This is a genomic window from Streptomyces sp. NPDC110618 (genome assembly GCF_055657065.1).
Map to the genome: position 1 here is coordinate 1 of NZ_JBVKBN010000027.1, position 93821 is coordinate 93821.

At 71.2% G+C, this 93821-nt stretch carries 84 protein-coding genes and 1 pseudogene; 57 read left to right on the forward strand and 28 right to left on the reverse strand.

Going from position 1 to position 93821, the window contains the following annotated elements:
• Positions 1-272 precede the first annotated feature (272 nt).
• Entirely contained in the window at positions 273-1319 is a 1047-nt protein-coding gene (locus ACZ7L7_RS32840) for a helix-turn-helix transcriptional regulator (RefSeq protein WP_471431015.1), read from the forward strand.
• On the opposite strand, the gene ACZ7L7_RS32845 is transcribed toward ACZ7L7_RS32840, so the two are convergent.
• The 3 genes from ACZ7L7_RS32845 to ACZ7L7_RS32855 are packed head-to-tail and all read right to left on the reverse strand — an operon-like array spanning position 1279 to position 4264.
• Positions 1279-2268, reverse strand: a complete 990-nt coding sequence (locus ACZ7L7_RS32845) for a helix-turn-helix transcriptional regulator (protein ID WP_471431016.1) — start codon at positions 2266-2268, stop codon at positions 1279-1281. The genes ACZ7L7_RS32840 and ACZ7L7_RS32845 overlap by 41 nt on opposite strands.
• On the reverse strand, positions 2265-3257 hold the full coding sequence (locus tag ACZ7L7_RS32850; protein WP_471431018.1) for a helix-turn-helix transcriptional regulator: 993 nt from the start codon (positions 3255-3257) through the stop codon (positions 2265-2267). Before ACZ7L7_RS32850 ends, ACZ7L7_RS32845 begins: the two co-directional genes overlap by 4 nt.
• On the reverse strand, positions 3254-4264 hold the full coding sequence (locus tag ACZ7L7_RS32855; protein WP_093722002.1) for a helix-turn-helix domain-containing protein: 1011 nt from the start codon (positions 4262-4264) through the stop codon (positions 3254-3256). Before ACZ7L7_RS32855 ends, ACZ7L7_RS32850 begins: the two co-directional genes overlap by 4 nt.
• A 130-nt stretch (positions 4265-4394) precedes the next feature.
• Between ACZ7L7_RS32855 and ACZ7L7_RS32860 the strand changes: the two genes are divergently transcribed.
• The gene (locus ACZ7L7_RS32860) at positions 4395-4658 is read left to right on the forward strand and encodes a hypothetical protein (RefSeq protein WP_471431020.1); all 264 of its coding nucleotides are present in this window, start codon (positions 4395-4397) and stop codon (positions 4656-4658) included.
• Positions 4655-4993, forward strand: a complete 339-nt coding sequence (locus ACZ7L7_RS32865) for a Rieske (2Fe-2S) protein (RefSeq protein ID WP_093722003.1) — start codon at positions 4655-4657, stop codon at positions 4991-4993. The genes ACZ7L7_RS32860 and ACZ7L7_RS32865 overlap by 4 nt, the downstream gene beginning before the upstream one ends.
• A gap of 150 nt (positions 4994-5143) precedes the next feature.
• On the opposite strand, the gene ACZ7L7_RS32870 is transcribed toward ACZ7L7_RS32865, so the two are convergent.
• Positions 5144-5554 carry a pyridoxamine 5'-phosphate oxidase family protein gene (locus ACZ7L7_RS32870; RefSeq protein ID WP_471592701.1) on the reverse strand — a complete coding sequence of 137 codons (411 nt, stop codon included), beginning with the start codon at positions 5552-5554 and terminating at the stop codon, positions 5144-5146.
• Between the two features lie 120 nt (positions 5555-5674).
• Between ACZ7L7_RS32870 and clpB the strand changes: the two genes are divergently transcribed.
• Complete coding sequence (clpB, locus tag ACZ7L7_RS32875; protein ID WP_472077807.1) at positions 5675-8272, forward strand: ATP-dependent chaperone ClpB; 2598 nt, start codon at positions 5675-5677, stop codon at positions 8270-8272.
• Between the two features lie 15 nt (positions 8273-8287).
• On the opposite strand, the gene ACZ7L7_RS32880 is transcribed toward clpB, so the two are convergent.
• On the reverse strand, positions 8288-8722 hold the full coding sequence (locus ACZ7L7_RS32880; RefSeq protein ID WP_472077808.1) for a hypothetical protein: 435 nt from the start codon (positions 8720-8722) through the stop codon (positions 8288-8290).
• Positions 8723-8892: 170 nt separating this feature from the next.
• Here ACZ7L7_RS32880 and ACZ7L7_RS32885 point away from each other — a divergent pair, with 170 nt between their 5' ends.
• A complete protein-coding gene (locus ACZ7L7_RS32885; protein WP_472077809.1) occupies positions 8893-9423 on the forward strand; it encodes a YbjN domain-containing protein in 531 nt (176 codons plus the stop codon).
• Positions 9424-9471: 48 nt separating this feature from the next.
• Here ACZ7L7_RS32885 and ACZ7L7_RS32890 read toward each other — a convergent pair whose 3' ends face one another.
• From ACZ7L7_RS32890 to ACZ7L7_RS32905, 4 genes are read right to left on the reverse strand one after another with little or no spacing between them, the layout of a single operon-like run.
• A complete protein-coding gene (locus ACZ7L7_RS32890) occupies positions 9472-10761 on the reverse strand; it encodes a cation:proton antiporter (protein ID WP_472077810.1) in 1290 nt (429 codons plus the stop codon).
• A gap of 26 nt (positions 10762-10787) precedes the next feature.
• Positions 10788-10973, reverse strand: coding sequence for a hypothetical protein (locus tag ACZ7L7_RS32895; protein WP_250747840.1), 186 nt, complete (start codon positions 10971-10973; stop codon positions 10788-10790).
• Positions 10974-11022: 49 nt separating this feature from the next.
• Complete coding sequence (locus ACZ7L7_RS32900) at positions 11023-11850, reverse strand: class I SAM-dependent methyltransferase (RefSeq protein ID WP_261719004.1); 828 nt, start codon at positions 11848-11850, stop codon at positions 11023-11025.
• Positions 11847-13181 (reverse strand): cytochrome P450, encoded by a 1335-nt coding sequence (locus ACZ7L7_RS32905; RefSeq protein ID WP_285514320.1) that lies wholly within the window; start codon positions 13179-13181, stop codon positions 11847-11849. The genes ACZ7L7_RS32900 and ACZ7L7_RS32905 overlap by 4 nt, the downstream gene beginning before the upstream one ends.
• A 430-nt stretch (positions 13182-13611) precedes the next feature.
• Here ACZ7L7_RS32905 and ACZ7L7_RS32910 point away from each other — a divergent pair, with 430 nt between their 5' ends.
• The 10 genes from ACZ7L7_RS32910 to ACZ7L7_RS32955 all read left to right on the forward strand — a co-directional run bounded on the left by ACZ7L7_RS32910 (position 13612) and on the right by ACZ7L7_RS32955 (position 23474).
• Positions 13612-13980, forward strand: a complete 369-nt coding sequence (locus ACZ7L7_RS32910) for a hypothetical protein (protein ID WP_250747834.1) — start codon at positions 13612-13614, stop codon at positions 13978-13980.
• 42 nt (positions 13981-14022) lie between these two features.
• A complete protein-coding gene (locus ACZ7L7_RS32915) occupies positions 14023-14970 on the forward strand; it encodes an ABC transporter ATP-binding protein (RefSeq protein ID WP_472077811.1) in 948 nt (315 codons plus the stop codon).
• Positions 14961-15851 (forward strand): ABC transporter permease, encoded by an 891-nt coding sequence (locus ACZ7L7_RS32920; protein WP_285514318.1) that lies wholly within the window; start codon positions 14961-14963, stop codon positions 15849-15851. The genes ACZ7L7_RS32915 and ACZ7L7_RS32920 overlap by 10 nt, the downstream gene beginning before the upstream one ends.
• A gap of 22 nt (positions 15852-15873) precedes the next feature.
• Complete coding sequence (locus tag ACZ7L7_RS32925; RefSeq protein WP_285514317.1) at positions 15874-17097, forward strand: cytochrome P450; 1224 nt, start codon at positions 15874-15876, stop codon at positions 17095-17097.
• Positions 17094-18323: a flavin monoamine oxidase family protein gene (locus ACZ7L7_RS32930; protein WP_472077812.1), complete on the forward strand. Its 1230-nt coding sequence runs from the start codon at positions 17094-17096 to the stop codon at positions 18321-18323. Before ACZ7L7_RS32925 ends, ACZ7L7_RS32930 begins: the two co-directional genes overlap by 4 nt.
• Positions 18320-19246: a Rieske 2Fe-2S domain-containing protein gene (locus ACZ7L7_RS32935; protein WP_453600417.1), complete on the forward strand. Its 927-nt coding sequence runs from the start codon at positions 18320-18322 to the stop codon at positions 19244-19246. Before ACZ7L7_RS32930 ends, ACZ7L7_RS32935 begins: the two co-directional genes overlap by 4 nt.
• A complete protein-coding gene (locus tag ACZ7L7_RS32940) occupies positions 19243-20205 on the forward strand; it encodes an alpha/beta fold hydrolase (protein WP_471431034.1) in 963 nt (320 codons plus the stop codon). Before ACZ7L7_RS32935 ends, ACZ7L7_RS32940 begins: the two co-directional genes overlap by 4 nt.
• Positions 20206-20289: 84 nt before the next feature.
• Positions 20290-21303 (forward strand): hypothetical protein, encoded by a 1014-nt coding sequence (locus tag ACZ7L7_RS32945; RefSeq protein ID WP_472077813.1) that lies wholly within the window; start codon positions 20290-20292, stop codon positions 21301-21303.
• Entirely contained in the window at positions 21213-21848 is a 636-nt protein-coding gene (locus tag ACZ7L7_RS32950) for a VOC family protein (protein WP_472077814.1), read from the forward strand. The genes ACZ7L7_RS32945 and ACZ7L7_RS32950 overlap by 91 nt, the downstream gene beginning before the upstream one ends.
• A 228-nt stretch (positions 21849-22076) precedes the next feature.
• Positions 22077-23474 carry an NAD(P)/FAD-dependent oxidoreductase gene (locus ACZ7L7_RS32955; protein ID WP_472077815.1) on the forward strand — a complete coding sequence of 466 codons (1398 nt, stop codon included), beginning with the start codon at positions 22077-22079 and terminating at the stop codon, positions 23472-23474.
• Positions 23475-23618: 144 nt separating this feature from the next.
• On the opposite strand, the gene ACZ7L7_RS32960 is transcribed toward ACZ7L7_RS32955, so the two are convergent.
• Positions 23619-26153: an ATP-binding protein gene (locus tag ACZ7L7_RS32960; protein WP_472077816.1), complete on the reverse strand. Its 2535-nt coding sequence runs from the start codon at positions 26151-26153 to the stop codon at positions 23619-23621.
• A gap of 257 nt (positions 26154-26410) precedes the next feature.
• Here ACZ7L7_RS32960 and ACZ7L7_RS32965 point away from each other — a divergent pair, with 257 nt between their 5' ends.
• From ACZ7L7_RS32965 to ACZ7L7_RS32990, 6 genes are all read left to right on the forward strand, one after another.
• Complete coding sequence (locus tag ACZ7L7_RS32965) at positions 26411-28663, forward strand: TOMM precursor leader peptide-binding protein (protein ID WP_472077817.1); 2253 nt, start codon at positions 26411-26413, stop codon at positions 28661-28663.
• A gap of 93 nt (positions 28664-28756) precedes the next feature.
• Positions 28757-30208: a SagB family peptide dehydrogenase gene (locus tag ACZ7L7_RS32970; protein WP_472077818.1), complete on the forward strand. Its 1452-nt coding sequence runs from the start codon at positions 28757-28759 to the stop codon at positions 30206-30208.
• Positions 30209-30212: 4 nt separating this feature from the next.
• Complete coding sequence (locus ACZ7L7_RS32975; protein ID WP_472077819.1) at positions 30213-31025, forward strand: hypothetical protein; 813 nt, start codon at positions 30213-30215, stop codon at positions 31023-31025.
• 13 nt (positions 31026-31038) lie between these two features.
• A complete protein-coding gene (locus tag ACZ7L7_RS32980; RefSeq protein ID WP_285514306.1) occupies positions 31039-33384 on the forward strand; it encodes an NHLP family bacteriocin export ABC transporter peptidase/permease/ATPase subunit in 2346 nt (781 codons plus the stop codon).
• Positions 33381-36398, forward strand: coding sequence for an NHLP bacteriocin export ABC transporter permease/ATPase subunit (locus ACZ7L7_RS32985; RefSeq protein ID WP_472077820.1), 3018 nt, complete (start codon positions 33381-33383; stop codon positions 36396-36398). The genes ACZ7L7_RS32980 and ACZ7L7_RS32985 overlap by 4 nt, the downstream gene beginning before the upstream one ends.
• Before the next feature lie 80 nt (positions 36399-36478).
• On the forward strand, positions 36479-36661 hold the full coding sequence (locus ACZ7L7_RS32990) for a hypothetical protein (protein WP_453600386.1): 183 nt from the start codon (positions 36479-36481) through the stop codon (positions 36659-36661).
• Positions 36662-36668: 7 nt separating this feature from the next.
• Here the strand turns inward: ACZ7L7_RS32990 and ACZ7L7_RS32995 are convergent, their stop codons facing one another.
• On the reverse strand, positions 36669-37850 hold the full coding sequence (locus ACZ7L7_RS32995) for a pyridoxal phosphate-dependent aminotransferase (RefSeq protein WP_453600383.1): 1182 nt from the start codon (positions 37848-37850) through the stop codon (positions 36669-36671).
• Positions 37851-37995: 145 nt separating this feature from the next.
• On the opposite strand from ACZ7L7_RS32995, the gene ACZ7L7_RS33000 reads away from it, so the two are divergent.
• The 16 genes from ACZ7L7_RS33000 (at position 37996) to ACZ7L7_RS33075 (ending at position 53378) form a co-directional block, all read left to right on the forward strand.
• Complete coding sequence (locus tag ACZ7L7_RS33000; RefSeq protein ID WP_285514303.1) at positions 37996-38274, forward strand: hypothetical protein; 279 nt, start codon at positions 37996-37998, stop codon at positions 38272-38274.
• Between the two features lie 361 nt (positions 38275-38635).
• Complete coding sequence (locus ACZ7L7_RS33005) at positions 38636-39157, forward strand: DUF2617 family protein (RefSeq protein ID WP_285514302.1); 522 nt, start codon at positions 38636-38638, stop codon at positions 39155-39157.
• A 79-nt stretch (positions 39158-39236) separates the two neighbouring features.
• A complete protein-coding gene (locus tag ACZ7L7_RS33010) occupies positions 39237-40880 on the forward strand; it encodes a polyamine aminopropyltransferase (RefSeq protein WP_285514301.1) in 1644 nt (547 codons plus the stop codon).
• Positions 40881-40957: 77 nt separating this feature from the next.
• Positions 40958-41866: an SRPBCC domain-containing protein gene (locus tag ACZ7L7_RS33015; protein WP_471592689.1), complete on the forward strand. Its 909-nt coding sequence runs from the start codon at positions 40958-40960 to the stop codon at positions 41864-41866.
• Positions 41867-41897: 31 nt separating this feature from the next.
• Positions 41898-42686, forward strand: a complete 789-nt coding sequence (locus ACZ7L7_RS33020) for an aldose epimerase family protein (RefSeq protein WP_285514299.1) — start codon at positions 41898-41900, stop codon at positions 42684-42686.
• Positions 42687-42696: 10 nt separating this feature from the next.
• Positions 42697-43245: an orotate phosphoribosyltransferase gene (gene pyrE / locus ACZ7L7_RS33025; protein ID WP_285514298.1), complete on the forward strand. Its 549-nt coding sequence runs from the start codon at positions 42697-42699 to the stop codon at positions 43243-43245.
• 169 nt (positions 43246-43414) lie between these two features.
• Positions 43415-44437, forward strand: coding sequence for a class II fructose-bisphosphate aldolase (gene fbaA, locus ACZ7L7_RS33030; protein WP_453600373.1), 1023 nt, complete (start codon positions 43415-43417; stop codon positions 44435-44437).
• A 67-nt stretch (positions 44438-44504) separates the two neighbouring features.
• On the forward strand, positions 44505-45953 hold the full coding sequence (locus ACZ7L7_RS33035; RefSeq protein WP_472077821.1) for an MFS transporter: 1449 nt from the start codon (positions 44505-44507) through the stop codon (positions 45951-45953).
• A gap of 21 nt (positions 45954-45974) precedes the next feature.
• Positions 45975-46388, forward strand: coding sequence for a DUF3151 domain-containing protein (locus ACZ7L7_RS33040; RefSeq protein ID WP_472077822.1), 414 nt, complete (start codon positions 45975-45977; stop codon positions 46386-46388).
• A 155-nt stretch (positions 46389-46543) separates the two neighbouring features.
• Positions 46544-47383 (forward strand): tryptophan 2,3-dioxygenase family protein, encoded by an 840-nt coding sequence (locus ACZ7L7_RS33045; protein WP_471431058.1) that lies wholly within the window; start codon positions 46544-46546, stop codon positions 47381-47383.
• On the forward strand, positions 47376-48560 hold the full coding sequence (gene kynU, locus ACZ7L7_RS33050; protein ID WP_472077823.1) for a kynureninase: 1185 nt from the start codon (positions 47376-47378) through the stop codon (positions 48558-48560). The genes ACZ7L7_RS33045 and kynU overlap by 8 nt, the downstream gene beginning before the upstream one ends.
• A 151-nt stretch (positions 48561-48711) precedes the next feature.
• Positions 48712-49572 (forward strand): alpha/beta hydrolase, encoded by an 861-nt coding sequence (locus ACZ7L7_RS33055; protein WP_285514293.1) that lies wholly within the window; start codon positions 48712-48714, stop codon positions 49570-49572.
• Between the two features lie 84 nt (positions 49573-49656).
• Positions 49657-50979 (forward strand): sensor histidine kinase, encoded by a 1323-nt coding sequence (locus tag ACZ7L7_RS33060; protein WP_285514292.1) that lies wholly within the window; start codon positions 49657-49659, stop codon positions 50977-50979.
• Positions 50976-51641 (forward strand): response regulator, encoded by a 666-nt coding sequence (locus tag ACZ7L7_RS33065; protein WP_093723122.1) that lies wholly within the window; start codon positions 50976-50978, stop codon positions 51639-51641. Before ACZ7L7_RS33060 ends, ACZ7L7_RS33065 begins: the two co-directional genes overlap by 4 nt.
• A 22-nt stretch (positions 51642-51663) precedes the next feature.
• Positions 51664-52101, forward strand: a complete 438-nt coding sequence (locus tag ACZ7L7_RS33070; RefSeq protein ID WP_285514291.1) for a VOC family protein — start codon at positions 51664-51666, stop codon at positions 52099-52101.
• Positions 52102-52175: 74 nt separating this feature from the next.
• Positions 52176-53378, forward strand: coding sequence for a cytochrome P450 (locus tag ACZ7L7_RS33075; RefSeq protein ID WP_285514290.1), 1203 nt, complete (start codon positions 52176-52178; stop codon positions 53376-53378).
• Positions 53379-53424: 46 nt separating this feature from the next.
• Here the strand turns inward: ACZ7L7_RS33075 and ACZ7L7_RS33080 are convergent, their stop codons facing one another.
• A complete protein-coding gene (locus ACZ7L7_RS33080) occupies positions 53425-54258 on the reverse strand; it encodes a diacylglycerol kinase family protein (protein WP_472077824.1) in 834 nt (277 codons plus the stop codon).
• Positions 54259-54444: 186 nt separating this feature from the next.
• Between ACZ7L7_RS33080 and ACZ7L7_RS33085 the strand changes: the two genes are divergently transcribed.
• The 4 genes from ACZ7L7_RS33085 to ACZ7L7_RS33100 all read left to right on the forward strand — a co-directional run bounded on the left by ACZ7L7_RS33085 (position 54445) and on the right by ACZ7L7_RS33100 (position 60097).
• Positions 54445-55728 (forward strand): adenylosuccinate synthase, encoded by a 1284-nt coding sequence (locus ACZ7L7_RS33085; protein ID WP_285514288.1) that lies wholly within the window; start codon positions 54445-54447, stop codon positions 55726-55728.
• A 129-nt stretch (positions 55729-55857) separates the two neighbouring features.
• A complete protein-coding gene (locus tag ACZ7L7_RS33090) occupies positions 55858-56247 on the forward strand; it encodes a hypothetical protein (RefSeq protein ID WP_285514287.1) in 390 nt (129 codons plus the stop codon).
• 13 nt (positions 56248-56260) lie between these two features.
• On the forward strand, positions 56261-59689 hold the full coding sequence (locus tag ACZ7L7_RS33095) for an NACHT domain-containing protein (protein ID WP_472077825.1): 3429 nt from the start codon (positions 56261-56263) through the stop codon (positions 59687-59689).
• Positions 59690-59800: 111 nt separating this feature from the next.
• Entirely contained in the window at positions 59801-60097 is a 297-nt protein-coding gene (locus ACZ7L7_RS33100; protein WP_285514364.1) for a DUF3303 family protein, read from the forward strand.
• 7 nt (positions 60098-60104) lie between these two features.
• Here the strand turns inward: ACZ7L7_RS33100 and ACZ7L7_RS33105 are convergent, their stop codons facing one another.
• From ACZ7L7_RS33105 to ACZ7L7_RS33115, 3 genes are all read right to left on the reverse strand, one after another.
• Positions 60105-60755, reverse strand: coding sequence for a hypothetical protein (locus tag ACZ7L7_RS33105; protein ID WP_472077826.1), 651 nt, complete (start codon positions 60753-60755; stop codon positions 60105-60107).
• A 124-nt stretch (positions 60756-60879) separates the two neighbouring features.
• On the reverse strand, positions 60880-61578 hold the full coding sequence (locus ACZ7L7_RS33110; protein WP_285514284.1) for a GntR family transcriptional regulator: 699 nt from the start codon (positions 61576-61578) through the stop codon (positions 60880-60882).
• 133 nt (positions 61579-61711) lie between these two features.
• Complete coding sequence (locus ACZ7L7_RS33115) at positions 61712-63067, reverse strand: aspartate aminotransferase family protein (RefSeq protein WP_285514283.1); 1356 nt, start codon at positions 63065-63067, stop codon at positions 61712-61714.
• Between the two features lie 213 nt (positions 63068-63280).
• On the opposite strand from ACZ7L7_RS33115, the gene ACZ7L7_RS33120 reads away from it, so the two are divergent.
• Positions 63281-65818 (forward strand): serine/threonine-protein kinase, encoded by a 2538-nt coding sequence (locus ACZ7L7_RS33120; protein ID WP_472077827.1) that lies wholly within the window; start codon positions 63281-63283, stop codon positions 65816-65818.
• A gap of 8 nt (positions 65819-65826) precedes the next feature.
• On the opposite strand, the gene ACZ7L7_RS33125 is transcribed toward ACZ7L7_RS33120, so the two are convergent.
• The gene (locus ACZ7L7_RS33125) at positions 65827-66537 is read right to left on the reverse strand and encodes an SLATT domain-containing protein (protein ID WP_285514281.1); all 711 of its coding nucleotides are present in this window, start codon (positions 66535-66537) and stop codon (positions 65827-65829) included.
• A 253-nt stretch (positions 66538-66790) separates the two neighbouring features.
• Between ACZ7L7_RS33125 and ACZ7L7_RS33130 the strand changes: the two genes are divergently transcribed.
• The 11 genes and pseudogenes from ACZ7L7_RS33130 to ACZ7L7_RS33180 all read left to right on the forward strand — a co-directional run bounded on the left by ACZ7L7_RS33130 (position 66791) and on the right by ACZ7L7_RS33180 (position 76450).
• Positions 66791-67132, forward strand: coding sequence for a YbaB/EbfC family nucleoid-associated protein (locus ACZ7L7_RS33130; protein WP_285514280.1), 342 nt, complete (start codon positions 66791-66793; stop codon positions 67130-67132).
• A gap of 69 nt (positions 67133-67201) precedes the next feature.
• Complete coding sequence (recR, locus tag ACZ7L7_RS33135; protein WP_261719021.1) at positions 67202-67801, forward strand: recombination mediator RecR; 600 nt, start codon at positions 67202-67204, stop codon at positions 67799-67801.
• Positions 67794-68456, forward strand: a complete 663-nt coding sequence (locus ACZ7L7_RS33140; protein ID WP_285514279.1) for a DUF5063 domain-containing protein — start codon at positions 67794-67796, stop codon at positions 68454-68456. The genes recR and ACZ7L7_RS33140 overlap by 8 nt, the downstream gene beginning before the upstream one ends.
• A gap of 90 nt (positions 68457-68546) precedes the next feature.
• Positions 68547-69377 carry a helix-turn-helix domain-containing protein gene (locus ACZ7L7_RS33145; protein WP_261719023.1) on the forward strand — a complete coding sequence of 277 codons (831 nt, stop codon included), beginning with the start codon at positions 68547-68549 and terminating at the stop codon, positions 69375-69377.
• Complete coding sequence (locus ACZ7L7_RS33150; protein ID WP_285430231.1) at positions 69370-69621, forward strand: DUF397 domain-containing protein; 252 nt, start codon at positions 69370-69372, stop codon at positions 69619-69621. Before ACZ7L7_RS33145 ends, ACZ7L7_RS33150 begins: the two co-directional genes overlap by 8 nt.
• Before the next feature lie 285 nt (positions 69622-69906).
• Positions 69907-70899 (forward strand): hypothetical protein, encoded by a 993-nt coding sequence (locus ACZ7L7_RS33155; protein WP_471431077.1) that lies wholly within the window; start codon positions 69907-69909, stop codon positions 70897-70899.
• A 50-nt stretch (positions 70900-70949) separates the two neighbouring features.
• Positions 70950-71528: pseudogene (locus ACZ7L7_RS33160) on the forward strand (Uma2 family endonuclease).
• A gap of 158 nt (positions 71529-71686) precedes the next feature.
• Positions 71687-72964 carry an aspartate kinase gene (locus ACZ7L7_RS33165; RefSeq protein WP_093721916.1) on the forward strand — a complete coding sequence of 426 codons (1278 nt, stop codon included), beginning with the start codon at positions 71687-71689 and terminating at the stop codon, positions 72962-72964.
• On the forward strand, positions 72964-74022 hold the full coding sequence (locus tag ACZ7L7_RS33170; protein WP_472077828.1) for an aspartate-semialdehyde dehydrogenase: 1059 nt from the start codon (positions 72964-72966) through the stop codon (positions 74020-74022). The genes ACZ7L7_RS33165 and ACZ7L7_RS33170 overlap by 1 nt, the downstream gene beginning before the upstream one ends.
• Positions 74023-74576: 554 nt before the next feature.
• Complete coding sequence (locus ACZ7L7_RS33175; protein WP_453600506.1) at positions 74577-75188, forward strand: SigE family RNA polymerase sigma factor; 612 nt, start codon at positions 74577-74579, stop codon at positions 75186-75188.
• Positions 75185-76450 (forward strand): hypothetical protein, encoded by a 1266-nt coding sequence (locus tag ACZ7L7_RS33180; RefSeq protein ID WP_472077829.1) that lies wholly within the window; start codon positions 75185-75187, stop codon positions 76448-76450. The genes ACZ7L7_RS33175 and ACZ7L7_RS33180 overlap by 4 nt, the downstream gene beginning before the upstream one ends.
• Positions 76451-76793: 343 nt before the next feature.
• Here the strand turns inward: ACZ7L7_RS33180 and ACZ7L7_RS33185 are convergent, their stop codons facing one another.
• A complete protein-coding gene (locus ACZ7L7_RS33185; RefSeq protein WP_285514274.1) occupies positions 76794-77579 on the reverse strand; it encodes an SURF1 family protein in 786 nt (261 codons plus the stop codon).
• A gap of 46 nt (positions 77580-77625) precedes the next feature.
• Positions 77626-78000 carry a nuclear transport factor 2 family protein gene (locus ACZ7L7_RS33190; protein WP_285514273.1) on the reverse strand — a complete coding sequence of 125 codons (375 nt, stop codon included), beginning with the start codon at positions 77998-78000 and terminating at the stop codon, positions 77626-77628.
• A 117-nt stretch (positions 78001-78117) separates the two neighbouring features.
• Between ACZ7L7_RS33190 and ACZ7L7_RS33195 the strand changes: the two genes are divergently transcribed.
• The 3 genes from ACZ7L7_RS33195 (at position 78118) to ACZ7L7_RS33205 (ending at position 81782) form a co-directional block, all read left to right on the forward strand.
• Entirely contained in the window at positions 78118-79944 is a 1827-nt protein-coding gene (locus ACZ7L7_RS33195; protein ID WP_285514272.1) for a S9 family peptidase, read from the forward strand.
• Between the two features lie 135 nt (positions 79945-80079).
• On the forward strand, positions 80080-81090 hold the full coding sequence (locus ACZ7L7_RS33200; protein ID WP_472077830.1) for a permease: 1011 nt from the start codon (positions 80080-80082) through the stop codon (positions 81088-81090).
• A complete protein-coding gene (locus ACZ7L7_RS33205; protein WP_472077831.1) occupies positions 81087-81782 on the forward strand; it encodes a TIGR03943 family putative permease subunit in 696 nt (231 codons plus the stop codon). The genes ACZ7L7_RS33200 and ACZ7L7_RS33205 overlap by 4 nt, the downstream gene beginning before the upstream one ends.
• Here the strand turns inward: ACZ7L7_RS33205 and ACZ7L7_RS33210 are convergent.
• From ACZ7L7_RS33210 to ACZ7L7_RS33235, 6 genes are all read right to left on the reverse strand, one after another.
• Positions 81761-81967, reverse strand: a complete 207-nt coding sequence (locus ACZ7L7_RS33210; protein ID WP_285514269.1) for a DUF4287 domain-containing protein — start codon at positions 81965-81967, stop codon at positions 81761-81763. The two genes, ACZ7L7_RS33205 and ACZ7L7_RS33210, sit on opposite strands and share 22 nt — an antisense overlap.
• 90 nt (positions 81968-82057) lie before the next feature.
• Positions 82058-82783 carry a PaeR7I family type II restriction endonuclease gene (locus ACZ7L7_RS33215; protein ID WP_453600315.1) on the reverse strand — a complete coding sequence of 242 codons (726 nt, stop codon included), beginning with the start codon at positions 82781-82783 and terminating at the stop codon, positions 82058-82060.
• A gap of 12 nt (positions 82784-82795) precedes the next feature.
• Positions 82796-84472, reverse strand: a complete 1677-nt coding sequence (locus tag ACZ7L7_RS33220) for an Eco57I restriction-modification methylase domain-containing protein (protein ID WP_472077832.1) — start codon at positions 84470-84472, stop codon at positions 82796-82798.
• Positions 84473-84901: 429 nt separating this feature from the next.
• The gene (locus ACZ7L7_RS33225) at positions 84902-85321 is read right to left on the reverse strand and encodes a hypothetical protein (protein WP_453600310.1); all 420 of its coding nucleotides are present in this window, start codon (positions 85319-85321) and stop codon (positions 84902-84904) included.
• Positions 85322-86175: 854 nt separating this feature from the next.
• Positions 86176-86601, reverse strand: a complete 426-nt coding sequence (locus ACZ7L7_RS33230; protein WP_453600307.1) for a hypothetical protein — start codon at positions 86599-86601, stop codon at positions 86176-86178.
• Between the two features lie 424 nt (positions 86602-87025).
• Complete coding sequence (locus ACZ7L7_RS33235) at positions 87026-88252, reverse strand: hypothetical protein (RefSeq protein WP_453600304.1); 1227 nt, start codon at positions 88250-88252, stop codon at positions 87026-87028.
• A gap of 715 nt (positions 88253-88967) precedes the next feature.
• Here ACZ7L7_RS33235 and ACZ7L7_RS33240 point away from each other — a divergent pair.
• Complete coding sequence (locus ACZ7L7_RS33240; RefSeq protein ID WP_365805306.1) at positions 88968-89099, forward strand: hypothetical protein; 132 nt, start codon at positions 88968-88970, stop codon at positions 89097-89099.
• Positions 89100-89307: 208 nt separating this feature from the next.
• Here the strand turns inward: ACZ7L7_RS33240 and ACZ7L7_RS33245 are convergent, their stop codons facing one another.
• The 4 genes from ACZ7L7_RS33245 to ACZ7L7_RS33260 all read right to left on the reverse strand — a co-directional run bounded on the left by ACZ7L7_RS33245 (position 89308) and on the right by ACZ7L7_RS33260 (position 93444).
• The gene (locus tag ACZ7L7_RS33245) at positions 89308-90036 is read right to left on the reverse strand and encodes a GIY-YIG nuclease family protein (protein ID WP_472077833.1); all 729 of its coding nucleotides are present in this window, start codon (positions 90034-90036) and stop codon (positions 89308-89310) included.
• Entirely contained in the window at positions 89931-90872 is a 942-nt protein-coding gene (locus tag ACZ7L7_RS33250; protein WP_453600298.1) for a hypothetical protein, read from the reverse strand. Before ACZ7L7_RS33250 ends, ACZ7L7_RS33245 begins: the two co-directional genes overlap by 106 nt.
• 90 nt (positions 90873-90962) lie before the next feature.
• On the reverse strand, positions 90963-91220 hold the full coding sequence (locus ACZ7L7_RS33255; protein ID WP_453600295.1) for a hypothetical protein: 258 nt from the start codon (positions 91218-91220) through the stop codon (positions 90963-90965).
• A 247-nt stretch (positions 91221-91467) separates the two neighbouring features.
• Positions 91468-93444 (reverse strand): ATP-binding protein, encoded by a 1977-nt coding sequence (locus ACZ7L7_RS33260; RefSeq protein WP_453600292.1) that lies wholly within the window; start codon positions 93442-93444, stop codon positions 91468-91470.
• Positions 93445-93821: the final 377 nt, after the last annotated feature.

Consider the following 93821-nt stretch of genomic DNA (forward strand, 5'->3'; position numbering starts at 1 on the left):
TCCGCATCCACCCCATACGACAACGACGGCCTTCAAGACCACAACCGGGTCTTGAAGGCCGACGTCACGCAGGGCCCGAATAAACCAACAGCGTCCCGTTTCGGACCGGGCCCCTTCGGCATGTCCGGAATGCATGATCACGTGTCCGGAGCCAAAGGCTGACATAACGGCCGAAGTTGGGGCGCCGACGTCCCTGAGGCGTGTTGCGGAGCACGCTTCGTCCGCGCATAGTTGCGCTGCGGAACACGCGGAAACCGGGGGTGGGATGGGCGATGGCCGGGCACGGGATGGACGAGCACCCACACGGTGCTGACCGACTGTGCGAGGTCGGGGACCGGGTGTACTCCCGCGCCGTGCGGCGCGGCCGGGTGCCCCGCGCGGACGCGGAAGAGGTGCCCTGTCTGGTGGAGCTGGCCCTGCTCCACCCGGACCCGGACGACATGGCCTGGCTGCTGCCGACCTCCCCGCAGGAGGTGATGACCCGGCTGCTGCGCGGGGTGTACGACGAGGTCAGCGCCAGCCAGCGGCGGATGGGCTCGGCGGTGGCCGCCTTCGAGTGGTACGCCGGACTCGGCCCGCTGCCGCAGAAGCCCGCCGGCGAGGGCAGCGCCATCCGGGTCCTGGACGGGCTCTCCCGGATCCAGGCCGCGATGGACGCGGCCACCGAGGCCTGCACCACCGAGGTGCTCACCGTGCAGCCGGGCGGCATCCGCCCCGAGCACGAGCTGACCGAGGGCCTGCACCGGGCGATGGCGCTGCGCGCCCGCGGGGTGCGGATGCGGGACCTGTACACCCATGTCGCCCGGCACGGGCAGGGGCTGCTCACCTACCTGGAGCTGATGGGCGACGCGGTGGAGGCCCGCACCCTGGAGGAGGTCATCGACCGGCTCATCCTCTTCGACCGCACGGTCGCCTTCATCCCCGCCAACGCCGACCGCACCCTCGCCCTGGAACTGCGCCACCCGGCGCTCGTGCAGTACCTGGTGACGGTCTTCGAGCGGCTGTGGCGGCTGGCGATCCCGCTCACCGCTCCGCTGCCGGACACCGGCATCGAGGGCATCTCCTACCGCGAGCGCTCCATCGCCGCGCTGCTCGCCGAGGGCCACCAGGACGCGGTCATCGCCGAGCGCCTGGGCATCAGCGTGCGCACCTGCCGGGCCCATATCGCCCGGCTCTCCGAGACGCTCGGCGCGGCCAGCCGCACCCAGCTGGGCGTGCGGATCGCCCAGGTGGGCCTGGTCGGGCCCGCGCAGGCCGCGGACGGGGTGCCCGCGCCCGCTATGAGCCTGCCCGACCGAGGATCCCGGACCGGGCGATGAGATAGCCGAGCTGGGCCCGGCTGTCGCTGCCCAGCGTCGCCGCCAGCTTGGCGATGTGCACACGGGCGGTGCGCACGTTCATGCCGAGCCGGTTCGCGATGACCTCGTCCGTGTGGCCCTCCACGAGCAGCGCCGCGATGGCCCGCTGGCGGGGCGTGATGCCGTCGAGGACGGGCTGCTGGACGGCCTCCGGGTACATGGGCGTGGCCAGCCGCCACAGGCGGTCGAAGACGGTCGCGAGGAAGGCGACGATCGCGGGGTGGCGGATCTCCAGGGCGAGGGTGCGGTTTGCGTTCGCCGGGACGAAGGCGACCGTGCGGTCCAGGACGATGAGACGTTCCGTCACCTCGTCCAGGGTGCGCGCCTGCACGTCCCCGCGCAGCCGCTCGTAGCGGGCGGTGACGGTGGGCGCGTGGCGCAGGGTGTGCTGGTAGAGGGTGCGGATCCGGCCGCCGCGGTCCAGCAGGGCCTGGTCGCGGGCCATGGCCTCGGCGTGCGCGCTGGGCGGCGACTGGGTGTGCGTGACGTGCGGCTGTACGGCGAGCAGCTCCAGGGCTCCGGCCGCCATCGCCGCGTCGATGGTCCCGGCGATCCGGTCCAGGCCGCTCAGGACGGTCACCGAGGGCAGGTCGGAGGCACGCCCCGGCGGGCCGTCGATGCGCATCAGCGGCTCGAACAGCGCGGTCAGCCGCTCCTCCCGGCGGCGCTCCTCCGCGACCCGCTCCTCGGCCGTACGCAGCATCTGGTGCAGGGCCACCGCCGGGGACAGCGGCTCCAGGCGGCCGGGGGCCGTCATGCCCGGGTAGAGCAGTTCCAGTTCGGTCAGGCAGGGGACGCCCGCCGCGTCGTCGGCCCCGATGTGGCCCTCGCGCAGGGCCCGTTCGTACAGCTCGGCCGCCGCGTCGCACAGGTCCTCCACACCGTGCTCGGGGTGCGGCGCCGCGGTCATGGGGCCCCTCCTTGCTGGTCGAGGATGCCCGACGTCGCGATGAGGTAGCCGAGCTGGGCCCGGCTGTCGCTGCCGAGGGCGGAGGCGAGCTTGGCGATGTGGACGCGGGCGGTACGGACGTTCATGCCGAGGCGGTCGGCGACGACGGTGTCGGTGTGCCCCTCGACGAGGAGGCGGGCGATGGCCCGCTGCCGGGGCGTGATGCCGTCCGGGGGACGCTGCGCGGCCCTCTCGGGGTACAGCGGGGTGGCCAGCCGCCACAGGCGGTCGAAGGCGGTGGCGAGGAACTCCACGAGGGCCGGCTGGCGGATCTCCAGGGCGAGCGAGCGGTGGGCGTTCGCGGGGATGAAGGCCACCGCACGGTCCATGATCAGCAGACGGTCGGTGACCTCGTCGAGGGTGCGGGCCTCCGCGTCGCCCTTGAGCTGCTCGTAGCGGGCCCGGACGGAGGGCGAGTGGCGCAGCGTGTGCTGGTAGATGGTGCGGATGCGGCCGCCGCGGTCGAGGAACTCCTGGTCGCGGGTGAGGGCGTCGGCCCGGGAGTCGGGCGCGGCCTGGGTGTGGCTGATGTGCGGCTGGATGGCGAGCAGTTCGCCGGAGCTGTCGGCCATTATCGCGGTGATGGTCTGCCGGATGCGGTCGAGCCCGCTGTGCACGCTGATGGTGGGGGTGCCCTGCGCTCCGGTGCGTCTGCTGTCGATGCGGATCAGCGGCGCGAAGACCTCCACCAGCCGGGCCTCGGCCCGCCGTTGCCGGGCGACGTCCTCGGCGATGGTGTGCAGCAGGCGGGGCAGGGCCAGCACGGGCGCGACCGGGCATAACCAGCGGGTGTCGTCGAGGTCGGGGTGGAGCAGCCCGGCCCGCAGGAGGCAGGGCAGGTCCGCCGCCTCGCCCGCCGGGACCCGGCCCTCGCGCAGCGCACGGCTGTACAGGGCCACCCCCGCGGCGCAGATGTCCTCGTCCGTGGCGTGCCGGTGCTGCACGGTCACAGGTGGCTGTCCTGTCCAGGCACGGTGCGGTCCTGGTCGAGGATGCCCGACTGGGCTATGAGATAGCCGAGCTGGGCGCGGCTGCCGCTGCCGAGGGCGGTGGCGAGCTTGGCTATGTGGGCGCGGCAGGTGCGTACGTTCATCCCCAGGCGGCGGGCGATGGCCTCGTCGACGTGGCCCTCGACGAGCAGCTTGGCGATGGAGTGCTGGATCTCGGTGATGCCGTCGGTGTCGGTCTCGTACGGGGCGCCGGTGCTCAGCGGGACGGCGCGGCCCCACATGAACTCGAAGACCTTGATGAGGTAGCGGACGAGTCCGGGGTGGCGCAGTTCGAGGGCGACCTCGCCGTCGGAGCGGGTGGGGATGAAGGCGACGGTCTCGTCGCAGATGATCAGCCGCTCGACGAGTTCGTCGATGGTGCGGTACTCCACCTTGCCGTCGGTGAACTGGGAGACGTACGCGAGGGTCTCGGGGCTGTAGCGGGCGGGGTGCTGGTAGAGGGTGCGGATGCGGCAGCCGCGCTCGATCAGCGGGCGGTCGCGCTCCAGGGCCTGGTTCAGGGTGTGCTCGGGGCGGCGGCGCATCGGCTGGACCGTGAGCATCTCGGTGGTGCACTGGGCGGTGGCCAAGTCGAGGGCGGCGTTGATCCGCTCGATGCCCTCCAGCACGGTGATGGAGTGGGTGGTGGCCGGTGCCTGTGCGCTGAGCGTCATAAACGGCTCGAATGCTTCGGCGAGTTCGATGGACAGCCGGCGCTGTGCGCTGATCTCGCGCTCGATCGGGTTCATCCGCTGCGCCAGCGCGACCGACGGGGGGACCGGTCGCAGCCAGTTCGCGTCATCGGGGTCGGGATGAAGGAGGGCGAACTCCATCAGACAGGGCGCGGGTTCGACGTCCGCGCGGGTGATCCGTCCCGTCCGGAGTGCGTTGCCGTAGAGACGACGGCCTTCGTCGCAAAGCTCCGTCAGCGCGTGAGGATGTGTCCCCTTAGTCTCATTCGTGGCCAATTCTCCACCCCCCAGGGTCCTGAACGTGCAGGAACATGATGCACCGATCGTGTGGCCATGACGTGCCGGAATGGGCCATCGTCTTAATCGACGGGGGAGAGGTGACCTTCAGATGAGGACGAAGCCGACTATGCATAAGAAGATGCTTCGCTCGGCGCTTGCCGCCGCCTTCTCCGCCGTTGTGGCTGTTGGAGTGCTGGGTGGCCTGGCCGGGGCGAAGGGCGATGCCCGGGCGGACAGCAGCTGGCGTACCGCGACAGTGACCGTCGCCGGGGACAGTAGCTGGGTCGTCGCGGCCTCCGAGGCGCCGGGTGACAGCTCGTGGAGCTCCTCCAAGGTGCCCGGCGACAGCTCCTGGAGCACGGACGACAGCAGCTGGAGTGCTCCGGCATGACCACCCCACCCGACGACCGAACCTTCCGTCGCGAAATGGCCACCGCCTACCGCTCCGGATGGCACTTCATCGATCTTGTCACCGCGATCCCCCACCCCGGTGACTCGTTGATGGTGACCGTCTTCGGAGAACCGGTCGTCGTCACCCGGGACGAGGACGAGGACGTGCGGGCCTACCGGTGCCTGCGCCGGCCCCGGGGCGCGCCGCAGCCCGTGCGATGCGCCATCCGCTACGGAATGATCTTTGTGAACCTGGACCAGCGGGACCACCAGCAAGTGGTGGACCCGGGGGTCCCGGCACCCCGGACCATCTCAGCCACCCCCCGCAGTGCCTGACGCGATTCCCCCGTCGTAAAAGATCGCTCAGGTGCTTCCCCCCGCAGCGGCGTCACCGTGACCTGAACACGGTGACGCCGCTGTGTTTTGCGGGACATTTCCGGTTATCAACCAACATCCGCGGTGGCCGGAAGTCGACGGGCGGGCGGCTCAGCCGCGTCCCATGGCCCGCTCCAGCTCGATCTCGATCACCACGCGGTCCGGATTGGGGGCGGGCATGCGCTCGTAGCGCTCGGCGTAGCGCTGTACGGCGTCCGCGACCCGTTCCGGCTCGGTGCGCACCCGCGCCCGCCCCTCCAGCGTCGCCCACCGCCCGCCGTCCACCTGGCACACCGCGACCCGTGCCCCGTCCGGCCCGGCGGCCAGGACATGGGCCACCTTCCTGCTGTTCTTGTTCGTGATCACCCGGGCCAGCCGTGCCCCGGGGTCGTAGGTCACACCCACCGGCACCACATGGGGGCTGCCGTCCGGTCGCAGCGTCGTCAGCGTGCACAGGTGCCGTTCCCGCCAGAAGCTGAGGAACGGGGTGTCGGGCGCGCCCGGGTCCACGGAGTGAGTCATGGTGCCGGAACTTAGTCCGCGGAAGCCTCCCGGGACATACTTGAGTGGAATAGACTCAACTTTGTGTACGTTGGATGAGTCAGCGTGGACAGGGCTGTCGAACAGGAGGAGAGCGCACACGTGGACGCAGAGCTGACCAACAGGAGCCGGGAAGCGATCAACGCGGCCGGTAACCGGGCGCTGACCGAGGGGCACCCGGACCTCACGCCGGCCCATCTGCTGCTGGCTCTGCTCCAGGGCCAGGACAACGAGAACATCACCGACCTGCTCGCCGCCGTCGAGGCCGACCAGGCCGCCGTGCGTTCCGGCGCCGAGAAGGTGCTCGCCGGGCTGCCCAGCGTGACCGGGTCCACCGTCGCCCCGCCGCAGCCCAACCGGGAACTGCTCGCCGTGATCGCCGACGCGCAGGCCAGGGCCAAGGACCTCGGTGACGAGTACCTGTCCACCGAGCACCTGCTCATCGGTATCGCCGCCAAGGGCGGCCAGGCCGGGGACGTACTCTCCCGGCAGGGGGCCACCGCGGAGAAGCTGCTGGAGGCGTTCAGGAAGGCAAGGGGAGGACGCCGGGTGACCACCGCCGATCCGGAGGGCCAGTACAAGGCCCTGGAGAAGTTCGGTACCGATCTGACGGCCGCCGCGCGCGAGGGCCGGCTCGACCCGGTCATCGGCCGGGACCAGGAGATCCGCCGGGTCGTGCAGGTGCTGTCGCGCCGTACGAAGAACAACCCCGTGCTCATCGGCGAGCCCGGCGTCGGCAAGACGGCCGTCGTGGAGGGGCTCGCCCAGCGGATCGTGAAGGGGGACGTGCCCGAGTCGCTGAAGGACAAGCGGCTGGTCGCGCTGGACCTCGGCGCGATGGTCGCGGGCGCCAAGTACCGCGGTGAGTTCGAGGAGCGGCTGAAGACCGTGCTCGCGGAGATCAAGGACTCCGACGGGCAGATCATCACCTTCATCGACGAGCTGCACACCGTCGTCGGCGCCGGTGCGGGCGGCGACTCCGCCATGGACGCCGGGAACATGCTCAAGCCCATGCTCGCCCGCGGTGAGCTGCGCATGGTCGGCGCCACCACGCTCGACGAGTACCGCGAGCGGATCGAGAAGGACCCGGCGCTGGAGCGGCGCTTCCAGCAGGTGCTGGTCGCCGAGCCGACCGTCGAGGACACCATCGCGATCCTGCGCGGGCTCAAGGGCCGCTACGAGGCCCACCACAAGGTGCAGATCGCCGACAGCGCGCTGGTCGCCGCGGCCACCCTCTCCGACCGGTACATCACCTCCCGCTTCCTGCCCGACAAGGCCATCGACCTGGTCGACGAGGCTGCCTCCCGGCTCCGTATGGAGATCGACTCCTCGCCCGTGGAGATCGACGAACTCCAGCGCGCCGTCGACCGGTTGCGCATGGAGGAGCTGGCGCTGAGCAAGGAGACCGACCCGGCCTCCCAGGAGCGCCTGGAGCGGCTGCGCCGCGACCTCGCCGACAAGGAGGAGGAGCTGCGGGGGCTCACCGCACGCTGGGAGAAGGAGAAGCAGTCCCTCAACCGGGTCGGTGAACTCAAGGAGAAGCTCGACGAGTTGCGCGGCCAGGCCGAACGGGCCCAGCGCGACGGCGACTTCGACACCGCCTCCAAGCTGCTGTACGGCGAGATCCCCTCCCTGGAGCGGGACCTGGCCGCCGCCTCGCAGGCCGAGGAGGAGGCCGCCAAGGACACCATGGTCAAGGAGGAGGTCGGCGCCGACGACATCGCCGACACCGTGGCCGCCTGGACCGGCATCCCCGCCGGGCGCCTGATGGAGGGCGAGACGCAGAAGCTGCTGCGCATGGAGGAGGAACTGGGCAAGCGCCTGATCGGCCAGTCGGAGGCCGTGCAGGCCGTCTCCGACGCGGTACGGCGCACCCGCGCCGGCATCGCCGACCCGGACCGGCCCACCGGTTCCTTCCTCTTCCTCGGCCCGACCGGCGTCGGCAAGACCGAACTGGCCAAGGCGCTCGCCGACTTCCTCTTCGACGACGAGCGGGCCATGGTCCGCATCGACATGTCCGAGTACGGCGAGAAGCACAGCGTGGCCCGCCTGGTCGGCGCCCCGCCCGGCTACATCGGCTACGAGGAGGGCGGCCAGCTGACCGAGGCGGTACGCCGTCGCCCGTACTCCGTCGTCCTGCTGGACGAGGTGGAGAAGGCGCACCCGGAGGTCTTCGACATCCTGCTCCAGGTGCTGGACGACGGACGGCTCACCGACGGACAGGGTCGCACGGTCGACTTCCGCAACACCATCCTGGTGCTCACCTCCAACCTGGGCAGCCAGTTCCTGGTGGACCCGATCAGCAGCGAGGAGGAGAAGAAGGAGCAGGTGCTGGAGGTCGTCCGCGCGTCCTTCAAGCCGGAGTTCCTCAACCGCCTGGACGACCTGGTGGTCTTCTCCGCGCTCACCAAGGACGAGCTGTCCCGGATCGCCCGCCTGCAGATCGACCGCCTGGCCAAGCGGCTCGCCGAGCGCCGCCTCACCCTGGAGGTCACCGACGCGGCCCTGGCCTGGCTCGCCGACGAGGGCAACGATCCGGCCTACGGCGCCCGCCCGCTGCGCCGCCTGGTCCAGACGGCCATCGGCGACCGGCTCGCCAAGGAGATCCTGGCGGGCGAGATCAAGGACGGGGACACGGTCCGGGTCGACACCTTCGGCGACGGGCTGCTCGTGGGGCCGACGACCGGGAAGACGCTGTAACGCGGCCGGGCGCCGTCAGTCGGTGGAGGCGAGGAAGCTGACCTGCGCGGTCTCGGAGTCCTTGTACTTCACCTCCACGGTGACGGTGCCCGCGCCGGCGTCGGGGTGGCCGTCGGGGTGTTCCGCGGTTAGGCACAGGTCCGCGTCCAGGGACCCGCAGGGCCCCGGCTCGGGGACGGAGGCGTAGGACGAGAGCAGCCAGTCGGTCACCTCGGCGCGGGGCATGCGGAAGCGGGCGACGTAGCGCAGCTCCTGGAACCCCTGCTCCGTGCAGGGGCCGACCTCCTCGGCGCCCTCGGGCAGCTCGGCGCCGCCGAAGTGCAGCACGTCGGCGCAGGGGACGTTCTGCCCCGCGTATCCGTCGTGGTCGGCCTGGAACAGTACGTAGAACACGATCAGCGCGATGAGCCCGCCGATGGCCAGGACCGGCAGTGCCAGGATCCCGGCCACGATCCCCCATCTGGTCCGTCCGGGCGCCGTTTTTGCTGTCCTGTACATGTCCCCCGCTCTCCGTACCGGCCAGATCTTGTCAGCCGAAGGCTGACAGGCCCCGTCCGGGCTTGCCACCCCCCTCCCCGCATGGGGGAGGATGGCGGAATCCGTACGAAGGGAAAAACACGGTGAGCATCGACCCGTCCTCGATTCCGAACTTCGGGGGCCAGCCCGAGCCGCAGCCCCAAGGACCGGCGGGCCCCGTCGTCCCGGATCAGGACCTCGTGAAGCAGCTCCTCGACCAGATGGAGCTCAAGTACGTCATCGACGACGAGGGTGACCTCGCGGCGCCGTGGGAGCAGTTCCGCACCTACTTCATGTTCCGTGGAGAGGGAGAGCAGCAGGTCTTCTCGGTGCGGACCTTCTACGACCGCCCGCACAAGATCGACGAGAAGCCGCAGCTGCTGGAGTCCATCGACGACTGGAACCGGCGCACCCTGTGGCCCAAGCTCTACACCCACACCCACGACGACGGCACCGTCCGCCTGATCGGCGAGGCGCAGATGCTGATCGGCACCGGCGTCAGCCTGGAGCACTTCGTGTCCTCCACGGTCAGCTGGGTGCGCGCCGCCATCGAGTTCGACAAGTGGCTGGTCGAGCAGCTGGGCCTGGAGCAGGAGATCAACGACGCCGACAAGCCCGAGGGCGACGAGGAGTAACCGGCACGCCCCGCGCAAGCCCACGAGAGCCCGTCCGGGCACCGGCCGTCAGCGCCGGGTGCCGGGGCGGGCTCTCGCCGTGCCGCGGGCCCCGCGGGGCGCGGGGGCGGGGTCCGGACGCGTGCCCGTCCGGGCCAGCAGCGGTGCCGTCATCGCGGTGGTGAGCAGCGCCACCGCCGTGAGCAGGGCCAGCAGGGTGGAGTCGATCAGCCCGGCCTCGTGGCCGATCTCAAGGACGACCAGCTCGGTCAGGCCCCGCGTGTTCAGCAGGATGCCGACGGCCCAGGACTCCCGGCGCGGCAGACCGGTCAGCCGTGCCGCCAGAGCGGGACCGCCGGTCTTCGTCAGCACCGCCGCGGCCAGCAGCAGGCCCAGGACCGCGCAGGTGCCCCCGGTCGGCCGCAGCGCGCCCAGGTCGACGCCCAGCCCGAAGCCCAGGAAGAAGAAGGGCAGCAGGACGGTTCTGGCTGTGGAGGTCAGGGCCGTGGCGGCGTGGGCGCCGGGGCCCCGGCCGGGCGGCCAGACCAGGCCGACCAGGAAGGCACCGATGAGCTGGTGCATGCCGACGGCCGCGGTCAGCGCCGCCGAGCAGCCGATCGCCACCACCAGGGCGGTGCCGGCCGCGCCCGGCTCGGCCCGCTCCGTCCAGCGGGCGAGCGGGCCCGCGGCGAGACGGCGTACCGGCCCCAGGAACACGGCGACGACGGTGACCGCCGCCAGCGTGCGCACCAGGGCCTGGCCGAGGCCGGAGCCCTGTGAGAAGGCCAGGATCGCCGCGAGCGCCAGCCAGCTGCCCGCGTCACCCACCGCCGCCGCGTACAGGCTCAGCCGCCCGGGGCGGGTACGGGTCAGACCCAGGTCCTCCAGCATGCGGGCCAGCACCGGGAACGCGGTGATGCTGAGCGCGCAGCCGACGAACAGCGCGAAGGCGGCCCGGGACACCCCGTCGGGCGCGTACGTGCCGTGCAGCGGCAGCGCCACCAGGACGCCCGCCGCGAACGGCACCAGGAGTGACGCCTGGCTGATCGCCAGGGCCTGCCGGCCGCTGCCCCGCAGCCGCGCGGTGGACAGCTCCTGACCGGCCGCGAACATGAACAAGGCCAGACCCAGTTGCGCCAGGCCAAAGAGCATGGGCAGCGCCTCCGGCGGGAACAGCAGGGCCGCGGACCGCGGGCTCACCGCGCCCAGGAGCGAGGGTCCCAGGGCGATGCCGGCCACCACCTCGCCCATGACCCGCGGCTGGCCCGCCCGTGCCATGAGGGCTCCCGCGCCCCGTGACACGGCGAGGACGACGGCGGCGGCGAGGAAGAAGTGGCCCACCGCGTCCAAGGAGAACATCACGCCGTCCCGTCCGGGGGTCGCAGTCAGTGCCGGGGGCGGCGGCTCAGGGCCATACCGGCGAACAGGAACACGACGCCGATGACGCCGGAGACGACGGCGGTGGTGGTCTCGGCGGGCTTCTGGCTGGCGTTGAGCACCGCGGTGACCACGCCCATCACGGCGCTGATGTAGCAGAAGATCGTCAGGAAGATGCGCAGGTTGGGGTTCATGGCGGGCTTGGTCCAATCCGTGGAGTTGCGTGAGCGGTCGTGCCGGGGGTCAGGTCGTGGGTGCGATGCCGGTGGCCGTCAGGCCGAGCAGCATCACGTAGGCGTCGGGGTCCTTGCGGAAGCGGTTCCAGCGGTCCGCGGCCAGCGCGAACTCGGCGAGGGTCAGCGCCCCGGAGGCCACCAGCGGCTGCAGACGGCCGGGGCCCAGGTGCGGGGCGAAGTCCTCGGTGGGCCGGTCGTCGTTGGTGGTCGCGAACGGACGCAGCGCCACCTCGGCGTACCCGGCCGAGCGCAGCAGCCGGGTCAGCCGCCGCCCGATCGTGCGGTCGCCGCCCGCCGACGCCTGGGCCTGCGTCAGCTTGGCGTGCACGGAGGCGAGTTCGGGGAAGACCGGGTCGGCCAGCCCCCAGCAGGAGGCGTCCACCTCCGTGACCACGATGCGGCCGCCGGGACGCAGTACGCGCAGCGCCTCCCTGAGCATCGGGAGCGGGTCGGCGAGGTGCTGCAGTACGTACCGCAGCAGCACACAGCCCGCGAAGCCGTCGGGGAGCGGCAGATCGGCGCCGTCCGCGACGACCAGGTCGGCGCCGCACCCCTCGGCGTGCGCGAGGAGGTCGCCGTCGACGTCGACGGCGGTCACCGGCAGGCCGGGCAGCGCCGCGCGCAGCCGCCGGGTGACCGCCCCGGACCCGGCGCCGATCTCGACCAGGGGGCCGCAGGACTCGTCGACGCCCGACTCGCGCAGGACCCGCAGCTCCTCGTCGAAGGAGAGCGCGGCCTGCGCCTCCAGCCGGGCCAGTTCACCGGCCAGGCCGCCGGAGGTGGTGGCCGCGGGATCGTAGGAACCGGCGGCGGGACGGGCGGGAGTGGTGGTCATCGGGGCCTCGCAGTCATTCGCATGCCGTACTTGGGTCGCAGGGTCACCAGGGCCTCCGGCTCCACCCGGAAGCCCGGCTCCACTTCCAGCCGGGCCGAGCGCATCAGGACGGCCAGCACCAACGTGGCCTCGACCAGGGCGAGATGGCGTCCGATGCAGGTGCGCTCCCCGCCGCCGAAGGGCAGGTACAGATGGCTCGGCAGGGCGGAGGTGTCGGCGAACCGGTCGGGTACGTACGCATCGGGCCGCTCCCAGTGGTCCGGGTGGCGGTGCAGCACCCACTGGCTGACGCAGACGAGGGCGCCGGCCGGGATGCCGTACCCCTCGACGGTGTCCGGGCCGACCGCGCGGCGGGAGATCAGCCAGACCGGCGGGTACAGCCGCATCGCCTCCTCCACGGCCCGCCGGCAGTGCTCCAGGGCGGGCAGGTCGGCGGCGGTGGGGGTGCGGTCGCCGAGCACCCGGTCGACCTCGGCGCGGACCCGGTCGGCCTCCTCGGGGTGCCGGTCCAGCAGGTACAGCGTCCAGGTCAGCGCCTTGGCGGTGGTCTCGTGGCCCGCCATCACCAGCGTCAGCACCTGGTCGCGCAGGGCGTCGTCGTCGAGCTGCCCGATCATCGCGTCCAGCAGCGAGGGGTCGGACGCCCCGGCTCCGGCCGCGCGGCGCGAGGCGATCACCGTACGGGCGATCAACTGCAGGAAGGCGCGGGCCTGTACGTATCCGCGGCGGCGCAGCGCCGTGTCCTCGGGGTCCGGGTCGGGGTCGGGTACGTAGTGGCCCATGAAGCGGTTGGCCGCGTCCACGGCGCGGCCGAAGCCCTCGCCCGCCGTGCCCAGGTCCACGCCGAGCACGGCCCGGGTGAGGATCGCCAGGGTCAGCGAGGTGAGGTGGTGCTCGACGGGCAGGACGGCGCCGTCGCGCATGGCGGGCCGCCAGCGCCGGACGAGGGCCTCGGTCTCCTCGGTGATGATCCCGTCGAAGGTGGTGACGGCGGTGCGGCGGAAGGCGGGTGCGCACAGCTTGCGCTGGCGGGCCCACTCCTCGCCGTTGCTGGTGAGCAGACCGTTGCCGAGCAGCGGGCGCAGCATCGCGTCGTCGGGGGTGTTGGCCTTGGTGTAGTTGGCGACGTTGTCCTTCAGTACGTGCCGTACGAGATCGGGGCGGTGGAGCATGAACACCCGCTCGCCGTCGCCGAGATGGCTGGTGATGTCGCCGTACTCGCGGTGCATGCGGGTCACGAACTCCAGCGGGTCGGCCCGCATGCGCGTCATGTCCACGGGTTTCTCGGGCCCCGGCGGGACAGTGCCCGCGGTGGCGGTGCTGGGTTTCACGTGAACCTCCGTGGATGGTGGGCCCGGGATACGTAGGCCCCCTTACGTATTGCGGTTCCGCAGTACGTATCGGCGTGAGTAATTCCGTAATCGCCGGGCGAATTCCCGCTGTCCCGCTCCGCCCGCCTTCCGGACGGGGCGCGGCATGAGAGTATGCGTTTCACCTGGTGGCGCCGACCGCTTCGGTGACACGGCCGGTCGGGGCCACAGTAACTCCCGTACCGGACAGGCTCAATGCTTACCCGGAACGGCGCGATACTCACGTTTCGGCGGCCGAAGTACTCACATTTCCAGGAGGGTTGGATTACGTCTCTTTGCGTCTTGGCGGGGTGATTCGGAGCGTGTGAATCTTTTCTCGTCGCCGGCACAACGACCGAATCGCAAAGCGCGCCGACCAAGCGCGGAAAAACGTAAGGAAGGGAGAGTTCACATGGCCCTCGATCCGCAGCAGCGGGCAGAGTTCGTGAACGCCTACACCCGCGTCCTCATCAGCTCCTGGTCCGACGAGTCGTTCGCCGCCCGGCTGCAGTCCGAGCCGCGCACGGCGCTCGCCGAGGCCGGCCTGGAACTCCCGGCCGACGCCGAGATCGTCATCGTCACCCAGGCCCCCGAGGGCCACGAGGAGGGCAACCTGGACGTCCAGGTCGGCCTCTGGGAGCAGGGTCTTGAGACCGGCCGCTACGAGTTCCACGTCCCGGCCACCCCGGCCGTGGACGCCGCCGAACTGAGCGAGGGCGACCTCTCCGACGTCGCCGCCGGCTGCAACTACTGCTGCTGCCCCTGCTGCTGCTGCACCTGACCGGCAGCCCCCGCACTCATTCCCACTTCGCTGGAGGGTTCCATGCCCACTGCGCCGACGGGACATCCCGTCTCCGTCCGCGGTCTTTCCAAGGACTACGGTGACGTCCACGCGGTGCGGGACATCAGCCTCGACATCCATCGGGGCGAGGTGTTCGCACTGCTCGGGCCGAACGGCGCGGGAAAGACCACGACCGTCGACATCCTGACGGGCGTGCGGCAGCGCACCAGCGGAGATGTGCGGGTCCTCGGCCACGACCCGGCCGAGGACCCGCGGGAATGGCGGGCACGGATCGGCGTGGTGCCCCAGACGGCGGGCGCCTACGCGGATCTGACCGTGCGGGAGGTCGTCAGCCACTTCGCCGCCATGTACCCGGCACCCCTGCGCACCGAGCAGGTGCTCGACATGGTCGGTCTTGGCCGGCACCACCGCACCCAGGCCCTGGCGCTCTCCGGCGGCCAGCAGCGCCGCCTCGACGTCGCCGTGGGCGTCGTCGGGGACCCCGAACTGATCTTCCTGGACGAGCCCACCACCGGGCTCGACCCGGTCGCCCGCCGGGAGGCGTGGGAACTGGTCCGCTGGTTCGCCGACCGCGGCTGCACCACCGTGCTGACCACGCACTACCTCGACGAGGCGGAGGAACTGGCCCAGCGGGCCGGAGTCGTCGTCGGCGGACGGCTGGCGGCCTGCGCCCCGCTGTCCGAACTGGGCGGCCGGGACAACACCCGCACCCACGTCTCGTTCCGCCGTACGGCCGCGCTGCGCGAGTGCGCGCTGCCCGCGCTGCCGCCCGGCACCGAGGCGGCCCACGACGACACGTCGGACACCCTCACCCTGCGCACCTCGGAGCCCTCCGGGGTGCTCTCCGTGCTGCTGCCCTGGGCGCGCGAGGCGGGCTGCCCGGAACTGCCCGAACTGCGGGTGCACCGGCCCACCCTCGAAGAGATCTACCTGAACCTCATCGACAGGGAGACCGTCGCATGCCCCTGACCGAGGCCGTCGACACCGCTCAGCCCGCCGCGCCGGCGCCGTCCGCCGACGGGCCGCCCGGGGGAGGTGCCGTGACCTTCGGGGTGCGGGCCCTGGTCAGAGCGAGCGCGGCCCGGTCGAGTGTGGAGCTGAAGGCGTTCTTCCGCAACAAGCAGTCGCTGGTGTTCACCCTGTTCTTCCCGGTGATCCTGCTCGTCGTCTTCGCGTCGATCTTCTCCGGCAAGGTGGAGGGCACCGACACCGACTTCCGGCAGGTCTTCATGTCCGGGGTGATCGCGGCGGGCGTGATGAGCACCGCGTTCTCCGGGCTCGCCATCAGCATCGCCGTCGAGCGCGACACCGGACTGGTCCGGCGGCTCGCGCTCACGCCCATGCCGAAGACCGCCTACTTCATCGGCAAGATCGTGCGGGTCGTGGTGACCACGGCCCTGGAGACGGTCCTGCTCATCGGCATCGCCGCCACCGCCTTCGACCTCGAACTGCCACACACCGCCGAGCGCTGGGCCACCCTCGGCTGGTGCCTGGCGCTCGGCACGGCGGCCTGCGCGCTCGCCGGGACCGCCTACAGCGCGGTCATCCCCAACAGCCGCTCCGCGTCCGCCGTCGTCACACCGGTGTTCATGGTGCTGCAGTTCATCTCCGGCGTGTTCTACCCCTTCGACAAGCTGCCGCTGTGGATGCAGAACACCGCCGCGCTGTTCCCCGTGAAGTGGATGGCGCAGGGCTTCCGTTCGGTGTTCCTGCCCGACTCCTTCACCGTCGTGGAACCGGCCGGTTCCTGGGAACTGGGCCGCGTGGCACTCGTGCTGGCCCTGTGGGCGGTCGGCGGTCTGGTGGCGACCACCCTGACCTTCGGCTGGCGCGGCCCGCGGGTGCGCTGAGTCCGGGAAGGAGCAATCGACGATGACGACGACACCCGGGCTGCCCGCGGGGATCGCCCACCCCTTCTCCCCGGCCGGGCGGGTCGACCCGTATCCGGCGTACGACTGGCTGCGCGCCCACGCGCCGGTGCACCGCGACCCGATGACCGGGATGTGGCTGGTCACCTCGCACGCCGACTGTGTCGCGCTGCTGAAGGACCCCGCCTTCTCGGCCGCCGCGGGCCAGCGGGAGCGGGCCCGTGACGACGACCTGCCGGTCTCCATGCTCACCACCGACGGCGCCGACCACGCCCGGCTGCGCGCCCCGGGCGCGCTGCTGCTCGGACCGGCCGCGCTGGCCTCGGTCGAGGACGCCGTCGCCGCCGACGCCGACGCGGTGCTCGACCGGGCGGCCCGCGCGGGCACCCTGGACGACGCGGTGGAGCAGCTCGGCGTACCGCTGGCCACGGCCGTCCTGGGGCGGCTGTTCGGGCTCGGCGAGGACGACCGGGGGACGCTGGCCCAGCTGGCCCGGGCCGTCTCCGTCAACCTCGACCCGCTCGCCCCGCCGCCCGTCGCCCGGCTGGGGCGGGCCGCGATGGGGGAGCTGACCAGGTTCCTCGACGCGCACGCCGAGCAGGCCCCGCCGTCCCCGCTCGCCCGGCTCGCCGCCGACCCCCGGCTCACCCGGCGCGAGATGCTCGGGGTGCTCGGTCTCGCCGTGGTCGGCGGCTGGCAGCCGCTGGCCGAGTCCATCGGCAACGCTCTGTACTGGCTGCTGCCCCGCCCCGACGCCCTGGCCGCGCTGCGCGCTGCCGACGCGGAGGGCGCGCTGACGGCCATGGACGAACTGCTGCGCCTGGAGGCGCCGATCCCCTTCACCGCACGTGTCACCCTGCGCGAGGCGACCCTGCCGGGCGGCACGATTCCCGCCGGGCAGCGGGTGCTGGCGGTGCTCGCGGCGGCCAACCGCGACCCGGCGGTCTTCACCGACCCCGCCGAGCCGGTCCTCGACCGCACCCCCAACCCTCACCTCGCCTTCGGCGGCGGGCCCCACTTCTGCCTCGCCGCCCGCCTGGTACGCCAGGCAGGCGCCCTCCTCCTCACCCGCCTCGTCCACCGCTTCCCCGACGCGAACCCAGGCCCGTCGACGCCGACTTGGGCGCCGACGCTGATTCCGCGGCGGGTCACGGGGCTGGGCGTGGAGCTGGGGGCCGACGCGGGTGCCGGGCGATGTCCCGTGACGGGGGCGGGGGTTGGCGCATGACCGAGGTCGTGGTGATCGGGGCCGGGGTCGCCGGGCTCGCCTGTGCCGGGCGGCTGGCCGAGGCGGGGCTCGACGCGCTGGTGCTGGAGGCGCGGTCCCGGGTCGGGGGGCGGGTGCGGAGCTTCCGGCCCGCCGACGGGGGGCCCGCACTGGAGTTGGGGGCGCAGATCGTGCACGGGGACCGCAACCCCGCGCACACCGTGCTCGGGCCGCTGCCCGCGGCGCCCCGGCCGACGGCGGCGTACGTCGTCAGCGGGCGCACCGCGCGGCCGATGGCGCTGCTCGCCCGCGGGGGCTGCCCGCCCTGGCTCGCGGAGGCCAGGCTCGCCGGGTACCGGGAGGGCTCCGTCAGTGTCGACTCCTGGCTGACGACGCTCGGGGCGACCCCGGCGGAGGTGGCGGTGGCCCGGGAGTGGTTCCGGCAGACCTGGGCGGCCGACCCGGGGCGGATCGACGCCGCCGCGGCCGGGCTGGCGATGCGTCAGGATGCGGGCGGGTGCGGGGAGTTCACCGTCCACGGTGGGCTCGATCTGCTGACCGCGCGGCTGGCCGAGCGCGTCCGGGTGCGCACCGGCGTCCCGGTGCGCCGGATCGCGGTGGAGCCGGACGGCTCGGGCGTACGGCTGGCCACCGACGACGGCGAGGCGGCCGCCGCGCAGGTGGTCGTCACCGTGCCGCCCGCCGTCGTGGACCGCGGACTGCTCACCATCGACGGGCTGGACGAGGACCGGCGGGCCGCCGCCCGCACCCTCGCCCCCGGCGACGCGTACTGCGCCGTCGTCACCCTGAGCGGCCCCGCGCCCCAGGACATCTCGGTGTTCGACGCCGACGGCGCGGTCGGGTTCCTGTCCTGCCGGCGCGGCCGCCCCGAGGTGACCGTCGTCGCCAAGGACACCGCGGCGGCCTGCGTACGCGCGGCGGCCGGCGCCGCCGGACAGCTGGCGGCCCTGCTGGCGGTGGCGCTGCCGTGGACCGCCGCCCTGGACATCGTGGCCGTGGAGACCGCGGACTGGTCCGCCGAGCCGTTCAGCGGCGGCGGGTTCTGCGCGCCCGGACCGGACTCCACGGCGGCGGCCGAACGCTGGGCGCGTCCGCTGGGCGGGCGGCTGTTCTTCGCGGGGGAGGCCGCCGTGACGGGCCGCGCGCTGCCGTGGCTGCAGGGGGCGTACGCCGACGGACGGCGCGCCGCCGAAGAGGTACTCAAGGCAAGGAAGCAGGGACAGTGAACGTCCACTCGGGCTGGTACTTGGCCGCCTTCACCTCCGAACTGGAGGGCGACGTCGCTCCGTTGGACATCGGCACCCGACGCCTGGTCGCTGTGCGGAGCGACGGCGGGCTGCGCGTCTACGACGCCGACTGCCCGCACCGCGGCGCCCACCTCGGGCACGGCGGCCGGGTCGAGGGCGGCTGTCTGGTCTGTCCGTTCCACGGCCGCCGTATCGGCCTGGGCCGCCCGGAGCGGGAGGGGCCGCGGCCGTGGGTGCGGGAGCACGAGGTGATCGTGTGCGGCGAGGCCGTCTTCGTCCGGCTCACCGACGGGCCCGACGACGACCGCGGGATGCGTGCCACGCTCAAGGAGCTGGCCGGCACCCATCCGCTGGTCCGGGCCGTCGCCCGCCCCGTCGCGGCCGCCGCCGACCTGATCGTCGAGAACGCCTTCGACACCGAGCACTTCACCGCCCTGCACAAGGTGTACCGGGTGCGCGGCATGCGCCACCGCGACGGCGCGCACGGCGAGTTGGTGATGGACGGCGAGTTCCCGATGCCCGCCTCGCCGTGGCGCGGCAGGGCCGGGGCGCCCGCCGCCGAGCCGTACGTCCCGCGCTTCCACGCGCGTGCCTTCAGCCCCGCCGTGGTGGTGACCGAGTTCGGGCCCCCCGACGAGGTGCACGTCATCGTCACCGGCGCGGTCCCGGACGCCTCGGGCGGCTGTGTCGCCCGCGTCGCCATCGGGGTGCGCGAGGGCCAGGAGGCCGCGCTGCCCGCCCTGATCGCGGGCAGCGAGCGCGCACTCGCCGAGGACATCGACGTATGGGAGCACCTCAACCCCGCCGTGGTGCCCCGGTACGACGAGGCGGACGCGGCCGTGGTCGCGTACCGGGCCTTCTGCGAGGGCTTCACCGACCTCGGCACCCCGGAGGCGTCATGACGGAGCAGCTCTGCGCCGCCGAACCCGACTGCGCCGCCTGTGCCGCGCAGGCCGGGCCGCTGCCGGGGGAGACCGAGGGGACCCGCGACGGGCTGCGCGTGCGCACCTGGGGCGGGGACGGCCCCACCGTGCTGTGGGTGCACGGCTACACCATGGATGCCACGCTCTGGCGCCCCCTGTGGCGCCTGCTGCCGGGGCTGCGGCACATCGGCGTCGACCTGCCCGGCCACGGCGGCTCCGCGCCCCTCGACCCCGGCACCGCGCTGCCCGCGCTGGCCGCGCGGGTGCTGGAGCTGGCCCGCGCCGAAGGGGCGCGGCGCTGGGTGGGCCTGTCCTTCGGATCGACCGTGACCCTGCAGATGGCCCTGGACGCGCCCGGCGAGGTGGACCGGCTCGCGCTCGGCGCGCCCACTCCGGCCGGCGGGCCGCCGGACCCGGCCGCCCGCAAGCGGTACATCGAACTGCTGATGCTGCGCCGGATGCGCGGCCCGGCCGCCGCCGACCAGCTGGCCGACCTGTGGATGGCCTCGCCCCCCGACATCTTCCGGGGCACCGAGGCACACCCCGCACTGCGGTCCCGCATCCGGGCCGTGGTGGCCCGCCACTCCTGGGCCGAACTCGACAACGGCGCCATGGCCGCGCTCAGCGCCCACACCCATCCGCCGCGGCACCTGTCCCGGATCACCGCCGACACCCTCGCGCTCACCGGAGCCGAGGACATGCCGGTCTTCCACGCCAACGCGGCGCTCCTGGCGGCCGAGTTGCCCCGCTGCCGTACGGAAGTGGTTCCGGACGCGGGTCATCTGCCGTTTCTGGAACGACCGTTGGCGGTTGCACCGGTTCTGGCCGCGCACCTTGCGGGCGGGCCGGTGAGCACAGAGCATGTACGGGACCTGCGCGCGACGACCACAAGCGCACCGAGAATCAAGGAATTTATGGGCGAGGAGCCGCCTGTATAGAGTGATCGAAGACCAAACGGGGGCTAGGGGGACATGCCGGAATTCGTGCTTGAGTTCTTCGGGACACTGCTTCATGTAACGGGGATGGAAGGCCCCGAACTGTCGTACTTCTTCGGGCCGCATCTGCTCGGACTGCGCAGGACACCGGAGAAGGAGAAGGCGTCACTGACCGTCCACCTCGGACAGCGGTCCGGGTCCGGCGGTCGCGGGGTGCGGGTGTTCGGCCCGGACGGAAGGCTGCTGCGCCGCTGGTCCTTCCACGGCATGGGGGGCATTCCGCCGCTGCTGCCGCCGTTCGCGGCGATGAACGGGCAGTACGCGGTGGTCCAGGCGGCCGTGCTCGCCGAGGGCGACCGGGTGGTCGCGCTGATCGGCGGCGTCGGCTCGCCGCGCAACTCCGTCGCCCTCGCCCTGGGCGGGCGGGGCTGGCGGATGGTGTCGAGCCAGTACCTGGTCGTCGACCGCGCCACCGGGCACACCCTGCCGTACCAACTGCCCATGGAACTGCGTGGCGTCGACCTGGACGCGGTCCGCGCCGCCGGTCTCGCCGACGGCCCGGACGCCCTCGACGGGGCGCCGGACGGCTCCCCGGGACTGGCCGGTCTCGCCGCCGAGAACGGGGCCGGGTACGCCTGGAGCGGGGACCTGCGCCGGGTGCAGTCGCCGCTGACCGGCCCGTACCTCCAGGTGCGCCCCGAGCGGCTGCTGGCCACCGTGGACCGGGGCGCCCGCCTGGGCCCGGCCCACCTGGTGCGGCTGTGCTGCACCGGCACCGACCGCTGCGAGCTGGAGGAATGGGACGTCACCCCGTCCGTCTGGCCGCCGGAGGCCGCCGACGACCTGCCCGCGGCCTCGCGCTCCCGGCTGCTGCTGCCCGGGACGCGCAGCGCCGACGAGGCCGCCGACCTCCTCCACGACCGACTCATGCCGGTAGCCGCCGGGAAGGGAACCGCCCTGTGCCCCGCCGAACCTCCTACGCCGAGGGAACGCCCTGCTGGATCGACCACGTGGGGGTCGACCCGACCGGCGCCAAGGAGTTCTACGCAGCCCTCTTCGGTTGGGAGTTCCGACGCGAGGGCGGCCGTGGCTACCACCTGATCCTGCTCGGCGGCGAGATCGTCGGCGGGCTCGGGCCGAGCCCGATGGGCCCCCGCTTCGGGTCCTCCTGGAACGTCTACCTGGCCGCCAAGGACCTCGGCGCGGCCGGGGAACGGGCCGAGCGGCACGGGGCGCGGCTGCTGGCGCGGGGCGTCCCGGCCGGCGGGGACGGCAGGCTGAGCCTGGCCGTCGACCCGCAGGGGGCCCCGTTCGGCCTGTGGCAGGGCCTGCGCGAGGAGGGCGTCGTCCTCGTCGACGAGCCCGGCGCCCTCGCCGGCGCGGTACTGCACTCGCCCGAGCCGGAGGACTCGGCCGCCTTCTACGGGGCCGTGTGCGGCACGGACGCCGGGATCGGCACGGACGCCGGGATCGAGAAGGGCTCCCCGGCACGGTGGATGCCGCTGCTCGGGGTCGACGACCCGCTCGCCTTCGAGGCGCGGGCGCGTACGGCGGGGGCGACGGTGCTCGCGCCCGGGGTGCTCTGCGACCCGTGGGGGGCGGTGTTCGGGGTGGTGGAGGCGGCGGTGCCGCGGCAGCGGTCGTAGTCGCTCGTAGCGGTCGGGCGTGGCGCGCGTACGTATCGGGCGCGATACGTAATATCCGCGCTGCGCACCGATCTCCGTTCTCCGAGGCGTGCTCCCCGTGCCAGGGTTCTGGGCGGGGAGCGAAATTCCGCGCGCCGCGGGATTCCGGTTCGCTGTTCCCCGTGGAATTCCCGTACGGAATTCCGGCGCGGCGCGCGGCTGTCATGCCAGCGGGGGAAGGGGAAACGAATGGCACCCGAAATCGTGGTGATCGGCGGTGGACCGGCCGGTTCCATTTCGGCGGCTCTGCTCGCCCGGAGCGGCGCGCGGGTCCGGCTGCTGGAACGCGCGCATTTCCCGCGCTATCACATCGGGGAGTCGGTGGCGACGTCCTGCCGCGCCATCATCGAACTCGCGGGCGCCCTGGGGAAGGTGGAGGAGCGCGGCTACCAGGTCAAGGAAGGACTGCTGCTGCGCTGGGGCGCCGAGCGGGACTGGGTGGTCGACTGGCCGGAGATCTTCGGCACCGGCGCGCAGACCTCGTGGCAGGTGGACCGCGCCGACTTCGACCACGTCCTGCTGCGGCACGCCGCCTCCCAGGGCGCCGAGGTGACCGAGGGCGCCCAGGTCAAGCGGGTGCTGTTCGAGGACGGCCGGGCGGTCGGCGTGGAGTGGACCCACGAGGGCGTCACCAGCACCGCGCGCGCCGACCACGTCATCGACGCCTCCGGACGGGCCGGAGTGCTCTCCGCGCGCCACTTCCGCGACCGCCGCCGGCACGACGTGTTCCGCAACGTCGCCGTCTGGGCCTACTACAAGGGCGGCAGCCTGCTCCCGCGCACCCCGCGCGGCGGCATCGACGTCATCTCCTCGCCGGAGGGCTGGTACTGGGTCATCCCGCTGGCGGACGGGATGTTCAGCGTGGGCTTCGTGACCCACCAGGACAACTTCCTGCGCCGCAAGCAGGAGTGCCCGGACGTGGAGCGGCTGTTCCTCGACGCCGTCCAGGAGTCCGACACCGTACGGGAGTTGATGGCCGACGGTGAGTTCCAGCACGACGTGCGCGTCGAGCAGGACTTCTCCTACGCCGCCGACAGCTTCTGCGGCCCCGGCTACTTCCTCGCCGGGGACTCCGCCTGCTTCCTCGACCCGCTGCTGTCGACCGGCGTCCACCTCGCCATGTACAGCGGCATGCTCTCCGCGGCGTCGATCCTCGCGCTGCACGACGGGGACGTGGCGGAGCCGGAGGCGCTGTCCTTCTACGAGACGCTGTACCGCAACGCCTACGCGCGGATGTTCTCCATGGTCGCCGGCTTCTACGAGCAGTACCGGGGCAAGGCCACCTACTTCTGGCTCGCGCAGCGCCTCGCCCGCGGCCGCTACCCGGAACTGGTACGCCGCCCCGAGCCCGTGCCGATGCGCTCGGCGCCCGACAGCGAGGCCTTCGCGGCGCTCACCGCCGGCGCCCTCGACCTCGACGACGCGCGCCGGGCGGGCGGCGCGGATCCGCTGGCCGCGGAGGTACTGGCGGCCCAGGTCGCCCCGCACGCCACCGCCCGCGACCGCTTCGACGCCACCACCGGCCTGTACCTGCGCACCGCTCCCCGCCTCGGCATCGGCCGGGTCCCCGAGACCGCGCGCACCTGATCCCCCGCGGGCGCGCGCAACGGGCGGGGGCGCCCCAAGACTTGGGCGCCCCCGCCCTTTCCTGTGCCTGCGGCACGTTGTCCGGGTCCGGTTCACCGGGCGGGCGGGGCGCGCCTGTTGTGTCCGTCCGCCGGCACCCGTCCGCTACGGCACGCTCAGTGCCGCCGCCAGTTCGTGGCGGCTGTGGATGCCGAGTTTGCGGTAGACGCGGCCCAGGTGGGTGTCGACCGTGCGTTTGCTGAGGAACAGGCGCTCGGAGACCTCCAGGCTGGAGTGGCCGCGCAGGACCAGTTCCACCACGCGTTGTTCGGCGGGGGTCAGTGTGGGGCGCTCGGGGTCGTGGGGCGCGGACGTCGGATGCGGGGCGACGGCCGGGGTGCGCGGGCCGCCGTGGAGGATCGTCACCGCGGCCGCCTCCTCGCCGAGCGCCCGGTACGCCTGCGCGGCCTGCGTCCGCCAGGGCAGACAGGCCGGGTTGGTGATGCCGCGCAGGGCGAGCCGGTGGCCGCAGTCGAGGAACAGGCCGAGGGCCGTCGTATGGTCCCCGCGCGCGGCGGCGACCTCGCCCCGCGCCTGCAGGGAGAGCGCCCGTACGAAGGGGTGCAGGTCCCCGGCCGACCGGTCCTCGCGCAGCACCTCGGCGGCGTCGTCCGCCCGGTCCAGGCCCACCAGCGCACGGGCCGCGCAGGACAGGGCGGCGCTGGTCAGCGCGGCGGCGTTGAGCCGGCGGGCCAGGGTGAGTCCCGCCTCGGCGTCGGCGTACGCGGCGGAGTACCTGCCCTCCCGGTGGTGGGCCTCGGCGCGCACCAGGCGGGCCAGGAGCACGGTGGCCCCGTCGTCGGCGGCGCGCGCGGTGGTGAGCACACGGGTGGCCAGGTCGCGGGCGGCGGCGGGGGTCCCGGTCCAGATCAGGGCCAGTGCCGCGCCGACCGGACCGGCCGGCCAGCCCGCCGTCACGACCTCCTGCGCGGCGCCCTGGGCGACCTCCACGCGGGCGGCCAGCCGCCGCGCGGTGCCGGAGCGGCCGGTGGCGGCGGCGGCCGCGGCGAGCGCCCCGCTGACCGAGCGTGCCGCCGGGTCCAGGGGCCCCTTGGCCGCGAGCCGGGCGGCGGCCCGTACCCCCGTGCGGTGCCCGGTGAGCAGTGCCTGCGCGGTGAGGCGGAGCAGGGGCTCGCGGGGCGGGGCGGGGAGCGCGGCCAGCTCCCCGCAGGCCCGTACGAAGGGCTGGGCGCCCTCAAGGGAGGCGACCAGGGCGGGGGAGGCCAGCCGGGCCAGTACCTCGGCGCGCCCGACCGGGCCGGGCGCGCTGTCGGCGGCGGCCACGGTCTGCCGGGCGCAGGCGTCCAGGTCGCGGTGGAGCTCCACGGCGGCCAGCCGGACGGTCAGTTCGTGGAAGGTCTCGGCGTGCGGGTGCTCGCCGGGGCGCTCCGGCGCCGTCGCGTCCCCCGGGGGCGGGCCGTCCAGCAGGGCGAGGGCGCGGCGCAGATAGCGCGCGGCGGAGGCGTGGTCACCGGCCGCGGCGGCCTGCGCGCCCGCGTCGCGCAGTACGTCCAGGCCCCACTCGCACCCGGCCTTGACCAGGTGCTCGGCGGTCTGCCGGGCCGGGGCGCCGAGGCGGGCCAGCACCGTGGCGGCGCGCCCGTGCAGCTGCAGCCGGTCCTCGGCCGGTACCCGGGCCAGGACGGCGGGCCGCACCGCGGCGTGCGGGAAGCGGGCGGGCGGCCCGGCCTCCAGCAGCCCGGCCCGTACCAGCGCCTCCCTGGCCTGCAGCACCTGCACCTCGCCGTGCTGGGAGAGCGCCCCCCACATGGCGGGGTCGGTGTCCGGGCCCAGCACGGCGAGCTGGGTGAGCAGTTCACCGGCGGCCGGGTCGTCCTCGTCCAGCCAGGCCAGCACGGTCTCGGAGAGCGCCTGGGCGCCGATCGGCAGCACCTGCTGGGGATCGGGCGCGCCGGGCGGGACGTGCTCGCGGCGCAGCCGGTTCACCAGGTCGTGCAGCACCATCGGGTTGCCGTGCGCGAGGGCGTCGCACAGGGCGGCCAGCCCCTGGTCGACGGGGCTGTCGAAGGCGCGGTCGACGAGTTCCGTCGTACAGGTCGAACAGAGCGGTTCCGGCCACAGCCGGTACAGGTACGGCAGCGGGCCCAGTTCGTCGGTCAGCCGCGCGGCGGCGGAGTCGGGCAGCGTCGCCACCAGCAGGACCGGCAGGTCGTCCAGTCGCCGGGCGAGGTAGGAGAACCAGCGCAGTGAGGGTTCGTCGGCGTACTGCAGATCGTCCACGAGGACGGCGACGGGCCGGTCGGCGGCGAGCGAGCGGGTCGTGCTCAGCAGGTGCAGCAGGGCCTCGTGGGTGGGTCCGGCGGCCTCGCCGGAGGAGCCGTGGCCCTCGGCGGGAATGAACGTTTCCGCCCGTCCGGCGGCCCCGAGCACGGGGTCGAAGAGCTGGCGCACCATGCTGTAGGGGAACCCGCTCTCGCTGGGATGGCAGCGGGCCCGCAGTACCAGGGCGCCCTCCGGCAGGAGCCGCGGAACCGCGTTCAGCAGGGCCGACTTCCCCATCCCGCGCGGCCCGTGGACGGTGACCACGGCAGGGTGGCCCAGAGCGAGCCCGACGATGACCTCCTGTAGGAGGGATATCTCGCGTTCTCGGTGATACAGATCCCCGTTGACTGCATGCATTGCGCCAATCTTGCATTCCATCCGGCCAGGAGCAAGCGTCCTTGAGCGGCGGGGGACTTGGCCCGGCGATACGTACGCGACGCCCCGGAAGAAGTACGTACGGGCCGCCCGGTTGCGTAGTGAATGAAGCATTTACCCGCCGTGCGCTCCGTGTTTGGGTGAACCGTGCCGGAAAGCGCCGGACGTCGCACGACGGGCGGGTCGAAGCGCGCCGCGCCAACTCGCCGCACATGCATCGGAAGAACACAGGGGGACCGATGGAAAAGCCGCGCCTGAAAGCGCATTTCCACGTCGAGGTGGTGGAGGGCGAGCGCGTCTTCCTCTATGCCGAGGGCCAGGACTACCTGGTGCCGGGCAAGGCGGCGGCGGCCGTCGTGCCGTACCTCGACGGCCGCAGGACCGTGATGGAGATCGTGCAGGCGCTGTCCGGCACCGTGGCCATCCCGGCCGTGCTCGGCGCCCTCACCCGCTTCGAGGCGGCCGGACATCTCGCCGAGGGACGGCCCGAGTTGGACGAGTCCGTCCTCGCCTACTGGGACGCCCTCGGCATCGACCCCGCCACCACCCTCGGCACGGCCCCCGTCACCGTCTCCGCCGCGCCCGGCGTCGACCCCGAGCCGGTGGTCACCGCCCTGCGCGGCCTCGGCCTGACCGTGGCCACCGCGCCGCTGGACTCGGTGCCCGAGGCCGGGCTGTCCGTCGTCCTCGTCGACGACTACCTCGACCCGGCGCTCGCCGCCCGCAACGACCGCCAACTGGCCGCCGGGATGCCCTGGTTGCTGGCCCGCCCCGCGGGCGTCGCGCCCTGGATCGGCCCCTTCCTCAAGCCCGAGCACACCGCCTGCTGGCGCTGCCTGTCCCAACGGCTCACCGGGAACCGCCAGTTGGAGCGCTACCTGGCCGGCCGGCGCGGCGAGTCGGTGCCCCGCCACCCGGCGCGCGCGGGCATCGCCGCCGGACCGCTGGCCGCGGCCGGGCTGCTGGCCGCCGAGGCCGCGCGGATCGCCGCCACCGGCGAACCGGGTGCCCTGTGCGGGCAGATGATCACCCTCGACCTGGCCACCCTGCGCACCGAGACCCACCCCCTGGTGCGCCAGCCCCAGTGCCCCTCCTGCGGTGACCCGGCCCTGGTCACGGGCCGCAGCCCCAAGATCGTGCTCAGCTCCCAGGAGGCCCGGCACACCAGCGACGGCGGCTACCGCGTCAACCGGCCCGAGGACACCCTCGCCCGGCTGGAACGGCACATCAGCCCCTACTTCGGCGCCATCACCAAGCTGGTCTCGCACACCCCCGAGTCCAACACGCTGACCTACAGCTACTCGGCGGGCCACAACTTCGCGATGGTCAACGACAGCCTGGACCTGCTGCGCCGCAATCTGCGCGGCCAGAGCGGCGGCAAGGGCCGCTCCGAGATCCAGGCCAAGGTCAGCGCCGTGTGCGAGGCGATCGAACGGTACGTGGGCGTGTGGCGCGGCGACGAGCCCGTGGTGCGCGCCGCCTACCGCGACCTCGACCCGGGCACCGCCGTGCACCCCGGCAGCCTGCTGCACTTCTCCGAGCGCCAGCTCGCCGGGCGCACGGAGTGGAACAAGGACCCGGCCAACCGGCTGCACAAGGTCCCCGACCCGTTCCCCGAGGACACCGCGATCGACTGGGCGCGCGGCTGGTCCCTCACCCACGACACCGAGCGCCTGGTCCCGGCGGCCTACTCCTGGTACGGCCACCCCGACCTCGACGAGCACTTCTTCTGCATCGCCGACTCCAACGGCAGCGCGGCCGGCAACACCCTGGAGGAGGCGGTCCTGCAGGGCCTGTGCGAGCTGACCGAGCGTGACGCCGTCGCCCTGTGGTGGTACAACCGGCTGCGCCGCCCCGCCTTCGACATGGACTCGCTGGACGACCCGTACGTGACGCAACTGCGCGCCCACTACGAGGCCATGGACCGCGACCTGTGGATGCTCGACATCTCCTTCGACCTGGGGATGCCGGTGTACGTGGCGGCCTCCCGGCGGCGGCACAGCGTCGAGGACATCATGGTCGGCTTCGGCGCCCACCCCGACCCGCGCGTCGCCGCGTTCCGGGCGCTGACCGAGCTCAACCAGTTCCTGCCGATGATCGAGCAGCGCGACGAGCAGGGCAACACCTCCTACCTGGTCGACGACCTGGAGACGCTGACCTGGCTGAAGGAGGCCACCGTCGAGCGGGAGCCCTGGCTGCTGCCCGACCCCGAGCTGCCCGCCGTCCACGTCGGCCCGCAGGCCGGGTTCGACCTCTCCGAGCGCATCCGCGAGCAGGTCGAGCGGATCCGTGAGGCCGGCTCCGAGGTCATCGTCCTCGACCAGACCCGCCCGGACCTGGAACTCCATGTGGTCAAGGTGATCGCGCCGGGGCTGCGCCACTTCTGGCGCCGGCTCGGCCCCGGCCGCCTGTACGACGTACCCGTCCGCCTGGGGCTGCTGGAGCGGCCCACGGCGGAGGCGGACCTGAACCACTGGAACGTCTTCTTCTGACCGGACCGGCGTGCACGGCCCCGTACCCGCGGTGCCGTGCACGCGGCATGCCGCCGCACCGTTGCGGCCCGCGCTTCCACCAGGGAGGAAGCCATGACGATCACCACCAGCCCACTGACGACGGCGCGGGACGGCGCCGACAGCACGCCCGCGCCCTGCACCGAGGCGATCCGCCTCGCCCGCGGCGCCACCTTCGACGGGGAGCACATCACCGCCCCCTTCGGGACCCTGCGGCTCAAGGAACTGCCCCCCGGCGCACGGGCCGCGCTCACCGCGCTCGCCGAGGAGGACCTGGACGAGGGGCGGATCACCGCGCTCGTCGTCGCCGGGGACGGCGAGGCGGGGCTGCTGCGCTGGCACATGCTGCGCACCCGGCTGGACAACACCGGCCTGCTCGAACACTCCGTGACCGGCCCGGACGGCACCACCCTGGCCCGGCTGGTGGCCGTCGGGCGGGGCCGCACCACCCTGCGTCCGGTACCCCGCGACGCCGTCCGCCTCTCCCGGCACGCCCTGCTGCTGCCCGCCGACGGCACCCTGTCCCTGCGCGCCCCCGGCAGCCCGCTGGCCGTCGAACTCGGGCCCGCCGCGGCCCCGTTCCTGGCGCTGCTCACCGACTGGACCGACGCCGCCCGGACCCCGGCACCCCTGCTCCGGCTGATCGCCACGGCCGGCGCCCTCAACCCGGGCACCCCCGAGGACGACCCGGAGCGCGAGCAGCGCGGCGGCGTCCAGTGGCACCCGCTGGACCTGGCCTTCCACACCCGCACCCGGGTCCCCGCCTCGGTCGCCGGCTACGGCGGCACGTACCCGTTCGCCGACCGTTTCCCGCCCGAACCGGTCGCCGCGCCCGCGGGCGAGGGGCCGCGCGTGCCGCTGCCCGTGCCCGACCTGGACGAGATCGCCGCCCGGGACCCCTCGCTCACCGAGGTCATCGAGCGCCGCTCCTCCACCCGCGCCCACGACTCCGGCTCGCCCCTGACGGTCGATCAGCTCGCCGAGCTGCTCTACCGGACCGTGCGCATCCGCGCCACGTTCACCGGCGGCGACGGCCAGGAGCTCGCCGACCGTCCGCTGCCCAGCGGCGGCAGCGTGCACGAGCTGGAGGTCTACCCGCTGGTCACGCACTGCGCGGGACTGGCGCCGGGGCTGTACCGCTACGCCCCCGACCGGCACGAACTGGAACTGGTCCGCGAGCCCGGCCCGGCCACCGAACCGCTGGTCAGGGAGGCCCGCGCGGCCACGATGATGGACGACGACCCGCAGGTCGTCCTCCTCGTCGCGGCCCGTTTCGGACGGGTGATGTGGAAGTACGAGACGGTCGCCTACCCGCTGATCCTCAAGCACGTCGGCGTCCTCTACCAGACCGTCTATCTGGTGGCCACGGCCATGGGGCTCGGCGTGTGCGGGCTCGGCGGCGGCGACACCTCGGCGTTCGCCGCGGCGACCGGCCGCGATCCGCTGCTGGAGGGCACCGTCGGTGAACTCGTCCTCGGCACACCGAGGCCGACGGCACCCGGCGGCCCGGGCGACCGGGAGGAGTGAGCCCGTGCAGTTCCGCTACCAGGCCCTGCAGCGCAAGCGGGAGCCGGACGAGCTGGACGCGCCCGTGCTGCTCGCGGCGCCCCGCGGCTGGATCGCCGTCTTCGTCGTCCTGATCGTCATGGTCGGCGCCTGCGTCTGGGCGGTGTTCGCCCGGCTCGAAGTGACCGTCGACGCCCCCGGCATCCTCACCCACCCCGGCGGCACCAGCCAGGTCCAGAGCCCGTACACCGGGCTGGCCCGCGACCTGCTGGTGCGCCCCGACGACGAGGTGAAGGCGGGGGACCCGCTCGCCCGGCTCACCGACGACGCGGGCCGGGTCCGTACCGTCACCAGCCCGTTCGCGGGCAAGGTGATCAGCGCCGCGCTGACCAGCGGACAGTTCGTCCGGGCGGGCAGCACCGTCGCCACCGTCGAACGCACCGACCTGCCGGACGACCGGCTCGTCGCCCTCGTCTTCGTCCCCGCCGACCAGGCCGCCGCCCTCAGACCCGGCCGCCCCGTCGACCTGTCGGTGTCGACCGCGCCGCCGTCGGCGTACGGGCTGCTGCGCGGCAAGGTCACCTCGGTCTCCCCCTACCCGCTCACCCGCGAGGCGCTGGCCGCCGTCGCGGGCGGCGACCTGGCGGCCGAGACCTTCCACCAGGGCCAGGCTCCGCGCCTGGTCACCGTGGACCTCATCCCCGAGCCGGGCTCCCCGTCCGGCTACCAATGGAGCACCGCCAAGGCCCCGCCGGTCCGGCTCGGCTCGCAGACCTCGGTCAGCGCGTCGATCGGACTGCGCAGCCAGTCGCCGTTCGCCCTGCTGCTGGGACGCTGAGGAGGCCGGACCGATGAGCGACACCAGGTCGACCACCACCCGTACGACGACCGGGCCGGCCGGTGCGCCGGGCCCCGGCCGGGAGGCGCCCGTATCGCGCCGCCGCGCCCGCCGGGCCGAACGCCGCGGCCGGCGCGGCGCCGCACGCGAACGCCGCTGGGCCCGCCGCCGCGCCCACCGGGTGCCCACCGTCCTGCAGATGGAGTCGGTCGAGTGCGGCGCCGCCAGCCTGGCGATGATCCTCGCCCACCACGGACGGCACGTCCCGCTGGAGGAACTGCGCTCCCTGTGCGGGGTCTCCCGGGACGGCGCCAAGGCCAGCTCCGTCCTGGCCGCCGCCCGCTCCTTCGGCATGGTCGCCCGCGGCTTCCAGGCCGAGCCCGACCTGCTGCGCGAGAAGCTGCGCACCGGACCGGTGATCATCTTCTGGGCGTTCCAGCACTTCATGGTCGTCGAGGGGATCAGCACCCGGTTCGGCCGCACCCTCGTCGCCGTCAACGACCCGAGCACGGGCCCCCGGCTGATGGAATGGTCGGAGTTCGACTCGGGCTTCACCGGGATCGTGCTCACCTTCGAACCCGGCCCCGACTTCCGGCCCGGCGGACGCCGCACCAGCACCGCCGCCGCCCTGCTCGACCGGCGGCTGCCGTCCGGGCGGGCGCTGCCGCTGGTGCTGCTGGCCAGCCTGCTGCTGGTGGTGCCCGGCATCGTCGGCGCCGCCTACTCCCGGGTCTTCGTCGACCAGGTCATCGGCGCCGACTCGCCCACCGCCGTGCTCCCGCTGGCCGTGGCGATGGCCGCGACCGCGCTGATGGTCTTCGTCCTGACCTCCGTCCAGCAGCACTACCTGCTGCGCATGGAGATCCGCACCGGCCTGGTCAGCTCCGCCCGCTTCTTCCGGCATCTGCTGCGGCTGCCCATCGAGTTCTTCCTCCAGCGCCGCCCCGCCGAGGTCGCCAAACGGGTCGCCAGCAACGACACCGTCGCGATGATCCTCTCCCGCGACGTCGCCGCGACCACCATCAACCTGACCCTGGTGGTCTTCTACGGCGCCCTGATGGTCCGCTACGACGTACTGCTCGGCGCCATCGGGCTGGCCACCGCGGGCCTGAACGTCCTGATGCTCCAGCTCGTCGCGCGCTCCCGCAAGGACGCGGTGGCCGCGCTGCGCGCCGACCGGGGCAACCTGATCGGCACCACCTTCGCGACCCTGTCCACCATCGAGTCGGTCAAGGCGTCGGGGTCCGAGCCGGAGGCGTTCACCCGCTGGGCCGGCTTCCTCGCCAAGGTCACCAGCGCCCAGCAGCGGCTCGGGCAGACCACCGCCGTGCTGACCGTGCTGCCGCCGCTGCTCGCCGTCGTCAACATCGGTGTCCTGCTGCTCGTCGGCGGGCTGCGGGTGGCCGACGGCACGCTCAGCGTCGGCATCCTCGTCACCTTCCAGACCCTGCTCGCCGCGCTCAGCCGCCCGGTCACCCAGCTGACCAACCTGGGCAGCCGGCTGCAGGACATGAACGCCGATCTCAAGCGGATCCACGACGTGGAGAAGTACCCGCGGGCGACCTGCTTCGAGCCAGGCCGCGACGAACTCGACCCCGAGGCCCCCGAGGGCCGCCTCAACGGCGAACTCGTGCTGCGCGACATCACCTTCGGCTACGGACCGCTCGCCGCCCCCGTCATCTCCGGCCTCGGCCTCACCATCGCCCCCGGCTCGCGCACCGCCATCGTCGGCGGCTCCGGCAGCGGCAAGTCCACCGTCGGACGCCTCGTCACCGGCCTGTACGAACCGCGCTCCGGCCAGGTGCTGCTCGGCGGACGCCCCCGCGAGGAGATCCCGCGCACCGTGCTCGCCGCCTCGATGGCCTACGTCGACCAGGACGTGGCCCTGTTCTCCGGGACCGTCCGCGAGAACCTCACCCTCTGGGACGACACCGTGCCCGACGAGGTGGTACTTGCCGCGCTCCAGGACGCGGCCGTCTTCGACGAGGTGCTCTCCCGCCCCGGCGGCCTCAACGCCCAGGTCTGGGAGCACGGCGCCAACTTCAGCGGTGGCCAGCGCCAGCGCCTGGAACTGGCCCGAGCCCTGGCCGCCCGGCCCACGCTGCTGGTCCTCGACGAGGCGACCAGCGCCCTGGACCCCGCGACCGAGCGCACCGTCATGGACAACCTGCGGCGGCGCGGCTGCGCCTGCCTGATCATCGCCCACCGGCTGTCCACCGTGCGCGACGCCGACGAGATCATCGTCCTGGACAAGGGCACCGTCGCCGAACGCGGCACGCACGACGAACTGCTCGCCGCGCGGGGCCTGTACGCGGCCCTGTTCGAGTCCAGCAGGGCCGAGGAGAGTGACACCCTGTGACCACCCCCGACACCACGAGCGCGCCCGCCCGCACCGTCTGCCTGGACGACCCCGGCACCCTGCTCTACGTGGCGGAGGGCGCCGCCGACCTGTTCGCGGTGGAGCGCGCGGCCACGGACGACCGGGCCGGGACAGCGGACGCCGACGAGGGCGGCGGGGCCGCCGGACGGCGCCACTTCCTGTGCCGGGCGGACGCCGGGATGCTCCTGGTGTGCGGCACCGACCGCGACACCCGGCACACCGTCATCGCCCGTCCCGTGCTCGACGCCCAGCTGCACCGGCTGCCGCTGGAGGTCCTGGACGACGTACGCGCCGGGCGCACCGCGCTGCCCCGGGCCGACGGCGAACGCCCCGCCGAACTCGACCACGCCCGCGTCCTGGACGGCCTCACCGCCGGACTCACCGCGCTCGCCGAGGCCCTGGCCGGCACCCTGCCGCCGCGCAAGTTCACCTCGCTGAGCACCAGCGGCGGCACGGAACTCGAAGCGCGGGACGTCACCCGCTCCGTCGACGGCATCCGCTTCGTCCGCGTGGAGTCCGGCCTCCTCGACCAGGGCGACCGCGCGGGCACCGAGGGACGGGCCCCGGACCTGCCCGAGCCGCCCGAGCCGGTCGGCCCCGGCGACGAAGTGGTGCTCACCGAACGGGACTGGCTGAGGGCCCGCGAACCGGCGAGGCTGGCCTCCTCTTCGCTCCTCGACGTCTACCGCCAGGGCCGCCTCACCGCCGCGCTCGCCCGGTACGCCGTACGCCTGCGCGCCGCCGTCGACCACCGGGTCGCCGTCGTACGCGCCGAGGAGCGGGCCGAGCTCGCCGCCCGCCGCGCCCAGGACGCCACCGTGCCGGCCGCCGCGGTGCGCCGCTTCGACGCGGTGCTGCACGACACCGACACCCGGGTCAAACTCGCCGACGTCGCCGCCGACCCGCCGCTGCTGGCCGCCGCCCGCCTGGTCGCCTCCCGGCAGGGCTTCACCGTACGGCCGCCGGTGCGCGGCAGCGGCGGCGGCCGGGCCCGGGACGACCTGCGGGCCATCGCCCTGGCCTCCGGGGTGCGCACCCGCACCGTACGGCTCGAAGGGCCCTGGTGGACCAAGGACCTCGGCCCGATGGTCGGCTACCACGTCACCGGCCGCCCGGTCGCGCTGCTGCCGCTCGGGCGGGGCTATGTCGTGGTCGACGACGGCCGGGTCACCCCGCTCACCGCCGACGGGGCCGCCCGGCTGCGCAACGAGGGCGTGGTGCTGTACCGGCCGCTGCCCGAACGCGTACGGGACGTGCGCGGGCTGCTGCGGTTCGGTTTCTCACCCTCGCACGGGCACGGCCGGGACCTGGTCCGGTTCGTCGTCGCGGGCGGTCTGGTGGCGCTGCTCGGCCTGATCATCCCGGTCATGACCGGCGAGGTGCTGGGCAGCTACGTGGAGGCCGCCGACCGGGATCTGATCGTGCAGGGCGCCCTGGCGGTGATCGCCTCCGGACTGGTGACGGCGGCCCTGTCCGTCGTGCAGAACATCGCCGTCCTGCGCATGGAGAGCCGCTCCGGCGCGGCCATGCAGGCGGGCCTGTGGAACCGCCTGCTGTCGCTGCCCGCCGCCTTCTTCACCCGCTACTCCACCGGCGAGCTGGGCACCACCGTCCTCGGCGTCACGGCCGCCCAGGAACTGCTCTCCGGCATGCTCACCACCGCCACCCTGGCCCTGCTCACCGGACTCGCCAATCTGGGCCTGGTCTTCTGGTACGACGTCACCCTCGCGCTCGCCGCCGCCGGTCTGACCGCGGTGGGCGTGGGCTTCGCCGCGGTCGCCGGACGCGTCCAACTGCGCTGGGCGCGCAGGGAGTACGTGCATGACCAGGCCATGTCCTCGATGGTCTTCCAGATGCTCACCGCGATGCCCAAGCTGCGGGTGGCCGCGGCCGAGGAACGGGCGTTCGCCGAGTGGACCCGCCTCGCGGCGGAGGGCCACGCCCTGTCCGCCCGCGTGCGGCGCGTGCAGAACGCCGTCACCACCTTCAACGCGGGTTTCCCGCTGGTGTGTTCGGCGGTGGTCTTCGCCCTGACGGCGGGCCCGCTGCACGGCGAGATCCCGCTCTCGGTCTTCCTGCCGTTCTACACCGCCTTCAACCTGCTGCTCGCCGCCGGACTGCAGTTCACCGCGGCGGCGGTCACCGCCGTGGGCACCGTGCCCATGCTGGAGCGGCTCCAGCCGATCCTGGAGGCCGAACCGGAGAACGACGGCACCAAGGCCGACCCGGGTGACCTCTCGGGCCGGATCGCCGTCTCCCACCTGTCCTTCCGCTACGGCCAGGACGGGCCGCTGGTCCTGGACGACATCAGCCTTGCCGTGCAGCCCGGGGAGTTCGTCGCCGTCGTGGGAGCCTCGGGCAGCGGCAAGTCCACCCTGCTGCGGCTGCTGCTGGGCTTCGAGACCCCGCTGTCCGGCAGCGTCCTCTACGACGGCCAGGACCTCGCCGAACTCGACATCTCGGCGGTACGCCGGCAGTGCGGCGTGGTGCTCCAGAACGGCGCCCTGCAGGCCGGTGACATCCTGGCCAACATCGTCGGCACCACCGGCTTCACCCTCGACGAGGCGTGGGCGGCGGCGGAGATGGCGGGGCTCGCCGACGACATCCGGGCCATGCCGATGGGCATGCACACCATGCTCTCGGAGGGCACCAACACCCTCTCCGGCGGCCAGCGCCAGCGCCTGATGATCGCCCGCGCCCTGGTGGCCCGCCCGCGCCTGGTCTTCTTCGACGAGGCGACCAGCGCCCTGGACAACCCGACACAGAGCCTGGTGGCCGAGAGCACCCGGCGCCTGAACGCCACCCGGCTGGTCATCGCGCACCGCCTGTCCACGGTGGTCGACGCCGACCGGATCGTCGTCATGGAGCGCGGCCGGATCGTCCAGCAGGGCACCTACGACGAGCTGATGGCGGACGCCGACGGGCTCTTCGCCCGCCTCGCCGGGCCCCAACTCTCCACATCCGCCCGGTTTTCGCGGGCCGGAGTCGAGTGACATGATCGGACCGGCGCGTGACCCCGCGCCGGTCCGCGGCCCGCTCCCGCACGACCACGACCTCGACCCCAGGGGGAACCATGGAGACCAACCCGACGACCCGCGGCCGGATCAACTGGCTGCTGCCCGCGGTGTACGCGCTGGCCATCGTGGTCGCCGGGGCAGTGATCTCCGGCGCCGCCGCGGGTGTCACCGCGGCGGTCGGCGGCGTCCTGCTCGGCCTGTACTACGGCTTCGGCAACCGCCTCGGCCTGCGCCGCTGACGCCGGTTCAGGGGGCCAGCCGCCGCAGCCGGGCGGCGGCCTCCTTCAGCACGTCCTCCTGCTTGCAGAACGCGAACCGCACGTAGGGCGCCCCGGTCTCCTTGTGGTCGTAGAAGACGGCGTTGGGAATGGCCACCACCCCCACCCGCTCGGGCAGCGCCCGGCAGAAGGCGAACCCGTCGCTCTCGCCGAGGGGCCGGATGTCGGTGGTGATGAAGTAGGTGCCGGCCGAGGTGAACACCTCGAACCCCGCCTCCTCCAGCCCCGCCGCCAGCAGATCCCGCTTGGCCTGCATGTCCGCGCGGAAGGCCGCGTAGTAGCTCTCGGGCAGCGCGAGCGCCTCGGCGACGGCGTACTGGAACGGCCCGGACGCCACGTACGTCAGGAACTGCTTCGCCGAGCGCACCGCCGTCACCAGTGCGGGCGGGGCGGTCACCCAGCCGACCTTCCAGCCGGTGAAGGAGTACGTCTTCCCGGCGGAGGAAATGGTGACGGTCCGCTCCCGCATCCCCGGAAACGTCGCCAGCGGCACATGCTCGGCCCCGTCGAAGACGAGATGCTCGTACACCTCGTCCGTGACGACCAGCAGATCCCGCTCCACCGCCAGCTCCGCCACCGCCGCCAGCTCCTCACGGGTGAGAACGGTGCCGGTCGGGTTGTGCGGGGTGTTGATCAGCAGCAGCCGGGTGCGGTCGGTGACCGCCGCGCGCAGCTCGTCGAGGTCGAGCCGGAAACGTCCCCCGTCCGGGCGCAGGGTGACCGGCACCCGGCGTGCCCCCGCCATGGCGATGCAGGCCGCGTAGGAGTCGTAGTACGGCTCCAGCGCCACCACCTCGTCGCCGGGCTCCAGCAGCGCCAGCAGCGCCGCCGCGATGGCCTCCGTGGCACCCGCCGTCACCAGCACCTCGGTGTCCGGGTCGTACGTCAGCCCGTACAGCCGCTCCTGGTGCGCCGCCACCGCCAGCCGCAGCTCGGGCACCCCCGGCCCCGGCGGATACTGGTTCCCGCGCCCGTCCCGCAGCGCCCGCACCGCCGCCTCCCGCACCTCCTCGGGCCCGTCGGTGTCCGGAAAACCCTGCCCCAGATTGATCGACCCGGTCCGCAGGGCCAGCGCCGACATCTCCGCGAAGATCGTCGTACCGAACTCGGCGAGGCGGCGGTTGAGAAGAGGACGCACGCTAGAGGTCATGGCGGCATCCTGCGCCGAAGCTCTGGAGTTCCTCAACTCTGCTTTGGGCCGTGAGCGGCGGGGGCATCCCCCGTTCACGCGGCGGCGAGGCGCCCACGGGGGGTCGCTTCGGGGGAGCCGCGGGAGATGAAAGGAGGGTGGCGCCATGACTGTCGGCATCATCCTGATCGTTGGGTTCGCGGGAATCGTCACGCTGGGGCTCCTGGCCGCCGGACGGCGGAGCGGGGGGCCGGTGCGCGGTGCGCGGCGTAGCGGTGGCCGGGGCAGCTACAGCCGGCACGACAGCACCGACACCAGCAGCGGCAGCTGGTGGGCCGGCGGGGGAGACAGCGGTGGCGGGTCCTCCTGCGGCGGCGGCAGCTCCTGCGGCAGCAGCAGCTCCTGCGGGGGCGGCGGTGGCGGATGCGGCGGCGGAGGCAGCTGACACGGGGCAGCTGAGCTCCATGACGGGGGAACCGTATCCGGACAGCGGGGCCCGCCCACGGGGGGCGGGTCCCGCTGTTCTGTGTTCGTGCTCCGGCGTACGCCCGGACGACACGGCGCACACCGTGGTTGAACAGTTGAGCTGTGGAGCCCCCCGAGGGATGGAAACCCTCCGAAGTTGGGTAAAAACGCTGTGGCGGCGCCACTGTTCATGATTCCCTCTAAAACACCAACGCAGCCCCTCGGACGTCCCGCGGCCATCCCCACTGACCTCGCCGACTGGGCTGACGGGCCGATCTCCCGGTGTCGACCGGTGCGCCGGACCCAACCTCCCTTTCTTTGCGTGCTTGCGGAGCCGATCCATGCTCACGACCCTGAACACCTCCTACACCGACACGCGCGCGGCCGATCTCGCCTGGGCGCTGGGGCGTGAACCGCTCCCCGCACTGGCCACGCTCGACCTCGAACTGTCCGGGGCGAAGCTCCAGTTGAGACTGCTCGGCGCGTCCCACCAGGTGCTCCTGGAGGAGGACCGGGGTGACTGCTCGGAGACCGTGGCATGCATCCCGGGCAGCAGCACCCCCCTCCCGCTGGGCGTCGCCAAGCGCGTCGGGGACTGGGAGTACGAGTTCGCCGCCCGCGTCGAGGTACTGGCACCCGGTCAGTTCGCGGGCCGCGCCCAGGAGTTGCTCGCCCTGGTCGCCGACCACCCGCACGGCCTGGCCGGAGTCTTCCCCGGCAGCCCGCACGCCTTCACCGCGATGCTCGCGCACCGCCACGAGGGCCAGTTGCACTGGCGCACCTGGCACGCCTACCCGCAGGACGGCCAGTTGGTGGCCACCCGCACTCGGGTCGGGGTGCGCGTACCGGTCGGCGCGTGCTGAACCCGTCAGGCGTTTGACGGCCGTAGGTCCACACGTGTGGGTGACGAAGCGTGTCGGTCCCGTAACGTAACGTCGCAGGGTGATTGAACCGCACGCGCCCGCCCCGCCCGGCCCCCCGGCACCCTGGGGCGGCCCGGCGCGGCTGCCCGTCCGGCCCGGGACGGGGCGTTTCCTGGTCCTCGCGTGCGTCTTCGTCTGCGCCGCCTGCGGACTGGTCTACGAACTCGAACTCGTCGCCCTCGCCTCCTACTTGATCGGCGACTCGGTCACCCAGGCGTCCGTCGTGCTGTCCGTCATGGTGTTCGCCATGGGCCTCGGCTCGCTCGTCGCCAAACGCCTGCGCTGGCACGCCGCCGCCGGCTTCGGCGCGATCGAGGCGGTCCTCGCCCTGATCGGCGGCCACAGCGCGCTCGCCCTGTACGGCGCGTTCGCCTGGACCGGCGACTGGGGCGGACTGTGGGGCGAGGGCCCGCGGGTCCTGCTGGTCGCCTTCTCGCTCGCCATCGGACTGCTGATCGGCGCCGAAGTGCCGCTGCTGATGGAGCTGATCCAGCGCATCCGCCGCCAGGACGCGGGCGGCGCGGTCGCCGACCTGTTCGCCGCGGACTACGTCGGCGCCCTCGTCGGCGGCCTCGCCTTCCCCTTCCTGCTGCTGCCCCTGCTCGGCCAGTTGACCGGCGCGCTCATCACCGGCGCCGTCAACGCGATCGCCGGCGCCGCCCTGGTGCTCGGCCTGTTCGGCCGCGATCTGACCCGGCGTGGCCGCCTGCTGCTGATCGCCGCCAACGTCACCGTCCTCGGCCTGCTCGCCACCGCCGCCGTCCACGTCGACGACTTCGAACGGGCCGCCCGGCGCGCGGTGTACGGCGCCGACGTCCGCGTCGCGGTCCAGACCGACGTCCAGGAACTCGTCCTCACCGGCGGCACCGACGGCCACCCCGTCGAGCTCTACCTCGACGGCCGCCTGCGGGTCAGCGGGCGCGACGAGCACCGCTACCACGAGGCCCTGGTCCACCCCGCGATGAACGGCCCGCACCGCCGCGTCCTGATCCTCGGCGGCGGCGACGGCCTCGCCGTCCGCGAGGTGCTGCGCCACCCGGGCGTACGGCGCGTGGACGTCGTCGAACTCGACGCCGAGGTGGTCCGCCTGGCCCGCGAGGACCCGGCGCTGGCCGCCCTCAACGGCCACGCCTACGACGACCCGCGCGTCCATGTCGTCATCGCCGACGCCTTCGGCCACCTGCGCACCTCGCCCCCGGCCCGCTACGACGTCGTGGTCTCCGACCTCCCCGACCCCGGCATCACGGCGAGCACCAAGCTCTACTCGCAGGAGTTCTACGGACTGGTCCGCCGGGCGCTGACCGACGACGGCCGCCTGGTGGTGCACGCCGGGCCGGTGACCGGCCGCCCCCGCGTCTTCTGGACGGTGGACGCCACCCTCCGCTCGGCGGGCCTGCGCACGGCCCCGTACCGGGTGGCGGGCCGCGCCCCCGGCTTCGCGGCGGGCCCGGACCGTTCCTCCGCCCGTCGCGCGGACGCCCCGCACGACTGGGGCCTCGTCCTCGCCACCGCCTCCGGACCCGGACCCCGGCTCGCCCTGTCCCCGGCGGGCCCGCGCCTGCTCACCCTCACCGACGCCCGCCTGCTGGAGGACGCCCGGGCGGCGGAGCGGGTACGCCGTGCCGGACTCCCGGCGTCGACCCTCGTGCATCCGCGGTACTGAGCCGCTGACCCGGACGTGCCGGGAGATTACGCCGACGGGGGGTGCGGCGGCGGCCCCCGTGGGTAGGCTCCGCTGACATGGAGCTTGAGGTGTTCGTTCCGACGGCCGCGGCCCGGGTGCGGGAGGCGTTGTCCGACCCCGAGCGGGTGGCCCGCGCGCTCCCCGGCTTCCAGCGGGACGCCGGAGCCGACGATCCCACCAGCGGCCGCCTGAAGGTACGGGTGGGCGGTCACACGATCACCTACCGGGGCGCCCTGCGCGTCGCGGAGCGCGAGGACGGCGCGTACACGGTGGAGGGCGAGGCCGCGGAGGCCCGCGGCACCGGCACGGTGAAGCTGTCCCTGACGCTCACCCTGGCCGACGCGGACGACGACGGTACGCGCGTCACCGTCGAGGGCAGCGCGACAGCGGACGGCCGTATCGCCCAACTCCCCACCGAGCAGGTGAACTCGGCGCTGACCAGGCTCGTGAACCGTATCGCCGAGAACCTGGGAGCGACGGAGGCGGCTGCCCAGACACCCGAGGCTCCTCAGACACCCGAGGGTCCCCAGACACCCGAGGGTCCCCAGACACCCGAGGGTCCCCAGACACCCGAGGGTCCCCAGCAGCCCGAGGCACCGGAAGCCGCCCCGGAAGCCCCAAAGGATCCCCCGAAGTCGGCAGCCGCCGACGCCGAGGACCCCCCACAGGGGCCACCCGCACCCGACAACGAAAGCAGCACAGGCGGTGCCGGTGGGAACACAACCGAGGCCCAAGGCGCGGCCGAGGCCGAGCAGCCACCCCCCGAAGCCGCGCACGCGCGCCGCACGATGATCGGCCGCAGCGCCGAAGAGGTCGACCACGCCCCGCCCCGCGGCCGCTACGCCCCGGTCCCGGCCCCGCCGGTCACCGCCCCCGCGCACACCCTCCGCTGGGCCGCCCCCGCCGCCGCCCTCGCCGTGGCCTCCGCGATCGTCGTCGGCCGGGTCCTGCGCAGGCGCCGCTGACCGCACCGGTCAACCCCGCTAGGGTCGTGGCGTGAGTAACGAAGACATCACGCTGACCGCGGGCGACGCGGAGGTGACCGTACAGCCGGGCAACGGCGGCCGGATCGGCGGACTGAAGGTCGCGGGCACCCAACTCCTGCGCCAGGGCGAGCGGTTCGGCTGCTTCCCGATGGTCCCCTGGTGCGGACGGATCCGGGACGGACGGTTCCGCGACGGCGCCGCCGTCCGCCAGATGCCGCTGAACTCCCCGCCGCACGCCATCCACGGCACCGCGCGCGACGGCGCCTGGCGCACCGCCCGCACCGGCGCGGACGAGGCGGTGATCACGTACGACCTGGTGGACCCCTGGCCGCACAGCGGGCGGGTCACCCAGGTCGTCGCGCTGACCGACAGCTCGCTGACGCTGACGATGGCGGTGGAGACGTACGAGGACTCCTTCCCGGCGCAGATCGGCTGGCACCCCTGGTTCCACCGCACCCTCGGCGGCAAGGCCGTCGAGCTGGACTTCACCCCCGCCTGGCAGGAGGAGCGCGGGGACGACCACCTCCCCACCGGCAACCGCCTCGACCCCAAGCCGGGCCCCTGGGACGACTGCTTCGGCATGCCGGACGGTGCCGACGTCACCCTGACCTGGCCGGGGCAACTCACCCTGAAGGTCACCAGCCCCGAGCAGTGGGTCGTCGTCTACGACGAGCAGGACGAGGCCGTCTGCGTGGAGCCGCAGACCGGCCCGCCCAACGGCCTGAACACGCATCCGCGCCTGGTCACCCCGCTGGAGCCGCTGGAGGCCACGACCACCTGGAGCTGGACCCGCCTCTAAGCTGTTCGGCATGACGGACGTTCGCGGCACGCTGCTGCAGCAGATCAAGGACAAGGCCGTGGTGCACGGCAAGGTGACCCTGTCGTCGGGTCTTGAGGCCGACTACTACGTCGACCTGCGGCGCATCACGCTGGACGGCGAGGCCGCGCCGCTGGTCGGTCAGGTGCTCCTGGACCTCACCGCCGACCTGGAGTTCGACGCGGTCGGCGGGCTGACCATGGGCGCCGACCCGGTCGCCGCCGCCATGCTGCACGCCGCCGCGGCCCGCGGCCGGAAGCTGGACGCCTTCGTGGTCCGCAAGGCCGCCAAGGCGCACGGCCTGCAGCGCCGCGTCGAGGGCCCGGACATCGCCGGCCGCCGGGTGCTCGTGGTCGAGGACACCTCCACCACCGGTGGTTCCCCGCTCACCGCCGTCGAGGCCGTCCGCGAGGCCGGCGCCGAGGTCGTGGCCGTGGCGACCATCGTGGACCGGGCGACCGGGGCCGCCGAGAAGATCGAAGCGGGCGCGGGCGTGCCCTACCGCTTCGCGTACGCCAAGGACGAGCTGGGCCTGGACTGAGCCCGGCCGGACCGGACGGGCCGGGCCCGTGACCGTCGGCTGAGACGACTCTCGGAGCATCCCGTTTCGTCTGGAAAGATGGCCCCGACGACGATGAGGTCGTTCTCCCAGGTCTAGGTCAGGGCCGTTACACGCAGAACGCAACCCGCACATCACAAGGAGCGGACAGATGCCCATCGCAACCCCCGAGGTCTACAACGAGATGCTCGACCGGGCGAAGGCAGGCAAGTTCGCCTACCCGGCCATCAACGTGACCTCCTCCCAGACGCTGCACGCCGCGCTGCGCGGCTTCGCGGAGGCCGAGAGCGACGGCATCGTCCAGATCTCCACCGGTGGCGCGGAGTTCCTCGGCGGCCAGTACAGCAAGGACATGGTCACCGGCGCCGTCGCCCTGGCCGAGTTCGCGCACATCGTCGCCGAGAAGTACGACGTCAACATCGCGCTGCACACCGACCACTGTCCGAAGGACAAGCTGGACGGCTACGTACGCCCGCTGATCGCGGTCTCCGAGGAGCGCGTGAAGGCCGGCCGCAACCCGCTGTTCCAGTCGCACATGTGGGACGGCTCCGCCGAGACCCTCGCCGACAACCTGGCCATCGCGCAGGAGCTGCTCCCGCGCGCCGCCGCCGCCAAGATCATCCTTGAGGTGGAGATCACCCCGACCGGCGGCGAGGAGGACGGTGTCAGCCACGAGATCAACGACGAGCTGTACACGACCGTCGAGGACGCGCTGCGCACCGCCGAGGCGCTCGGCCTGGGTGAGAAGGGCCGCTACCTGCTGGCCGCCTCCTTCGGCAACGTGCACGGCGTGTACAAGCCGGGCAACGTCGTCCTGCGTCCGGAGCTGCTGAAGGACCTCCAGCAGGGCGTGGGCGAGAAGTACGGCAAGCCCAACCCGTTCGACTTCGTCTTCCACGGCGGCTCCGGCTCCACCCCGGAGGAGATCGCCACCGCGCTGGAGAACGGCGTCGTGAAGATGAACCTGGACACGGACACCCAGTACGCCTTCACCCGTCCGGTCGCCGCGCACATGTTCCAGAACTACGACGGCGTCCTGAAGGTCGACGGCGAGGTCGGCAACAAGAAGACCTACGACCCGCGCACCTGGGGCAAGCTGGCCGAGGCGGGCATGGCCGCGCGCGTCGTCGAGGCCTGCAACAACCTGCGCTCCACGGGCACGAAGATCAAGTAGTTCCCGCGCGCGATCCACCGAGCCCGGTGCCCTGCTTCGGCGCCGGGCTCGCTGTATACCTGGGAGCATGCCCGACGTACGGCTGGCCGCGCCGCAGGGCCGCTGGATCCTGCTGACCACGATCCTCGGTTCCAGCATGGCGCTGCTGGACTCGACCGTCGTCAACGTCGCCCTGCCGCGCATCGGCACCGACCTCGACGCGAACCTGTCCGCGCTGCAGTGGACGGTCAACGCGTACATGCTCACGCTGGCCGGGCTGATCCTGCTCGGCGGCTCCCTGGGCGACCGCTACGGCCGCCGCCGGATCTTCGTCGTCGGCGTGCTGTGGTTCGCCGCCGCCTCGCTGCTGTGCGGGCTCGCCCCGAACGCCCAGATCCTGATCGCCGCGCGTGCCCTGCAAGGGGTCGGCGGGGCGCTGCTGACCCCCGGCTCGCTCGCCCTCATCCAGGCGTCCTTCCACCCCGACGACCGCAGCCGCGCGGTGGGCCTGTGGTCCGGCTTCGGCGGCATCGGGGCGGCGGTGGGGCCGTTCCTGGGCGGCTGGCTGGTGGACGGGCCCGGCTGGCGGTGGGTGTTCTGGCTGAACGTGCCGCTGGCCCTGCTGTGCGTGCCCATCGCCCTGCGCCATGTCCCCGAGTCCCGGGACAGCGCCGCGCACGACCGTTTCGACGTGCTCGGCGCGGCCCTCGGCGCCCTCGCGCTGGCCCTGGTGACGTACGCGCTGATCGAGGCGGACTGGATCACCGCCGCCGTGGGCGTGGTCCTCGGGGTGGCCTTCGTGTACGTCGAGAAGCGGCGGCCCGATCCGATGATGCCGCCGGACATCTTCGCCTCCCGCCAGTTCACCGCCGTCAACCTGGTCACCCTGTGCGTGTACGCGGCCCTCGGCGGGTTCTTCTTCCTCGCGGTGATCCAGTTGCAGGTGGTCTCCGGCTACTCGGCCCTCGCCGCCGGTACGGCCCTGCTCCCGGCGACCGTGCTGATGCTGCTGCTCTCGGCCCGGTCCGGGGCCCTGGCGGACAGGATCGGCCCCCGCATCCCGCTCACGGTGGGCCCGCTGGTGAGCGCGGCCGGGCTGCTGCTGATGCTGCGGGTCGGCCCGGACGCCTCCTACCTGGCCGACGTCCTGCCCGCCGTCCTGGTCTTCGGGTGCGGCCTGGTCACCCTGGTGGCCCCGCTGACCGCCACCGTGCTGGCCTCGGTGAGTGTCGCGCGGGCGGGCCTGGCCAGCGGCATCAACAACGCGGCGGCCCGGGCGGCGGGCCTGGTCGCGGTGGCCGCGCTGCCCCTGCTGACGGGGATGGGCGAGGAGGCCTACCGCTCCCCGGACGCCTTCGACACCGCCTTCGACCAGGCCATGCTGTGGTGCGCGGGCGCGCTGGTCGCGGGCGCCGCCCTGGCCTTCGCGACGGTACGCAAGCCCCCGCCGGACTGCCGGCACCCCGAATGCCTGCACCACGCCTCCATCACGGCACCCCCACTGGAGGGGGAGCGGGCCAAGCGGCGCATCGAATAGCGGATGGACCAGACTGAACCCATGACGATTCACGAGAACCTCCTCGGGGGACCGCCCCCGACCCACCTCCCCAACGACCCGGAGCCGCGTGAGCTCCTGGCGTCCGGTACGGCGCCCGCCGATGTCGCCGCGAAGTACCCGACCTCCTCGCTGGCCTGGGCCCAGCTGGCCGACGAGGCGTTCGAGCGGGGCAGCGTCGTGGAGTCGTACGCCTACGCCCGTACCGGCTACCACCGCGGCTTGGACGCGCTGCGCCGCAACGGCTGGAAGGGCCACGGCCCGGTGCCCTGGGAGCACGAGCCCAACCGCGGCTTCCTGCGCGCCCTGCACGCCCTGGCCCGCGCCGCGGGCACGATCGGCGAGCAGGAGGAGTACGAGCGCTGCACCCAGTTCCTGAAGGACTCCTCGCCGACGGCCGCGCAGACCCTGGGCTAGCCCTGGGACATTCCTTGAGTGCGGGTCCGGCTGTGATCCAGTCGGGCCTTGCACTTTGCCGGTGGTACCCCGGAGGATTCGGGTGGGGACCGGGGCCCCCGTGTCGGTAACGGCAGGGGCGGACCGCTACCCGGAGTACACAACAGGAGACAGCGATGTCCCACGAGGCTCACGAAACCCAGGAGCCCGAGACCCCGCATCTCGACTTCGCCGGCACGACGCCGTACGAGGACTACGTCAAGGCCGACGTGCTCACCCACCTCCAGCACACCCTCTCCGACGACCCCGGAGAGATGGTCTTCCTGGTCACCACCCAGGTTATGGAGCTGTGGTTCACCGTCGTCGTGCACGAGTGGGAGACGGCCGCGCACGCGCTGCGCGAGGACCGGGTGCCGGTCGCGATCGACGCGCTCAAGCGCTCGGTGCGGGAGCTGGAGGCGCTCAACGCCTCCTGGAAGCCGCTCGGCCAGCTCACCCCCGCCCAGTTCAACTCCTACCGCAGCGCCCTCGGCGAGGGCTCCGGCTTCCAGTCGGCGATGTACCGGCGGATGGAGTTCCTGCTCGGCGAGAAGTCCGCGTCCATGCTCGTCCCGCACCGCGGCGCGCCCCGCGTCCACGCGGAGCTGGAGAAGGCGCTGCACGAGCCGAGCCTGTACGACGAGGTGCTGCGCTTCATGGCCCGGCGCGGGCACGCGATACCCGCCTCCGTGCTGAAGCGTGACGTCTCCCAGCGCTACGAGCCCTCCGACGCGGTCGAGGCCGCCTGGGCCGCCGTCTACTCCGGCGATCCCGGGGACGAACTCGCCCGCCTGGGCGAGGCGCTGACGGACGTGGCGGAGCTGGTGTGGCGCTGGCGCAACGACCATCTGGTCGCCACCCGGCGCGCGATGGGCGCCAAGCCCGGCACCGGCGGCTCGGCCGGAGTGGCCTGGCTGGAGAAGAGGGCCCGCAAGAACGTCTTCCCCGAGCTGTGGACGGCGAGGTCCCATGTCTGACCTCACGGCCCGGGCGAAGGAGCTGGACGCGGCGGACGAACTCGCCGCCAAGCGCGCCGAGTTCGTCCTCGACGACGTCGTCTACCTCGACGGCAACTCCCTCGGCGCGCTCCCGGTGAACGTGCCGGACCGGGTCGCGGACGTGGTCGGGCGCCAGTGGGGCGCCCTGCGCATCCGGTCCTGGGAGGAGAGCGGCTGGTGGACCGCCCCGGAGCGGATCGGCGACCGCATCGCCCCGCTGGTCGGGGCGGCGCCGGGGCAGATCGTCGTCGGCGACTCGACCAGCGTGAACGTCTTCAAGGCACTGGTCGCCGCGGTGCGGATGGCGGGCGAGGGGCGCGACGAGATCGTCGTGGACGCCACCACCTTCCCGACCGACGGCTACATCGCCGAGTCGGCCGCCCGGATGACCGGCTGCCGGCTGCGTCCGGTGGTGCCGTCCGAGGTGGCGTCGGTGCTCGGCGACCGCACGGCCGCCGTGCTGCTCAACCACGTCGACTACCGCACCGGGCGCCTGCACGACCTGCCGGCGCTCACGGCGGCGGTGCACGCGGCGGGCGCGTACGTCGTCTGGGACCTGTGCCACAGCGCGGGCGCGCTGCCGGTCGGCCTGGACGAGCACGGCGTGGACCTGGCGGTCGGCTGCACCTACAAGTACCTGAACGGCGGCCCGGGTTCACCGGCGTACCTGTACGTTCGCTCCGATCTGCAACCCCGCTTCGACTCCCCGCTGCCGGGCTGGAACTCCCACGCGGAGCCCTTCGGCATGCGCCCCGAGTACGAACCGGCACCGGGCGCCCCGCGCGGCCGGGTGGGCACGCCGGACATCCTCTCCATGCTCGCCCTGGAGGCGGCACTTGAGGTCTGGGACGGCGTGAGCGTCGAGTCGGTGCGGGCCAAGTCCCTCGCGCTGACGGACTTCTTCCTGGAGTGCGTCGAGCGGTACGTCCCCGAGGGCGCCGTGGAGTCCCTCACCCCGGTCGCCCACGAGGAGCGCGGCAGCCAGGTCGCGCTGCGCTGCCAGGGCGCCGACGCGGTGATGAAACGGCTGGTCGAGCGGGGTGTGGTGGGCGACTACCGGGCCCCTGACGTGCTGCGCTTCGGGTTCACCCCGCTGTACGTGGGATTCGCGGACGTGGAGCGGGCGGCACGGGTGCTGGGCGAGCTGCTGGGCTAGGGAGACGCCACGCGGTGAGGGGTGACGGGCGTACAGAACCGTTACCCCTCACCCAGCGTCACATCCCCGTGTTCACGCACGTCACCGGCCTGATACGGTCCCGGCAAACACCTGGTCCGCCCATCCCGTTTCACCACCGAGAGGTTGGAGCATGCCGGACGACGCCGCCGCAGCCCGGGCCGCCGCAGAGGAGCAGTCGGCCTTCTCTCATCCGCCCGTCGACCCGGACGCCACCGCCGCGTACGGTGACCACCCCGACCAGGTGATCGACTTCTACGCCCCGCGCACCGACACCCCCCTCGCCCCCCTGGTGGTCGTCCTGCACGGCGGCGCCTGGCGCGCCCCCTACGACCGCCGCCACATCAGCCCGTTCGCCGACTTCCTGGCCCGCCGGGGCTTCGCCGTGGCCAGCGTGGAGTACCGCAAGGGCGCGGAGGGCGCGGCCGAGACCGCCGGCCGCTGGCCGGAGACCTTCGACGACGTCGCCGCCGCCCTGGACGCCCTCCCGGCCCTTGTCCGCGAGCACCTGGTACAGGCGGACCCCCGCCGGACGGTCGTCACCGGGCACTCCGCGGGCGGCCACCTCGCCCTGTGGGCCGCCGCCCGCCACCTCCTGCCCGCCGACGCGCCCTGGCGCACCGACGGCCCCCCGATGCTCCGGGGCGTCGTCGCGCTCGCCCCCATCGCCGACTTCGCGGTCGCCGACAAGCTGGACGTCTGCGCGGACGCCACCCGCCAACTCCTCGGCGGCGACGAGCACTTCGCCGAGCGCCGCCCGTACGCCGACCCCGCCCTGCTGCTGCCCACCGGCATCGCCACCACCCTCGTCCAGGGCCGCACCGACATCGACGTGCCGCAGATCGTCGCCGAGTCCTACGCGGACGCGGCGGCCAAGGCGGGTGAGGTGGTCGGGCTGACGCTGCTGGAGGACGTCGGCCACTTCCCGCTGATCGACCCGGCGGCGGACGCCTGCGCGGTGGTCGCGGAGGAGATCGCCCAGCTCGCCTGGTGACACCGTGGGCCGCCTGTAGTACTTGAGACGGACCCCGAAGGACCCTTCTCGCAGGTGACGACGGCGAGAAGGGCCTGCCCTACCGTGCTGTACGTGACCGAGACGACCTCCAAAACCCACAGCCCGGAGTACCGGCTGGCCGTGGACGCTCTGCGCGGGCTGCGGCAGGACCTGTTCCACGACGCCTTCGCCTACCGGCCGCTGCGGCGCCCGCACACCGAGCCCGAGCCCGGGTCCGGCCGGCTGCTGCCGCGCCCGATACGCGAGTACGCGGGCTTCGTCCCGCACGCCCTGATCGCCGCCACGGCCTTCCTCGCCGCTCTCGTCGGTGGTACGGACGGCAGCGGCCCGACCCTGGCGACCGCCCTGGTCTGCGCGGTCCCGGTGCTGATGACGGCGGTACGCCCGGTTGGCGCGTTCTGGCTGTCGATGGCCGCCGTGCCCGTCGTCGGGATGCTCGCCGGGGACTGGGTCCAGTGGCCGTGGGCGGCCGGAGCCTTCGTCTCCCACCTGGCGGTCCTCACCATCGTCGCGGTGCGCACCCGGCCCCGCACGGCGGCCTGGATGTGGGTGCTGACGGCGGCGTACGGGCTGGTCATGGACACCGGGTTCGGCCCGACCTACTACTACGGCACCAACACCGGCGCCATGCTCATGCTCTCCGCGCTGATCCTGCTCGCTGTCTCGGTGTGGCACATCCGCCGCGAGGCCGAGCAGGAGGTGACCGCGCAGGCCACCGAGACCGCGCAGGAACGTTCCCGTCGCACCCTGCTGGAGGAGCGCACCACCATCGCCCGCGAACTGCACGACGTGGTCGCCCACCACATGTCGGTCGTCGCCATCCAGGCCGAGGCCGCGCCCTACCGGGTGGAGAACCCGCCGGAGGAGCTGGAGCGGGCCTTCGCCACCATCCGCGAGAACGCGGTGGCCGCCCTCACCGAGCTGCGCCGGGTCCTGGGCGTCGTACGGGCGGAGGACTACGAGGCCCCGGACGCCCCGCAGCCCACGCTCGCCGACCTGGACGCGCTGCTGGCCAATGTGCGCGAGGCGGGCCTGGACGTGACCAAGACGGTGACCGGCGCGGTGCGGGAACTCCCGCAGGGCGTGGAGCTGTCGGCGTACCGGATCGTCCAGGAGGCCCTGAGCAACACCCTGCGGCACGCGCCCGGCGCGCGGGCGGGCGTGGAGGTCGGATACGTCCTCGGCGGGCTCGGGCTGCGGATCGTCAACACCGCGCCCCCGGCCCCGTCCCTGATCAAGCCCTCGCCCGGCGCGGGGCACGGGATCACGGGCATGCGGGAGCGGGTGACCATGCTGAACGGCGAGATGACGGCCGGCGCCACGGACGAGGGCGGTTACGAGGTGGCGGTGTTCCTGCCGGTGCAGCGCACGGAGGACGGGGCATGACGATCCGCGTCCTGATCGCCGACGACCAGATGATGGTCCGCGAGGGTTTCTCGGTCCTGCTCAACGCGATGCCGGATATCGAGGTCGTCGGCGAGGCGGTCAACGGCCGGGAGGCCGTCGCCAAGGTCCGCGAACTGGCCCCCGACGTGGTCCTGATGGACATCCGCATGCCCGAGCTGAACGGCATCGAGGCGACCCGCGAGATCGTGGCCGCCGACGGCACCGCGCGGGTGCTGGTGCTGACCACGTTCGACCTGGACGAGTACGTCTACCAGGCGCTGCGCGCCGGGGCCTCCGGCTTCCTGCTGAAGGACGCCTCGGCCCGTCAACTGGCGGACGGGGTCCGCGTGGTGGCCTCCGGCGAGGCGCTGCTCGCGCCCTCGGTCACACGCCGGCTGATCACCGAGTTCTCCAAGCTCACCGAGCAGCCGCGCGCCTTCTCCGGCGCCCACGCGGCCTACGGCGACCTCACCGAACGGGAGACGGAGGTCCTGGTGCTGATCGCGCAGGGCCTGTCCAACGCGGAGATCGCCGAGCGGCTGGTGGTCGCCGAGTCCACGATCAAGACCCACGTCAGCCGGATCCTGGTGAAGCTGGGGCTCAGGGACCGCACCCAGGCGGCGGTGTTCGCGTACGAGGCGCGGTTGGTGACGCCGGGCTGAGCCCTCTTTGTACGGTGGGGGGATGGAACAGCGCATCACCCTGATCACGCTGGGCGTGACCGACCTGGCCCGCGCCAAGGCCTTCTACGAGGCCCTCGGCTGGCGCGGGCAGGAGGTCCAGGAAACCGTGTTCTTCCAGGCCGGGGGCCTGGGGCTGGTGCTGTGGGACCGGGCGGAGCTGGCCCGGGACAGTGGCGTGGACCCGGCTACGGCGGGCGGCTTCGGCGGGATCGTCCTCGCGCACAACGTCCGCTCCGACGCGGAGGTGGACGAGCTGCTGGCGGCGGTGGAGCGGGCCGGGGGGACGGTCACGAAGCCCGCGGTGCCGAACGAGATCGGCTTCTACTCCGGCGCCTTCACCGACCCCGACGGCCACGTCTGGGAGGTGGCCCACAACCCCGGCTTCCCGCTGGCGGCGGACGGGACGGTCACGATCCCGGACTTCTCCGCCGGTCAGTAGCGGGACGTCGCCTGCGGCCAGCAGCGGGACGTCTCCTCTGGTCAGCAGGGGGTGCGGCGGGCTAGCGTCCGTTCATGGGAGCCTTCGATCCGTGGGACGCGGCGTTTCTCGCCGACCCCTACCCCGCCTACGCCGAGCTGCGCGCCCAGGGGCGCGTGCACTACTTCGAGCCGACGAACCAGTGGCTGGTCCCGCACCACGCCGACGTCTCGGCGCTGCTGCGCGACCGGCGCCTGGGGCGGACGTACCAGCACCGCTTCACGCACGAGGAGTTCGGCCGCACGGCCCCGCCCCCCGAGCACGAGCCGTTCCACACCCTCAACGACCACGGCATGCTCGATCTGGAGCCGCCGGACCACACCCGGATCCGGCGCCTGGTGTCGAAGGCGTTCACCCCGCGCACGGTGGAGCAGCTCCGGCCGTACGTCGAGCGGCTGGCCGGTGAGCTGGCGGACCGGCTGGTCGAGGCGGGCGGCGGGGACCTGCTCACCGACGTGGCCGAGCCGCTGCCCGTCGCGGTGATCGCCGAGATGCTGGGCATCCCGGAGGCGGACCGGGCCCCGCTGCGGCCCTGGTCGGCGGACATCTGCGGGATGTACGAGCTGAACCCCTCCGAGGACACCGCGCGGCGGGCGGTACGGGCGTCGGTGGAGTTCACCGAGTACCTGCGCGACCTGATCGCCGAGCGGCGCAAGGCACCCGGGGACGACCTGATCTCCGGTCTGATCGCGGCGCACGACGAGGGCGACCGCCTGACCGAGCAGGAGATGATCTCCACCTGCGTGCTCCTGCTGAACGCGGGCCACGAGGCGACGGTGAACTCCACGGTCAACGGCTGGTACGCCCTCTTCCGCAACCCCGCCCAGCTCGCCGCCCTGCGCGCCGACCACTCCCTGGTCCCGTCCGCGGTGGAGGAGCTGATGCGCTACGACACCCCGCTCCAGCTCTTCGAACGCTGGGTCCTGGACGACATCGAGCTCGCCGGCACGACGATCCCCCGGGGCGCGGAGATCGCCATGCTCTTCGGCTCGGCCAACCACGACCCGGAGGTCTTCGACACCCCGGAGCGGCTGGTCCTCTCCCGCCCCGAGAACCCGCACATCTCCTTCAGCGCGGGCATCCACTACTGCCTCGGCGCCCCCTTGGCCCGCATCGAGCTGTGCGCGTCGATGAAGGCCCTCCTGGACCGGGCTCCGGCCCTGTCCCTGGCCGAGGAGCCGAAGAGGAAGCCGAACTTCGTGATCCGAGGGCTGGAGGGGCTGCGGGTCACGGTGTGAGGGGGGCTCGCGTGCCCGGCGCTGCGGGTGCCGGTCCGGGTCGGGCTCACTTGCCCGGCAGCACCAGCCCCAGCGCCCCCTCCCACACCGTCCACGTGCGCCTGCGCACCGGGCCCGCCTCCTGGGCGTCGGCCCGGTAGCGGAAGTCCGGTCCCGAGACCGTGATGCGGCGGCCCCGGGCCAGCAGGGGAGCCTCGTCCGCGGCGGGACGGACCTCCACCGACGCCGTACCGCAGCCGTTCGGGGTCACCGAGACGTTCTCCACCTGCTGGTCCAGGTCGATCAACGTCGTACCGTCCACCTCGACCCGCAGGCGGGTCGGGGCCGGGCCCATGGCGGTGGGGGCGGGGCTTGCCGGGGCCAGGGTGCGGAACAGGGACTGGTACGTACGCAGCCAGGGCCGGGCCTCCGCGGGCTCGGGCCGGACCGCGGGCGGCAGGGCCGGGATGCGCAGCGCGCCCAGCACCACTCCGTCGCTGTCGTCGACGAGTACGTCCACCCGGCGCTCCACGCCGTCCAGGACCGCCCGCGCCGCCGCCACCGCGCCCGTGGGCACCCCCAGCGCCCCGGCCAGCGTCAGCGCCGCGCCCACCGGCACCACCGACAGCGCGCATCCGGACAGCTCCCGGCGCCGGTGCAGCAGGGACACCGCGCGCACCAGGGCCCGGTCGTCGCCGACCACGACCGGGCGCCGTGAGCCCCTTCGGGTGAGCGCGCGGGCGAATTCCTCCGGCCCCTCCGGCAGGCACACCTTCGTCGCGGCACCCGCGCTGAGCACGTCTTTCGCGATCCGCACGGACTCTCCGTCCGTATGCCGGGCGACCGGGTCGATGACCACCAGCAGCTGTTCGGACGTCGCGGAAGTCGCCACCTCGGCCATGCCTCGCTTCCTCGGGTAGCATCTTTGTGCAAGAGCCCCTTGCGCTATTGCGCCAGGGGCTTCGTCTATTCCGGGGCATCCGGTCCGACGGTTTGCGGCCAACGAAGGTCGCCGGTGTATCACCCGCACAGGTGCGGCGTACACCCCTGACCTTGGACATGCCCCGCCCGGAAGGGGTGTACGCGCGTGCCCGCACTTGTGCTGCTCGGTGCTCAGTGGGGTGACGAAGGCAAGGGAAAGGCGACCGACCTGCTCGGTGGCTCGGTCGATTATGTGGTGCGCTACCAGGGCGGCAACAACGCCGGCCACACGGTGGTCGTGGGCGATCAGAAGTACGCCCTGCACCTGCTCCCTTCCGGAATCCTCTCCCCGGGGTGCACCCCGGTCATCGGCAACGGCGTCGTCGTCGACCCGTCGGTCCTGCTCTCCGAGCTGAGCGGTCTGAACGAGCGAGGCGTCGACACGTCCAAGCTCCTGATCAGCGGCAACGCCCACATCATCACGCCGTACAACGTCACCGTCGACAAGGTGACGGAACGCTTCCTCGGCAAGCGCAAGATCGGCACCACCGGACGCGGCATCGGCCCGACCTACGCGGACAAGATCAACCGCGTCGGCATCCGGGTGCAGGACCTCTACGACGAGTCCATCCTGACGCAGAAGGTCGAGGCGGCCCTCGACGTCAAGAACCAGCTCCTCACCAAGCTCTACAACCGCCGCGCGATCGCCGTCGGCCAGGTCGTCGAGGAGCTGCTGCACTACGCCGAGCAGATCAAGCCGTACGTCGCCGACACGGTGCTGATCCTCAACCAGGCCCTGGAGGACGACAAGGTCGTGCTCTTCGAGGGCGGCCAGGGCACCCTGCTCGACATCGACCACGGCACGTACCCCTTCGTCACCTCCTCCAACCCGACCGCCGGCGGCGCCTGCACGGGCGCGGGCGTGGGCCCGACGAAGATCAGCCGGGTCATCGGCATCCTCAAGGCGTACACCACCCGCGTCGGCGCCGGCCCGTTCCCGACCGAACTCTTCGACGAGGACGGCGAGGCCCTGCGCCGCATCGGCGGCGAGCGCGGTGTCACCACCGGCCGCGACCGGCGCTGCGGCTGGTTCGACGCGGTCATCGCCCGCTACGCCACCCGCGTCAACGGCCTGACCGACTTCTTCCTCACCAAGCTCGACGTGCTCACCGGCTGGGAGCAGATCCCGGTCTGCGTCGCCTACGAGATCGACGGCAAGCGGGTCGAGGAACTGCCCTACTCGCAGTCCGACTTCCACCACGCCAAGCCGATCTACGAGACCCTGCCGGGCTGGTCGGAGGACATCACCAAGGCCAAGTCCTTCTCCGACCTGCCGAAGAACGCGCAGAACTACGTGAAGGCGCTGGAGGAGATGTCCGGCGCCCCGATCTCCGCGATCGGCGTGGGCCCGGGCCGCGACGAGACGATCGAGATCAACTCCTTCCTGTAGGAGCCGGCCTCGGCATCAGGGGCGTCCCCGTGTGTGGGGGCGCCCCTTTTCGAGCTCTGTTTTGAACTCTGTCCGGAGCACCCCCTGTTGCCCTACCCTCGACGCACGACCTCGGGGGAGGGGTGGGGCGTGGAGATCGCACCGGAACTGTTGATGGCGCTGGCGTCGGGCACCGCCGGGGCAGCGGGGCAGCAGATCTGGGCGTCGCTCAGCGGCCTGCTCCGGCGCCGCCCGCCGGACGGGACGCCCACCGGCGAGGGCGAACTGGCGGCACTCGACGAGCACACGGACGACGCCGACCGGGCCCGCGAACTGGCCAACGTGCTCGTGCTCAGGGCGGACCGGGATCCGGAGTTCGCCCAGGCGCTGGAGGAGTGGCGGCGGCAGGCCGAGGACTGGGAACGGGCACGCGCGGCGACCGGCTCCGGTGAGAACCGCAACGAGATCAGCGGGGGCGAGTTCAAGGGCCCGGTCATCGTGGCGCGGGACATCAACGGCCCGATGACCTTCGGCCAGTAGGACCCCGTCGGCGATGCCCGAGATCTCCGGGGGGAAGTACGACGCGCCCGTCGTCATGGCGCAGAACATCAACGGTCCCGTCCACTTCGACAGCCCCCGGCCCGAGGAACAGCCCGCCGGGCGCCGCCGGACGCCGCTGCGCTCCGCCGGGCCCCTGGTCCTGCTCGGCCTGCTGATCTACGCCGGGATCTCGCTGAAGCCTGTCGAGGAGATGCTGTCGCCGGGCGCACGCCGCCTCTTCGCCCTGACGGGCGTGGGGCTGATGGTCGTGGGCTCGCTGTGGTGGGTCACCACCGTCGCGGGGCTCACCGCACGGCTGCGGGAACGGTTCGCGCCGCGCCGAAGACTTGCGCCCGCCCAACTGGACGCGGCGGCGGACTCCTTGGCGACGGTGCTGGCCGACGAGTACGCCCGCGACGAGAAGCAGCTCCATGTCAACGATCCGGCACCCATCCCGGTCCGCTGGTCGGCCGCCGGACCGCACCTGAGCGACCACCGCGCCAACATCCTGCGCACCCCGATCACGGCGTCCGACGGAACGGCCCAACCGCTCGACATGGAGGGCGACTTCGACGGCATCGCGGCCTTCTACGCCCGCGTCCCCAGCGGTCGCCTGGTGATTCTCGGCGCCCCCGGCGCGGGCAAGTCGGCGCTGGTCCTGCGCCTGGCACGGGACCTGCTCGGCAGCCGCGAACCAGGCGCCCCCGTCCCGGTCCTGCTGCCCATCGCCTCCTGGAACTCGGCCGAGGAGGACCCCTGGCACTGGGCGGCCCGCCGCCTGGCCGCCCTGCACCCCACGGTCCTGCGCACCCCCCAGCTCGCCCACGACCTGCTCACCTCCGGCCGCCTCCTGCCCGTCCTGGACGGCCTCGACGAACTCCCCGAGCCCGCGCGCCCCAAGGCCCTCACCCGCCTGCGCCGCACTCTGAACGAACCCGCCCGCCTGGTCCTGACCTGCCGTATCGAGGAGTACGAGGCGGCCGTCGAGGACACCGACACGGTGCTGCCCGCCGCCGCGGTCGTCCAGCTCGAACCCCTCTCTGTGGCCGACCTGGAGCGCTACCTCCCGCGCACCGCCCGCCCCACCGGCCCCGAGCACACCGACACCAAGTGGACCCCGGTCCTGGCCCGCCTGGCCGACGCCGAGGACCGGGCGCCGGAGGTCGAATCCCTGCGCGCGGTCCTGAGCACCCCCCTCATGGTCAGCCTCGCCCGCTTCGTCTACACGGGCACCCGCGCCGACCCGACCGAGCTGCTGGAGGACGACCGCTTCCGCGAACGGGCCACCCTCGAACGCCACTTGTACGACGCCTTCCTCTCCGCCGCCTACGAGGACACCGGCCGCGCGGGCTGGACCGGCGAGCAGGCCCGCGCCTGGACCGGCTACCTCGCCGCCCACCTGCGCCGCACCGGGGAGCAGGACATCGCGTGGTGGCGCCTGGGCGAGGTCGTGCCGCGCTCGGTGCGGTGGGTGGGCACGGGGCTGGCCATGGCGATCGCCGCGCTCGCGGTCGGCGTGACGGGCTACGACCACCCGTGGTGGCGGGAGTGGGTGCCGGTGCCGCCGTGGGTGGTGGTGCTGGTGCTGGGGTGCGTGGCGGCGGTGCTGGACTGGTGCCTGGACGCACCGGTGGACGCGCCGCGGCGGTTGCACTGGCCGGGGCGGGCCGATCTGCAGGCCCTGCGTTCGGAGTTGCGTCTGCTGGTCTTGATCGTTCCGCTCGCGGTGCTGTTGATCGGCGCGTTGGTGGTCCTGAACCAGAACGACTCGGCACTCAGAGGGACTGTCCTGGGCGTCGTCGTGATCCCGTCGGTGGTGCTCAGCCGGCTGATCGACCGGTTCACCCGTCTCGCAGACCCCGCCGACGCCCCCGAGCCGGCGGAACTCCTGCGCGCCGACCGGCGTACCCAGCTCGTGCTCGGCCCCTTCACCCCGGCCCGGCAGCCCCTGCGCCGCCTCTTCTGCGAGACAGCGCTGATCCTGGTCGCCGTCGTGCTGGCCTGCTGGCTGCGCATCTCGGACCGTTCCCCGGTGACCTGGGGCGACTGGGTGCTCGCCCTTGGCCTGCTGCTCCTGGCCCTGGCGGTGTGCCGCTGGTCGGTGTCGGCGGCGGGACGGCTGGCTGTCGCCCGGGTGTATCTCGCCTGCACAGGCGCCCTGCCGTGGCGGGTGATGACCTTCCTGCGCGACGCCCACCGGAGGGGAGTGCTGAGGCAGTCCGGGGGCCTGTACCGCTTCCGCCACATCGAGCTGCGCAACCGGCTCGCCGAGGGGACGGGGGTGACCGAGGACGGCACCAGCAACCCCGATCCGGCACGCGAGGAGGACGCACGGCCGCCGCTGGTCGACCTGCTCTTCGCCGGGCCGCTCCTGATCCTCTTCGCCGCCGGCCTGGCGTCGGTGCTGATGCTCCCCGACTTCAAGTACCCGCACGAAGAGCTGCCCGAGCCCTGCGCGTTGGTCGGTCCGGCCCACCGTCAGCAACTCTTCGCCGACCCGGTGAAGAAGGAGGACCGGAACTCCTGCGCCCTGGACGAGCGCTCGCCGTTCCGGCCGGACCGGCGTCTGACGATCACCACCGCTCTGTGGTGGTCGAACTGGACGGACGGCAGCGGTACCGACATGGCCCGGCGGTACTTCGACGAGATCGAGGTGCGCGACAACAAGCCGCTCTCCGGGCTCGGCGACGAGGCGATGGTGCTGATGAGGCCCGACGGCCGGCACAAGGAGCCGAAGACGGTGGTCACCGTGCGCACCGGCAATGTGCTCCTGTGGGTGGAGTACAGCGAGCAGTACGCCGAACCCGTGCGCGTGTACGAGGTGGCCATCCTCCTCGCCCGGGACGCCCTGCGCCGGGCGTCGGCCCCGGACGCGGACGTCGGCACCGACCCCCGCGCCCTCGCCGACATCCCGCCCGCGAAGCTGCCCGACCCGTTGCCGATCGCCGCGTACCGGAGAGTGCCGGAGCAGTCGCTGCGCGGCGCCGTCTGGAGGGACGAGGAGCACTCGGACATCCACACGTTCATGCGGCTGGAGGTGCCGGTCAGGCTGCCCCCCGACTTCACCTGCAGTGAGGGGGACAAGCCGTCGGAGGACGGCGATACGACCGCGCGGTGCAGCGTCAACGGCAATGATCCTCCGCTGCTGGACATGGCGGACCTGCCGTGCGGGAGGGAATCCTGCCCGTCCTCGGTGACCGGGGCATTCCGCACCCGGTGGGTGGGCGGCGACACCCGGAACTGGCGGCGCACCCCCACCGGCGACGGCCGCTACCTGGAGCGCGACACCAAGAAGGGCGAGTACGAGCTGATCCTCTTCGTCCCCGACCACCGCGACGACGGCGAGCACCAGCTCTGGTTCCGCGCGCTTGTCGACATGGACGACGTCGAGCTGGCCCAGAAGATGGTCAACGCGGCGTATACGCAGGTGACCGCCCAATAACCGCCCAATATCCGCCCTGGACCGGCCCCTCAACTCCACCCTGCAGAACCGGACAGACGGGGCATATCCTGAAGCAGGGCGATGGGTGGGGAGAAGGCGAGGGCGAGCCGGATGCGGATGATGATGAAGGTGACGGTCGACATCGACAAGGGCAATGAGGCCGTCCGCGGCGGGCGGATGCCGGAGATCATGAAAGGGGCGCTGGAGGCGCTGAAGCCGGAGGCGGCGTACTTCGGGCCCGAGGGTGGTCAGCGCACCTGCTGGATGGTGCTCGACCTCCAGGACAGCTCCCAACTCCCGCCCACGGCGGAGCCGTTCTTCGAGGAGCTGAACGCGAAGGTCGAGTTCACCCCGGTGATGAACGCCGAGGACCTGCAGAAGGGCCTCTCCCAGCTGCGCGGCGCCTGAGCCCCCGTCAGCTGAAGACGATCATCGACCCCTGCGCCAGACTCCGGGTCGCGGCCGCGTGCAGGCCCAGCCAGACATGGCGTTCGCGGGCGAAGGGACTGGGGTCGTACGGAGCGGGCACGGCGGGCTCCTCCAACTCCGTGGGCGCCAGCGGCGGTTGCGGCGCCTCCGGAGGGTTGACCGGGTCGATGCCGATCGACGGGGCCACGAACTCCAGCTCCCTCAGCAGGGTCTGCGAGGAGCCCAGGGGGCCGCCCCCGGCGAGGAGTTCGTCGCTGGAGAGCGGATGCGGGAAGTCCACGGGGACGTAGGCGCCCGCGTGGTCGTAGTGCCAGACCAGGTGCGACTGCTGGGCCGTGGCCTCGAACATCTCCAGCAGCTGCTCGTAGTCCCCGCCCAGTTCGTCCACCGGGGTCACCGGCAGCTGGCACACCTGGAGCAGGTAGGCCCGGCGCAGGAAGTGCAGCGCGTCGTAGTCGAACCCGGCCACCGGGGCGACCTCGCCGGACAGGCCCGGCATGTACTGGTACACCGGCACCGGCGGCAGTCCGGACTCGGCGAGCACCTTGTTGTATTGCGCGAGTTCCTCGGCGAACGGGTTGTCGGGCGTGTGGCACAACACGTCGACGAGCGGTACCAGCCACAGGTCACAGGCCAAAAGAGGACTCCTCGCGTAGCGGGGCGTAGCGCCATGGTCAGGGAAGAGTAATCGGTGCGGCCCGGGGAGGAACCCTTCAGTACCGGTCGTGGGCCGGGACGGTGCATATCCCTTACCCCGGGCCTCAGGAGGCGAGTCGCCCGATCAGGGACAACCAGTGCGCGTTGTACTCGGCGACGATCACCCGCGCCGCCTTCAGATCGCGGCGGGCGAGCGCGTCCACCAGCTCGGTGTGCGCCGACCACAGCTGCCCGCGCAGATCGGTCAGCAGGCGCAGGTGCTGCACCGCGCAGACCCAGGACTGCACGCGCAGCCGGTGCAGGAAGTCGGCGAGGTAGGGGTTGCCGAACAGCGCCCCGAGTTCGCGCCAGAAGCGCAGGTCGTAGCCGATGAGGACGGTCAGGTCACCGGCGTTCGCGGCGCGCTGCGCCTCCTCGCCACGGCGGCGGACCCCGGCCAGCGCGGCGGCGGTACGGGGGTCGTCGGGGCCGGGGTGTCCCGGGCGGCCCTCGGCGAGGGCGTCGAACATGCCCTCGATCACGATGGTGCGGGCCTCGACGATGCCCCGGTAGTCGTCGAAGGAGTACGTACGGACCTTGAAGCCCCGGTGCTGGTCCGCCTCCAGCAGACCCTGCGCGGACAGGTCGACCAGCGCCTCGCGCACCGGGGTGGCGGAGACGCCGTACTGCTCGGCTATCTCCTTGACCGTGAACGCCTGCCCCGGCTGCAGCCGTCCGCCCAGCACCTCGTCCCGCAGCGCGTCCGCGATCTGCTGGCGCAGGGTGCTGCGGGTGACGGCACCGTTGCCGGTGGAGCCGGGCATGGGCGGAGGGTCTCCTCGTCGCGGGACGGCGTACACGTACTTCTACGAGCACGCCACCTTACGCGTTCGCCCCACGGCCCGGCTCCCGGGTGACGCCGACCACATCAGCCGCCACAACAACGGCTCTTGACGGCTACTTTGTGTGTTCGTCGGCCACCGAAAGAGCCGCGTCCAGGGCCGCCAGGCCCTCCTTCAGTTCGGACTCGGAGACGTTGCACGGCGGGACCACGTGCGTGCGGTTCATGTTCACGAACGGCCAGATGCCGTGCTTCTTCGCGGCGGCGGCGAAGGCGGCCATCGGGGCGTTGGCCTCACCGGCCGCGTTGTACGGCACCAGCGGCTCGCGGGTCTCCCTGTCCTTGACCAGGTCCAGCGCCCAGAACATGCCCACGCCGCGCACCTCGCCGACGCTCGGGTGCCGCTCGGCCAGCTCCCGCAGCGCGGGCTCCAGCACGGTGGCGCCCAGTCGGGCCGCGTTCTCCACGACGCCCTCCTCCGCCATGACGTTGATCGTCGCGACGGCGGCGGCGCAGGCCAGCGGGTGACCGGAGTAGGTCAGACCGCCCGGGTAGGCGCGCTTGCCGAAGGTCTCCGCGATCGCCCCGGAGATCGCCACACCGCCCAGCGGCACATACCCGGAGTTCACGCCCTTGGCGAAGGTCATCAGGTCGGGGACGACACCGAAGTGGTCGGCGGCGAACCACTCACCGGTCCGCCCGAACCCGGCCATCACCTCGTCCAGGACGAAGACGATGCCGTACTTGTCGCATATCTCACGCACACCGGCGAGATAGCCCGGCGGCGGCACCATGATCCCGGCGGTGCCCGGGATGGTCTCCAGGATGATCGCGGCGACGGTCGACGGCCCCTCGAAGGCGATCGTCGTCTCCAGGTGCTCCAGCGCCCGCGCGCACTCCTGCTCCTCGGTCTCGGCGTAGAAGCGGGAGCGGTACAGGTACGGCGCCCAGAAGTGGACCACTCCGGCGCTCGCGCTGTCGGAGGGCCAGCGGCGCGGGTCGCCGGTGATGTTCACGGCCTGCTGGGTGCCGCCGTGGTACGAGCGGTACGCCGAGAGCACCTTGGGGCGGCCCGTGTGCAGCCGGGCCATGCGCACCGCGTGCTCGACGGCGTCCGCGCCGCCGTTGGTGAAGAAGATCTTGTCCAGGTCGCCCGGGGTGCGCTCGGCGATCAGCCGCGCCGCCTCCGAACGGGACTCCACGGCGAACGCGGGCGCGAACGTCGTCATCTTCGCCGCCTGCTCCTGGATCGCCGCGACGACCTTCGGGTGCTGGTAGCCGATGTTGGTGTAGACGAGGCCGCTGGTGAAGTCCAGGTAGCGGTTGCCGTCGTAGTCCCAGAAGTACGACCCCTCGGCGCCGGCGACGGCGAGCGGGTCGATGAGCTCCTGGGCGGACCAGGAGTGGAAGACATGCGCGCGGTCCGCGGCCTTCACGGCGGCGCCGACCTCGGGGTTTGGCTGAGGGGTCATGCGGCCGAGGGTAAATGTCCGCGATGCGGAAGCGATATCGGCGTCCTGTCTGCGGGACGGGACTTTCCGCGACAGGTTGTCGACAACTCCGGGCGTGCCCGTACGGGCGCGGGCTGTTACGGAACCGTAGACCCGCCCGCACTGACCTCCCCGTATGCCCGCACTATCGTGGATCCGTCGCAGGGGGCGGCGCGGTATGGGGGAGGGCCCGTCATGGATCAGCTGGGACCGGGAGATCCGCAGCGGATCGGCGCCTATCGGCTGCTGGCCCGGCTCGGGGCCGGCGGGATGGGGCAGGTGTATCTCGCCCGGTCGGAGCGCGGGCGCACGGTCGCGGTGAAGCTGGTCCGGGCGGAACTGGCCGCGCAGGAGGAGTTCCGGGCGCGGTTCCGGCAGGAGGTGAACTCCGCGCGTCGGGTGGGCGGTCTGTGGACCGCGCCCGTGCTCGACGCGGACACCGAGGCCGAGGTGCCGTGGGTGGCCACCGGGTACGTCGCCGGGCCGAGCCTGGAGCGGGTCGTCGGGCACGACCACGGGGCGCTGCCGGAGCGTTCGGTACGGATCCTCGCGGCGGGGCTCGCGCACGCGCTCACCGACATCCACGCCGCCGGGATCGTCCACCGCGACCTCAAGCCGTCCAACGTCCTGGTCACCATCGACGGGCCGCGCGTTATCGACTTCGGCATCGCGCGGGCGCTGGAGACCATCGCCGAGTCCGGCCTGACCCGCACCGGCGCGCTCGTCGGCTCGCCGGGCTTCATGGCGCCCGAGCAGGTGCGCGGCGACCGCATCACGCCCGCCTGCGACGTCTTCTGCCTCGGCTCCGTCCTGGCCTACGCCGCCACCGGCCGCCTTCCCTTCGGCGCGGGCGGCAGCGGTGTGCACGCGCAGATGTTCCGCGTCGCCCAGGAGGAACCGGACCTGGAGGGCGTCCCCGAGGGCATCGCCGACCTGGTCCGCGACTGCCTGCGCAAGGACCCGGCCTCCCGCCCGCCGCTCGCCCACATCCTGGAGCGCACCGGCGCCGACGACACGGTCTCCGACGGCCGCTCCCGCGACCCGTGGCTGCCGAGCGCTCTGGTCGCGCAGCTGGGGCGGCACGCGGTGGGGCTGCTGGACGCGGAGGAGCCGTTGGCGCCGGGTGCCGCCGGGGGTTCGGGGTCTGTGGGGGCGCCGGGCGCTGGCGGGGGTTCGGGGCCTGTGGGGGCGCCGGGTGCTGCCGGGGCGGGCGGTGCTGGGGGTGCTGCCGGTGCGGTGGGCGCGGGTTCGGCGGGCGGTGCCGTGCCGGGGGCTCGGGCTGCGGGAGCCGGAGCCCCTGGGGTTGGCCCGGGCGCCGGGGGCGGTGCGGGAGCGGACCGTGCCGGGGCCGGGCCTGCGGGGCCGGTAGCGCCCGGCGCCGGAGGCGCTGCGGCGAGCTCTGATCGTGCCGGGGCCGTGCCCGGGGCGCCGGGAGGCGCTGGGGCCGGAGCGGCGCCCGGAGTTCCGGGGAGCCCGGGGGCCGACGGTGCCGCAGCCGCGCCGGGCGCTCCCGGCCATGCCGGCGCTGTGTCCGGAGGGTCCGGGAACCCTGGCGGTGTGCCCGGTGCGCCTGCCGACCCCGGCGCTGTGTCCGGAGGGCCCGGGAACCCCGGCGGTGTGCCCGGTGCGCCTGCCAACCCGGGCGTTGTGCCTGGTACGCCCGCCACCCCCGGCGCTGCCCCAGGCGCCCCCGGGAACCCCGGCGCTGCACCCGGGACACCCCCCACCCCCGGCGCTGCCCCAGGCGCCCCCGGGAACCCCGGCCCCGTGCCGCCGAACAGCGCCGCCCCTGCCGTAGGCCTGGCCAAGGGCCCCGTACCCGGCCCCGGCCCCGCCGCCGCGCCCCCCGCTCCCAGATCCCCCGAGCACGCCGCCGTCGCCGATGACGCCGCCCCCGCCGGGGCGCAGGGCGCCCCGGCGGGGCCGCCCGTGCCCGGGCAGCCCGGGGTCGGCGGGCCGATGGGGCACCTGCCCACCATGACCGCGGGCCAGCCGCCGCTGCCCCCGGCGCCGCCCGCCGGGGCCTTCGGGGCGCCGCATCCCGCCGCCGCGCCCGCGCCGTACGGCTATCCGCACCCCTCCTACCAGCCCCCGCCGTCCTACTCCACCCCGCCCTACGGCTCCACCCCGCCGTACGGACCGGGCATGCCGCCGCCCGAGGGGCCGCGCCGCAGCGGGCGTTCCACGGCGCTGCTGCTCGTCGTGGCGCTGATCGTGGCGGTGGCCGCCGGGGGCTCGGTCTATGCCCTGATGAACAGCTCCGACGACGGCACCGAGGGCCGCGGCAGCGGGGACTCGCCCAGTCCGACCGTGCAGTCGAGCGCGCCGGTCACCCCGGGTCCGACGACCGGGGACCCGAGCCCGTCGCCGTCGCCCTCCCCGTCCGGGGACGGGACCATCCCGGCCGAGTTCCTCGGCACCTGGTCCACGACGATCGACAACGACGCCGGGCACCACACCCGCCGGCTGACCATCCAGCAAGGCGAGGTGGGCGACACCGTGCTCTCCCTGGTCGCGGACGGCGCGGACTACCACTGCGTCTTCCAGGCGTCGCTGGCCGAAGAGCCCGCAGGGGGCGGCCCGTTGGCGATCGGCCCGTCCACGGTCACCGTCGGCGAACCGCCCTCGTCCTGCACCCCGGGCGCCGCCTCCACGCTCACGCTGCTCGGCGACGGCAGCCTGGAGCGGGTGAACACACAGACGGGGGAGAAGCTGACGTACACCCGCGAGTAGAGGACCGACTACCGGGGTTCCGGCGGCCGCTGCCGGGGCATGTTCGGGCGGGCCGTGCCGCCGGGCGGCAGGGGGAAGCGGCCGTGCACGACCGTGCCGTCCTGCCGGGAGCCCCCCGCCACCGCGCCCTGGATGCCCATCGGCGCCTGCCCGGTGCGGAACTCGACCATCCACTCCGCGGTCTCCGTGCGCACCAGCTCGGTCACGTCGTCGGAGAACCGCCGCAGCACCCCGAGACACCGCTCGGCCGCCTCGCTCGCCGTGCCCTCCGCGGGCCCCAGTACCTCGCGCACGCTCTCCGAGGCCCAGTCGAACTGGAGTACCTGGAGTCGCCGCTGCACCGCCTGCGCCGTGGCCACGTCCCTTATCCACCCGGAGGTGACCCCGAAGAAGCGGTCCACGCCGACGCAGGCGACCGCCAGCAGCAGCGCCAGATACCCCCACGGCGCGACCCCGCCCATCACCCCGGTCAGGTCCAGCAGCGGCAGCGCGGCCCCGGCCACCGCGCCCAGCGCAGCGCCGCCGCGCAGTACGCGGGCCCCGCGCCGCTTCCACACCCGGTCCGCGAGATACCAGGCCGCCGTGTCGAGAGCACCCTGCTCCACCCACTGGTACAGCTCGTCCAGCCGCACCGCGGGCTCGCCCCAGTCGCCCGGCGGGAACGCCCGCCCTGTCAGATCGCCCGGTGGATACTCGGGCTGCATCTCCGGCTGACCCACCCGGCACTCCCTACCTGATCCGAACCTGCTCCGACCGATCACCTTCCGTCACACTCCGTGACGGCCGACTTCTGCGCCGAACCTTCCTACCGCCCAACGGGTGGCGAAGAGGCGGCTTTGGCGGCTTTTACGCTCGGAAGGGGCCCTTGATCAGGTATAGGGCTCCCCATCGGCTCACTCGAAAGAGTGCCGGGGCGACGGGTTCGCGGAACACGTAGGCTCGTTCCAGAAGCCAGACGACAAGGAGCTGATCGTGATCCCCGGTGGTGGCCAGCCCAACATGCAGCAGCTGCTCCAGCAGGCCCAGAAGATGCAGCAGGACCTGGCGAACGCGCAGGAGGAACTGGCGAGGACCGAGGTCGACGGGCAGGCGGGCGGCGGCCTGGTCAAGGCCACGGTGACCGGCGCCGGTGAGCTGCGCGCCCTCAAGATCGACCCGAAGGCGGTCGACCCGGAGGACACCGAGACCCTCGCCGACCTGATCGTGGCGGCCGTCCAGGCGGCCAACCAGAACGCCCAGACCCTCCAGCAGCAGAAGCTCGGCCCGCTCGCCCAGGGCCTCGGTGGCGGCGGCATCCCCGGCCTGCCCTTCTGAACCTTTCGGAGACGGGCCGCGGCCCTCTACGGTACGTAGTGAAGGAACCCCAGGAAGGACGGCAGTCCGTTGTACGAAGGCGTGGTCCAGGACCTGATCGACGAGCTGGGTCGGCTGCCCGGCGTCGGTCCCAAGAGCGCGCAGCGGATCGCCTTCCACATCCTCCAGGCGGAACCGACCGACGTACGGCGCCTCGCGCAGGCCCTGATGGAGGTCAAGGCGAAGGTCCGCTTCTGCGCGACCTGCGGCAACGTCGCCCAGGAGGAACTGTGTGGCATCTGCCGGGACGTACGTCGCGACGCGTCGGTGATCTGCGTGGTGGAGGAGCCCAAGGACGTGGTCGCCATCGAGCGCACCCGTGAGTTCCGGGGCCGCTACCACGTCCTGGGCGGCGCGATCAGCCCCATCGAGGGCGTGGGCCCCGACGACCTGCGGATACGAGAACTCCTCGCCCGGCTGGCCGACGGTACGGTCACGGAGCTGATCCTGGCCACGGACCCGAATCTGGAAGGCGAGGCGACGGCCACGTATCTCGCCCGCATGATCAAGCCCATGGGCCTCAAGGTCACCCGCCTGGCCAGCGGCCTCCCGGTGGGTGGCGACCTGGAATACGCGGACGAGGTCACCCTCGGACGCGCCTTCGAGGGGAGACGACTCCTAGATGTCTGACGCCACGCTGCACGCGACGAACCAGGACCCGGACGACTTCGCGGTCCAGATCGCGGACCAGGTAGAGAGCTTCCTCGTCGCCGTCATGGAGGTGGCGAAGGGCGACGAACCGGAGTCGGCGATCCCCTTCCTGCTGCTGGAGGTCTCCCAACTGCTGCTGGCCGGCGGCCGGCTGGGCGCGCACGAGGACATCGTCCCCGAGGAGCGCTACGAGCCGGACCTCGGCCCGGAGCCGGACGTGGACGAACTGCGCGAGAACCTCGCCCGGCTGCTGGACCCGGTGGACGTCTACTCGGAGGTCTTCGACCCGTACGAGCCGCGCAAGGCGTCCGTACCGGCCCGGATCTCCGACGACCTGGCCGACGTCATCACCGACCTGCGCCACGGCATGGCCCACTACCGCGCGGGCCGCACCACGGAGGCGCTGTGGTGGTGGCAGTTCTCCTACTTCTCCAACTGGGGCTCCACGGCCTCCGCGACCCTGCGCGCCCTGCAGTCCGTCCTGGCCCACGTCCGCCTGAACCAGCCCCTGGAGGAGCTGGACGGCCTGGACACCGACCAGTCCATGGGCGACGACACCCTGGAGTTCGAGGCGGGCCGTGTGATGGCGGAGGAGATCGCGGGCCCGCTGGGCCTGGGCCGCCCGGCGAAGTAGGACCCGACCGGATCACCGCGAACCGGCCCCCTGACAGTGAGAGCGGAACTACGCTGGGTAGTCGACGGCGTATCACCCCTGGGGGCCGCGATGTCGGGTCGGAACAGCTCCAAGTCCAACTCCAACTCCCAGCCGCCGGTCGCCTGGCGTTACAGCGGCGACCAGATGAAACGCTGGCGCATCAAGGCGGACATCACCCGCGAACAGCTCGCCTCCGCTGCGAACTACTCCCCGGAAACCATCATGTCGATGGAACGCGGGGTACGCCGGCCGACGCCGCGCGTCCTCGACATCGCCGATGAACTGTGCGGCGCGGAAGGCATGTTGAGCGCGGGCAAGCAGTTCCTGGACCGCGAACGGTTTCCGGCGCGGGCGCAGGACTTCATGGAGCGGGAGAGGGAGGCGACCAGCGTCTGGTGGTACGACGTCTCGCTCGTACCCGGGCTGTTGCAGACGGAGGAGTACGCGCGTGCCCTCATCGACAGCCGCATCCCGCCTCTGGACGAGGAGACGGTGCAAGAGCGCGTCGCGGGTCGCATGGAACGGCAGTTGATCCTCACCGAACGGAAGCCGCCGGTGGGTTTGAGCTTCGTCCTGTACGAGGCTGTACTCCGCGCACCGCAGGTGAACGCCGCACAGCTGCGCCACCTGTTGGAGGTGGGGCAGCTGCGGAACGTCGTGTTGCAGGTGCTTCCCTTCGAACGAGCCATCAGCGATGCGCTCTTGGGTTCCATGGTGCTGCTGGAGACCCGTGACCACGAGCGATGCGCTTTCTCCGAAGGGCCATTCGCCAGCGAGCTTTCGGCTGATCCGGGGGTTGTCAGCCGGGTCACCGAGCGGCTTAGCATGATCCGCACGCAGGCTCTCGGGCCCGATGAGTCGGCCCAATTCATCGAGCGGATGGTGGACAGCCGTGATTGACCAGCGGAAGTGGTTCAAGTCCAGCTACAGCGACAACGAGGGCGGTGCCTGCGTCGAGGTCGCGCTCGACTGGTTCAAGTCCGGCTACAGCGACAGTGAGGGCGGTAACAGCGTCGAAGTAGCGTTCGCCACCCGCATCCACGTCCGTGACTCCAAGACGCCGACGGGCCCTGAACTCCACCTCGCCGCCCCTGCCTGGGCGGCTTTCCTCTCCGGAGTTTCCGCAGGTCGGCCCGGAGCTTGAGCCTCGGGCCCCGAGCCCTTCCATGGGTTTTCGGGATGTGGGTTCTTGGTTGAAAACCAACCAACCAGCCAAGTCTGAAGGTGAGTTGAGGCGTCGTACCTCAAATGAGTGACGTTCTGTGAACGACTTGCTTCGCAGCGTGATGTCGCCCTAGGTTCGCGGCACATAGATCGGCCCCGGTCGGTGCGCCAACACCGGCTCCGGGGCCTAACCGACGAGCGAATCGGACCTTCGATCGTGGCTTACGACAACCCTAGCGCCGTACTGCCGTCCCCGTCCCACCCGATGGCCAAAACGGGTTACGGCAAACGCTCCGCGGGTGACGAAGACCCGCACGCCGACCCGGACTTCGCACATCTGAATCCCCGGGACCGAGAGATCGCCGTCTTCGTCGACCACCTCGAAGAGGGCCACGCGATGGGCTACAAGGCCATCGCGGCCGGCCACCCCCGCTACGGCCAGCAGGCCGTGCGCACGTCACTGGGCCGCATCACGGCCGCCGGCCACCTGCGCTGGATCAAGGAGCACATCACCATCGAGGACAACTCGATGCGCTGGGTGACGCGTACGTACTGGCAGCGCACGCGCCGGTCGGCGGAGTGGTGGGCGAAGTTCGCGGAGGAGCGGCACGGCAAGGACGTGACCGAGGAGCACATGTCGGGTCTGGTCCGCGGCGAGCCGAACGAAGAGCCGGAGCCGGACGCGGTGCCGGAGCCGGATGAGGAACCGGCCGAGCAGCCGAGCACTGCCTACCAGGCCCTCGCGGACGTGCGCGCCGCCGACGACCGTATGCCGCTGTCCGAGCGCGACTGCCGCTCCCTCGAACCGCTCGCCGCCGAATGGCTGTCCCGTGGCGCGTCGCCGCGCGACCTCGTCAAGGCCCTGACGGAAGGGCTGCCGCCCGCCGTCACCAACCCGGGCGGACTCGCCCGCACCCGACTGGAGAACAAGATGCCTCCGAAGAAGGCGAAGATCCGGCAGAAGACGGCCCGCCGTGGCCGGGTGACCCGCGTGCTCATGTTCTGTCCGCTGTGCGACCGGGACGAGCGGACGACCGAGATCGTGAACGGCCTGTGCCGCGACTGCCTGGCGGAGATCGAGGCGGAAGGCCCCGAGCCCGGGTACGTCCCACCGACGTTCCTCCCCGGCCCGCGCGCCGGCGACAGTCTGCCCGGCGTCGACGAGCCCATCGACGTCACCGAGCCCATCGACGTCACCGAGCCCATCGATGTCACCGAGCGCGTCGAGGCACTGCGCCGCGCGGCGGGGCTGCGGTGAGGGTGCGGCAGGATTCGGTCGGGGCACCATGGAGCCAAGGAGGCGACGCCGTGACCCCCAGGACCGAAGACCGGTCGCTGATGTCCGTCGAGGAGTTCGAGGAACTGGAACGCCATGCGCCGGAGACCGTGCGGCTGGAGTTCATCAAGGGAAAGGTCCAGGTCAAGGCCGTGCCGGAGGGCAACCACAGTGAGACCTGCATGTGGCTGCTGGAGCAGTGCATGCACCTGCGTCCGGACCTTCGGCTCTATCCGGAGCGCGGACTGAGGACCGAGGCCTACCGCAAGGGACGGGCCCGCGCGGACGGCATCCTCGCGCCGAAGAGAAGCCTCAAGGGGCACGGCGAGTAGTCGGACGCCGCGGGCGTCCTGATGGCCGTCGAGATCACGTCCCACGACGCGGACACCCACCAGCGCGACCGCGTGGACAAACCCGAGGCCTATGCGGCCGTGGGTATTCCCGTCTACCTCCTCATCGACCGTGACGACTGCTCGGTCGTCGTCTTCAACCAGCCGGAGGACGGCCGCTACCGGCACACGGAGAAGCTGCCCTTCGGCGCCGCCGTCCAGCTCCCGGACCCGGTGAACATCACGCTCGACACGGAGCCCCTCAAGGAATTCGCGGACTGAGAATCCCAGCGCCCTGTGACGCGTCGCACTTTTCCCGACCGGCATTGCCGGGCATGCGCTGACCTGGGCGCCGGAATCTCACGATGCGATACCAAGAAGGTGAAATTCCCGCGCTCGTTAAACTGAGCCGACACACACGGACTGAGCGAGGAGCGCACGTGGGCCTTGTCGTGCAGAAGTACGGAGGCTCCTCCGTAGCCGATGCCGAGGGCATCAAGCGCGTCGCCAAGCGGATCGTGGAAGCGAAGAAGAACGGCCACCAAGTGGTCGTCGTCGTTTCCGCGATGGGCGACACGACGGACGAGCTGATCGATCTCGCCGAGCAGGTATCCCCGATGCCTGCGGGGCGTGAGTTCGACATGCTGCTGACCGCCGGAGAGCGGATCTCCATGGCACTGCTGGCCATGGCGATCAAAAACCTGGGCCACGAGGCCCAGTCCTTCACCGGCAGCCAGGCCGGCGTCATCACCGACTCGGTCCACAACAAAGCCCGGATCATCGATGTCACGCCGGGCCGTATCCGGCAGTCCCTGGACGCGGGCAACATCGCCATCGTCGCCGGTTTCCAGGGCGTCAGCCAGGACAAGAAGGACATCACCACGCTCGGCCGCGGCGGTTCCGACACCACCGCCGTCGCCCTGGCCGCCGCCCTCGACGCCGAGGTCTGCGAGATCTACACCGACGTGGACGGCGTGTTCACCGCCGACCCGCGCGTGGTGAAGAAGGCGAAGAAGATCGACTGGATCTCCTTCGAGGACATGCTGGAGCTGGCCAGCTCCGGGTCGAAGGTGCTGCTCCACCGCTGTGTGGAGTACGCCCGTCGCTACAACATCCCGATCCATGTGCGCTCCAGCTTCAGCGGGCTCAAGGGCACCTGGGTCAGCAGCGAGCCGATTCAGCAAGGGGACAAGAAGGTGGAGCAGGCCATCATCTCCGGTGTCGCGCACGACACCTCCGAGGCCAAGATCACGGTCGTCGGCGTGCCGGACAAGCCGGGCGAGGCCGCCGCGATCTTCCGGACGATCTCGGACGCCGAGATCAACATCGACATGATCGTGCAGAACGTGTCCGCCGCCTCCACCGGCCTGACGGACATCTCCTTCACCCTCCCCAAGGCCGAGGGCCGCAAGGCCATCGACGCCCTGGAGAAGAACAAGCACGGCATCGGCTTCGACTCGCTGCGCTACGACGACCAGATCGGCAAGATCTCCCTGGTCGGCGCCGGTATGAAGACCAACCCGGGCGTCACCGCGGACTTCTTCACCGCGCTGTCCGACGCGGGCGTGAACATCGAGCTGATCTCCACCTCGGAGATCCGTATCTCGGTGGTCACCCGCGCCGACGACGTCAACGAGGCCGTACGCGCCGTGCACACCGCCTTCGGGCTCGACTCCGACAGCGACGAGGCCGTCGTCTACGGAGGCACGGGCCGCTGATGTCCGGCACCCGACGGCCGACACTCGCGGTCGTGGGAGCGACCGGAGCGGTCGGCACGGTGATGCTCCAGATCCTGTCCCAGCACGCGGACATCTGGGGCGAGATCCGCCTGGTCGCCTCACCGCGCTCGGCCGGCCGCAAGCTGGCCGTGCGCGGCGAGGAGGTCGAGGTCGTGGCCCTGGCCGAGGAGGTCTTCGACGGGGTCGACGTCGCCATGTTCGACGTACCCGACGAGGTCGCCGCCCAGTGGGCCCCGATCGCCGCCGCGCACGGCGCGGTGGTCGTGGACAACTCCGGCGCCTTCCGCATGGACCCCGAGGTGCCGCTGGTCGTCCCCGAGGTCAACGCGCACGCGGCCCGGACCAGGCCGCGCGGCATCATCGCCAACCCCAACTGCACGACCCTCTCCATGATCGTGGCGCTCGGCGCCCTGCACGCCGAGTTCGGGCTGCGCGAGCTGGTGGTCTCCTCCTACCAGGCGGTCAGCGGCGCCGGCCGGGCCGGCGTGGAGACCCTGCGCCGGCAGCTGTCCCTGGTCGCCGGCACCGAGCTGGGCACCAGCCCCGGTGACGTACGGCGGGCCGTGGGCGACGACACCGGGCCGTTCCCGGAGCCGGTCGCGCTGAACGTCGTGCCCTGGGCCGGGACCTGCCGGGAGGACGGCTGGTCGTCGGAGGAGATGAAGGTACGGGACGAGTCCCGCAAGATCCTCGGCCTGCCCAAGCTGCCCGTGGCGGTCACCTGCGTCCGCGTCCCGGTGGTCACCACGCACTCCCTGACCGTGCACGCCCGCTTCGAGGACGAGGTCACCGTCGCGCGAGCCCGCGAGATCCTCGCCACAGCCCCCGGAGTCGTCCTGTTCGACAACCCGGAGGCGGGGGAGTTCCCCACACCCGCCGACGCGGTGGGCACCGACCCCACCTGGGTGGGCCGGGTGCGCCGGGCCCTGGACGACCCGACCGCGCTCGAACTCTTCGTCTGCGGCGACAACTTGCGCAAGGGAGCGGCGCTGAACACGGCGCAGATCGCCGAACTGGTGGCGACGGAGTTTTCGTGAGCGGGGCCCTTGGCCGGAAAACTCCGGGGTCATGCCGCGAAACGTTTGTAGGATCTGCGTGAAAGATGTGCGTCGGATAATGGTCCGTACCACTTGAACAGGACCTCTTCGGCGTTCGAAGATTTCCTCCCCGTCCCCCGCAACCGCGCGGAGGGCGGGGAGCGTCTTTGCGGTCACCCTGTGGTGGGCGCACGGGCGCGTTTTCGGGCGTGGGGACGCCAAAGGCAGGGGCGCGGGGACGTCGCGGGTAGGGCGTACGGACGTCGCGGGTAAGGCGTATGGACGTCATGGGCGGCGTGCGGGCGCCACGGGCAGGGCGTGGGGACGCCATGGGTAGGGCGTGGGACATCCGTTTATATGGGACATAGGGGAAGAGCGGGACGCATGAGTGCATGTGAGGTGCCATCAGCCGTGCTGCCTGACGCAAAAGTGACGTCCGGCACGTACAACCCTCTCGGGGGTAGACGTGTCCAACTGGCGTGGCAGAGGTACTCGACTTCCCTGCGGCGCGCGGCACGGCCCTCCGGCCGCCGCGCCCCTACCGACGCACCCGCATGTCCGGTACGCCCGGCGGCATGCCGGTGATCGCACCCATGCCCGCAGCGCGGCCCACCCGCATCCCCAGTCAGCGCGACGGCTCCGAGACGCCCTATGCCGAGGAGACGGCGGCCGCCGGTACGACGGTCGACCACCTCACCGAGACCTACCGCGCCCACTACCGGTCGCTGCTGGGTCTCGCGGCGCTCCTGCTCGACGACACAGCCTCGTGCGAGGACGTCGTCCAGGAGGCGTTCATCCGCGTCCACTCGGCACGCAAACGGGTCCGGGACCCGGAGAAGACCCTGGCCTACCTGCGCCAGACGGTCGTCAACCTCTCCCGCTCGGCCCTGCGCCGCCGCATCCTCGGCCTGAAGCTGCTCTCCAAGCCGATGCCGGACATGGCGAGCGCGGAGGAGGGCGCGTACGACCAGTTGGAGCGCGACTCCCTGATCAAGGCCATGAAGGGTCTGCAGCGGCGCCAGCGCGAGGTCCTCGTGCTGCGTTACTTCGCCGACATGACCGAGGCCCAGGTCGCCGAGACCCTCGGCCTGTCCCTGGGCTCGGTGAAGGCATACGGCTCGCGCGGCATCGCGGCGCTGCGGGTCGCGATGGAGGCGCCGGCATGAGCGCCGACCACGACGAACGGCGGCGCCACGTCCCCGGGGACGACCGGACGCCTGAGCAATCGCACGGTGGGAACGAGACGGTGAACGACGGCCGGGACGGCCTGAGCGAGGACGAGGCGCGCGCCGACGGGCCCAAGGATCTTGGCGGCCTCGACGGCCTCGACGGCCTCGACGGCCTCGCCGGGCTCGACCGGCTGAGGGCCGCGGTCCGGGGGACGGACGAGCCGTCCGACGGGGACACCGCGGGCCCGGACGACCTGGACGAGTCGGACCTGCGGCAGCTGCTGCAGAACGCGGTGCAGGACATCGAACCGCGTGAGGGCACGCTGGAGCACCTGCGGCGGGCGGTGCCGGCCCGCCGGGCGCGCAAGCGTCAGGCGCTGGTCGGCATGGCGGCGGCGGCGCTGTTCGTCGGTACGGCGGTCCCGGCGCTGGTGCATGTGTCGAAGTCGACCGGGTCGGGGGCCAACCCGTCGGTCGCGGGACTCGGCACCGAGGCGCAGGGCGGTGCCACGCAGGGCCTGGACCCCGACGCGGGAGGCGGCTCGTCGGCGGGTGCCGCGGACAAGTCGGAGAAGACGGACCCGGGCGGCGGGGAGAAGGACAACGACGGCAAGCAGACCGGCGGCGACCCGTCGGGCGGCTCGGCGGACCCGCAGGCGACGACCGACGGGAGCGGGGCGGTCTGTACGGCGGAGCAGCTGACGGTCGCCGGGGCGAGCGCGGGCACGCCGGACACGGGCGGCGCGGTCTACGGCACGTTCCGCTTCTCCAACGCCTCGGCGTCGGCGTGTACGGTCACCAGCCCGGGCACGCTGAGCGTGGTCCCGGGAGGGGCGGCGGACCCGACGAAGCTGTCGCAGGCCCGGCACACCTCGGGCGACCCGGCGACGTCCCTGCCGGATCCGTCCGTGGAGCTGACGTCCTTGCTGCTGCAGCCGGGCTCGGCGTACGAGGTGAAGTTCGCGTGGGTCCCGTCGGAGACGTGCCCCACGAGCGGCGGCAACACCGGCGGTACGGTCGGAGGCGGCGGCGACCCGACCCCCGACCCCACCCCGACCTCCGGCACGGGTACCACGGACGGCACCTCCACCGGCGGCGACACCGGCACCTCCACCCAACTCCTCACGGAGGACGGCCCGGCCGACGGCACGGTAACCATCACCAACACCCCGGAACCGGGCTCCCCCCCAGCCCAGACCACCATCCCCAACGCCTGCGCGGGCACGGTGTACTGGACAGGAGTCCTGGCGGGGGCGTAGCGGGACAGGGGCGCCGCGGCCATCCGAACGGTTGGGGCGGCGCCCGCCCAGGCAGTCGGGACTGCTGTATCTACGTAGCTTCGGGCGACCGACAGCGCCGAACGTCCGTAGCCGCGGGCAGTCGGCACCGCCGAACCCGCCGCCGCTGCGGGCAGTCGTGCCGCTGGGGCGGCACGGGTGGGCTGGGGGTCCCCCCTCTGGGGGAGGCACCCCGCACGCGCGGGCAAGCGCACCCACCCCCACGGCGACCCCAGCGGACGGCTCCTACGAAACCCAGGGCACCGCAATCAACGGCGGCGCCCCGCAAATCAACGGCACGGCACCGCAATCAACGGCGGCCCCGTCAGACCCCCACCCGCTCAGAACCCTCCGCCTCCACCAACCCCAGCTCCGCATCCCGCGCAAACTCAACCTCACGCCGAAAAAGCCGGAACCACATAAAAACCACAAACCCGGCGAAGACAAACCACTCCCCGGTATACCCAAGGTTCTGGAACGCCTTCAGATCCAGCCCGGAATCCCGAGCCACACTCACCGGCACGGCCGCCATCCCCCCGTCCCCCGAATTCAGCGTCACCCACGCGTCATAAACGTCGTAAGACACAAGATTCACAAGAGACGCCGCGGAGATCGCCCCCACCTGCCCCCGAGGCAACCCCCCATACCCCGGCACCCCGTTCTCCCCCGGCTGCTCGGAGGCCTGCAGCGCCCCCGTAACAGTCACCACCCCCGAAGGCGCATCGGGCACCGCAGACGCGTCCACATCCCCAGGCACCCACCCCCGCACCACCGGAAGCGCGTCACCCCCCTCGACCCGCAGCAGCGAGAGCACATAGAACCCCCGCCGCCCGTCGAGCTCCCGATCGGGCACCAGCAACTGATCCGCGTACCGCCCGGTAGCCGTGACCTGCTTCCCCACGGTCGCCTTGTCCACAGGCAGCAGCTCCGACAGCGGCCGAGCCGCCTCCCGCCCGGCAGAGGCGACCCGCTCCTCGGCCCCCCGGTGATCGGCCACCCGGTCCTCGAACCGACCCAGCTGCCACGACCCCATGAAGACGCAGAAGGGGATGGCGAGCAGTACGAAGAGGTTGATCCCCCACCAGCGGGGCGTCAGCAGAAACCGGTACACGCCACCACGGTACGGGCACCCCCCACCCACCCGGCCCGCGGGGGGTTCAGTACCGCTCGGTCAAATGCTCCCGCCCGGCCGGCGGCTCATAGGGCTCGGGCCAGAAATCCGTGACCGCCACAATCCGCCCCTCCCCGTCCCCCCGGAAAAACGAAATCCCCACGTGCACGTCGTCCCCGTCGGTCACCCGCACCCAGGACACGGCTTCCCCCGCGTCCGCGACAACCCGCTCCACCCGCACATGCCAGTCCCCGGGGAACTCCCGGTTGAACCGCACGTACGCCTCCCGCCCCCGCACCCGCTCCCGGCTCATGGGCGCCTCGTAGGCCACGTCCTCGGCGAGCGTCCCCGCGAACGCCTCCCAGTCCCGGGCCTCGGCGGCGGCCCAGAACACCTCCACGTTCTTCCGCAGTTGTGTCATGCCGCCCACTGTGCACCCCACCACTGACAGCCACCCCGCGGCGGACCCGGCGAAAGTTGTCCACAGCCTGAGGACCAGGCCAGACACAATGTCGGCGATCCCGTGCACTATGGGGCCATGACTGAGAGCAACGGGTCCGCCGCGCCGGATCAGCAACAGCAGAACCGGGACATGCCGGACTGGGAGAAGCGTTTCCGGGCACCCCGCGTGTCCCTGCCGGACTGGGCGGAGGACGCCCCGGACCGCTCCCTGTTCGTGTCGAACGCGACGGGGACGTACGAGCTGTACGCCTGGGACCGCGCCACGGGCGAGCAGCGCCAGGTGACTGACCGCCCGAACGGCACGACGGACGGCGTGCTGTCCCCGGACGGCGCCTGGATCTGGTGGTTCGACGACAAGGACGGTGACGAGTTCGGCGTCTGGCGCCGCCAGCCGTTCACGGGCGGCGAGGACGAACTGGCCACCCCGGGCCTGGACCCCTCCTACCCGGCGGGCCTCGCCCTCGGCCGCGACGGCCGTACGGCGATCGTGGGTCGCTCCACGGACGACGAGGGCACCACGATCCACCTGGCCCGCACCGGCGAACCGCCGACCGTCCTCTACCGGCACCGCGAGTCGGCGGGCGTCGGCGACCTCTCCCACGACGGTTCGCTGATCGCCATCGAGCACACCGAGCACGGCGACGCGATGCACTCCGCCCTGCGCGTCCTGCGCCAGGACGGCACCACGGTCGCCGAGCTGGACGACACCAAGGGCGGCACCGAGGAGCTGGGCCTGGAGGTCCTCGGCTTCGCCCCGGTCGAGGGCGATACCCGTCTGCTCGTGGGCCACCAGCGCCGCGGCCGCTGGGAGCCCCTGGTCTGGGACGTGTCCACGGGCCGGGAGACGGACCTGACCCTGAACCTGCCCGGCGACGTGAGCGCCGAGTGGTACCCCGACGGCTCGGCCCTGCTGGTCGGCCACAGCTTCGAGGCCCGCAGCGAACTCTTCCGCTACGACCTCACCACCCACACCCTGACCAGGATCCCCACGCCCCGGGGCACGGTCTCGGGCGCCACGCCCCGCCCCGACGGCACCGTCGAGTTCCTGTGGTCCTCGGCCGCCGAGCCGTCGACGGTCCGCTCGACGACCGGCAAGGTCGTCCTGGACCCGCCCGGCATGAAGTCCCCCGGCTCGGTCCCGGTCGAGGACGTGTGGGTGGACGGCCCCGGCGGCCGTATCCACGCCCTGATCCAGAAGCCCGCCGGCGCGACCGGCCCGCTGCCCACGGTCTTCTCCATCCACGGCGGCCCGACCTGGCACGACAGCGACGCCTTCGCGGCGGGCCCCGCGGCCTGGGTGGACCACGGCTACGCGGTGGTCAGGGTCAACTACCGCGGCTCCACCGGCTACGGCCGCGCCTGGACGGACGCCCTCAAGCACCGGGTCGGCCTGATCGAGCTGGAGGACATCGCCGCGGTCCGCGCATGGGCGGTCACCTCCGGCCTCGCCGACCCCGCCCGCCTGATCCTCACCGGCGGCTCCTGGGGCGGCTACCTCACCCTCCTCGGCCTCGGCACCCAGCCCGACGCCTGGACCCTGGGCATCGCGGCGGTCCCGGTCGCGGACTACGTCACGGCGTACCACGACGAGATGGAGTCCCTGAAGGCCATGGACCGTACCCTCCTCGGCGGCACCCCCGAGGAGGTCCCGGACCGTTTCGAGGCATCGTCCCCGATCACCTACGTCGACGACGTGAAGGCCCCCGTCTACATCTCGGCCGGCGTCAACGACCCCCGCTGCCCGATCCGCCAGATCGACAACTACGTCAAGCGCCTGGAATCCCGCAACGCCCCCCACGAGGTCTACCGCTACGACGCGGGCCACGGCTCCCTCGTCGTGGACGAGCGCATCAAACAGGTCCGCCTGGAACTGGACTTCGCGTCCCGCCACCTGCCCCGCTGACGGACCAGGGCGCCTTCCCCACCGCAGGGAGGGCGCCCTTGAACGCCCCTTCCCGCCAACCCGTAAGAAAGGGAAGCAGAAGGCGCCCTTCAGCACGCACCCCACCCCACCCCATCCCACGGGAGACGCGACCCATTGGCGACCCCAACCCGCCCCCGCCCCTCCCAGAAAGAACCGAAACCCACCGCCGCCACCGCCCCCACCGACCGCACCCCACTGACCCTGATCACCGTCCTCATCCTGGCGGTCCTGGTACAGAACCCGCTGCGAGGAGCCCTCTCCTCCCCGGTGATGCAGACGTGGACGACGGTGTTCGTGGCGGTCGTCGTCCAGGCGATGCCGTTCCTGGTGCTGGGCGTCCTGCTCTCGGCGGCGATCGCGGTGTTCGTACCCCCCTCGTTCTTCACCCGCGCCCTCCCCACGCGCCCGTCCCTGGCGGTCCCGGTGGCAGGCGCGGCAGGCGCGGTACTGCCGGGCTGCGAATGCGCGTCGGTCCCGGTGACCGGAGCCCTGATCCGCAGAGGAGTCCCGCCGGCCGCGGCGCTGGCCTTCCTCCTCTCGGCCCCGGCGATCAATCCCGTCGTCCTGACCGCGACGGCGGTGGCGTTCCCGAACACCCCGCAGATGGTCCTGGCCCGCTTGGTAGCCAGCCTCCTGGTCTCCTGCGCGATGGGCTGGCTCTGGCTGCGCCTGGGCCGCACGGACTGGCTGCGCCCCCCGACCCACCCGTCCCACGAGGGCAAGCCCCGCGCAGCGGCCTTCTGGGACTCGGTCCGCCACGACGTACTGCACGCGGGCGGCTTCCTGATCCTGGGCGCCATGGCGGCGGCCACCCTGAAAGCAGCGGTACCGGAGGCCTGGCTGAGCGACCTGGCGGCGAACCCCTGGGCGGCGATCCTCGCCCTGGGAGTCCTGGCGGTCGTGCTCTCCCTCTGCTCGGAGGCGGACGCGTTCGTGGCGGCATCGCTGACCCACTTCTCCCTGACGGCCAGGCTGACGTTCCTGGTAGTGGGCCCCATGGTCGACCTGAAACTGATCGCGATGCAGGCGGGAACCTTCGGCCGCTCCTTCGCCCTGCGCTTCGCCCCGACGACCTTCCTCCTGGCCGTGGCCGTCTCCACAGCGACCGGAACGGTACTCCTATGACCCGCCAGGCCCAGTCGGCGCTCCTGTTCCTGCTGGGAGCATCCCTGCTCCGCGCGGGCACCACGGACCTGTACCTCCGCTACGTGAAAGAGGGCCTGCGCCCCCTGCTCCTGCTCTCAGCAGCGGTCCTGATCACAACCGCGCTGGCCACACTCTGGTACGACCGAAAGTCAGGCACGGCACCCCACAAGCCCCCCAAAACCACCTGGCTCCTGACCCTCCCCATCCTGGCCCTGATCCTGGTGGCCCCACCGGCCCTGGGCTCCTACACCGCCGTACGCGCGGGAACGGCCCTGCAAGAGCCGTACGCCTACGACCCCCTCCCCCCGGACAACCCCCTGAGCCTCCCCCTGACGGACTACGCGGCACGAGCGGCCTACGACAAGGGCCGCACCCTGAAGAACCGTCACCTGCGCATCGAGGGCTTCGTAGCCACACCCCCGTCAGGCCCCCCATACCTGGTCCGTATGACCCTGAACTGCTGCGCGGCGGACGCCCAACCGGTAAAGGTCGCCCTGACCGGCGAGGTCCCCCCGGTCCTGCGCCCGGACACCTGGCTACGAGTAGAGGGCACCTACACCCCCGAAACAACGAAGGACCCGGTGAACGGCGCCCTCATCCCCTACCTGAAGGTGACCAGGGCAACCCCGGTGAACCCGCCCAAGGACCCCTACGACGCACTGGCCCGGTAGTACGCGACGAGCGCATTGGCATGCCCGTGCCCCATCCCGAACTCCCCCTTGAGCCACGCCACGAGCTCCATGTGCTTCTCCAGCGGCGACCCCTTGATGAGCCCCAGCCACTCCTCGATCGACCGCCCGTACTTCTTCTCAATGGACGGAAAGTAGCTGGCGGGCCCCTTGGCGGCAGCGGTCATGACGATGATCTCCTGTCGAGCGAACGACCGTGACGCGTAGAGGACCGAGCCGGCCCCCAAAACTCATCGGTCCGCGCCGGAGACAACTGACTAACCGGGAAACCCAAGGCCCTTGAGGTACGTCAGACGCGCGTTGATGGCCGCCGAGAAGTGACGCCAGTCGAGCCTGTCGACGGGCTCGTGCGGTTGGGGGTCGGCGGCGGAAGAGGTGATGTAGCAGGCGGCGTCGTAGAGCCGCTCGGACAGCAGCCGCTGGCAGAAGACACCGAAGCGCTCCTGGTAGGACATGCCTTCCCAGACCGGCTCCACCGGCAAGGCACCTCTGGCCGGCCTGACGGGCCTACGCGATCCCGCCTCGTCCTGCATGATGAAGAAGTACCCGAGCCAGGGCTCCTCGCCCGGATACAGCTCGGCCAGGGCCGCATGGCGCAGGTCGACGGCGCTGCCGAGCGCTTCCTCGACCCGGTTGTTGTAGTTGTTGCCGAACGACGGACCGCCGAGCGCCTTCAGCTCGAAGGCGGCCACCAGGGTGCGCCGGTGCACGACGACCAGGTCCCACTGCTTCTGCGGCCGGAAGTAGCCGGGCAGTTCGAGCCCCTGGGACTTGCTGACACGAATGCTCTCGGGCGGATACCCCGCGTCGAGGAAGAACTTGGCCAGCAGCACGGCGATGGCGTCGAAGTGCTTGCCCCCGCGCACGGAGCCCGCCGTACCCGCCCCCACGGCGGCCTTGATCGCGGACTGCTCCCGCTGCAGTTCCTTGGCGCCCCAGTACGCGGCGACGGCGTCCTCGAAGTCCTGGCGGGTAACCGTCAAGATCGGTTCCTCCTAGTCAGGCAGCTCGGCGAGCCCGTAGACACGCAGAGCGACCTCGGTGGCAGCCTCCACATCGCGTCTGCGGAAGGCGTCGGCGAGAGCGGCCCCGTCGCTCTCACTGATCGTCGCCGGATCCGGTACCCGGATCTTCCGGAGGTACTGGGCCTGGAACCGGAGGGTGCCCCCGCGCATCTTGACCGCGTACGCCTCCACGAACGCCTCCGCGACCCTGGACAGCAACAGGCCACCGAGTACACGCATGTCCCAGACGTCCGAGACGATGAAGTACAGGTTGTGGTGAGGGTACAAGCCCCCTTCATCAAGGACCGGATGGATCCTCAACTTCATGTCCGGAAACAGCAGCTTCTGCCGACGGGTGAGCCGGTGATCGACCTTGTCGATGGTCTTGTACCAGCGATGGGGCTGCTTGACCGCGACATAGCGCTTGCGCAGAACCTCACTGTGCCTCTCGAAGTACGCGGCAAGGCGCGGATAGCCGCCGAGGTCGACCAGATCACCGTCGGCCGCCCAGGGGTTGACCAGGTACGTGCCGTCCCAGTCGATCGTGCCGCTGGTCGTGTCGCGCACCATGGCCATGGGCAGCAGCCGGTCCGCCTCGACAAGCCCAGGGTCCTTGGTGAGAAAGACCTTGTCCGCGCCGGTGGCGATCCCGATACCCACCCTGGTACCGGTCTCGGGGTCCTCCAGCAGCCGGAACCGCTCGGTGAGTTCCTCCAGCACAGCGAGCCGCGCGGGCGAGGCGGCAGGCCAGGAATCCTCCTCCGGAAACCAATGAGGCATACGAGCAGCCTCGTACGACCCCGTGGAGACCGCGGACGATTCGCCTCCCACATACCAGTCGACGAAGCCCCGAGCCTGTTGCGCCCCGAAGGAGCGATCCGCATCCGCGGCAACCGCCGCGCCCTGGGCCCGGTTCGAGATGAGCGTAATCGCCGGATACGCCGAAACCTGCTCCTCAAAGGCATCGACATCATGCATCACGAGCGCGAGATCCATGCTGAAGTGCCGGGTCACCAACTGGCGAAGCCGCCGCCCGTACTGGTTCCGCATCCAACGATCGGCGCAGATGAACCCCAGCTGTCCACCTGGGTTGAGACTGCGCAGGGCCACCTCATAGAAACCGACGTAGACGTCGGCGCGCCCCCCCATGGTGGAGCAGGCCTGCCGGTAAGCGGCCATCCGATCATCGGGAACGTCTTCGAGACGGATGTACGGAGGGTTGCCGACGACATAGTCGGCACGGTGCTCGTCATCCGACTGAAGCAGGTAGTCCCCCCGCCGCACCCATGCTGCAGCGACCTTCTTGGCGTCCTCCGCCCCCCACCCCTCGTCCCTCAGTACTGTCACGATCAACGACCGGCTCTGCTCGACATTCCGTTCCAGCAGGTCAAAGGCACGCACGGCGGTAATCGCATCGGTGATGGGCCGCCCGTGCTCTCGGCAGGAGCCACTAACCCTGGAGGCAACGACAGCCAGAAACGCCCCGCCCCCACAAGCAGGCTCCACGAGCCTCCGCTCGCACAGATCCTTCTCCGCCGTATAGCCCAGAAGATCCAGAATGAGCTCGACCACCCAAGCCCGCGTAAACACCTCTCCGTGCTCCACGGCCTCCCGCAGAGACTCGGGCAGGGAGAGGTCGTCGGTACTGAACAGCGCGCTTGTTGCCACGCGAGGACAGTACCGCCCACGCCTGACAGGCCGGCCGGACGCACACACAGAAACAGGTGGGGCACCTACTGATCCAGTAGGTGCCCCACCTGTTGTCACATCTGTCGGGGTGGCGGGATTTGAACCCACGACCTCTTCGTCCCGAAGCAACTTGGGTGGGGGTTGTGCCTTGGGCTGGTTTGCCAGTGAACTGCGATGACGGTCCGCAGACGTTCGCGCTCGTCCGCTGCTGTTCGTCGGCGTTGTCACGCAGTTAGACACTCAGTGCGGCGGCAGGGGACGGTGGTGCAGTGCCCATGCCCGCGGAAGCGGACCCAGGCGAGTCTGGCAGGTGGTACTGGCGCACGCTGTTGACGCTGCTGCTACGTCCGCAGGGCGTATGCCGGGCAGCATTGGCGTACGCCCCAAAGGTTCATTGGCCTGCCAGTTTCAGTCGCGCACCACTCGAACCTTGTGGAGCATTGTTACTCCCTCTGGTAGCGCATCCAAGCCTTCCTTATGCCCTTGGTACGTGACTCCGGAAAAATAATTCTGGATCGCGATGGCGCCTTCCGTGTCGACTAGCGCGACGTACAAATCAAACGCCTTCTTATGGTCGCCGTTTGCGCCGATGCGAACCGACGGGCCACAATCCCATTGATCTTTCTCTACCAGGCAAGCTTTCCTCTTCGGGTAATAAAGGCCTGTCTCTACACTTCTTGTGATCGCCCAGACCGCGTACCCTTGCGGACGGTTCTTGATCTGCCCTGCAAATGCTGTAGTAAGTCCGATACTCGGGTTTTGGGGCGCGCTAATTCCGGCAGAGGGCTTCGGTTTCGGCTTGTCCGTTTCCTGCGTCCACCACCCCATGCCGAACCCTCCTGCGAGGGTAAGTACCCCCACCAAAACGTGGCTGATCGCATTTGTCAGGGTAGGGTGCCTCTCCGTCCAAGGGAGCGCCGAAGGGGTACCAGAGCTTCCCGGCGGAGCTGGCGTTGGAGTGGAGGAGGGTGCCGATGGGGGAGCCGACATAGTAATCACCTGATTCCATCAAGTCAGCAGATATTCCTTACCACCTCCCATCTGGCTCCCGAGTGGTGCGATTAAACAATTAAGGAATCCGTAAGAGTGTGCGATAGATAGTCCTAACGGTGCATGGTCGCCTTCGAGAGGCTCATTATTGGCGTCCCACCCGGCCGAGTGCCACAGAACACGTGTGACGTGGCGCCTCTGCGGACGGGACTGACTGGAGCGGAAGCCGCCTCGGGACGCCGTTGACGCAACTCCATAGATGCAACCGCTGCATCCGTGGGGCACGACCTCTGAGGTGAGGTCCGAGCTAGGACAACACGCCTTCCAACTGTGGGGGTGGGATGGTGGGACGTGTGCGGGGGCGTTCGCCGGGGTTCACGCGTGGTTAGTCGGCGGAGCACACCTGGCTCCTGGTCTGGTCTGAACGGCTGTGAACGGGGCTGAATGAGACGGAAACTGAGACCGGCCTCGCTGTGCTGATCTAGAGCGAGGCCGGCCAACGGGCCGCAAAGTGTCAAATGCCTCGTAGCGGTCGCCGTAGGGCACAGCAGTTGGCGCCACTGCCATCGCCGTTCGAACTGCTCAAGTACCAGTACTTATTGTTGATCGGCTTCACAGGGCACAGCCCATGGGACCCCAGGATGATCTCGGGATAGGATAGAGCCATTCGTCGTCCCAAGTCGGCTCGCCCATTACACAATCACGAGGAACAGAACCCACATGATCCCTGCAACGACTGGCATCAGGTACGCCAGCAAGAGTTTGGACTCCATGCCTGGCGAACTGGCGTAAGAGACCATCTCCGCATAGTCAGGCAGCCGGGAGGCGGCGTGGCGTTCCAGTCGGCGGGCGAACCGCAACTGCCGGTGAGCCATGTAGAACCAAGCAGCTGAGGTTATGAGGCCGAAGGTGGCGAGTACGCGTAGTACGAGTAGATCTTCACCGGCACGGTCGCTGTTGCCTGAGGCAAGCAGAGCCGAATAGGCGACGATCAGGAGGGACTCGGCCAGCAGGAAGACGTTCCCAACCTGGAACACCATCCCACCTTCGTAGATGAGTTGTTCCCATAGGCGAGCTTCTTCGGCTCGTTGCTGCTCGTTATGTCCGGGTGCCGACATGCGATGGGTTTGCCCACCTTGGCCTAGAACATTCGATTCCGGTACGTTCGCTAGTGCTCCCTTGCGTCGTCGTTCGGCCGTGTAACGGGCTTTGGATGGTCACCGCAGCTGGACGCAACGGGGGCCAAAGCGAAGCGCTCGACGTACACGCCTTCAGACTCTCAGCTTGGGAAGCTGAGGTGATCTAGGAACTGCCGCTAACCTGACCTGCGATGGAAACAGCTGGCGCCCAGTAGGCGGATCCTCTGGTTTCCCCGATGTTCCCCGCGGTTCCCCGCACAATCTGGCACGCGTCTGGCACGCACGCGTCTGGCACGACCTGTACGTCTCGAACTCTCGGTTGCATGGCCAGTGGGGGTGGCAATCCAGGGGCGCAGCGGATGTCCGTGCCCAGCTAGTGCGGCATGCCCCACCGCAAGGGCGGTTACGACGAGACAGTAATGAACCGGGGAACCATCAGGTCAGCAAATGGGGTACGCACGTCAGGTGCGACCACGGTGGTGACGTCGCTGCCAGCGGCCTGGGCGGCACGGAGAACGCTGTGGAGGTCCCCACTCGCGATGGTCTCTACCGGGCAATGCAGACATTCGCCCATCCGCGCATGTCCACTTTCGGTCGCTGACAGCGCGCGAGTGTGTGCGAACACCTCAGCTGGGCCGTCGGCGCGTATCGCGTACCAAGTTCCCTGGCGTTCCGCTTGTTGGAGCGCCCCAGCGACACCCGGGTACATCGGCAGGTGGACGCGGCCCTCGTGGACGCGAACCACGAAGACTTGGTCCAGGTGGTCGCAGGTGTCAGGCTCGGGCGCTGCCTCCTCGAACCAGGCGATCGCCTGCGTACGGCTGCCTGGCCCCCATAGGTACTGGGCTGGGAAGTGCGTGGTGGCGTGTCGAGCGTCGTACTCCATCAAGTTCGGATCGTCACGCTCGCCGGGTGAGAAGACCGCGCGGACCAGTACGTAAGTGAGTTCGTCGTCCTTGTCTTCAAGGGCCAATTGGGCGGCGTGTCCGGCTACCACTGAGCCGGTGGTGCTGTCCCAGCCGATGGCCACCACGTCGCGCGTGATAGGGGCTGGGTAGAGGCGGCCGCCCGGCGTCGAATGGCCCCACAGATGGTTAATGATCTCTGCGAGGTCGGACAAGGCTCTGTAGGCCTCGACAGGCGTGAGGAGGTGGAACGTACCGTGGGCGGTCAGGTTCCGGAGGGCCTTCTTGGCTCGCTCGTTGTGCCGGTTCCGCTGTCCGCGCACCAGCCCTTCGCGCCGCGCCCACAGCAGCAGACCGTCGAGCGTCGCGTTGAATCCCCTCCAGGTGTTTGAGGTTCCCATGCGAATCTTGGATCCACGAACCTTCTTGTACTGCTCGTAGAAGTCCGGGTAGGTGGTGTAAATGATCTGGTGTTCACACGCCGCTCTGTCCTGGACGGTAATCCTGCCTCCGTGGTGGGCGGCGAACCGGTCCCGCAGTGCCTGTTCCAGGGTCAGTTGGGCGGCGTCCGCGACCAGAGTGAACAGGTCGTAGCACAGAGCCCCCTGGACGTAGCCGGCGCACAGTTGCTCGAACTTTTGCCGGGTTGTCTGTGCCACGTCGTCGGCCAGAACGAGGTTGGCAACGAGACGCTGTTGATAGTCCGCGGCGTCCTCGGCCTGCATGGGTCCACCGAGGCCGAGTGGCGTGAAGTGGAGGACGCGTGGGTCTACGGCCTGGAGTCCTGCGAGGGCGTGCGTGCTCGTCGTGGTCACCGGTGCGGCCCTTCTGAAGCGACGATGGTGAACGCAGCAGGATCGGGCCTCCCCCTTGCCGGGCGCAACCCGATTGATGCTCCAGGTAGCCTTCGAACCTGCGACACCTGCTTTAGGAGTTCGATCCGCACCCGCTTCGGACGCTGCCGACGGCTGATGCCATGGCCGGACAGGGTTGCAGTTGTACGCCTCCGTCTGGCGCCGTTGATGTCAGCCGTGGATGTCAGAGGCCTTCGGATTCGTAGTTCTGCTGGATCGGTCACCGCTGGCCGCCCCGACCGCGTCGCGGCCTGCGAGGGCAGTCGCCTTGCATGCCGTACCTCTGGCCAACTTCGTTACAGGTAGCCCTTGCTGAGTCATAGTCAGGCATGCTAGGTTAATCTATGACTCGGGTATCCGACACGCAGCGGGTGAGGGTAAACCTCTCCGTGGATGATGTCAGAAGCCCCAGAGTGTGAACATTGTCAATCTAATATCTGGAACCGAAATCATAGCCTGATTTCTTTTTGCGCAACATTTCTGTCGCGCAAATTGAAGTCGGGCTTTTTTGTTTTCCACTACTAGGAAGGGTAGAGGCTCCATCCGGCGCCTCTACAGATTGGAGGCAAAGCAAAAGATGAGAGACATGTTCAAGGAAATGGGGCAGACGGTTCGGTTCGCCATTGCCGATGAGCGCCGAACCGCCCGCCTGAAGTCCCTGGTCGTGACGACGGCAATCGTCCTGACTGGGAGCTACCACATCCTCTTCGTCAAGTAGCAGCGACCGGAGGATCTAGCAACACAGTACGGTGGGCTGTGGCTTCTGCGCTACAGCCCACCGTGTATCACCAAAGACGACCAAGCCGCTAGCGAGGCTCAGCGCGGCAGCTGCCAGCGGCACCGGCGTGTCGACCTCTCTCACCACGCACTCCAACTCCCATTCGGTGCGTCAACGACTCCGCCCGGCGGTCGGTCCATCCGATGGTCTACGAACTGATGGGCAGCTCCCGTGCTCGCTCGCGGGCTTGGGCCCGCATCTCCTTCAGGCGGCTATGGAACGCGTTGTGGCGGTTCTGGTCGAGATTCAGCGGGAGGTCGAGTCGGGAGATGAGCTGTGACTCAAGGCCCCACGGTTCGCTCTGCTCGATCCAGCACACTTGAGCGTTGTCCGCCATCCACTGGCTCAGGGTGGCTTCGCCGGCCTTGCCGAAGGTCATCCGCTTGCCGCTGCCCACGCGGCGCAGCTCGAGTCCGAGCAGGCAGCCCAGGGTGAGTCGCAGTGTCGAGCCGGCCGCGTTGCCCCGGTAGTGGTAGCGCACTCGCTTGCGCAGGTTCTGAGTGCTGGTCCGGTTCGCCATGTACCGCGGGGCTATCCCGACGTACAGCAGGCGCCCGGCGTCCAGGTCTCGGTGGGGCGGCTCCGTAAAGTGCCACCCATAGACTCCCGCCACCGCTGGGACTGGGCTCCGGCGCACCAAGACCTCCTGCGCCGACCACAACCGATCGGGACTGACGATAGTGGTAGCTTCCACGAACCCTCCAGGGTTGTCACGCGTGATCACGCACGCGACTGGTCGAGGCGGACGGTAGGTGCCTGCGAACGAACCCTTCAGCTCATGCTTTGCGCTTCCCCTCGCTCCTTCTTCCTGTAGACCGTGCCGCACCGGAAACAGAGACCAACTTCCTCGTTCTTGTCCGCGGCGGTGGTCACCCACATGATCATGTGCTCGCTTCCGCAGTCGGGACAGTCCACAGCGCCAAGGGATTCGTCCTGGCCGAGAACATCCATCCAGTAGAGGATGACGGCGTCCACTGGCTCCAGGAACGCCAGACAGAAATGGCAGGTTACGAGATCCCCGCCGCCGATGACCAGCGCCCATTGCCTGCACTGGGGGCAGATAACGGTTCGGTCTTCACGGCCGCTGAGTATGCCCGTCAGCTCCTGCATCCGGTTCTTCACGAGAGCTTCGATGTCCCGGAGTTTCTCCCGGACGGCCTCCATGGTCTCCTCTACCAACTGCGCTTCGGAGGACAGAACCGGGTGCAGGTGAAGAGGCACGAAGTCCAGGAGAAAGCTCAGAACTCGGGCGGCGCGAGCCTCGACTGCGTACGCGTTCGCCGTGTGGCCGTAGTGGGTCAGTGCGTTCCTGGTCTCGGCAAGGTCCTTGATTGCCTCACGTTGGTCCGAGGTGATCGGCACGTCGGCGATGCTGACTAGGCGGTCCAAGGCGGCGTCCATGGTGCAGCTGTCGAACTTGCCCTGCTCGAAGGCGGCGCGCGTGGCGTTGCCGGGGTTCTTGAAGACGAGACTCCAGTGTTCGCGTACGAGCCGCGCCTTGAGGAGAACCTCGGCGGCCGCTTGCAGGTGGAGTACGGCGTACTTGAGATCGCGATCGCTGAGAGGACGGTCAGGTGCGAGCAGCTCGGACACTTTCGTCGTCGGTGGCGGTGTCAGACCGAACGCGTCGAACAGCACACTAGCGCTGCCACTCAGGTACAGGACAGCACTGCTGAGGTAGTCCATTCCATTACGGACCGGCGTGAAGTCCATGTCGGGACGCCGGCTGGGTCTCTGCGGTCTCTGCTCGTTCGATTGGTCGCCCACTGGACCCCCTGGGTTGCTGTTCTCAGTCTCGCTCTACTACGGACAAAAAATGGAAAAATTCCCCGACTGGCTCACTACGGGCGAGCGGCCGGATTCATCCGTGGGCGTCCGCGGTTGTCCATGCACGACACGTTGGGCGCCCTCGTCTTGTAACGCTTCGGCAAGCGTCTGATGGACCGCCGCGAACGGCTGTCCCGCATGTGAGGCGCGGGTCCGATACACGACCCGCTCGATCTTCGCGAAGGCTGCAACGATTGGCATTTCCTTCTCGTACTCACTGGGGTCCACGGTCATGGGCTGAGCCGATCAGCGCCGATCGATCGGGGCAAGGTCACCAGCAAGCCATCAGCTCGGGAAGCCGGCCCAAGAGGCCGAGGCGGAGCTAGCGCTTCGCAGATACGAGCTTGAGCTTGACGCGCTGCAATCACCTGCAGTCGGTTGGCCGCTGACCTGGACGGACGATTTACCCAGCGCATTGACGGCTGCGCTTACTTGCATCGGATCCCTACTTGAGGCTTTCTAGCCCTGGCTATGAACCGCGTTAGCTGGCCTCTTCCTCATTAACCTCTTGGGTGTGCCTTTCCAGGGCATCGGGCAGCAGGCCGGAGTGGTGATGTTGCAAGTACTCGATCGCTTGCTCAACCGTGGGATCATGGTCAAAGTTCTCTTGGAAGTAGTGAAGCCTCCCCTTGCACTCTTCAATGATCTCCGACCACTTCTTAACCCACACCCGTACAGTCATGGGCCCACGCGAGAAATCCCAGACGCACCCATGAGGCTTATCCCTCTGGTCTACCTCCATATCGACCATTCCACCGATGCCCGTCGCGATGAGCCAGAAGTCCCATTCAACATTTACGTCGGCGAACTGAGGATCCATGGCCACGGCTTTTGCATAACTCTTAATTTGCCTAAGTTCGTCGTCGCCGGCGTTGACCTTCGGCGCCTTCAGCTCCACCACGAGGTGTTGCCTACGGTCGTGCTCTTTTCGAGCACGGGACAGCATGAGGTCGACGATTCCAACGGTCCCGTCCTCGCGAAGCACCGGGCTTGGCTCACGTTCTTCGCGTCCGAGGATGTGCAGGTGCCTGTCTAGCACGGCGTTCAGAGACCTGTCGCTTACAAGCAGGCTGAACTGTTCACCAAAGATCCACGTCTCGTTTTCGAGAATTTTATGGAGTTGGGTTCGCTCTTTAACAAGCTTGCGAACTTCCGGATCAAAGACCATGTGAGAAAGGGCGGCCAGGAAGTCGAGTCTGTCCGCAACACTGCTGGATGCCTTTATGATACTCGACAAGCTAGTGCGGTCCAGCAGCCGACTTAGCTCCGTCTTGTCTTCGGAATTGAGGCGGAACACCTCATCGAGAATCCTATTGACGTTCTCCGGCTGATGCTTCACCGACTCACGTAGCAAGGCGAGGGTCGCTTTCAAGTGCTTCTGTGGACGGGGCATGTGTCGTTGGATAGTCGTCGCTACGATGTCGAAGGTGTCGCGCTCGACTCTCTCCGTATCGGAAGACGGGTCACCTTGATATGGGTATAGATCATTCTCCTTCCATTTTTCGACGATCTCGTGACGACGCTCGACGGCGCGAAACTTGAAATGATCCCGAAGAATCGACCTGCTTGCCGCTAGAAGAGAACTAACAGGACCATAGGCTGCCTCGTCAAGCAGAAATTCGCCCCGGTGTTGGGGCATATCTGCCCACAGTACGTACGCAGTGAAATCGAATCCCGGAGCCTGAATTCTTGCGTCAACGATGTCTATGACCACGCCGTCGACATCGCAAAGGTGTAGTTCGCGATCCACGCGCATGTCCCACTCTATGACGCGGAGAGTCGCGCGGTTGTCAACACCATCGTGCGAGAATTCGACGGGATATGTTTTCTGGTTCTGAATTACCGAAGTGGGGTCAATGCGCTTCCCGTCGTAGCGAATCTCGACGTCGGGAAACATTGACAGATAGGGGGCGAACTCTGTCGTGATTTGCGATAAGGCGCGTTCCTGAATGAGCTTATTGAGTACTACAGCCTGCCTGCCCCACGCCTCGAAGACGGTTCCGGTATCCCCCGAATGTGCCGTCGCTTCGGAAATGTCGAAGTCGTTTCGTGAGGACCGGTGAGCCGTGATTATGGTCGCAAAACGACCGCCGACGGCGTCGGCGACAGTAGTCCATTTGATGGACGAGCCGAGGGCAAATCCGCGCAAGCGTCCTTGGCCTGTGCGACCATGCAGAGGTCGACCAAGTCTCTCGCTAACCCTTTGCATTTTCTTCCAGGAGCCGCCGATCCTGCCAAACGTCAAGCTGCATAGCTCCGGGGACATGCCGTCGCCGTCATCCGTCACAGTGATCTTTTCCACCGTATCGGTGGCAGATCTTTCGATTTCGACGGTCACCTTAGTGGCGTTCGCGTCTAATGCGTTCCAGATAATCTCTTTCACTGCCCCGACGGGGTCGTTCTCGCGAGCAAGACGCTCCACATGGTCTTCAGCGGCCTCAAGGTGTACCCGTCGCATGCGCACAGTTTGTCATTGCTCGGTCACGCTGCATAGACCACGGATAGTGGGCGACGGTGCGAGAGGTCGGCGGAGCGGGTTTGGCCGGTGGCCTGCCCGGTCTGGGGTCGAGCATGATCAGGGGGCCGTACGCTGGTTGGCAACTCGGGCAGGCTTTGGGCCTGACCGCAATTAGCACGAGTGGCCCCCTGGTCTTGCTCGACGCGGGACCCTGACCGGGGAGGTGGCTAAAGCCGTGGAGCCGACCGCCCCAGCCACGACGTGCCCCTTCTCTGACGTTAGCCTCGCGCTTTCACGGGGCGAGTTGTCCGAGGCTTGATCAAATAAGCGGAGAGTGCTCCTGACCTGCAACGATGGGACTTGTCTAGGGTCCAGGT

What these genes read in the sequence shown, in the direction of transcription:
- ACZ7L7_RS32840 (WP_471431015.1), top strand. Translation starts at nt 273, where the DNA reads ATGGCCGGGCACGGGATGGACGAGCACCCACACGGTGCTGACCGACTG.
- ACZ7L7_RS32845 (WP_471431016.1), bottom strand. Translation starts at nt 2,268, where the DNA reads ATGACCGCGGCGCCGCACCCCGAGCACGGTGTGGAGGACCTGTGCGAC.
- ACZ7L7_RS32860 (WP_471431020.1), top strand. Translation starts at nt 4,395, where the DNA reads ATGCATAAGAAGATGCTTCGCTCGGCGCTTGCCGCCGCCTTCTCCGCC.
- ACZ7L7_RS32865 (WP_093722003.1), top strand. Translation starts at nt 4,655, where the DNA reads ATGACCACCCCACCCGACGACCGAACCTTCCGTCGCGAAATGGCCACC.
- ACZ7L7_RS32870 (WP_471592701.1), bottom strand. Translation starts at nt 5,554, where the DNA reads ATGACTCACTCCGTGGACCCGGGCGCGCCCGACACCCCGTTCCTCAGC.
- ACZ7L7_RS32890 (WP_472077810.1), bottom strand. Translation starts at nt 10,761, where the DNA reads ATGTTCTCCTTGGACGCGGTGGGCCACTTCTTCCTCGCCGCCGCCGTC.
- ACZ7L7_RS32895 (WP_250747840.1), bottom strand. Translation starts at nt 10,973, where the DNA reads ATGAACCCCAACCTGCGCATCTTCCTGACGATCTTCTGCTACATCAGC.
- ACZ7L7_RS32900 (WP_261719004.1), bottom strand. Translation starts at nt 11,850, where the DNA reads ATGACCACCACTCCCGCCCGTCCCGCCGCCGGTTCCTACGATCCCGCG.
- ACZ7L7_RS32910 (WP_250747834.1), top strand. Translation starts at nt 13,612, where the DNA reads ATGGCCCTCGATCCGCAGCAGCGGGCAGAGTTCGTGAACGCCTACACC.
- ACZ7L7_RS32915 (WP_472077811.1), top strand. Translation starts at nt 14,023, where the DNA reads ATGCCCACTGCGCCGACGGGACATCCCGTCTCCGTCCGCGGTCTTTCC.
- ACZ7L7_RS32920 (WP_285514318.1), top strand. Translation starts at nt 14,961, where the DNA reads ATGCCCCTGACCGAGGCCGTCGACACCGCTCAGCCCGCCGCGCCGGCG.
- ACZ7L7_RS32925 (WP_285514317.1), top strand. Translation starts at nt 15,874, where the DNA reads ATGACGACGACACCCGGGCTGCCCGCGGGGATCGCCCACCCCTTCTCC.
- ACZ7L7_RS32930 (WP_472077812.1), top strand. Translation starts at nt 17,094, where the DNA reads ATGACCGAGGTCGTGGTGATCGGGGCCGGGGTCGCCGGGCTCGCCTGT.
- ACZ7L7_RS32940 (WP_471431034.1), top strand. Translation starts at nt 19,243, where the DNA reads ATGACGGAGCAGCTCTGCGCCGCCGAACCCGACTGCGCCGCCTGTGCC.
- ACZ7L7_RS32945 (WP_472077813.1), top strand. Translation starts at nt 20,290, where the DNA reads ATGGAAGGCCCCGAACTGTCGTACTTCTTCGGGCCGCATCTGCTCGGA.
- ACZ7L7_RS32955 (WP_472077815.1), top strand. Translation starts at nt 22,077, where the DNA reads ATGGCACCCGAAATCGTGGTGATCGGCGGTGGACCGGCCGGTTCCATT.
- ACZ7L7_RS32960 (WP_472077816.1), bottom strand. Translation starts at nt 26,153, where the DNA reads ATGCATGCAGTCAACGGGGATCTGTATCACCGAGAACGCGAGATATCC.
- ACZ7L7_RS32965 (WP_472077817.1), top strand. Translation starts at nt 26,411, where the DNA reads ATGGAAAAGCCGCGCCTGAAAGCGCATTTCCACGTCGAGGTGGTGGAG.
- ACZ7L7_RS32970 (WP_472077818.1), top strand. Translation starts at nt 28,757, where the DNA reads ATGACGATCACCACCAGCCCACTGACGACGGCGCGGGACGGCGCCGAC.
- ACZ7L7_RS32980 (WP_285514306.1), top strand. Translation starts at nt 31,039, where the DNA reads ATGAGCGACACCAGGTCGACCACCACCCGTACGACGACCGGGCCGGCC.
- ACZ7L7_RS32990 (WP_453600386.1), top strand. Translation starts at nt 36,479, where the DNA reads ATGGAGACCAACCCGACGACCCGCGGCCGGATCAACTGGCTGCTGCCC.
- ACZ7L7_RS32995 (WP_453600383.1), bottom strand. Translation starts at nt 37,850, where the DNA reads ATGACCTCTAGCGTGCGTCCTCTTCTCAACCGCCGCCTCGCCGAGTTC.
- ACZ7L7_RS33000 (WP_285514303.1), top strand. Translation starts at nt 37,996, where the DNA reads ATGACTGTCGGCATCATCCTGATCGTTGGGTTCGCGGGAATCGTCACG.
- ACZ7L7_RS33005 (WP_285514302.1), top strand. Translation starts at nt 38,636, where the DNA reads ATGCTCACGACCCTGAACACCTCCTACACCGACACGCGCGCGGCCGAT.
- ACZ7L7_RS33015 (WP_471592689.1), top strand. Translation starts at nt 40,958, where the DNA reads ATGGAGCTTGAGGTGTTCGTTCCGACGGCCGCGGCCCGGGTGCGGGAG.
- pyrE (WP_285514298.1), top strand. Translation starts at nt 42,697, where the DNA reads ATGACGGACGTTCGCGGCACGCTGCTGCAGCAGATCAAGGACAAGGCC.
- fbaA (WP_453600373.1), top strand. Translation starts at nt 43,415, where the DNA reads ATGCCCATCGCAACCCCCGAGGTCTACAACGAGATGCTCGACCGGGCG.
- ACZ7L7_RS33035 (WP_472077821.1), top strand. Translation starts at nt 44,505, where the DNA reads ATGCCCGACGTACGGCTGGCCGCGCCGCAGGGCCGCTGGATCCTGCTG.
- ACZ7L7_RS33040 (WP_472077822.1), top strand. Translation starts at nt 45,975, where the DNA reads ATGACGATTCACGAGAACCTCCTCGGGGGACCGCCCCCGACCCACCTC.
- ACZ7L7_RS33045 (WP_471431058.1), top strand. Translation starts at nt 46,544, where the DNA reads ATGTCCCACGAGGCTCACGAAACCCAGGAGCCCGAGACCCCGCATCTC.
- kynU (WP_472077823.1), top strand. Translation starts at nt 47,376, where the DNA reads ATGTCTGACCTCACGGCCCGGGCGAAGGAGCTGGACGCGGCGGACGAA.
- ACZ7L7_RS33055 (WP_285514293.1), top strand. Translation starts at nt 48,712, where the DNA reads ATGCCGGACGACGCCGCCGCAGCCCGGGCCGCCGCAGAGGAGCAGTCG.
- ACZ7L7_RS33065 (WP_093723122.1), top strand. Translation starts at nt 50,976, where the DNA reads ATGACGATCCGCGTCCTGATCGCCGACGACCAGATGATGGTCCGCGAG.
- ACZ7L7_RS33070 (WP_285514291.1), top strand. Translation starts at nt 51,664, where the DNA reads ATGGAACAGCGCATCACCCTGATCACGCTGGGCGTGACCGACCTGGCC.
- ACZ7L7_RS33075 (WP_285514290.1), top strand. Translation starts at nt 52,176, where the DNA reads ATGGGAGCCTTCGATCCGTGGGACGCGGCGTTTCTCGCCGACCCCTAC.
- ACZ7L7_RS33080 (WP_472077824.1), bottom strand. Translation starts at nt 54,258, where the DNA reads ATGGCCGAGGTGGCGACTTCCGCGACGTCCGAACAGCTGCTGGTGGTC.
- ACZ7L7_RS33095 (WP_472077825.1), top strand. Translation starts at nt 56,261, where the DNA reads ATGCCCGAGATCTCCGGGGGGAAGTACGACGCGCCCGTCGTCATGGCG.
- ACZ7L7_RS33100 (WP_285514364.1), top strand. Translation starts at nt 59,801, where the DNA reads ATGCGGATGATGATGAAGGTGACGGTCGACATCGACAAGGGCAATGAG.
- ACZ7L7_RS33110 (WP_285514284.1), bottom strand. Translation starts at nt 61,578, where the DNA reads ATGCCCGGCTCCACCGGCAACGGTGCCGTCACCCGCAGCACCCTGCGC.
- ACZ7L7_RS33115 (WP_285514283.1), bottom strand. Translation starts at nt 63,067, where the DNA reads ATGACCCCTCAGCCAAACCCCGAGGTCGGCGCCGCCGTGAAGGCCGCG.
- ACZ7L7_RS33120 (WP_472077827.1), top strand. Translation starts at nt 63,281, where the DNA reads ATGGATCAGCTGGGACCGGGAGATCCGCAGCGGATCGGCGCCTATCGG.
- ACZ7L7_RS33140 (WP_285514279.1), top strand. Translation starts at nt 67,794, where the DNA reads ATGTCTGACGCCACGCTGCACGCGACGAACCAGGACCCGGACGACTTC.
- ACZ7L7_RS33145 (WP_261719023.1), top strand. Translation starts at nt 68,547, where the DNA reads ATGTCGGGTCGGAACAGCTCCAAGTCCAACTCCAACTCCCAGCCGCCG.
- ACZ7L7_RS33155 (WP_471431077.1), top strand. Translation starts at nt 69,907, where the DNA reads ATGGCCAAAACGGGTTACGGCAAACGCTCCGCGGGTGACGAAGACCCG.
- ACZ7L7_RS33170 (WP_472077828.1), top strand. Translation starts at nt 72,964, where the DNA reads ATGTCCGGCACCCGACGGCCGACACTCGCGGTCGTGGGAGCGACCGGA.
- ACZ7L7_RS33175 (WP_453600506.1), top strand. Translation starts at nt 74,577, where the DNA reads ATGTCCGGTACGCCCGGCGGCATGCCGGTGATCGCACCCATGCCCGCA.
- ACZ7L7_RS33180 (WP_472077829.1), top strand. Translation starts at nt 75,185, where the DNA reads ATGAGCGCCGACCACGACGAACGGCGGCGCCACGTCCCCGGGGACGAC.
- ACZ7L7_RS33190 (WP_285514273.1), bottom strand. Translation starts at nt 78,000, where the DNA reads ATGACACAACTGCGGAAGAACGTGGAGGTGTTCTGGGCCGCCGCCGAG.
- ACZ7L7_RS33195 (WP_285514272.1), top strand. Translation starts at nt 78,118, where the DNA reads ATGACTGAGAGCAACGGGTCCGCCGCGCCGGATCAGCAACAGCAGAAC.
- ACZ7L7_RS33205 (WP_472077831.1), top strand. Translation starts at nt 81,087, where the DNA reads ATGACCCGCCAGGCCCAGTCGGCGCTCCTGTTCCTGCTGGGAGCATCC.
- ACZ7L7_RS33210 (WP_285514269.1), bottom strand. Translation starts at nt 81,967, where the DNA reads ATGACCGCTGCCGCCAAGGGGCCCGCCAGCTACTTTCCGTCCATTGAG.
- ACZ7L7_RS33225 (WP_453600310.1), bottom strand. Translation starts at nt 85,321, where the DNA reads ATGGGGTGGTGGACGCAGGAAACGGACAAGCCGAAACCGAAGCCCTCT.
- ACZ7L7_RS33230 (WP_453600307.1), bottom strand. Translation starts at nt 86,601, where the DNA reads ATGTCGGCACCCGGACATAACGAGCAGCAACGAGCCGAAGAAGCTCGC.
- ACZ7L7_RS33235 (WP_453600304.1), bottom strand. Translation starts at nt 88,252, where the DNA reads ATGCAGGCCGAGGACGCCGCGGACTATCAACAGCGTCTCGTTGCCAAC.
- ACZ7L7_RS33240 (WP_365805306.1), top strand. Translation starts at nt 88,968, where the DNA reads ATGTTCAAGGAAATGGGGCAGACGGTTCGGTTCGCCATTGCCGATGAG.
- ACZ7L7_RS33250 (WP_453600298.1), bottom strand. Translation starts at nt 90,872, where the DNA reads ATGGACTTCACGCCGGTCCGTAATGGAATGGACTACCTCAGCAGTGCT.
- ACZ7L7_RS33255 (WP_453600295.1), bottom strand. Translation starts at nt 91,220, where the DNA reads ATGACCGTGGACCCCAGTGAGTACGAGAAGGAAATGCCAATCGTTGCA.
- ACZ7L7_RS33260 (WP_453600292.1), bottom strand. Translation starts at nt 93,444, where the DNA reads ATGCGACGGGTACACCTTGAGGCCGCTGAAGACCATGTGGAGCGTCTT.